General features: G+C 45.9%; 115 protein-coding genes and 1 other annotated feature. Of the genes, 90 read left to right on the top strand and 25 right to left on the bottom strand.

What is annotated here, in order from left to right:
* Positions 1-287: 287 nt before the first annotated feature.
* The 10 genes from NE619_RS13290 to NE619_RS13245 all read left to right on the top strand — a co-directional run bounded on the left by NE619_RS13290 (position 288) and on the right by NE619_RS13245 (position 10,810).
* On the top strand, positions 288-1,757 hold the full coding sequence (locus NE619_RS13290; RefSeq protein ID WP_256132912.1) for a sodium:solute symporter family protein: 1,470 nt from the start codon (positions 288-290) through the stop codon (positions 1,755-1,757).
* Positions 1,758-1,894: 137 nt separating this feature from the next.
* Positions 1,895-2,065 (top strand): hypothetical protein, encoded by a 171-nt coding sequence (locus NE619_RS13285; RefSeq protein WP_256132911.1) that lies wholly within the window; start codon positions 1,895-1,897, stop codon positions 2,063-2,065.
* On the top strand, positions 2,062-3,654 hold the full coding sequence (locus NE619_RS13280; RefSeq protein WP_256132910.1) for a sodium/proline symporter: 1,593 nt from the start codon (positions 2,062-2,064) through the stop codon (positions 3,652-3,654). Before NE619_RS13285 ends, NE619_RS13280 begins: the two co-directional genes overlap by 4 nt.
* Before the next feature lie 62 nt (positions 3,655-3,716).
* Complete coding sequence (locus NE619_RS13275) at positions 3,717-4,136, top strand: hypothetical protein (RefSeq protein ID WP_256132908.1); 420 nt, start codon at positions 3,717-3,719, stop codon at positions 4,134-4,136.
* Positions 4,137-4,250: 114 nt separating this feature from the next.
* On the top strand, positions 4,251-4,748 hold the full coding sequence (locus tag NE619_RS13270) for a hypothetical protein (protein ID WP_256132907.1): 498 nt from the start codon (positions 4,251-4,253) through the stop codon (positions 4,746-4,748).
* A 68-nt stretch (positions 4,749-4,816) separates the two neighbouring features.
* Positions 4,817-5,311, top strand: a complete 495-nt coding sequence (locus tag NE619_RS13265; RefSeq protein ID WP_256132906.1) for a hypothetical protein — start codon at positions 4,817-4,819, stop codon at positions 5,309-5,311.
* 236 nt (positions 5,312-5,547) lie between these two features.
* Entirely contained in the window at positions 5,548-5,751 is a 204-nt protein-coding gene (locus NE619_RS13260; RefSeq protein ID WP_256132905.1) for a hypothetical protein, read from the top strand.
* Between the two features lie 251 nt (positions 5,752-6,002).
* The gene (locus NE619_RS13255; protein ID WP_256132904.1) at positions 6,003-7,379 is read left to right on the top strand and encodes a sigma-54 interaction domain-containing protein; all 1,377 of its coding nucleotides are present in this window, start codon (positions 6,003-6,005) and stop codon (positions 7,377-7,379) included.
* A 263-nt stretch (positions 7,380-7,642) separates the two neighbouring features.
* On the top strand, positions 7,643-9,268 hold the full coding sequence (locus NE619_RS13250) for an amidohydrolase (RefSeq protein WP_256132903.1): 1,626 nt from the start codon (positions 7,643-7,645) through the stop codon (positions 9,266-9,268).
* Between the two features lie 33 nt (positions 9,269-9,301).
* Positions 9,302-10,810 (top strand): BCCT family transporter, encoded by a 1,509-nt coding sequence (locus NE619_RS13245; RefSeq protein ID WP_256132902.1) that lies wholly within the window; start codon positions 9,302-9,304, stop codon positions 10,808-10,810.
* Between the two features lie 160 nt (positions 10,811-10,970).
* On the opposite strand, the gene NE619_RS13240 is transcribed toward NE619_RS13245, so the two are convergent.
* The gene (locus NE619_RS13240) at positions 10,971-11,363 is read right to left on the bottom strand and encodes a winged helix-turn-helix transcriptional regulator (RefSeq protein WP_256132901.1); all 393 of its coding nucleotides are present in this window, start codon (positions 11,361-11,363) and stop codon (positions 10,971-10,973) included.
* A 144-nt stretch (positions 11,364-11,507) separates the two neighbouring features.
* Here NE619_RS13240 and NE619_RS13235 point away from each other — a divergent pair, with 144 nt between their 5' ends.
* The 4 genes from NE619_RS13235 (at position 11,508) to NE619_RS13220 (ending at position 16,531) form a co-directional block, all read left to right on the top strand.
* A complete protein-coding gene (locus tag NE619_RS13235) occupies positions 11,508-12,116 on the top strand; it encodes a lactate utilization protein (RefSeq protein ID WP_256132900.1) in 609 nt (202 codons plus the stop codon).
* Between the two features lie 147 nt (positions 12,117-12,263).
* Positions 12,264-13,910, top strand: coding sequence for a SulP family inorganic anion transporter (locus NE619_RS13230; RefSeq protein ID WP_256132899.1), 1,647 nt, complete (start codon positions 12,264-12,266; stop codon positions 13,908-13,910).
* A gap of 30 nt (positions 13,911-13,940) precedes the next feature.
* On the top strand, positions 13,941-15,134 hold the full coding sequence (locus NE619_RS13225) for a MalY/PatB family protein (protein WP_256132898.1): 1,194 nt from the start codon (positions 13,941-13,943) through the stop codon (positions 15,132-15,134).
* A gap of 401 nt (positions 15,135-15,535) precedes the next feature.
* Complete coding sequence (locus tag NE619_RS13220; protein WP_256132897.1) at positions 15,536-16,531, top strand: zinc ribbon domain-containing protein; 996 nt, start codon at positions 15,536-15,538, stop codon at positions 16,529-16,531.
* Between the two features lie 621 nt (positions 16,532-17,152).
* Here NE619_RS13220 and NE619_RS13215 read toward each other — a convergent pair.
* A complete protein-coding gene (locus NE619_RS13215; protein ID WP_330640755.1) occupies positions 17,153-18,088 on the bottom strand; it encodes an AraC family transcriptional regulator in 936 nt (311 codons plus the stop codon).
* Positions 18,089-18,232: 144 nt separating this feature from the next.
* Here NE619_RS13215 and NE619_RS13210 point away from each other — a divergent pair, with 144 nt between their 5' ends.
* From NE619_RS13210 to NE619_RS13160, 11 genes are all read left to right on the top strand, one after another.
* Entirely contained in the window at positions 18,233-18,907 is a 675-nt protein-coding gene (locus NE619_RS13210) for a response regulator transcription factor (RefSeq protein ID WP_330640758.1), read from the top strand.
* An 88-nt stretch (positions 18,908-18,995) separates the two neighbouring features.
* Complete coding sequence (locus NE619_RS13205; RefSeq protein ID WP_256132895.1) at positions 18,996-19,910, top strand: ABC transporter ATP-binding protein; 915 nt, start codon at positions 18,996-18,998, stop codon at positions 19,908-19,910.
* The gene (locus tag NE619_RS13200) at positions 19,903-20,736 is read left to right on the top strand and encodes an ABC transporter permease subunit (RefSeq protein WP_256132894.1); all 834 of its coding nucleotides are present in this window, start codon (positions 19,903-19,905) and stop codon (positions 20,734-20,736) included. The genes NE619_RS13205 and NE619_RS13200 overlap by 8 nt, the downstream gene beginning before the upstream one ends.
* Positions 20,737-20,747: 11 nt before the next feature.
* A complete protein-coding gene (locus tag NE619_RS13195; RefSeq protein WP_256132893.1) occupies positions 20,748-21,638 on the top strand; it encodes a sensor histidine kinase in 891 nt (296 codons plus the stop codon).
* A gap of 391 nt (positions 21,639-22,029) precedes the next feature.
* Entirely contained in the window at positions 22,030-23,274 is a 1,245-nt protein-coding gene (locus tag NE619_RS13190) for a WYL domain-containing protein (RefSeq protein ID WP_256132892.1), read from the top strand.
* Positions 23,261-24,013 carry a WYL domain-containing protein gene (locus NE619_RS13185; protein WP_256132891.1) on the top strand — a complete coding sequence of 251 codons (753 nt, stop codon included), beginning with the start codon at positions 23,261-23,263 and terminating at the stop codon, positions 24,011-24,013. Before NE619_RS13190 ends, NE619_RS13185 begins: the two co-directional genes overlap by 14 nt.
* Positions 24,014-24,300: 287 nt before the next feature.
* Positions 24,301-25,758 (top strand): DUF2828 family protein, encoded by a 1,458-nt coding sequence (locus NE619_RS13180; protein ID WP_256132890.1) that lies wholly within the window; start codon positions 24,301-24,303, stop codon positions 25,756-25,758.
* A gap of 16 nt (positions 25,759-25,774) precedes the next feature.
* Complete coding sequence (locus tag NE619_RS13175) at positions 25,775-26,983, top strand: RtcB family protein (protein WP_256132889.1); 1,209 nt, start codon at positions 25,775-25,777, stop codon at positions 26,981-26,983.
* Positions 26,984-27,141: 158 nt separating this feature from the next.
* Positions 27,142-27,393: an N-formylglutamate amidohydrolase gene (locus NE619_RS13170; protein ID WP_256132888.1), complete on the top strand. Its 252-nt coding sequence runs from the start codon at positions 27,142-27,144 to the stop codon at positions 27,391-27,393.
* Positions 27,394-27,784: 391 nt separating this feature from the next.
* On the top strand, positions 27,785-28,975 hold the full coding sequence (locus tag NE619_RS13165) for an ATP-binding protein (protein ID WP_256132915.1): 1,191 nt from the start codon (positions 27,785-27,787) through the stop codon (positions 28,973-28,975).
* Between the two features lie 251 nt (positions 28,976-29,226).
* The gene (locus tag NE619_RS13160) at positions 29,227-30,609 is read left to right on the top strand and encodes a sensor histidine kinase (RefSeq protein ID WP_256132887.1); all 1,383 of its coding nucleotides are present in this window, start codon (positions 29,227-29,229) and stop codon (positions 30,607-30,609) included.
* 76 nt (positions 30,610-30,685) lie between these two features.
* Here the strand turns inward: NE619_RS13160 and NE619_RS13155 are convergent, their stop codons facing one another.
* The 4 genes from NE619_RS13155 to NE619_RS13140 all read right to left on the bottom strand — a co-directional run bounded on the left by NE619_RS13155 (position 30,686) and on the right by NE619_RS13140 (position 34,400).
* Positions 30,686-31,150, bottom strand: a complete 465-nt coding sequence (locus tag NE619_RS13155; protein WP_256132886.1) for a manganese catalase family protein — start codon at positions 31,148-31,150, stop codon at positions 30,686-30,688.
* Positions 31,119-32,660 carry a recombinase family protein gene (locus NE619_RS13150; protein WP_256132885.1) on the bottom strand — a complete coding sequence of 514 codons (1,542 nt, stop codon included), beginning with the start codon at positions 32,658-32,660 and terminating at the stop codon, positions 31,119-31,121. The genes NE619_RS13155 and NE619_RS13150 overlap by 32 nt, the downstream gene beginning before the upstream one ends.
* An 18-nt stretch (positions 32,661-32,678) precedes the next feature.
* Complete coding sequence (locus tag NE619_RS13145; RefSeq protein WP_256132884.1) at positions 32,679-33,524, bottom strand: BRO family protein; 846 nt, start codon at positions 33,522-33,524, stop codon at positions 32,679-32,681.
* A 306-nt stretch (positions 33,525-33,830) separates the two neighbouring features.
* A complete protein-coding gene (locus NE619_RS13140; protein WP_256132883.1) occupies positions 33,831-34,400 on the bottom strand; it encodes a helix-turn-helix domain-containing protein in 570 nt (189 codons plus the stop codon).
* A gap of 152 nt (positions 34,401-34,552) precedes the next feature.
* On the opposite strand from NE619_RS13140, the gene NE619_RS13135 reads away from it, so the two are divergent.
* The 49 genes from NE619_RS13135 (at position 34,553) to NE619_RS12900 (ending at position 67,199) form a co-directional block, all read left to right on the top strand.
* Positions 34,553-34,780, top strand: a complete 228-nt coding sequence (locus NE619_RS13135) for a helix-turn-helix domain-containing protein (protein WP_256132882.1) — start codon at positions 34,553-34,555, stop codon at positions 34,778-34,780.
* Between the two features lie 19 nt (positions 34,781-34,799).
* On the top strand, positions 34,800-35,462 hold the full coding sequence (locus NE619_RS13130; protein WP_256132881.1) for an ORF6N domain-containing protein: 663 nt from the start codon (positions 34,800-34,802) through the stop codon (positions 35,460-35,462).
* Positions 35,463-35,485: 23 nt separating this feature from the next.
* Positions 35,486-35,989, top strand: coding sequence for a hypothetical protein (locus NE619_RS13125; protein ID WP_256132880.1), 504 nt, complete (start codon positions 35,486-35,488; stop codon positions 35,987-35,989).
* Positions 35,990-36,070: 81 nt separating this feature from the next.
* Complete coding sequence (locus tag NE619_RS13120) at positions 36,071-36,241, top strand: hypothetical protein (protein WP_256132879.1); 171 nt, start codon at positions 36,071-36,073, stop codon at positions 36,239-36,241.
* Between the two features lie 11 nt (positions 36,242-36,252).
* Complete coding sequence (locus NE619_RS13115) at positions 36,253-36,636, top strand: hypothetical protein (protein ID WP_256132878.1); 384 nt, start codon at positions 36,253-36,255, stop codon at positions 36,634-36,636.
* Positions 36,637-36,795 carry a DUF6906 family protein gene (locus NE619_RS19315; RefSeq protein WP_420314509.1) on the top strand — a complete coding sequence of 53 codons (159 nt, stop codon included), beginning with the start codon at positions 36,637-36,639 and terminating at the stop codon, positions 36,793-36,795. It abuts the gene before it with no gap.
* Positions 36,792-37,220: a hypothetical protein gene (locus tag NE619_RS13110; protein ID WP_256132877.1), complete on the top strand. Its 429-nt coding sequence runs from the start codon at positions 36,792-36,794 to the stop codon at positions 37,218-37,220. Before NE619_RS19315 ends, NE619_RS13110 begins: the two co-directional genes overlap by 4 nt.
* Positions 37,213-37,416: a hypothetical protein gene (locus NE619_RS13105; protein ID WP_256132876.1), complete on the top strand. Its 204-nt coding sequence runs from the start codon at positions 37,213-37,215 to the stop codon at positions 37,414-37,416. The genes NE619_RS13110 and NE619_RS13105 overlap by 8 nt, the downstream gene beginning before the upstream one ends.
* Position 37,417: 1 nt before the next feature.
* Positions 37,418-37,612 carry a hypothetical protein gene (locus tag NE619_RS13100; protein WP_256132875.1) on the top strand — a complete coding sequence of 65 codons (195 nt, stop codon included), beginning with the start codon at positions 37,418-37,420 and terminating at the stop codon, positions 37,610-37,612.
* The gene (locus tag NE619_RS13095) at positions 37,599-37,964 is read left to right on the top strand and encodes a hypothetical protein (RefSeq protein ID WP_256132874.1); all 366 of its coding nucleotides are present in this window, start codon (positions 37,599-37,601) and stop codon (positions 37,962-37,964) included. The genes NE619_RS13100 and NE619_RS13095 overlap by 14 nt, the downstream gene beginning before the upstream one ends.
* Positions 37,954-38,343 (top strand): hypothetical protein, encoded by a 390-nt coding sequence (locus NE619_RS13090; protein ID WP_256132873.1) that lies wholly within the window; start codon positions 37,954-37,956, stop codon positions 38,341-38,343. Before NE619_RS13095 ends, NE619_RS13090 begins: the two co-directional genes overlap by 11 nt.
* Complete coding sequence (locus tag NE619_RS13085; protein WP_256132872.1) at positions 38,340-38,645, top strand: hypothetical protein; 306 nt, start codon at positions 38,340-38,342, stop codon at positions 38,643-38,645. The genes NE619_RS13090 and NE619_RS13085 overlap by 4 nt, the downstream gene beginning before the upstream one ends.
* Positions 38,646-38,654: 9 nt before the next feature.
* Positions 38,655-40,511, top strand: coding sequence for a PcfJ domain-containing protein (locus NE619_RS13080; protein WP_256132871.1), 1,857 nt, complete (start codon positions 38,655-38,657; stop codon positions 40,509-40,511).
* Positions 40,512-41,474, top strand: coding sequence for a DUF3102 domain-containing protein (locus tag NE619_RS13075; protein WP_256132870.1), 963 nt, complete (start codon positions 40,512-40,514; stop codon positions 41,472-41,474).
* A 4-nt stretch (positions 41,475-41,478) separates the two neighbouring features.
* Positions 41,479-42,081, top strand: a complete 603-nt coding sequence (locus NE619_RS13070; protein WP_256132869.1) for a helix-turn-helix transcriptional regulator — start codon at positions 41,479-41,481, stop codon at positions 42,079-42,081.
* Positions 42,078-42,383, top strand: coding sequence for a hypothetical protein (locus NE619_RS13065; protein ID WP_256132868.1), 306 nt, complete (start codon positions 42,078-42,080; stop codon positions 42,381-42,383). The genes NE619_RS13070 and NE619_RS13065 overlap by 4 nt, the downstream gene beginning before the upstream one ends.
* Before the next feature lie 546 nt (positions 42,384-42,929).
* Positions 42,930-43,367, top strand: a complete 438-nt coding sequence (locus tag NE619_RS13060; RefSeq protein ID WP_256132867.1) for a hypothetical protein — start codon at positions 42,930-42,932, stop codon at positions 43,365-43,367.
* Between the two features lie 21 nt (positions 43,368-43,388).
* A complete protein-coding gene (locus NE619_RS13055) occupies positions 43,389-43,616 on the top strand; it encodes a YdbC family protein (RefSeq protein ID WP_256132866.1) in 228 nt (75 codons plus the stop codon).
* A gap of 143 nt (positions 43,617-43,759) precedes the next feature.
* The gene (locus NE619_RS13050; protein WP_256132865.1) at positions 43,760-44,590 is read left to right on the top strand and encodes a rolling circle replication-associated protein; all 831 of its coding nucleotides are present in this window, start codon (positions 43,760-43,762) and stop codon (positions 44,588-44,590) included.
* The gene (locus tag NE619_RS13045; protein ID WP_256132864.1) at positions 44,591-45,004 is read left to right on the top strand and encodes a hypothetical protein; all 414 of its coding nucleotides are present in this window, start codon (positions 44,591-44,593) and stop codon (positions 45,002-45,004) included.
* Between the two features lie 102 nt (positions 45,005-45,106).
* A complete protein-coding gene (locus tag NE619_RS13040) occupies positions 45,107-45,526 on the top strand; it encodes an HNH endonuclease signature motif containing protein (RefSeq protein ID WP_256132863.1) in 420 nt (139 codons plus the stop codon).
* 113 nt (positions 45,527-45,639) lie between these two features.
* The gene (locus NE619_RS13035; RefSeq protein ID WP_256132862.1) at positions 45,640-46,122 is read left to right on the top strand and encodes a phage terminase small subunit P27 family; all 483 of its coding nucleotides are present in this window, start codon (positions 45,640-45,642) and stop codon (positions 46,120-46,122) included.
* Positions 46,119-47,861: a terminase large subunit gene (locus tag NE619_RS13030; protein ID WP_256132861.1), complete on the top strand. Its 1,743-nt coding sequence runs from the start codon at positions 46,119-46,121 to the stop codon at positions 47,859-47,861. Before NE619_RS13035 ends, NE619_RS13030 begins: the two co-directional genes overlap by 4 nt.
* On the top strand, positions 47,858-49,135 hold the full coding sequence (locus tag NE619_RS13025; protein WP_256132860.1) for a phage portal protein: 1,278 nt from the start codon (positions 47,858-47,860) through the stop codon (positions 49,133-49,135). Before NE619_RS13030 ends, NE619_RS13025 begins: the two co-directional genes overlap by 4 nt.
* Positions 49,113-49,937, top strand: a complete 825-nt coding sequence (locus tag NE619_RS13020; protein WP_256132859.1) for a head maturation protease, ClpP-related — start codon at positions 49,113-49,115, stop codon at positions 49,935-49,937. The genes NE619_RS13025 and NE619_RS13020 overlap by 23 nt, the downstream gene beginning before the upstream one ends.
* Positions 49,938-49,962: 25 nt before the next feature.
* A complete protein-coding gene (locus NE619_RS13015) occupies positions 49,963-51,222 on the top strand; it encodes a phage major capsid protein (protein ID WP_256132858.1) in 1,260 nt (419 codons plus the stop codon).
* A 12-nt stretch (positions 51,223-51,234) separates the two neighbouring features.
* Positions 51,235-51,531 (top strand): head-tail connector protein, encoded by a 297-nt coding sequence (locus NE619_RS13010; RefSeq protein WP_256132857.1) that lies wholly within the window; start codon positions 51,235-51,237, stop codon positions 51,529-51,531.
* Entirely contained in the window at positions 51,518-51,853 is a 336-nt protein-coding gene (locus NE619_RS13005) for a phage head closure protein (protein WP_256132856.1), read from the top strand. Before NE619_RS13010 ends, NE619_RS13005 begins: the two co-directional genes overlap by 14 nt.
* Complete coding sequence (locus tag NE619_RS13000; protein ID WP_256132855.1) at positions 51,850-52,305, top strand: hypothetical protein; 456 nt, start codon at positions 51,850-51,852, stop codon at positions 52,303-52,305. The genes NE619_RS13005 and NE619_RS13000 overlap by 4 nt, the downstream gene beginning before the upstream one ends.
* A complete protein-coding gene (locus NE619_RS12995) occupies positions 52,302-52,769 on the top strand; it encodes a phage tail terminator family protein (RefSeq protein WP_256132854.1) in 468 nt (155 codons plus the stop codon). The genes NE619_RS13000 and NE619_RS12995 overlap by 4 nt, the downstream gene beginning before the upstream one ends.
* A 13-nt stretch (positions 52,770-52,782) precedes the next feature.
* Complete coding sequence (locus NE619_RS12990; RefSeq protein WP_256132853.1) at positions 52,783-53,841, top strand: phage tail sheath subtilisin-like domain-containing protein; 1,059 nt, start codon at positions 52,783-52,785, stop codon at positions 53,839-53,841.
* Positions 53,842-53,853: 12 nt separating this feature from the next.
* Positions 53,854-54,282, top strand: coding sequence for a phage tail tube protein (locus NE619_RS12985; protein ID WP_256132852.1), 429 nt, complete (start codon positions 53,854-53,856; stop codon positions 54,280-54,282).
* An 11-nt stretch (positions 54,283-54,293) separates the two neighbouring features.
* A complete protein-coding gene (locus tag NE619_RS12980) occupies positions 54,294-54,704 on the top strand; it encodes a phage tail assembly chaperone (protein WP_256132851.1) in 411 nt (136 codons plus the stop codon).
* A gap of 165 nt (positions 54,705-54,869) precedes the next feature.
* Positions 54,870-57,092: a phage tail tape measure protein gene (locus NE619_RS12975; RefSeq protein ID WP_256132850.1), complete on the top strand. Its 2,223-nt coding sequence runs from the start codon at positions 54,870-54,872 to the stop codon at positions 57,090-57,092.
* An 11-nt stretch (positions 57,093-57,103) separates the two neighbouring features.
* A complete protein-coding gene (locus NE619_RS12970) occupies positions 57,104-57,784 on the top strand; it encodes a LysM peptidoglycan-binding domain-containing protein (protein ID WP_256132849.1) in 681 nt (226 codons plus the stop codon).
* Complete coding sequence (locus NE619_RS12965) at positions 57,781-59,529, top strand: XkdQ/YqbQ family protein (RefSeq protein ID WP_256132848.1); 1,749 nt, start codon at positions 57,781-57,783, stop codon at positions 59,527-59,529. The genes NE619_RS12970 and NE619_RS12965 overlap by 4 nt, the downstream gene beginning before the upstream one ends.
* On the top strand, positions 59,526-59,786 hold the full coding sequence (locus NE619_RS12960) for a hypothetical protein (RefSeq protein WP_256132847.1): 261 nt from the start codon (positions 59,526-59,528) through the stop codon (positions 59,784-59,786). The genes NE619_RS12965 and NE619_RS12960 overlap by 4 nt, the downstream gene beginning before the upstream one ends.
* On the top strand, positions 59,783-60,205 hold the full coding sequence (locus tag NE619_RS12955) for a DUF2634 domain-containing protein (RefSeq protein WP_256132846.1): 423 nt from the start codon (positions 59,783-59,785) through the stop codon (positions 60,203-60,205). Before NE619_RS12960 ends, NE619_RS12955 begins: the two co-directional genes overlap by 4 nt.
* Positions 60,198-61,268, top strand: a complete 1,071-nt coding sequence (locus tag NE619_RS12950; RefSeq protein ID WP_256132845.1) for a baseplate J/gp47 family protein — start codon at positions 60,198-60,200, stop codon at positions 61,266-61,268. Before NE619_RS12955 ends, NE619_RS12950 begins: the two co-directional genes overlap by 8 nt.
* A complete protein-coding gene (locus tag NE619_RS12945) occupies positions 61,261-61,809 on the top strand; it encodes a putative phage tail protein (protein ID WP_256132844.1) in 549 nt (182 codons plus the stop codon). The genes NE619_RS12950 and NE619_RS12945 overlap by 8 nt, the downstream gene beginning before the upstream one ends.
* Positions 61,802-62,452: a hypothetical protein gene (locus tag NE619_RS12940; RefSeq protein ID WP_256132843.1), complete on the top strand. Its 651-nt coding sequence runs from the start codon at positions 61,802-61,804 to the stop codon at positions 62,450-62,452. Before NE619_RS12945 ends, NE619_RS12940 begins: the two co-directional genes overlap by 8 nt.
* An 892-nt stretch (positions 62,453-63,344) precedes the next feature.
* Positions 63,345-63,728 carry a hypothetical protein gene (locus NE619_RS12935; protein WP_256132842.1) on the top strand — a complete coding sequence of 128 codons (384 nt, stop codon included), beginning with the start codon at positions 63,345-63,347 and terminating at the stop codon, positions 63,726-63,728.
* A gap of 22 nt (positions 63,729-63,750) precedes the next feature.
* Complete coding sequence (locus NE619_RS12930) at positions 63,751-64,176, top strand: hypothetical protein (protein ID WP_256132841.1); 426 nt, start codon at positions 63,751-63,753, stop codon at positions 64,174-64,176.
* Between the two features lie 45 nt (positions 64,177-64,221).
* Complete coding sequence (locus NE619_RS12925; protein ID WP_256132840.1) at positions 64,222-64,596, top strand: hypothetical protein; 375 nt, start codon at positions 64,222-64,224, stop codon at positions 64,594-64,596.
* Positions 64,597-64,618: 22 nt separating this feature from the next.
* Entirely contained in the window at positions 64,619-64,999 is a 381-nt protein-coding gene (locus NE619_RS12920; protein WP_256132839.1) for a hypothetical protein, read from the top strand.
* A gap of 126 nt (positions 65,000-65,125) precedes the next feature.
* The gene (locus tag NE619_RS12915; protein ID WP_227754972.1) at positions 65,126-65,296 is read left to right on the top strand and encodes a hypothetical protein; all 171 of its coding nucleotides are present in this window, start codon (positions 65,126-65,128) and stop codon (positions 65,294-65,296) included.
* Positions 65,296-66,042: an N-acetylmuramoyl-L-alanine amidase gene (locus NE619_RS12910; protein WP_256132838.1), complete on the top strand. Its 747-nt coding sequence runs from the start codon at positions 65,296-65,298 to the stop codon at positions 66,040-66,042. The genes NE619_RS12915 and NE619_RS12910 overlap by 1 nt, the downstream gene beginning before the upstream one ends.
* Before the next feature lie 14 nt (positions 66,043-66,056).
* Positions 66,057-66,476, top strand: coding sequence for a phage holin family protein (locus tag NE619_RS12905; protein WP_227754974.1), 420 nt, complete (start codon positions 66,057-66,059; stop codon positions 66,474-66,476).
* 57 nt (positions 66,477-66,533) lie between these two features.
* Complete coding sequence (locus tag NE619_RS12900; protein ID WP_256132836.1) at positions 66,534-67,199, top strand: DNA-methyltransferase; 666 nt, start codon at positions 66,534-66,536, stop codon at positions 67,197-67,199.
* A 42-nt stretch (positions 67,200-67,241) separates the two neighbouring features.
* Here the strand turns inward: NE619_RS12900 and NE619_RS12895 are convergent, their stop codons facing one another.
* From NE619_RS12895 to NE619_RS12865, 7 genes are all read right to left on the bottom strand, one after another.
* Positions 67,242-67,517 carry a hypothetical protein gene (locus tag NE619_RS12895; RefSeq protein WP_227754976.1) on the bottom strand — a complete coding sequence of 92 codons (276 nt, stop codon included), beginning with the start codon at positions 67,515-67,517 and terminating at the stop codon, positions 67,242-67,244.
* Positions 67,518-67,569: 52 nt separating this feature from the next.
* Positions 67,570-67,755, bottom strand: coding sequence for a helix-turn-helix transcriptional regulator (locus NE619_RS12890; protein ID WP_227754977.1), 186 nt, complete (start codon positions 67,753-67,755; stop codon positions 67,570-67,572).
* 417 nt (positions 67,756-68,172) lie between these two features.
* Entirely contained in the window at positions 68,173-68,391 is a 219-nt protein-coding gene (locus NE619_RS12885) for a manganese catalase family protein (RefSeq protein WP_330640751.1), read from the bottom strand.
* 3 nt (positions 68,392-68,394) lie between these two features.
* Positions 68,395-68,649, bottom strand: coding sequence for a spore coat protein CotJB (locus NE619_RS12880; RefSeq protein ID WP_256132835.1), 255 nt, complete (start codon positions 68,647-68,649; stop codon positions 68,395-68,397).
* Entirely contained in the window at positions 68,646-68,909 is a 264-nt protein-coding gene (locus tag NE619_RS19035) for a spore coat associated protein CotJA (protein WP_330640750.1), read from the bottom strand. The genes NE619_RS12880 and NE619_RS19035 overlap by 4 nt, the downstream gene beginning before the upstream one ends.
* A gap of 59 nt (positions 68,910-68,968) precedes the next feature.
* Positions 68,969-71,992 carry an EAL domain-containing protein gene (locus NE619_RS19030; RefSeq protein ID WP_256132834.1) on the bottom strand — a complete coding sequence of 1,008 codons (3,024 nt, stop codon included), beginning with the start codon at positions 71,990-71,992 and terminating at the stop codon, positions 68,969-68,971.
* A gap of 13 nt (positions 71,993-72,005) precedes the next feature.
* A complete protein-coding gene (locus NE619_RS12865; RefSeq protein ID WP_256132833.1) occupies positions 72,006-73,439 on the bottom strand; it encodes an extracellular solute-binding protein in 1,434 nt (477 codons plus the stop codon).
* Positions 73,440-73,573: 134 nt separating this feature from the next.
* Here NE619_RS12865 and NE619_RS12860 point away from each other — a divergent pair, with 134 nt between their 5' ends.
* From NE619_RS12860 to NE619_RS12830, 7 genes are all read left to right on the top strand, one after another.
* Positions 73,574-74,248, top strand: coding sequence for a response regulator transcription factor (locus NE619_RS12860; protein WP_256132832.1), 675 nt, complete (start codon positions 73,574-73,576; stop codon positions 74,246-74,248).
* The gene (locus NE619_RS12855) at positions 74,245-75,237 is read left to right on the top strand and encodes a sensor histidine kinase (RefSeq protein WP_256132831.1); all 993 of its coding nucleotides are present in this window, start codon (positions 74,245-74,247) and stop codon (positions 75,235-75,237) included. The genes NE619_RS12860 and NE619_RS12855 overlap by 4 nt, the downstream gene beginning before the upstream one ends.
* Before the next feature lie 104 nt (positions 75,238-75,341).
* Positions 75,342-76,109, top strand: a complete 768-nt coding sequence (locus NE619_RS12850) for an ABC transporter ATP-binding protein (protein ID WP_256132830.1) — start codon at positions 75,342-75,344, stop codon at positions 76,107-76,109.
* Complete coding sequence (locus NE619_RS12845; protein WP_256132829.1) at positions 76,102-78,054, top strand: FtsX-like permease family protein; 1,953 nt, start codon at positions 76,102-76,104, stop codon at positions 78,052-78,054. The genes NE619_RS12850 and NE619_RS12845 overlap by 8 nt, the downstream gene beginning before the upstream one ends.
* Before the next feature lie 91 nt (positions 78,055-78,145).
* A complete protein-coding gene (locus tag NE619_RS12840; RefSeq protein WP_256132828.1) occupies positions 78,146-78,778 on the top strand; it encodes a hypothetical protein in 633 nt (210 codons plus the stop codon).
* 16 nt (positions 78,779-78,794) lie between these two features.
* On the top strand, positions 78,795-79,448 hold the full coding sequence (locus NE619_RS12835; RefSeq protein ID WP_256132827.1) for a hypothetical protein: 654 nt from the start codon (positions 78,795-78,797) through the stop codon (positions 79,446-79,448).
* A 227-nt stretch (positions 79,449-79,675) separates the two neighbouring features.
* Positions 79,676-80,239 (top strand): manganese efflux pump MntP family protein, encoded by a 564-nt coding sequence (locus NE619_RS12830; RefSeq protein ID WP_256132826.1) that lies wholly within the window; start codon positions 79,676-79,678, stop codon positions 80,237-80,239.
* A 44-nt stretch (positions 80,240-80,283) separates the two neighbouring features.
* On the opposite strand, the gene NE619_RS12825 is transcribed toward NE619_RS12830, so the two are convergent.
* From NE619_RS12825 to NE619_RS12800, 6 genes are read right to left on the bottom strand one after another with little or no spacing between them, the layout of a single operon-like run.
* Positions 80,284-80,697: a potassium channel family protein gene (locus NE619_RS12825; RefSeq protein ID WP_256132825.1), complete on the bottom strand. Its 414-nt coding sequence runs from the start codon at positions 80,695-80,697 to the stop codon at positions 80,284-80,286.
* A 22-nt stretch (positions 80,698-80,719) separates the two neighbouring features.
* Entirely contained in the window at positions 80,720-81,748 is a 1,029-nt protein-coding gene (locus NE619_RS12820; RefSeq protein ID WP_256132824.1) for a 1-aminocyclopropane-1-carboxylate deaminase/D-cysteine desulfhydrase, read from the bottom strand.
* 17 nt (positions 81,749-81,765) lie between these two features.
* Entirely contained in the window at positions 81,766-83,124 is a 1,359-nt protein-coding gene (locus tag NE619_RS12815; RefSeq protein WP_256132823.1) for a PFL family protein, read from the bottom strand.
* 21 nt (positions 83,125-83,145) lie between these two features.
* A complete protein-coding gene (locus tag NE619_RS12810) occupies positions 83,146-83,409 on the bottom strand; it encodes an ACT domain-containing protein (protein ID WP_256132822.1) in 264 nt (87 codons plus the stop codon).
* Positions 83,410-83,437: 28 nt separating this feature from the next.
* Complete coding sequence (locus tag NE619_RS12805; RefSeq protein ID WP_256132821.1) at positions 83,438-83,821, bottom strand: GtrA family protein; 384 nt, start codon at positions 83,819-83,821, stop codon at positions 83,438-83,440.
* Positions 83,822-83,828: 7 nt separating this feature from the next.
* Complete coding sequence (locus NE619_RS12800; protein WP_256132820.1) at positions 83,829-84,923, bottom strand: elongator complex protein 3; 1,095 nt, start codon at positions 84,921-84,923, stop codon at positions 83,829-83,831.
* A 1,140-nt stretch (positions 84,924-86,063) separates the two neighbouring features.
* Here NE619_RS12800 and NE619_RS12795 point away from each other — a divergent pair.
* A complete protein-coding gene (locus tag NE619_RS12795; protein ID WP_256132819.1) occupies positions 86,064-87,314 on the top strand; it encodes an immunoglobulin-like domain-containing protein in 1,251 nt (416 codons plus the stop codon).
* 83 nt (positions 87,315-87,397) lie between these two features.
* Here NE619_RS12795 and NE619_RS12790 read toward each other — a convergent pair whose 3' ends face one another.
* Together NE619_RS12790 and NE619_RS12785 are read right to left on the bottom strand one after the other, a co-directional pair.
* The gene (locus NE619_RS12790; RefSeq protein ID WP_256132818.1) at positions 87,398-88,036 is read right to left on the bottom strand and encodes a DUF6873 family GME fold protein; all 639 of its coding nucleotides are present in this window, start codon (positions 88,034-88,036) and stop codon (positions 87,398-87,400) included.
* Between the two features lie 2 nt (positions 88,037-88,038).
* Positions 88,039-88,881, bottom strand: a complete 843-nt coding sequence (locus NE619_RS12785) for an Rpn family recombination-promoting nuclease/putative transposase (RefSeq protein ID WP_256132817.1) — start codon at positions 88,879-88,881, stop codon at positions 88,039-88,041.
* A gap of 885 nt (positions 88,882-89,766) precedes the next feature.
* Here NE619_RS12785 and NE619_RS12780 point away from each other — a divergent pair.
* The 4 genes from NE619_RS12780 to NE619_RS12765 all read left to right on the top strand — a co-directional run bounded on the left by NE619_RS12780 (position 89,767) and on the right by NE619_RS12765 (position 94,477).
* Positions 89,767-90,471 (top strand): radical SAM protein, encoded by a 705-nt coding sequence (locus tag NE619_RS12780; protein ID WP_256132816.1) that lies wholly within the window; start codon positions 89,767-89,769, stop codon positions 90,469-90,471.
* Positions 90,472-90,475: 4 nt separating this feature from the next.
* Positions 90,476-91,177: a queuosine precursor transporter gene (locus NE619_RS12775; RefSeq protein ID WP_256132815.1), complete on the top strand. Its 702-nt coding sequence runs from the start codon at positions 90,476-90,478 to the stop codon at positions 91,175-91,177.
* A gap of 30 nt (positions 91,178-91,207) precedes the next feature.
* On the top strand, positions 91,208-92,557 hold the full coding sequence (locus NE619_RS12770; RefSeq protein WP_256132814.1) for a serine hydrolase: 1,350 nt from the start codon (positions 91,208-91,210) through the stop codon (positions 92,555-92,557).
* 42 nt (positions 92,558-92,599) lie between these two features.
* Positions 92,600-92,848 (top strand) — a binding site (T-box leader).
* A gap of 72 nt (positions 92,849-92,920) precedes the next feature.
* Positions 92,921-94,477 carry a sodium:solute symporter family protein gene (locus NE619_RS12765; protein ID WP_256132813.1) on the top strand — a complete coding sequence of 519 codons (1,557 nt, stop codon included), beginning with the start codon at positions 92,921-92,923 and terminating at the stop codon, positions 94,475-94,477.
* A 6-nt stretch (positions 94,478-94,483) separates the two neighbouring features.
* Here NE619_RS12765 and NE619_RS12760 read toward each other — a convergent pair whose 3' ends face one another.
* Positions 94,484-95,197: a serine/threonine protein kinase gene (locus tag NE619_RS12760; RefSeq protein WP_256132812.1), complete on the bottom strand. Its 714-nt coding sequence runs from the start codon at positions 95,195-95,197 to the stop codon at positions 94,484-94,486.
* Positions 95,198-95,203: 6 nt separating this feature from the next.
* A complete protein-coding gene (locus NE619_RS12755) occupies positions 95,204-95,674 on the bottom strand; it encodes a zinc ribbon domain-containing protein (RefSeq protein WP_256132811.1) in 471 nt (156 codons plus the stop codon).
* 840 nt (positions 95,675-96,514) lie between these two features.
* Between NE619_RS12755 and NE619_RS12750 the strand changes: the two genes are divergently transcribed.
* The 3 genes from NE619_RS12750 to NE619_RS12740 all read left to right on the top strand — a co-directional run bounded on the left by NE619_RS12750 (position 96,515) and on the right by NE619_RS12740 (position 99,151).
* Positions 96,515-97,186 (top strand): uracil-DNA glycosylase, encoded by a 672-nt coding sequence (locus NE619_RS12750; RefSeq protein WP_256132913.1) that lies wholly within the window; start codon positions 96,515-96,517, stop codon positions 97,184-97,186.
* Positions 97,187-97,204: 18 nt separating this feature from the next.
* Positions 97,205-97,741: a LemA family protein gene (locus NE619_RS12745; protein WP_256132810.1), complete on the top strand. Its 537-nt coding sequence runs from the start codon at positions 97,205-97,207 to the stop codon at positions 97,739-97,741.
* A gap of 96 nt (positions 97,742-97,837) precedes the next feature.
* Positions 97,838-99,151: a Na+/H+ antiporter NhaC family protein gene (locus NE619_RS12740; RefSeq protein ID WP_256132809.1), complete on the top strand. Its 1,314-nt coding sequence runs from the start codon at positions 97,838-97,840 to the stop codon at positions 99,149-99,151.
* A 519-nt stretch (positions 99,152-99,670) separates the two neighbouring features.
* On the opposite strand, the gene NE619_RS12735 is transcribed toward NE619_RS12740, so the two are convergent.
* Positions 99,671-100,486, bottom strand: a complete 816-nt coding sequence (locus tag NE619_RS12735) for a helix-turn-helix transcriptional regulator (RefSeq protein ID WP_256132808.1) — start codon at positions 100,484-100,486, stop codon at positions 99,671-99,673.
* A gap of 619 nt (positions 100,487-101,105) precedes the next feature.
* On the opposite strand from NE619_RS12735, the gene NE619_RS12730 reads away from it, so the two are divergent.
* Positions 101,106-103,427, top strand: a complete 2,322-nt coding sequence (locus tag NE619_RS12730; RefSeq protein ID WP_256132807.1) for a sensor domain-containing diguanylate cyclase — start codon at positions 101,106-101,108, stop codon at positions 103,425-103,427.
* Between the two features lie 54 nt (positions 103,428-103,481).
* On the opposite strand, the gene NE619_RS12725 is transcribed toward NE619_RS12730, so the two are convergent.
* The gene (locus NE619_RS12725; RefSeq protein WP_256132806.1) at positions 103,482-104,621 is read right to left on the bottom strand and encodes a class I SAM-dependent methyltransferase; all 1,140 of its coding nucleotides are present in this window, start codon (positions 104,619-104,621) and stop codon (positions 103,482-103,484) included.
* Between the last annotated feature and the right edge of the window lie 138 nt (positions 104,622-104,759).

The following is a 104,759-nucleotide window of genomic DNA, read 5'->3' as shown; positions in this document are numbered from 1 at the left end:
TTGCAAGCCATGTCGCAGCAAGTTTCAATGAACATCACCTTACGGCGAAGCCGATATCAATGGAGGGTCATTATAAGATGCGAGCCGTGTCGAGCATCTTTCAATAAATATCACCCTGCCGCAAAGCCGTATTCCAATGGTATATTTATTATAACTTGCAAGCCATGTCGCAGCAAGTTTCAATGAACATCACCTTACGGCGAAGCCGATCTCAATCAATATGTTCATTATAATCCATAACTATGGTAGAATAAAGGCATATTTATTCAAGGGAGGAGCTTTGCCTGATGCCTGTCAATTCCGTGGTGATGCTGATAATCTGCATATTTGCTTTCATTCCGCTGCTTTTAGCTGAAATAGCCAGAAACAGGTCGCTGCCGACTATTTCGGACTTTTTCCTTCAGGGCAGAGGGCTGAAAATTTTTCCCATGTACGCTACGGTGTTTGCTACGTGGATGAGCGCGTTTGCCTTTATGGGTGCGATTTCCTATTTTTATGAACAGGGCCCCATTTACATGACGACCATAGGATGGGATGCGCTTTTTGCGGCGCTCTTTTACGGAGTCGGCCGGAGAATCTGGTTCTACGGGAAATGCCGCGGCTATGTGACGCCTGCGGATTTTTTCAGCGATATTTATGGCTCTAAAGCTTTGAGTCTGACGGTGACCGGTATTGCCGTTGTCTTTACCATGATTTACATACAGGTACAGATGGTAGGAGGGCTCTTTCTGATACAGATCGCTACGGAAGGCTATATTTCCTGGCAGGTCAGCGGACTGATTTTCTTCGCTATTCTGGTTATTTATCTGTGGGCAGGGGGGCTGCGGGCTGTCGCGCTGACGGATATGTTCTACGGGGCGTTGATTATCATTACAATTTTGGGGTGCGGTCTGTTTCTGATGAAGACTGCTGGTGGTATGGAGAAAATGTTCGCCGCAGTGGTAGCTGACGATGTCAGCCATGTGACTTTGGGAGGAGAAGAGGGTTCCGCGAGAATTGGCCTGTGGCTGAGTCTGTTTGTCGTAGTCCCGGTGGGGGCTTTTATGGGGCCTCAGATGTGGATTCGCAACTTTTCGTCAGGGTCTGTAAAAAATTTTGACCTGCTGCCGCTGCTTCTCTGCCTGTCTTCGATCATCTGTATTGGTACTCTCTTTGCCGGAAGTGCCAGTATCCTGCTCAACGAAGGCGGGAAGGCCGGCGATACCCTGATCGCCAGCCTGATGCTCCGGTACGCGCCGCCGCTGCTGTGTGCCTTTGTGTTCATCGGAATTGCCGCGGCAATCCTTTCCACAGCCAATTCCCAGATTCATGCGCTGGCCGCCATCTATACGATGGACATCCATAAAAAATATATCAATCGAAAGATAACCGAACGCAGGCTTCTCTCAGTTGCCAAATGGTCGGTTTTACTGATCTCAATTGCAGCATACATATTGATTCTGGTCATCCCGCAGAGCGTCTTTCAGCTGGGAGTCATTGCTTTGGGAGGCATGATGCAGCTGATCGTTCCTGTATTGGGAGCCCTTTTCTGGCCCCGTTCAACATCGAAAGGCGCGCTGGCCGGCCTTTGGGGCGGCATTCTGGTATTTTTCCTGACTGCGGCGCTGACAGACATCGATACCAGCGGCTGCGCCCTATTCGGCCTGGTTGTCAACGGCATGCTCTTTGTAATTTTCAGTCTGCTCCATCGGGGCGGCAATGCGGCAGGGGAAAAGATACAGGCATACCGCATATCCTTTTATAACCATCTTAAATAAAGTTAAAGTCCAGTTAAAACGCATATTAAATTTCATTTAAATCAGACCTCCTCGTCTCGACAAATTATCTGAAAATTACTACAATTGGTTTGTAATCATTATTCAGAAATGATTTTATCTGAGAGGAGGAGTGTTTTATGACAATCATAGGAATGCCTGCAGGGACTTTTTTTGCAACCCTGAGCTGGCCGTTTATTTTCATTGTGCTGGCCTTCGTTGTGTACGGAATTATGAAAAAGCAGGACGATCAGATCGATGATTCGGAATTTGAACAAAGTGTCAAAGGAAGAGGGGGTGCAGCCAAATGAGGGTAGAGATCATTGTATTGGCTGTTTACTTTATCGGCATGATCAGTATGGGTCTTTTCTGGAACCGCAGGGCAAAGAGTTCTGAAGACTACATGCTGGGAGGAAGATCCATGGGTCCCCTGGTAACGGCTTTGACGCTGCAGACCACGGCCATGAGCGGATTCATGTTCATGGGAGGCCCGTCAAAGGCTTATCTGCTGGGATATTTCGCGATCTTTTATGCCGTAGGCGATGCCGGCGGCGGATTGGTTAACATCTCGGTGCTGGGAAGAAGGATGCGGAGACTGTCACAGCTATTGGATGCCATCTCTCCGATTGAATATCTGGAAAAGCGGTATGAATCCATACCAGTAAAAGTTATCGCCTGCATCATTGCGGTATTCGGACTGGGATGCTATGTACTGGCCCAGTTCCTGGCAACAGGAAAGACGCTGGTAAGCCTATTCGGTTTCCCGCTGGAGATCGGACTGGTCGTAGGTTGTGCGGTTATCCTGTTCTACACGTTCGTAGGAGGTTATTTCGCAGTAGCCTGGACGGATGTAATTCAAGGCTTCATTATGATCGGTTCGCTGATCACGATTTTAATTCTGTCCCTGATTAAGGTTGGCGGATTTACAGGTCTCAACGAATCACTGGCAGCGATTGATCCTACATACCTGAGCATTTGGGGCAAAGGCGGAGAGTACGAAGGCGCCTGGGGCGTAATCGCCGGGGCCGTGCTGGTCTACCTGATCGGCTACATGGGCCTGCCGCACTGCGTCAACAAGCATATGGCGATGGCCAACCCTAAGACGGCCAAGACAACCGTCGTATACGCAACTATCTGGACGCAGCTGTTCTGCTTCACGCCATATATCCTGGGTCTGTGCGGAGTCGTTCTTTTAACCCAGGAAGTGGCTCCTGGCTTCAAGGATCCGGAAATGGTTATTCCGACGCTGGCGAATCTGATGTTCCCGGGTGTTGTGTCGGCCATCGTTTTGACGGCGATCATGTCAGCGATCATGAGTACGGTAGCGGCGCTGCTGCTGCTGATCGGAACTATTGTTTCCATAGACTTTTACAAAAGATGGCTCAGACCGAATGCTACCGATAAAAGCGTGGTATTCGTATCCAAGGCAGCGATCATCATTACCGGAATCATCGGCATCGCTGTTGCCATTCTAAAACCCCCAGGCGTATTCGACCTGGTAGTGGATACCTTCAGCTTCATGGGCTGCGCGTTCCTGCCAAGCTATGTGTGTGCGGTTTGGTGGAAGAAGGCCAATGCTACCGGCTCGGTCGCCTCAATGATTGTAGGCGGCGCTACCGTACAGATCTGGTCCTGGGGAGGCCTGGAGTCCGTTACAGGGATGCATCAGTTCTTCGCCGGCGTAATTCTGTCCTGGATCGCAATGCTGATTTTCAGTCAGTTCGGCAAACCGACCAGCAAGGATATGTGCGATCTGATGGAACGGGCCAAAGGAAAGAAAGCCAATGTATCCAAAAAGGTGCAGGTGGCTACGTCCAAACATCTTTCAACGGAAAGCAAGGCAATTTCGCAGTTTGTATTTGCAAATAAAACCTTCGGTCAATTGGAGGCTATAAAATAGATATAAATATGGTATCGACGCATAGTTTGTTGTGTAGTAATAGTAAAAGGAGGGAGAGCGCAATGAAGAAGATATGTCTAGTATGTGTTACAATAATGTTAATACTATCTGCGACATCTGTTAGCTTTGCAGATAGTGACAATGTTATTGCAGCGGAACAGGAAAATCTTATTGCAACAGAAGCAACTCCGACGTCAATCTTTGATGATAAAATACCTTGGGGAGTTCGAGGGACGTACAAATACTCTTCTACTAAATACATAAAACTGAATAAAAGTACGGCCTATTTAAAAAATGTATATGTGAATAAAGTAACCTATACTGGAACATTGAAGTTAAAATCAAGATCTCCTAGTATAACTTTATCGTATGAAATTCTCACCTTTTCAACTAAAGTAAATGGCAAAAAAGTTGTTCTTCAGGTAGATCGTGGGCACCCAGACACTATTACAGTAGGGGGAAAGACCTATAGAAGGCAATAGTGCTAATGGTTATTATAGTTTATTGCAAAGCTAGTTATAGAACTTAGAGATTTCTCTAAGCAACGGACTATGCGTTGATGTATTGTTGATATTGCAAATAGAGGAGCAAACTGCATGTTAAACAGCAAACTTGTTAAAAATGGATATACCGCTGAGGATGCCAAGACCATCCTGTGGAACTGCGACGGCGACGCCAACATCGTCGACATCAAAGAGGTTTTTTACCCTTACGTGTTTCTGCGTTACCAAATCGACTTCGGAAAAAGATCCTGGTCAAAGCTGAATAAGCTGTGCGACTGTATCATCGATCTCGTTTCCGGATCTGCGGCGGAAGGCAAAGGAACTCCGGAATTTGAGGAAACCCTGATTGATGAGGATCTGACTCTGGGCGAGCAGATCACAGAAGAAGACTGGCAGCGGATCGGTCATGATTTTGTGCTGAAACAGCAGCTGAGCAAAGCAAAGCTGCTGACCCCTCCGGAGTTCACCATTATAGAAAAGGAGTACTTTCACAAACAGTTTTACATTCTTCATTGCCTGGACGATGAAGAGGTGGATTATTATATCATGGTGGACGCCATTGACGGAGGGCTTTCAATACTGGATCATTAAGCCGAAAGGCCGCTGGGAAGGCTGGGAGGGGCTTAGCCCCTCCGCCAGCTTTATGAAGGAGGAATCTTATGAGCCGTAATAAATTTATCTTACTGTTCGCGACGATCATTGTTTTATATTTCGCGCTGCCCAATGAAGGGGTCGGACTTGTGGTAAAGGCCAACATGATGGCCGTGGCGCCGTATATTATGGCCTTTGTCATCATCTATCTTGTCATTACCATCAATGTTCTCAAGCGGGCTCTGAAAAAGCTGGACGCCGATCTGTGCGACGAAACGGTTATCAATGCCGCTAAAATTATGAATATCACTTTTGACGTAAAACGGATGATGGGGCCGGACAATCTGCAGGCCATGTATAATCGGGTGAACATTTCCCGCTTTGTATCCATCCATGCCAAGACCTTGCTATACGATGCACTCAGGAAAAAACGCCTGGATATTCCGCCTCCTTCCGCAGGCAAGACGGAAAAAGAGCTGCATGCCAGATGTGCCGAAGAGGTCAAGGCCGCCAGAATCGGTACGAATAAGAAAAATCGGAAAAAGAAGAGAGCGAGAGCTTAAGTATAAGATGGCAGCGGGAGAGCACTGACTGAGCCTGTTGGCATAACGAAATCACCCATATTCTTTTGTTTTCAAGAGAATATGGGTGATTTTGCGGTGAGCCTGGCGGCTCGTTTTCCTGTATCAGACCATTTGCTCATTGTAAAAAAATAAAAAATATTCTGGAAATATTTCGGAAAGTAGTGTAAACTGAAAACAGAGTTGTTGTGTATTCAAAATTTAAGAAGGAGGGAACTATGGGTTTATTTTTTGCGATGTTTTTAATTTGCGGCGGTATTGCCGTGATCGTTACAGCAATTGTAATGCTGATCGTCCGAAGCAGATCCGCGGCAGCCGTGCAGGAGATGCACGGAAATCCTATGGAGGGAACGTGCGGTGTGGATTCAGCGGAGGCTGTGATTCAGCAGGGGGAAGCGGCACTTATAAAGAAAGGTCGATGACGATTCGGAAGCCGCGTCTGTAAAAGATGAGAAGGAACTTTTGACGATTAACCGGTGACAACAAAAAACTGTCGGGCAGAATTGATCTCTGTCAGACAGTTTTTCTTGTGTAGGGAATATCTGTAGGCAGGCCTAGAGTGGATCATTATCCAATTTTCAGGAGTTTTATAAATATTTTGACAGGTTGTCTGCCTTTTACGCTATAATAGAGAAGAAATGAAATTCCGGGCCGGTTAATATGGAGGTAGCAGATGGACAGGATCATGGATGCGTTCTTTAAATCGCTCAATTGTCAGGGACTGTTGATTACGGACAGCAAAGGCGTTGTCATTCAGGTAGAGGACAAATCAATGGATTTTTACGGAGTCGATGCCAGGGAGCTGATCGGGCGTTCGGTTTACGACATGGAAAAAGAAGGCCTTTTTCGTCCATCGGCCGCGGCGACCGTGCTGCAGAGCGGCAGGGAGGTTAACTTAATCCAGAAAGTAAAGAGCGGCATCGAAATAATTGTAACCGCGTTTCCCGTAACGGACGAACAGGGAAAAATCGCAAAAGTGGTGACTTTTTCCAGGGATATCAGCGAATACGCACGTTTTCGGGATATGTACGAAGATTTCATGAAAAAAATCGATCAGTACAACCATACTATGGATGAGCTGGCTTATAAAACCGCGATTATTGAAGATTTCCACACAGACAACCGGGATTTCCAGCAGACGCTGGAAACCATGCAGAGCGTAGCTAAATATGATGTAAACATTCTCCTTCAGGGAGAAACCGGCGTGGGGAAAACGCTGCTGGCAAAGAAAATACATAACCTGAGCGAAAAGAAGGAAGGCCGGTTCGTAGAGATCAACTGCGGCGCCATGCCGGAGAATCTAATTGAATCCGAGCTGTTCGGATATGAAAAAGGGGCCTTTACAGGGGCCGATTCCAGAGGAAAAGAAGGACTGATCGAAGCAGCCGCCGGCGGGACTTTGTTTTTGGATGAAGTGTCAGAAATGCCGCTTTCATCACAGGTCAAGCTGCTCAAGGTGATTCAGGACCGGGAGTTTCGCAGAATAGGGGGCACCGGGGTCATACGTGCGGACTGCCGGTTCATTTCCGCGACCAATAAGGACCTTGCCGAGGCGGTGCGGCAGGGAACTTTTCGCCAGGATCTGATGTATCGTCTGAATACGGTGGCCTTCAACGTTCCGCCCCTTCGTGAGCGGAAGGAGGACATCCTCTATCTGAGCAAATCTCTTTTGGACGCGGCCAACAAGAAATACGGCCTTGAACGAATCTTTGATACGGCCGTTCTCAACCTGTTCTTAAAATATTCCTGGCCGGGAAACACGAGGGAGCTGGAAAATGTGATTAACCGTATGGCCATCACTTCACAGGGAAATGTCATTACGAAAACCGTGCTGCCGGAAAACATCCTTACGGAGACAGAGCTGTATTCGGAGACTGCTGTCAGGCACGATCAGGAGGTTACGGATCTCGCAGAAGCGATGGAACAATACGAGGGGCGGATCATCCGCAGCGTTTACGAGAGGGAGGGGTCTTCCATCAAAGTCGCCAGGGCGCTTAATATCAGCCAGACCACGGCAGCCAGGAAAATCAGAAAGTACGTACAGGGGTAGTCAATTGTGACTAATGCGGAGGATTTTTGCAGCAGACCGGTTAAAAATGCCAATCCCGGAGACTGGAAAACCACAAACGACTATATAGTCATTTGTGACTATATGAAAGGAATCAAAGTTATCTTTGGTTCCTTTTCTTTTTTTCCTTTATATTTCAACCTTTGCAGGCGTTTCCCCGCAGGCGGAAAACAGTATGGCACGGTAATTGCTCTTTATAGGGGCAGGAAAAACAGCTAAAGAGCATTTTTAAGGAGGTTTGAGAGATGAAAAAAATTTTTACTGGCGGAACAATTTTAACAATGGCAGAAGATCACGATGTGGAAGCCGTTTTCGTAGATGGAAACAAGATAGCGGCAAAGGGAACTTTGGAAGCCTGCAAACAGGCAGCGGAAAAAGATTATGAGATTATTGATCTGAAAGGCAAATGCCTGACACCGGGTTTTGTCGATCCCCATACCCACCCGATGATGCTGGGCATGTGCAAGATCTGGGCCGATCTCAGCTATCCGAAGGTAGCGTCCATCGACGACCTTGTAAACGCCTTAAAGGAACACGCAAAGACGCTGCCTCCGGGAGAACCGATCCGGGGATACGGTTTTGACCAGCGGATGTTCAAGGAGATGCGTCACCCGACCTGCGAGGATCTTGACAGGGTTTCCAAGGATGTATATGTACAGATCATGCATACCAGCGGCCACTGCAATGTGTGCAATACAAAGCTTTTAAGAGATATCGGCATTAAGGACGATACGCCTGATCCGGAAGGCGGCTCCTTTGGCAGAGACAGCCAGGGCAGACCAAACGGTCCCCTGTTCGACAGCGCCAATGATTTCCTCTCCGGTATGGACGGCGTGCGTCCGGGAAACCACGGGCCGAACATCCATATGCCGGATACAAAGGAAAATCTGATGCGGCGTTTTGAAGTCGGTCAGGGCTACTTTGTCCGCGCAGGCATCACGACTGTGGATGAAGTACAGCTGACAAAGCAGGAACTGAATACCTATCTGGAAGCCAGAGATCAGGGCAAGCTGAAAATGCGTATGGAAATGTCCTTCCTTTCCAACTATCTGGACGACGTAATCAAGCTGGGCTTTAACAGCGATTTCGGTGACGACTGGCTGACCATCGGTTCGATCAAATTCTATTCGGACGCTTCCCTGCTGGCGGGAACTGCCAATGTCAGCACCGGCTATATGGACAGTGACCGGCACCACGGCTACAACTATCATACGGCGGAAGAGCTGAAAGAACTTCTGATTAAGGCCCACAAGAATCGGCTGCATACCATTACCCACGCCCAGGGAGATCTTGCTATGGAACCGATCATCGAAGCCATCGAAACCGCACAGAGAGAAGATCCATGGCCGGAGGCCATTCACAGAATCGAGCACTGCGGCCTGCCGACTGAGGAACAGGTAAAACGTATGGGCGAAGTTGGAATCTATCCGGTTCCGCAGCCGGAAATGAATTATCTGTACGGCGACGGCGTGGTAGAAGGCGTTGGTATGGAAAAAGCAAAGGACTATTCGCCGATGGGCTGGTTCAAGAAGTATGGAGCGCCTCTGGTCCTCTCTTCCGACGCGCCGGTAACTACCCCCAACCCAATGGAAGCGATTCATGCCTGTGTAACCAGAAAGACCATACTGGGAAATGTACTGGGAGCAGAGCAGGCAATCACGCTGGAGGACGCGCTGAAAGCCTACACCATCAACGCGGCAAAGGCTGTACGCAGATCCCACATTGCCGGTTCCATAGAAGTTGGAAAAATGGCCGATTTTGCGGTACTGGACCGCTGTCCGCTGGATCTGGCGCCGGAAGAATACGATGAACTGAGAAACATAACCGTGGCCGAAACCTGGCTGGACGGAGAGAAGATCTACGAGAAGTAGGTTTTTGCGAAAATGGGAACAGGAGGGACTCACATGAAAAATAAGAATATCGATATTCCTTTGATGGTCATCAGCCTGGGGCTGATTCTGATCGTAGTAGTCCTGCTGGCTTTATTCCCGACGCAGGGCACGGATGTGATCAGCACACTTTTTGCTCTGATTACCGATAACTTCGGAGCCTTGATTCTTGTATTCGGCTTTCTGGTATTCATCTATTGCTGCTACATGGCTTTCAGCCGGCATGGCAGGATCAGGCTGGGCGCTGCGGATGAAAAACCGGAGTTTACCATGTTTCAGTATCTGTCTATGATGATATGCGCAGGGCTCGGCTCTGCGTGTGTCATCTGGTCATTCGTGGAATGGGGCTACTACTATTCCGGGCCGGCGCTGGGGATCGAACCGATGAGCACAAAAGCGGCTGAATTCGCCACCGCTTACAATTTCCTGCATTGGGGTTTCGTTCCCTGGGCGATGTTCGTAGTCTTAGCCATCCCGGTGGCTTACGCCTACCATGTGAAGAAAATTTCGGCGCTGCGGTTCAGCGCTATCTGCGAGGCTATGATAGGTGACAAACCTTATGCGCGGCCGTTGGGAAAGCTGATCGACTTTTTCTTCGTGTTCTGTGTAGTAGGAGGGCTGAGTGTTACCCTCGGCCTGGGAATTCCGATCATTTCTTCCGGGCTGGGAAAGATTTTCGGATTTGAACCCACCTTTATAGTCAACGTAATCGTTACCATTGCCATTGCGGCATTGTTTACACTCAGTTCGTACATCGGCATTGACAAAGGAATGAAAAAACTAAGTTCTCTGAATGTCTATATTGCGATTATTTTTATCCTGGCGCTGCTGTTTACAGGGCCCACCAGGTTCATCCTCAAGGAAATCGTCACCGGACTGGGACTGATGGGGCAGCACTTTGTGGAAATGAGCCTTTGGACGGATTCCGTTGAAAATTCAGGATTTCCGGAGTCATGGACCATTTTCTTCTACGCCTTCGGAATCGTTTACGCGACCCTGATGGCTCTGTTTATCACGAAAATCTCCAAGGGCAGGACCATGCGGGAAATGATTTGCAGCACAATTTTCGGAGGAGCGGCGGGATGCTTTGTCTTTTTCGGCATAAACGGCAGTTTTTCCATGAATCTGCAGCTGACGGGAAAGCTGGATGTGGTGAATCTGCTTCTGGAAAAGGGCAATTCGGAAACGATTCTATCCATTCTGGACCATACGGTGTTTGGCATTGCCGGTGTTATCATCTTTCTGATCATAACGATTCTCTTTCTGGCAACAACCCTGGACTCCGCAGCCTTTTCGCTGTCTGCGTCCTCGACGAAAAAGCTCGCTGACGATGAGAACACTTCCCCGATGCTGCGCCTGTTCTGGTGTATCACGCTGGCGCTGGTGCCGCTGTGTATGAACTTTATCGGCGCGCCGCTCAACACCCTGCAGACGCTGACCATCGTTACTTCAATTCCGTTTATCTTTGTCATGATCGGTATGACAAAAGGCATGTTTACATGGCTGAAGGAAGACGGCAGATAAGATCGGATAAATAAAGAGAAAGGCATGTTACATTAGTAAAATTAATATAGCATGCCTTTTTGGCATTTATAGGTAAACAGATGGGCGGCCCCGCGTGTTTGACCGCAGGCAGAAGGTTCCAACCTGGGCGCGGCTTCATTGCGGTCAAATCGGCTTCCGGTTACCGCTTGGCAGGCACCGATGAAAGCTCACCGGACTGCTCCTGACTCCGTTTCATTTCTTGCCGGCCCCAGTCCTTGATGACCTCCAGAGCAGGGATCAGCTGTCTGGCGCGATCGGTCAGAGAGTATTCCACATGGGGAGGAATGTGTTCCAGTTCCCTGCGGATGACCAGTTGATGTTCCTCCAGATATTGCAGCGAGCGGGTAAGCATGATATTGGTGATGCCTTCCAGCTCCCGCTTCAGCTCGTTATAGCGCATAGTTTTCTTCTTTGAAAGCTTCCATATAATTGGCAGCTTCCATTTCCCTCCGATAATTTCCAGCGCATAGATGACAGAACACTTTTCTTCGGACAGATCAGGAATTTCTTTTTCTGAATAGGTGGTCTGCATGAATACTCCTTTCCAGGGCATAAAAATGTGCGTACTTGTATATTTGTTTCCGTATATTATAATATACTATATTGATCGGATCAATAAGGTGCCGCAAAAAACGGCTCATATGGAAAATTGCCCAAGCTTGAAAGGAGAAGGCACATGAAGATTGAAACTGTTATGGAAGCACTGATAAAGAACCGTTATTCCGTGCACTGTTTTTCCTCCGGAGAGGAAGCGGCAGACTACTTGGACCGCAGCCTGAACGGCAAAGTGATCGGCTTTGGCGATTCGGCCACCATGAGCCATATGAAGCTCTATGAGAGACTGTCCGCGCATAATACTGTCTATGATCCCAACCAAAGCAAGGATAACGATGAGTTTCTGGAGATTGCTCAAAAATGCCTGACAACTGAGGTTTTTCTGACCTCTGTCAATGCCATGTCGGAGACGGGAGAGCTGGTAAATATCGACGGTACGGGAAACCGGATCGCAGGATCTCTGTTTGGACACGAAAAGGTTTATTTTATCATCAGTACCAATAAGATAGAGCCAACGCTGGAAAAGGCCGTGTGGCGCGCCCGCAATATCGCGGCTCCGAAAAACGCGATGCGTTACAAGCTGAGAACTCCGTGTGCTGTCAAAGGAGACCGCTGTTATGACTGTTCCAGCCCGGACCGGATTTGTAACGCGCTGACCATTCATATGAAAAAGATGAATGATATCGAAGATGTGGAAATTGTTCTCATAAATGAAGAACTGGGCTTTTGATTTTTCGTTGTAGGGAGGGCTGCCGTGGCGGCGGATTTGCTTGCGGTAAAAATAAGTGTATTCCTTCTAAAAGCGCAAGATAGTTTGAAAATCATATGATATAATAACAAATGAGTGAAAAACTATGAAATTAGAAGGGATGGAAACATGCATTTAATAAAGGATTACGTGCAGGATTTGAAATGTGAATTTGCAGGATATAATGGAAAGCGTCTGGGCCGGGATCTGATGGCGGGAATCACGGTTGCCGCTGTTGCTCTGCCGCTGGCTTTAGCCTTTGGGGTCAGCTCCGGAGCGACAGCGGCTGCGGGTCTGGTGACAGCGATTCTCAGCGGCGTGGCGATCAGTCTGCTTTCGGGAGCTTCCTTTCAGATATCCGGGCCCACCGGCGCCATGACAGCCATACTGGTGACTCTGGCAGCAAAGTACGGAATGCAGGGAATTCTCATTTCCTGTTTTTTCGCCGGAATCATTCTGGTGGCAGCAGGAGTGCTCAAGCTGGGGCGAATCATCTATTATATCCCATCGTCGGTGATTACAGGTTTTACGTCAGGAATTGCCATCATCATTGCCCTGGGGCAGCTGGATAATTTTTTCGGCGTTACATCCAAGGGGGATCTGGCGATCGTAAAGGTGCTTTCTTATTTTACTTCCGGGTTTTCTCCCAATTTTGCCGCCATGGGCATTGGTCTTGCCGTGATTCTGATTATGATCGCCTGGCCCGCCAAGTGGAACAGCAAAGTTCCCTCGTCGCTGGCGGCTCTGATTCTGATACTGATCTTCAATCACTTTGCCGGATTGGACGTGGCGGTGGTAGGGGAGATTCCCAAGACCCTGTTTCTGGAGGACCGGCTGCAGCTGTCGGCCATCAACCCTTCCCAGTTCTGGGATTTCTTTGTGCCGGCCCTTTCCATCGCGGCTTTGGCTATGATCGAGTCCCTGCTCTGCGGAGCATCCGCAGGAAAGATGAAAAAGGAGTCGATCAATGGCGACCGGGAACTGGTGGCCCAGGGTGTAGGAAATATTCTGATTCCTCTGTTTGGCGGCGTGCCTGCCACAGCAGCCATTGCCCGGACCAGCGTAGCCATCAAGGCCGGCTGCGAGACCAGACTGACCGGTGTCTTTCATGCCGTCATTCTGCTTCTTTCCATGTTTATTCTTTCTCCCATCATGTCAGAAGTTCCTTTGTCAGCACTGGCAGGGATACTGATCGTTACTGCCTGGAGAATGAACGACTGGGAAAATATACGCTTTATCTTCAGCCATAAATTTAAAACCGGAATGCTGAAATTCTTTATCACCATGGCAGCCACCGTTGTACTGGATCTGACGCAGGCGATTATCATCGGCGTAGCGTTTTCGGCGTTCATGATTGTGGTAAAGCTGACGGATATTGATATCACCATTGCTGATATTGAAAATGAAAGGCTGGAGGAGATCGGCATAAATATCCCGCAGGTATCAAAGACAATCCGTATGGCTTATCTGACAGGGACGATTTTCTTTGCGGTCACGGACAAATTAAAAAAGCAGCTTACGGAGCTGGGAAATACAGAAATTCTGATTTTATCCATGCGGGGAGTGCCGGCAATCGACCTTTCGGGGATTCAGGCTTTGCTGGAGCTGGAACAGGAGCTGGCGGAGGACGGAGTGACCGTTATGCTGTCCAGCGTTCAGCCCAAAGTGCTGGAAGGCCTGCAGCGGGGCGGTTTGATCGACAAAATAGGGAAGGAACATGTCTTTGAAAGCGCTGAGTACGCTATCATGCGGGCGCAGAAAGAAGTGGAAGCTTAACCATAGAAAAGAGTGAGGAGAGTATCTGTTATGAAATATGATTTCGATACACCTATAGACCGCAAGGGAACCCATTCGGTAAAATTTGACGCTATGCCGCCCGGGGTGCCGGAGGATGCCTTGTCCCTGTGGGTCGCGGATATGGATTTACCCTGTGCGCAGCCGATTTTAGACGCACTTCATCAGCGTATCGACCGAAAGATTTTCGGTTATACCCTTTATGAAAACGATGAATTGAAAGATGCTGTCACCGGCTGGTATCAGCGCCGCTTCGGCTGGCAGATCGAAAAAGACGAGCTTTTTTTCAGCCCGGGAATCGTTCCGGCCATCGCTTTTCTGATCAACTGTCTGACAGAAGAAGGGGATGGCGTTATCATTCAGAGGCCTGTTTACTACCCGTTTACCAATACCATTGAGGCAAACGGTCGCAAGGTGGCCAATAGTCCCCTGGTTCGCAAGGGTAACACCTATGAAATGGATTTTATGGACCTTGAACAGAAATTTGCGGATGAACGGAATAAAGGTATGATCCTGTGCAGTCCCCACAATCCGGTGGGACGCGTATGGACCGGGGAGGAACTGAGAAAAGTCGTAGAAATCGCAAGGAAATACGATAAATGGATTGTTTCCGATGAAATTCATTCCGACCTGACCAGATCCGGAGTCGTTCATACGCCGCTGCTCAAACTGGCGGAGGACTATTCTCAGCGGATCATTGCCTGCACTGCACCCAGCAAGACCTTTAATCTGGCGGGAATGCAGTTCAGCAATATTGTGATTCCCAACAAAGAATACCAAAAGAAATGGAATCATCTGGTTTCTTCCCGTTTTTCTCTTGGATTCTGTAATCCCTTTGGGCTGACAGCCATCATCGCCGCCTATAACCAGGGAGATGACTGGCTTAGTCAGGTAAAGACCTATATCGACGGCAATATCCAGTATATCGAAAAGTTTGCCGCAGAGCAGCTGCCGAAAGCGCAGGTGATGGATTGCCAGGGTACTTATCTGGTCTGGATCGATTTCAGCGGGTATTGTTCGGATTCGAAAAAGCTGAAAAAATTAATGCAGCAGAAAGCCAGGGTTGCCCTGGATGAAGGCTTTATTTTCGGGGAGGAAGGCGAAGGCTATGAACGAATCAACGCTGCCGCTCCCAGGTGCGTGATAGAAGAATGTATGGAGCGGATAAAAGATGCCCTTGAAGCCGGTGAGTCTTCCTGCGAGTAGCAGCGGACTCAACTATCAGGGCTTACGCATGAGAAGAAGTTCTTTTTAAGGAATATCACCTTTCAGGTGGCCCCGAAAAATTCCAATTGTATTTTTATGTTCTAAACGGTGCCTTGAAGACATTTTGTGAACATACTTTTCTTGAATTGTGCGAAAAAAGCGAACAATTCAGGAGGGCTTGAATCCGTTTATCCTGTGTTCCGATCTGCCGCAAAAGGTACAGTACGGAACACAAGCTGCATAGGTACTGGCTTTTCTCTTTTCATGTGGTATAATAAATCCATCTGACTATAGTGCGCCGACTGAAAGGACAGACGGAGGCAGCGCCGGTGGGGACGAGATGTTTGCGGTTCCATTGCTGAGGATCGTGTCAGAGGAATAAATGAAACCGGAGGAAATCGATGTATTGCAGTCAATGCGGAAACGAGATGAAAGAGGGGGCCAACTTTTGCAAGCGATGCGGGGCCCCGGCCGATAAGGCGGAAGAGCCTGTTTCGGAGCGGGAACGTCATATCGTCCGTTTTTTGTATACGCATAAAAAGCGGATTGTGCTGTTTGTGCTGATTGGTCTGGTTTTATGCGGAGCAGCTGTCTGGGCAGCAATTTTCTTTTTGGGCGGCGATGCTGACGCAGGAGATAAAAAGCAGGCGGCGGCAGTAAAAATAGCCAGCGAAGTGGATCTGAAAGAGGAGTATGAAATCGAAGACAACAAATTGATCTTAGATCCTCTGCACGCCACTTATGAAGATGGATCGGTCCAGGAGCTTGCAAATTATGAAGTGTATATCGATGGACTGAAATATCAGATGACAGAAGGGTATATCGATGCTACAGAGCTGTATGACGGTAAACACCTTTTTCGGCTGGAATGGAAGAAGAGCAGAGACAAATATAAATACGAAAAGACCGTGGGTACGGAGCATAAAAAGGATACCTGGGGAAAATACGTGGACCTGGTGGGTATGACCGGCAAAGAGATCGCCGCGGCGTACGGCCCGCTTGGAACGCCGGAATTCGGTTCTCTGGGGTCCGGAAATTGGGGATATGCATATGTGGACGTGGAAGCGGTGTCCCTGCAGGCTGCGTTTCCGGCAGGAATTTTGGACAGGCCGGAGGATTATTCCGCTTCCGATGCTGTGTGCATGGAAATGACGGGAACCCTGGGAACGCTGTTTTACAATATAGAAGCGGAAATGAGCAAAGATGATCTGGCCACTGTTTTGGGAATTTCCCTCTCAGACAGTGGGGATGGAGGCTGCACCGGGACGCTGGAAAACGGCAAGCTCATATATATCGGCAGCGGCCAGGGGCAGGGCGGAACCTATACACCGGATACCACTGTCCGGGTGACGGTCAGTGAAGAAGAGAAGGGAACTCTGCTGGACAGGTTGTTTTAAAGGATGAAAGAAATTGAAACAGTCTGGCAAGAAGATGAGAAGATAAGGTTGCGGATATAAAATGATGGCTTGGCGCTTTTTGCTTTGAAATTGGGCCAGAGCGGATGAAACTTATGGGTTTGCGGGTTTTGTGGGTTTAGTTTTGGAAAATTTCCACTTAAAATTGACCGGCAAGGGCAGGGAACGTTGAAAAAAGATCCGCTTTTTCCTGTTTTTTCGATGAAAGATCCGGAATTGCTTTAGCGCGTTACTTTGCAGGCTGCGGTAACTTTTCGAAAATACCAGGATTTTGATATTTCCCCGTGATCCAGGAAAAGAAAAAATGCTGGATTATCAATTGAGTACAGTCAGTTGCGCTATTTTGATAGTTTTTCCAGAACCTTCCTGATTTTTTCCTGTGCCCCGCCCGCACTCTTCCCTGAAAATATCATTTTACCTTTAAATAATTGCACAAAACGATATTCCTCCTTATTTTCCCGTGGGAGTCTAAGAAGGAATATCGTTTTGTTCTTTTTTTCGAAGTCTAGCTGACATTTATTTCGTATATAAACGGCCGGTCATAGAACCATGCCTTTCCGGTTTGGAACCAAAGCCCCATAAATGGATTTGCCCGATGACAGCTTACTTCGCATCGGATTTTTTGACGATGGGAATCCAGATTTCGCTGCGGGTATCGGCTTTAGAGCCGTCTTCGTCGTAGTAAACTTCAATGTCCGGTGCTTCTCCGTATTCGTAGCCGGAGGTGGGCAGCCATTCGGTGGCGATTCGTTTCTGCATCTCCTGGACTGCTCCCGGCATAGGGCCGATACATTCGAAAACAGCCCAGGTGGCGGCAGGTACGATAAACTCGTCCATACCATCGGCAGCAGCCTGATCGGAAGGGGCGGCGATGTAATAGTCGAATTTAAAGGTGCTGGAATCGGCAAATGGTTCGCCGCAGACACTGACACCCAACATGCCAAAGGGTTCCTTGTTAATCATTGGGCCCAGGCTTCCTATTTTACCGGTCCCGGCGATCTCACCCCAAAACTTTGGGATCTCCTGATAGCAGGCATCGTTTTCCATGGTAGTGGAAAGCTTGAAACCTACAATGCGAAATGCTTCTTTTTCTTCAATTTTATAGTTCATAGCAGTTGCTCCTTTAATAGATACTTGAAAAGCGATCGGCGGATAGGCCCTGAGCAGAGCTCCCTTTTCGCGGGCAGCGATCGGCGTAATGCCGTGCAGCTTTTGAAAAGCTCTTGTAAAGGAAGTCGGCGAATCGTAGCTGTACTTGAGAGCGACATCGATGACCCGCATATCGGTATTCTGCAGATCAAACGCTGCCTTGGACAGTCGTCTGCGGCGGATATATTCCGACAGCGGTACCTCTGCCATATAGGAAAATATCCTTTGAAAATGATAAACCGAACAGCAGGCCTTGCGGGCGATAACCGCATAATCGATCTCACCGTCCAAGTTGTCTTCGATGTATTCGAGCGCTTCATTCATTCGTTTGAGCCAGTCCATATCAATCTCCTTTTCTGTAAGAACAGCATACCATGAAGTTTTATTCATATCCTCTCATTCGATGCACGATTTTGAGAGGTGCGAATACTATTCTAACAAATTATCCTGAAAGATGCGTCCCAAAAATAAAAATTTCACATGGCATTTAAAATATGATGATATACTAAATGCGAAACAGAACAAACTTTGGAGGTGGTTCCAATCAAACATATATTGATTATTGATGATGATGTAACTATCGGAAATATGCTGGAGGAAGTGCTGACCGCAGAAGGCTACGGCGTGTCCAGAGCGTATTCCGGGACCGAAGCCCTGCTGGTTTTATCCGCCCGGCGCCCGGATCTGGTTCTGCTGGATCTCATGCTCCCGGGGATCAATGGCGATGAGGTGCTGGCTGAAATCAGAGGGATTCCCGTGATCGTCGTCAGCGCGAAGGTGGACGTGGATAATAAGGTAAAGCTGCTGCTGGAGGGAGCGGCGGATTATGTCACAAAACCCTTTGACACAAAAGAGCTTCTGGCAAGAATCGCCGTACAGCTGAGAAACGCTTCTTTTCAGGAACCTTCCGGCCTTTTGCGATTTGATGATATCAGCATGGATACAAAGGCCCATGCAGTCCATGTCAGCGGCCATGCGGTTCGTCTGACCAAAACGGAGTATGCGATTTTAAAGCTTCTGATGCAAAATCCCTCACAGGTGATTACCAAGTCTTCTATATTGGAGCGGATCAGTGAGGATACGCCCGACTGTATGGAAAGCTCTTTGAAGGTTCATGTGAGCAATCTGCGAAAGAAACTGCGGCAGGCCGGCGAAAAGGACTATATTGAAGCCGTATGGGGAATCGGTTTTAAAATGAAAGAGGCTTAGAATCTTTACGGTTTCTTAACTTTTTTCTTAACCGCTTTCTTAACCTTCATCCGCTAGAATGTCTGTAATGAAAAAGGAGGTTGAATTTATGGACTATGTCTTGACTACAGATGCTTTGAGCAAACATTACGGACATTTTAAAGCGCTCAACGAGTGCACCATGCACATTCCCAAGGGAGCCATCTATGGATTTGTCGGGAAAAACGGAGCCGGAAAAACGACTTTGATCCGTTTGATCTGCGGGCTTCAAAAAGCGACGGCAGGAAGCTACAGGCTGTACGGCATGGATAGCGCGGATAAGGAAATCGCAAAGGCCCGGAGGAGAATGGGCGCTGTGGTGGAAACGCCGTCCCTGTATTTGGATATGACAGCGGAGGAAAATTTGAAAGAGCAGTATCGCATTCTCGGGCTGCCGTCTTTTGAAGGGATACCGGAACTCTTAAAGCTGGTGGGGCTTGAAAATACCGGCAAAAAGAAGGCGAAGAATTTTTCTCTTGGTATGCGTCAGAGACTGGGAATTGCCATTGCTCTGGCAGGAGACCCGGACTTTCTGGTTCTGGATGAACCGGCCAACGGCCTGGACCCCCAGGGAATCATCGAGATGCGTGAGCTGATTCTGGAGCTGAATCGCAAAAGGCAGATCACCGTGCTGATATCCAGCCACATCCTAGATGAGCTGTCCCGGCTGGCAACCCATTACGGCTTTATCGATAGCGGGCATATTGTGAAGGAGATCAGCGCCCAGGAACTGGATGCGGCGTGCAGGAAATGCGTCCGCATAGAGGTTTCCGATACAAAAGCGCTGTCCTGGGTTTTGGACAGCATGAAGGTGGAATACAAGATCCTTTCTGATACGCAGGCGGATATCTTTGATAAAATCAATATTACGGAGCTGACCCTGGCCCTGGCAACGGAACACTGTGAAGTGCGCTCCATCGATGAGAGGGAGGAAAGTCTGGAAAGCTATTATGTGAATCTGATCGGAGGTGGCGAACATGAATAGGTTGTTAGCGGCGAATTTCACACGCCTGAAAAAAGATAAGGTTTTTTGGCTGGGCATGCTGGTTATGTTTGTCTTCGGCGCCTATATTATCATCAGAAATTATCTGGATATGCAAAGGGACGGGACTCAGATCGCACCGGACGATCTGCTTTTCGGATATACGATATTAGTGGGTATTGTGGCGGCTGTATTTTGCAGTTTGTACCTGGGTACTGAATACAGCGACGGAACCATGCGCAATAAGCTGATCGTCGGCCACACGAGACCTGGCATTTATCTGGCTAATTTAATCGTATGTATTTCTGCGGGATTTTTGATGGTGCTGGCGTATCTGATCCCGGCAATCGGCCTGGGTATGCCGCTTTTGGGGACCTTTTCAGCGGATGGGAAAATCATTGTACTTACCTTATTGGGCAGTCTGATTATGGTTCTTGCCCTGACCGCCATATTTACACTGGTATCCATGCTGATCCAGAATAAGGCGTTTGCTGCGGTTGTGGCGATCGTTGGCATCTTTGCGCTGCTCTTTGCGGCGATCAGCATTGCCAATATACTCAATGCTCCGCCGACCTATGAAGGCTATAGCTTTACCAATGATTCGGGAGTTGTTCAAAGCGGAGAGACGATACCGAACCCCCGTTATGTTTCGGGAACAAAAAGGGAAGTGTATGAGACGGTTCTGGAGATCCTTCCCACAGGACAGGCACTTGAGTACGCAAGCATGGGTGCTGCTCATACATGGCGGATGTCCCTTTATTCGCTGGCGATAACGGTTATCACTACTGGCGCGGGAATCCTTGTCTTCCGAAGAAAGGATATCAAGTAAAGGAGTTTTTTATGGAAATCTGGTTATGGGTCCTGATCGGGCTGCTTACACTTTGCATTGTGTTTCTTTTAATAAAGGTGTATTTGCTGCGCAAATCAGCCAGGGAAATTGAAGAGGCTTTTGCCGACAGGCTCATGACCGAAACCAATACGCTGATCGATCTTTCCAGCAGGGACCGGCGGATGCGGGAATTGGCAGCCGGCATCAACGTCCAGCTTCGTCAGCTGCGCAGGGAAAGACTTCGTTTTCAACAGGGAGACATGGAACTCAAGGAAGCGATCACCAATATTTCCCACGATCTGCGGACTCCTCTGACAGCCATCTGCGGATATCTGGAGCTTTTGAGAAAAGAGGAAACGACAGAGGCGGTTGCCCGCTATCTGGATGTGATCGAAAACCGTACCGAAGCCCTGAAACAATTGATGGAAGAGCTTTTCCGCTATACCATCGCCGCTTCTTCCGCAGAGGATCTGCCCTGTGACGAAATTGCCCTCAACGATGTGCTGGAAGAGAGCCTTTCCGCCTACTACGCGGCATTGAAGGGGTGCCGGATTACGCCGGAGATCTCTATGCCAGAGCAAAAGGTAAGGCGCTGCCTCAATAAAAACGCCTTGTCCCGCATTTTCGGAAATGTCATCAGCAATGCGATTAAATACAGCGCCGGTGATCTGCGCATCCACCTGCGGGAAAACGGGGAAATCATATTTTCCAACCATGCTCCCTCGCTGGATGAACTGGAGGTGGGAAAAATGTTCGACCGTTTTTATACGGTGGAAACAGCTAAAAGCTCCACCGGGCTGGGGCTGTCGATCGCGAAAATGCTCACAGAGCAGATGGGCGGGTCCATCGGAGCACGGTATCAGGAGGGAGTGCTGAGCATTTATATTTCCTTTCCGGAATAGGGCATGGCGCAGGGCGGAGCGGAAAATGTTCGGGTAATCAGAGCGGTTAAGCGTTCCTTAATTTTCCAAAACATGTACAAAATCTAATAAAACTGGATTTTGTACACGTTTTTTGAGAGCGGATTTCCTGATTTTGTAAAATTTGATTCAATATTACCGATTTAAGCATGGTTTCTGATTAAAATCAGCACTTTTTTATAGGAACTGGCCAATTTAACGTATACAAATTGTACTCTTTTACAATATTGTACACGTTTTTCCATTTTTTGTAGGTGGGGGGATCCGATACTCATATGCATAAACGCCGGGAACCAATTCCAAAGCAAAAGTCCCGATCTGCCTTCCTATACCCCGTAAGAGTGTGATAAACTAGTATCCGGAGGTGAGGGCCATGGCATACAGTGAGCTTATTAAAAATTTTGAACGTGTGCGGGATTACATGCGGGAGTTCTATGTTTACGGATTTAAAAGCCGTGAAGAATATAAGGCCAAGAGTGCCCGCAGCTACGACAATGAACGCCGCCGCATCGAAAGCTGGCTGGAGGATTACATGTCCTTTCGCCAGGACGCAAACGGGAAAAACATATTTCTTTCCGTTGACAGCAGAACGGTCGCCCACAATCCCCTGTACAAGGCCTTCAAAGCCAAGAGCTTTACCAACAACGATATAAAGCTTCATTTCTATTTACTCGACCTGCTGTCCGATGGCAGCGCAAAATCCGCCCGTGAAATTACAGATTGCATCAGTGACATATATCTGGGTATTTTTGATGAGGAAGATCTGCCCGATGAGTCAACGGTGCGCAAGAAGCTGAAAGAATACGAAAAGCTCGGTCTGCTGTGCTGCTCCAAACGGGGCCGAGAGAAGATTTACCGGCTTGCGCAAAGCTCTGTGGACCCGGACAGCTGGAAAGAGGCCGCCGCCTTTTTCTCAGAAGCGGCTCCTTTGGGTGTGATCGGCTCCTATCTGCTGGACAAATACGAAGAGGTGCCGGAATATTTCAGGTTCAAACACCACTATATTCTGCAGGCTCTGGACAGCCAGATCCTCTATGAGTGCCTTGCGGCCATGGGTGAAAAAAGAACGCTGTACATCACGGTTCACGGCAAACGCATGAAAGAAAAGCGCCAGTACCATGTTCTGCCTTTAAAGATTTATGCCAGCACCCAGAACGGAAGGTATTATTTGCTCGCAAATGACTACCGTTTTGATAAGCGGATGTTTTTCAGATTGGACAGCATTAAAAAAACAAAAGCCGGACCTGTAGAAGCGCAGTATGAGGATTATCTGAAAGGCTGCGAAACATTTTCCAAGCACCTGTGGGGTGTTTCCACCGGCAGAAATGACAGCCTGGACCATATTGAGATGACCATTCGCGCAGAGGAGGGGGAAGCCTTTATCGTCAGCAGGCTGGAGCGTGAGAAGCGAAACGGTCGTGTTGAAAGAATCGATGCGGTTACATATCGTTTTACTGCCGATGTCTACGATGCCACGGAGATGCTGCCCTGGCTGAGGACCTTCATCGGCCGGATTATAAAGCTGGAATGCAGCAATTCCTATGTGACCGAGACTTTTTATAGCGATCTGCGGCAGATGGAAGAGATGTACGGAGGTGGCGGCGATGATGTTTCATGAAATATACGGGAGCTATTTCAATGTGACAGCCGCTGTGCTCAAAGAAGCTGTTTTAGGAAAGCTGACCGATGAAAAGATGACGGAGCTCATAATGGAGAAAGCTTTTTCTGAAAGCCTCGTTACCGTGCCTGCGCTTTTTACGCCCGATATGTTCGTCTGGTTTGACCAATACTGCGATGGCGATCCTTATGAAAGCCAAGCGTATATCGGAAATTTCCGGACTGTGCTGAACGCTTTCAGGCAGAAGCGGCTGCTGCGCATCAATTTTACCGGGCACAGGGGCAAAAGCCATTCCTGGGTATGCGTTCCTTACTGGCTGGAATACTCATTAAAGGATGATAAGTTTCGCATGATAACCACTTCTCCGAGAAACGTTATGACCATCAATCTGGCGAGAATTGAGACGTGCAGTCTTTTGGAGCCTTACAGCGAGGATGGGTACAAGCCGCCGGTTCTGCAAAAGGAGGCGCTGGTACTGGAAGTGCAGGATGAGCGCAATGCTCTGGAACGGGTGATGCTTCACTTTTCCCATCTGCAAAAGGAAACGGAGCGGATAGAGGCGGACAGATACCGGCTCACCCTATATTATGACAAGGACGATGAAACCGAGCTTTTGATTCGTGTCATGTCCTTCGGGCCTTTGGTAAAAGTTTTATCACCAAACGGGTTTATCGCTCAAATAAAAGAACGACTGCAAAAACAGAAAACATTGATCGAAAAAAACTGCGAATTCAAATAGAGTTCGCAACTTTTTTTCCATGATAAGCGGGCAGACCTCTGGTATGATTTACCTACAAAGACGCATACAGCAACTGGCTAAGTTGTTTTCTCTTGAAAAGAAAACCATCGCCGTATCAGGCGATGTCCGACCCGCGTCTTGTAATAAAAGGCACCTACAGCAAGCAATACATAAGACTACATTTGCTCACTAGGAAGCGTCGGGTTTCTAACCCGAAGACGGTGGGTGCAACTCCCACATGTAAGTAAAAGGTGCCTTGTAAATTTTTCGAAAAAGGAGGAATCGTCATGCTGCAATTTTTAAAAAGGGAAGCGAACAAAACACAAACGGAAAACGGCGCTGCTGCGTATAGGACAACGGATTCCGACTGCGTAGATTTGTTTGCCGTCATCGGCGCTCTGCGAAATCAAAAGGAAGAGCAGATAATGGAGCGTTTTGCGAGGGCTTATGCGGAAAATCCCGATATGGCTATGAAGATTTTATTCTTTGCCCGTGATGTCCGGGGCGGGCTGGGGGAAAGACGGAGCTTTCGGGTTATACTTCGCTGGCTGGCCTTCCACAATGCCAGGTCAGTGCGAAAAAACATAAGCTTTATTTGCGAATACGGCAGATATGACGATTTGCTGGTGCTGCTGGATACGCCATGCGAGGCAGAGGCGCTTTCTTACATACAAAGTCAGCTGAACGCAGATCTGGACGCTCTGGAAAAGAGCGGAAAGGTATCGCTGCTTGCCAAGTGGCTGCCGTCTGTCAACGCATCCAGCCCGGAAACCGTGCGGCGAGCCAAAAAGATCGCCCGCAGTCTGGGCATGAACGATCAGCAATACAGAAAAAGCCTTGTGCGCCTGCGGAGCGAGATTCGGATCATTGAAAACAATCTTCGGGAGAAGGACTATACGTTTGATTATGCCAAGCAGCCATCCAGGGCTATGCTCAAATATCGAAAGGCTTTTTTCAGAAACGATAGATCAAGGTATGAGGCCTTTCTGGAACAGGTGAGAAACGGAGCGGCTACCCTTCATACAGGGACATTAACGCCATATGACATTATTACGCCGTTTTTTCGGGAAAACACCGCCGAAGATGAACGCCGGAGCATCGATGTGACCTGGAACGCGCAGGAAGACTTCACAAGAGGCGAAAATGCGCTGGTGGTGGCAGACGGCTCAGCCTCCATGTATTATGGCAGCAATACGCTTCCGGCGGCAGTGGCAATATCGCTTGCGATTTACTTCGGGGAACGAAATGAGGGGCCCTTTAAGAATCATTTCATTACCTTTTCCCACAAGCCGCAGCTGGTGGAGATCAAAGGCCGGACGATCTATGAGAAGGTGGTTTACTGCACAGGCTTTAACGAGGTGGCCAACACGGATATACAGAAGGTCTTCGAGCTGGTGCTGAAAACAGCTGTCAAAAACAGGCTGCCGCAAAAAGAGCTGCCGGAGACGATTTACATAATATCCGACATGGAGTTCGACTCCTGTACGGAAAACGCACAGATGACAAATTTTGAATATGCTAAAAGAATGTTTTCAAAACATGGATATGCGCTTCCAAGACTGGTGTTCTGGAACGTGGACAGCCGAAACCGCCAGCAGCCTGTCAAGCTCAACGAGCAGGGCGCGGCCCTGGTTTCCGGCTGCTCGCCGCGGATCTTTTCCATGATTTCATCGGGAAACCTGACGCCCTATGCTTATATGATGGAAGTGCTGAACAGTGAGCGTTATGACAGAATAACCGCCTGACAGGAGGGCCTACGATATGATTGAGGTACAGGGAAACTATAATACGGCGCTTTGCTTCTGCGCAGAACTGGAAAAATCCGCAAAAGGACAGATTAAAGCGGTCTGCGATCAGGAAGTTTTCGCAGGCAGCAAGCTCCGCATCATGCCGGATGTGCACGCCGGAATGGGATGCACCATCGGTACGACCATGACTATAACAGATAAGGTTGTTCCCGGCATGGTGGGCGTAGATATCGGCTGCGGCATGGAAACTGTGCGGCTGGATGGGGAGCACGTAGATTTTGAAAAACTGGATAAGCTTATCAGAAGGGAGATCCCTTGCGGACGTGAGATTAGAGAGACTCCGCATCCGCTGAACGATCAGATTGATTTGACACAGCTTCGGTGCGGCACAGAGGTCAATCTTACACGTGCCCGGCGGAGCATCGGCACCCTGGGCGGCGGAAATCATTTTATCGAAGTGGACCAAAGCGAATCGGGAGCACTCTATCTGGTCGTTCACTCGGGAAGCCGCCATATCGGTAATGAGGTGGCAAGGTATTATCAGAATCAGGCATTTCACGCACTCTGCGGAAACGCCAGGTTCCAAATCGATGAGATGATCGCCCGTATGAAAGAGGAAGGGAATAGCAAAGAAATCCATAAAGCAATCAAGGCCCTGAAAAAACGGCGGGCGATGATGACACCGGTGCCAAAGGACCTGGCTTATGTGGAGGGAAAGCTTTTCGACGATTATATTCACGATATGAAACTGATTCAGCGCTTTGCTGCACTCAACCGAAAGGCGATGACCGATGTGATTCTGGAGGGCATGGGGATTGCTGCTAAAGATTCCTTTACCACCATACATAACTACATCGACACCGACGCCATGATCTTGCGCAAAGGCGCTGTCTCCGCCAAAGCAGGGGAGAAGCTGCTGATTCCCATCAATATGCGGGACGGCAGTCTGATCTGTGAAGGCCGGGGCAATGAGGATTGGAACTGTTCCGCTCCCCACGGGGCGGGGCGGCTGATGAGCAGAAAGGCTGCTTCGGATAAGCTTTCGCTGGAAGAATACAGGAAACAGATGTCGGGCATTTACACGACCTGCGTGGGTAAAGCGACCCTCGATGAAGCGCCGATGGCTTATAAGAGTCTGGAGGAAATCACCTCGCAGATAACCGATACGGCCCGGATCATCAGCCGCATACGGCCTTTGTACAACTTTAAGGCCGCGGAATAATAGAATATTTACCTTATAAAGAGTGATTTAGAGACTGGCTCGCAGATCACACCAACCTGCTCGTTTAAGGTGGTAAACCCAGACGGATAAGGATAGCTTAAATTAGGAACACTTGAGCTATCTCAGGTGTTTTTCTTTTACAAGAAAGGAGCACCAAAATGATGAAAAATATGATTGTACATATCCCTCACGCATCTCTTTATATTCCGCAAGAATACAAAAGGGCGGCGCTGATATCGCAAAAAGAACTGGAACAGGAGAACCGATTCATGTGCGATTATAAAATTGACCAATTGTTGGAGGACAAAAGTCAGTCGATTATCTTCCCGTATTCAAGATTATACTGCGATGTGGAACGATTTAAGGATGTGGTCAGTGAAGCGCTTCGACTCAGGCATCTCTGCCGGTGAGTGGGTGATGGCTTTGGAATTCCAGAAGTTATGGAAGCAATGGATAAAATGATGACGACAGACTACTTGAGGGCCAATGGAGAGCGTTATTTAATCAGCATCATAGAGTTTCATCAACAACATTGCACTTTTGCGGCCCATTGTTGAGACTTTTTCAACGGTTGCGGCTTGCGTAGTTTAAAAATATTGGCACTTTCGATAGAATTCCTGTCAGATACACCCCAAGCCCATAGAAAACTTCAACACTTAGCCGTATTTTAATTAGTTGTTGATAAAACTATTTGATTTAACAAATTTTTACAAATATTGACAAGGAGAAGCAGAGGGGAAACAGGAGGCGAACCGCTTTAACGCAAGAATCTTTGCCGGTAAATGGGTGATGGCTTTGACGATGTGTATTGTTGTCGGAAAGACGACTTTATTAAAGAAGATGGCGGAGCCAGAGCGCAGGATTGTTTCTCTCGATGATCCGTCCATAAGACAATCCGCTATAGCAGATCCGGCGATGTTTATTCAGAGATATGAACCGCCTGTTTTAATCGATGAGGTTCAATATGCTCCGGAATTGTTTCCATATATCAAGATGTATGTAGATGCCCATAAGAATTGCGGTGATTTTTGGCTTACGGGTTCACAGACGTTCCATATGATGAAAAATGTGACAGAGTCCCTTGCCGGCAGGGCGGGCATCTTGGAAATGGAGGGCCTTTCAAACAGCGAGATCAATGGGAAGAAGTGTCCTGCTTTCGAAGCGGATATCCCGGAATTGATTAAGAGGCTCGAGCATATTAAGCCCATGAGTTTGATGCAAATTTTTGAACGCATATACAAAGGCTCTATGCCAAGGCTTTATGAAAACGAGGCAGTGAGCAGGGAACAATATTTTGAATCTTATTTGCAGACCTATATAAGCCGGGATATCAGGGATTTGTCTCAGGTGGCCGATGAAATGACATTTTTCCGTTTCCTTGGCGCAGTTGCGGCAAGAACAGCGACGAATGTCAATTATGAGGCGCTTGCTAATGAAGTGGATATTTCCGCCCCAACGGCAAAGCAGTGGCTGTCGATATTAGTTTCTTCAGGCTTGGTTCTATTGGTTCCGCCGTATTTTAACACTGCGCTGAACCGCGTAATTAAGGCTCCGCGAATGTATTTTCTGGATACGGGACTGTGCTCTTACTTGACAGGGTGGCACTCAACGGAAGTCCTTGAAAGAGGTGCTATGAGCGGGCAGATTTTTGAGACCTGGGTTGTAGGCGAAATCTACAAGAGTTATTTGAATGCGGGAAAGCGTCCGCCGCTGTATTTTTACCGCGACAGCAACCAAAAAGAAATTGATTTGATCCTATACCAAAATGGAATTGTTAATCCTATTGAAATAAAAAAGGCATCAGCACCAAAGGGCGCTACCAAGCATTTCTCTGTTTTGAAACCGATTGAAAAGGAACAGGAAAAAGAAAAGGCTTTTCAGGGAACTGGGCATTTAAAAACAGAGATTGGAACGGGCCTGGTCATCTGTCTGCCGCCAGATATCTTTCCGATTGACGAGAAAAACTGGTATGTGCCGGCGTGGTTGATCTGAGAAAACAGAGCCGGTCAGCGCGGAGTTGAGAAAGAATTTCGAGAAATTGTAAAGGAGTCTTCCTTTGTGGATGCTGCCAGATGTGAGGCTATTTGCGCTGCTGTGCTGTGCGGGTCGGGATGCTGGGCGAGTTGGTGTAAAAGCAGCCGACCGGATTTACAGATTTAGACGCATTTTTCCTTATTTTGTAAATGGTGAAAAGGCGAATTATGTGCTAAAATGGCGATAGCAAATGTGAGGAGATGGATAGAATGAATCCGGAAACCATTAGTATCGTTTTGAGAGTCATAGTCTGCTGTACTGTTTTTGCCTTTTTCGTATTTGTGCCGCTCAAAAGCCGTTTTCGCCACAACAATATGAAAACCGGAATACTGGTTTTGCTGCTGGTGATCATTACCATATTGATCACAGTGTTTTTCCTTACTCCCGGTATGTGTTTTACAAAATATAACCTGTTGGGCTGCCTGCTATGGATTTTATCCGCGGTTTTGGTTTTTCACCTAGCCATCAAGGGAAGCTGGTTTGAGCTTCTTTTCATTGTCCTGGTTGTGCTGAACCTGTATGTCAATATCCTGGCCATTGCCAAAGTGATTGTTTCCGCAGCGGGAGTAAATTCTTCCGCAGTCGAAAATATGATATCCATAGTAGTTTTGCTCCTGCATATACCACTGCTTTGGCTGTTGTTATTCAAAATGTACAGACGGGTGGTCGAATTCAACATCGCATTCTATTTCTGGAAGTTTATCTGGATTATCCCGGCCCTGGCATATACGATTTTTTATGTAAAAATTGTCAACGATTATTGGAAAAATATTGATTATACAGGGACAGGTGACATCCTTTTTAGTGTTTTATGGTCATTTGCCACTTATATATTTTTCTTAGTGACATTGCAGATGCTGATTCAGGCGTACAATGGCATCATGGCCAGAGAACAGGCGAAGATGAAGGCCGCTCAGCTGCAGATGGAGCAGGAACAATATGAGAAGCTTTTGGAGCAGATGGAGAGTATGGCCAGAATCAGACACGATCTGAAGTATCACCTGTTATCCATGAACGGTCTGGCAGAAAGAAATGATATGGAGGGCCTGCAGAGCTACTTGCATGAACTGGCGCAAGGGAATCTGGCAAATGAGGAACCTGCCATCTGTGAAAATCATTCGCTTGATGTGGTTCTGCGGCATTATGCGGCAAAAGCGAGAAAAAGCGGTGTTTCCGTCAAAATTCAGGCGGATATTCCCAGGAAAGTTAGTATCGCGGATATAGATCTGTGCATTATATTTGGAAATCTTGTGAAAAATGCGGTGGAGGCTTGCATGGACCAGGAATCTGAACCAAAATCCATAGAGCTTAAGGCAGAGGCAAAAAATGAGCAGCTGGTGGCCATGATCCAAAACACGTACGACAACAGGATAAAGGAGCATGAGGGAATTTATGAGTCTACAAAACATGAAGGGGTGGGCATTGGCCTGTCATCCGTAAAACGGATCGTGGAAAAATACGAAGGCCTGATGAAGGTGGACTACAGCAAAACAATGTTTTGCGTGTACATATACATGACAGGAGCTGTGAAAGAGGAAAAGCGAGAAGGAGAGGCCTCAAATACAAAATGCGAAAAGCATCGGGAAAGTTGATATTATAAACAGCAGGCGGGATTGGCCGCCTGCCGTTAAAAACAATTCGAGATCAGAGTATCTAGTTGATATCCATCTACTTATCAAATTCAGGATTAAACGCGTAGAAATTCTTGCAGTCCAGATTGTCCTGCACAATTCTCAGCGCTTCGCCAAATCTCTGGAAATGCGCGACTTCACGTTCTCTCAGGAAACGAATCGGATCGATAACATCAGGATCGTCTACCATTCTGAGAATGTTGTCATAGGTGGTTCGCGCCTTCTGTTCGGCAGCCATATCTTCGACCAGATCGGTAATCGCATCGCCTTTAGACTGGAAACTGAGGGCGTCAAACGGGAATCCTGCCGCTGCCTGCGGGTAAACGCCGGCCGTGTGGTCTACGAAATAAGTTTCAAAACCGGCTTCCTTGATCTGCTCGATGGTCATGTTTCTGGTCAGCTGATGAATGATCGTGCTGACCATCTCGAGGTGAGCAAGTTCGTTTGCGCATTGAAGATATACATAAAGCCTATAAAAACGTCCTCCGTGGGTAAATTTCAAGGGTAAAAGCCCGTTCCTTCCCCTTGTATCTGCCGCCCTCCGGCTTTGTATAAATTACTTTTTCAATTCCGCTTTTTAACAATTCATTTCGCTCTTTTGGAGTCTCAAGCGTCCAGTAAGTATCCAAAATATTTTCAAAAACTGGGATCAGTTTTTCCGGGGAAGACTCTGACTCCTTTTGCTTCAACTCACTTTTTAACCTAACGATCTGATTGGCGGCATCCTGCTGCCGTGCTTCCAGTTTTGCCGAACGGTCAAGAAATGTTTCGGTTGTATATATGCCCTGTTCTAAAAAATCATGAAGGGAATCAAATTGTTTATCCAGTGTCTTGAGTTCCGATTCGTAACGTGTGATTGCCTGCTTCAATTGATCTTTTTCATCTGTCCGCGAAGAAGGAAGATCTTTGAGTTGCAGGCGAAAAGCAGATAGATATTGGTCGATTGCCTTCAACAATTCTTCCTCAACGATCCAAAGGTACGAAGATACATTTGTACAGTGCGAATCCGGACAAAGCAAAGTGTCTTTTGTGTTGTCTGGGTACGGGCGTCTGGACATATTATGACCGCATATGCCACAGACAATGATTCCAGCAAGGGGGTTTTTGATGATTGTACCCTTGCAGCGCGGCCGAGAATTTGCTGTGCGGATTTTTTGTGCAGTGTAATAGATATCCTCCGATATGATTGCGTCATGGAGTCCATCACATAGCGTTGGATTTTGGTTGCGCGGGCGGCTGACCTGGAGCTTGCCATTATGCATACTTTTTATACCCGCCCGACCGCCCCAGCGGATCTTACCTATATAAACGGGGTTTTCCAGTAGGCCGCGGATGGTTTGAGGCGACCAGTGATCGACAAACAGGGGTCTATATCCGAGTCGGTCCAGTTCATCGGCAATGAGATGCGGTCCCATGCCATGGTTTACATAGAGGTCATAGGCAAGCTTCACAGCTTCGGCCTGCTCCGGGATGATATCAAGCGTATAGCCTTTATCACCATCAATTTTTTTGCGGGCATAACCATACGGCGGTTTATTTCCCACGTATTTCCCCTCGTTAACGGAAGTCAGTCGGCCATTCTGGAGCCGCCGGTTGATCGTCTTATACTCGCGCCGGCTCATAAACAATCCAAACTCAAAATACTCCGAATCAAATTCATTATTCGGATCATATGTTTTAAGGGGAGTGTAGATTTTCGTACAAGAATACTGAAAAGCTTGGGAGACAAGACCTTGGTCTAATGTGTTTCCCCTGGCAAGCCGCTCTACTTCCACGACTAAGACCCCATCCCACGCACCATCTTCGACTTCCGTCAAAAGCTGCTGCATAACAGGCCGGGCGGCTATGGTTTCGCCTGACACGATTTCTTTATATACTTTTGTCACATTGAGCTTTTGACGCCGTGCCAAATCCATCAGCATTTTTTCATGCCGGGCCAGCGTCTCGCCCTCGCCGCGGGCCTCTGCTTCCGCATCGGCGCGGGACTTTCTCAGATACATACAATATGCCATGTTGATACCTCTTTGGGTTTATAGATCTTCATCAAGCAGTTTCGTATCTTTTGCATTTGAAGAAGAAACAATACTTTTGCCAAGGGCTTTTTCAAGTTCTTTGCGTGCATTACCTGCAATTGTTCCGCCTTGCAATGTTACGTTCTTGCTTTCGTTGAAGCCTTTAGGGTTTTTCGATTTGGATAATTCTGTGGTTGAAACTTCAGCAAGCATATTAAGTGCTAGTTCAGTGTTTGTCATATTATCACGAAGGTTTTCTTTTTTTAAATCCTTAAACTCTTTATATTCTCTGGTACTCATTCCAGACCATGCGTTAGTAAGCATATCTGTAAGTATTGCAAATTCTCTTCCGGCTTTTACACCAGCACGCTGCCATTCATCGGTGAGTTCTTTCCGCATTTCGATTCCACGCAATCTTTGTGCAATCCACTTATCGGAATAACCTTTTTTCTTATAGTTTTCTACAGCGCGGTTAATGGATATCTCCGGATCGACCGTTTCATCAATGCGCTCTTTGCCAACCTGAGCTAACCACATTTTAAAAGGTTCGGCTTTGGGAGATGGAATAGCCTGGATAATACGGAATAGCCCATCAATTTTAGAAGCCTGTACCCTGCGCATTTTTCCGTCCTTTGTCCGCATCGGAACTAGGGTACAAATTGTACCCCAGTTGGAGTTTAGTTCGGAATCTCGGGAACGCATTTTTTTTATATATTGTTTTGGGTCGGAACTTTCTGAGAGATATTTTACAACATCTACAATAGAAAAATACCATTCTTCCTCTTGCTTATGCCAAACAAAACGTATGTTTTCATTAAAAAAATTATATTCATCGAGAGAAACTTCTTCAGGAAGCTCGATCATAGGAGCTTCTTGTGTAGTGTTTGTCTCTTTGTCAAAAAAGAAAAAGAAGAAAATGTCCACCACCTTTCACAAATTACATTTCAACTTTTACCAAATAGAATTACATAATATTACCAATCCACTTTTTTCCAATATAGGGTTACAATAATCGAGCGCCCTAAAATGAAAGGGTGATAAAGCCATGATTAAAGTATATAGATACATAGAAAATCCAGAAATTTACGGCATATATAAGAAAACGTTAAAGATATTATTTGTATCAGCCAATCCTATCAGAGCGGTAAATGGAATTATCTATATAACCGATTAATCATTAGAGAGGGCGCGCATATTTGCGTACTCTTTATCAATAACAGCTGATTCTTTGACCGCATCTTTTTCAATCTTGGCTACAGTCGAAGAGGAATCTGTATTGTACTTACCGGAAGCAATGAGATCGTCAGCATAATTAAGGACTTTGCTTTGTCCTACTGAATTGATTTTTTTGAGTTTAGATATTACATTTAGCTCATCATCACTTAAATCGGTATGAACGTTTAATTGATCATTACAAAATTCCACATGACTAGTCATAGCCCGAGAGCCATCATTAGCAAATGTGAAAAAGTATCCACCGATTTTTTCGTAATCTTTGCTATTTATAATTTGCTCTATCGGATAATTTAAGTATTTTGAAATTCGAAGCAATGTCGTTATTGGGATTTCGGTGCTGCCATCTTCATACTTCTGAATACTACTTACAGACTTATGAATAACTGATGCTAACTCACCCTGCTTAATACCCAGAGCCTTTCTTTTTGATTTAATTCTATCACCTAAAAGTTTATTAACTTTGGAGGTGACTTCATCAAAGTCATATTCATTAGTATTTTTCACTTCATGACCTCACTTTCTTTTTCATTTACAATACCATAAAAAACAATAAAACACAATTAAATTACAGAAATACCTAAATAATATTGACTTGCGGAATTAAATTGTGTATATTATATTAAAACCATAATTAAATTATGGGAAAGGAGAGGAAAATGAAACTAGACAGAAGTAAATTGATGATGATGCAGGCCAAAAAGAAACTTACATTGAAAGAAATAGCAAAAATGTCAGGCGTTTCGTATGAAACAATTAGAAAAAGTTACACGAAAGAAATAGGACCTGTACAAATTGGAAAAATAGCCGATGCCTTAGATGTGCCGGTAGAGGAAATTATTATTTGCAACAAAAGTCCAGAAACACGAACAATTTCGCAAATGTAAAAAGGAAAGAAGAGAAATAATGAAAACAATTAAAGTGAGAGGAAGACAAGATTTTATGGGGCATGAGATACCCGTAGTGTTAGGTGGTTTCGGAGAAGACACAAAATGTATTTCTGATAAAACAATTGCAGAGATACATGAAATGAAAATCAAACACGTTAGAGAATTGCTAAACCGTAACAAAAGAAGATTTGCGTTGGGTGTAGATGCAATTGACTTAAAAGGGGTCGTTCAGAACGGCACGTTGGATAAATGTTTTAACGGTGTGGACGGGAGTTACATATCAGAACTTCTTTGGGGGTTAGGGTATTCGAAGCAAGCCGTAACACAAGCAGAACATATTTACATACTATCAGAACGAGGATATGCAAAGCTTATTAAAATCATGGATACTGATTTGGCCTGGGAGATTCACGACCACTTAATTGATGAATATTTTGCATACAAATACGGAAAAACAGCTATCGCAAAGGAGTATGAGACTAAGGCAACATCCCTTGGGGAAATTGCTTCTTACACAAGAGAAATGGATAAGCGCATGGAAAAGGAAGGCGCACCTCCTTGGAAAATTTGTGAAGCCTTTAAAATGATATCTGAACAGTTCGGCATTGAGCTTCCAGATGATTTTGTGAAAATACCAGAGTTTGAACAACTTAAAATCAATAACATTACTTCGAAGTAGCTCAATGAAAGGAAGTGAAAAAAATGGGGCATTACCCTAATCTTCTGGAAGAAATAAAACTAGATCATAGAGGTTTAGATGAGTTGGCGAAAATGATTAATGTTACGCCAGGCTTGTTATATGCAGCAGCTGCAGGTGAAGAGGAGCTAACTATAAAAGAATTTGAGAACCTCAGAAATCTTTTGGGATATCCTCGAATCGGATATTTACTGTCTTCGAAAAAAGCACTAATGAATAGAAGAAAAGGTCCTCATGTAGCAAAATTGGAAAGATTAAGAGAGGAATTTTGTGAGATTTATAAGGCCTATAAGGGGAGGAGTGAGTGCGCAAAATGGTTTATCGAAAAGAGTTATTTTTGTCAACAATTTATTAAATTATATAATGACTTTCAAAGCGGGGAAAGCGTTACGTATGCGAGATTTAGGAATGCGAAACGACACATACAGATGACTATATTGGGCATTGAGATAGAAAAGAAAGAAGCAGAGCAAAGAGCGCCTAGGGGATTGAGTAATGATTCAGCTTAGAAAGTAAGATAAATATAATACATGTAAAGACGAATAGTACAACTCTTCATCAAAATACCATATAGGGAAGGAGGGCAGCATATGTCATTCGATAAAAATGATTACATATTAAAAACTGAATATAAGACTGATACCGGAACGACAATAAAGCTTTACATGCCCTCTGATGATCCAGACGGAGAGAGAACCAAGGAGGGAATGACGAAGGCAATGCAGAAAACGGCAGCGCAGCTGCTGTCAAAATACTATTGAAGGAGGAAATCATGTCAGAAATAGAGATGAATACGTTTGAAGGGCAGTGTAAATACTGCGGCAATATCCAGCCAATTATGGCAATGGATCAAACTGATGCAAACGAGCAGATATCAGAAAAATGCGATTGCGGGGGTGCAGAAAAAGAACGTCGGAAAGCCTCGCTCTTAAAAAATTTGACTGATGTGGTTGGTAAAAATGCCCCGAGTTACGGTATGAGGCAAGTGGAATCAGAACAAGAGGAAATTATTACAGAAATGGCACTGGCAGTTTTTAACGGACTCGTGGAAAGGGCCTCTTGTAAAGTTGATGGGATCGCAATCGCTATTGTGCGATCGGGAGGAAAAACAAAAATAAAAAGAACAGATCAGCAAAAAGCAGAATTGGAGGCGTAAATGAGACAAGCCAAGAAGCCAACACGCCGGCAGAAGATGCTAATAAAAAAATGGCGCCTAAATCCGAAAAACTGGCTGGTACTGGAAAGCACAAAAGATTATACAAAAATCGTACATCGATATACAGATACGGTGAAAACCATTAAGGAGGGTGCATGAATAACTATTATAAGAGCTGCCCGTTCCCGAAGCCGGCAACAAAGAAAAAGAAGAAAAAACAGAACGGATGGAAGGACAAGCCTAAACGTCGATGTTACTACACCGGCCAGCCGAACGCAGAGAAGCATGAATTATTCTATGGAAACCCATTGAGGCAGATTAGCATTGACAATGGATTCCAAGTAGATTTATGTCAGCCGGTTCACGCCCTATTCCACGGTCGAGTGAACATGGAAGAACTCAAAAAATTACACATTCCAGACATGTTCCCAGAACCGTTAGAGTGGGCTTCGGAAGAATTAAAGAAGCTCCGGCAGGAATGCCAACAAAGCTATGAAGATCGGGAACGGGTCGAACTAGGACTCACGTCAGAGCAGGCAAGGCGAAGCTGGATGAACTTAGTAGGGAGGAATTATCTTGATTAACCTGGAAGTGATATTGACTGTGGATCCGGCAAAGCTGGCATTGATGATGTGCTATCTCTGCCACGACTGCCAGACTTGCCCGGTATGCGGACTGCATGGCCCGGATGTAAGTGCGGAAAATTGCCGTAGGAAATTGTACGGCTGGATCATGGGCCCAAAAGATGAAAAATTTTGGCGATACATAGAGGATGAGTGAAATGAACTTTGAAAGATTAGAAGAAACGATGGACAAACTCTACAAGGATAAAGGGGAAGCTCAAAGACAGAGAGACTACTATAACCCTTGTGCAAGCTATTATAACGGAATGGTAATGGCTGCGAATAAATTAGGATTATCCGTGTCGATCGAAGACGGAAAACATAAAATCAGGAAGGTGAATGGCCATGAATAAAGGGCTGCTATATTGCCCCGACAGGGACACAGACTGCATGGAAATATACATTGGACAGGGTATCTGCACGCTGGAAAAATGTGTGCTGGATAATCCGGAATACATCGCAAAACAGGCCGCAATTGAGAAGAGAAGAACAGAGCTATATGAAAAGGAAAAACGGTATAGGAGGGAAGAACGGATTGCCTCTACAAAGATTAGGAGGCAGACGAACATCCGCACTGCGCAGGAAGATCTTGCCCGCAAAAAAGAAAAAATGGAACGACTGTATACCCGTGGTAGGACCAGGGCCGCGGACAAGCTGAGTCAGGAAATTGGACAACTGGAAAGGAGAATGAGAAGTGAGCTGTAAAAAGAACGTTTGCCCGGAAGGGTTATCGACCTGCTGCGGGGATTGCATCCGCAAGGAGTTAGATGCCTGTAAAGGCAACTGTGACCGTTTAGTCCGTCAGGAGGAGTGCGTCAACTATACCGATAAAAGCGCAGCACGGCAGCAACGGCGGATAGAGAAGAAAGCGGAGTGGCGCATGGTGATCTGGATGGCCATACTGCTGATGATCGTGTTGAGCGTATTGGGATTTGCTATCCATCAGAGCTACAAAAACGCAGAATACATAGACAAAATAAAAAGCGGACAGTCGGTTGCCGCCGAACAGTCCGCAAGCATCCCCAAGGGGAGCATAAAACAAATCACATATAGTATATCAGATTTGGAGGTGATGTCAAATTGAAGCAGCAGGCGGTTAAAAAAATACGGGAAGAAATTGAAGCGGAAACAGACGAAATGACGAAACTGTTTGGGCAGCAAGTCATTGACATTATCGAAAGCACGAACGATTTTGGACAAGTCCTTCAGGAGGACAAGACCTTAAAAGCCTGTAAGAAAACAATGGATGACTATGCTTGGGAACATAAAAAAGGGAATCGGTCCTGCGTGGCCCCCAAGCAGGCGGAAGACATCATCAAAACGTATTACGGGATCAATAAAACAAAGGAGAGCAGATCCGTGATCGACATCATGGATCTGCTGTAGGTGGCGGATATGCTAATAAAAAAGAAGTTAATACAATTGCCGGTACCGGCCTGCCCGTCTGGAGAGAAAGAGCGAAATCTGGCAAATGTCCAGGTCATAGATGAGATTTTGAATCTCAATATTTTTACGCCGAAAAAGGAGCTGAAATATCGTTTTTTCTGCGATGGAAAAAACGGAATCCTGTACCATGCGGATACAAAAGAGTGGGACACGACCAAAATTCGAGAATATTATCTTGGAAGGGATGCGAAACTGTCAGATGCGGATCGGGAAATAATGAGGGGGTTCTGTGAAGGAATTGAGGACTATCGATCCACGGCAGAAGGAGTGATCAACGGGTTCTTTTCATATAGGAACAGTGAAAAGCGCCTTGCGCATGAAAAACGGAAATATGATCGCATGAAGCGGAATTTGCAAACAATACCGGCCCCACCAAGGGATCTGGGGAGATTCTGCGATTTGCTTCTCTTCCGGCGATATTCCGTCATATTCCCAAAGGGAAAAGGCCATACATATATCATACGATGCCTACACTGCGGAGAAGAACGGGAGGTGGAGGTTCCGCCGACGCATAAAGGAAGCTGGAGGTGCCCGCACTGTAAATCTGAGACAATCGCATACAAGAGGGCCTATGTCCGCACGATCCGGGACAAAGAACCGGTGTGGCTGTTTCGGCGCACAAAGGGTGCTGAAACCTTGGAGTTCCTCTGGGTAACAAGAACGTATACGGCGGAGTTAAAACCGAAGCATTACCCGGATCGCGTCTACGTTGAGTATAAGACGCCGGAAAAAACATATCGCTACAAATGGAGCAGTTTCGCGTATTACGCGGATTGGGTTGAATCAATAGGGGAATTCGGTCGGAAAGGGCATTTGTACACGTGGAATCTGAAAGCGCTCTATCCGGACGGCCTGCAGGGACTGAACCTGACCAGGCTAAAAGGAACGGGAAAATATAACATCCAGGCATTGCTGCGAAATGCGGCAACCTACCGTTCGGCGCGGCAACTGTATAAAATCGGATGTTTCCGGCTTGCGGAACAAACAGAATTCCTTAAAAACCCTGAAAAGAATACGTTTGAGGAGGTTACGGGAGCTTCGGCAAATTATAAACCGCTTTTCCGGAAGCATAACTATGGGATGGAGCTTGTATATAAACTTTCGGCAATCTCGATCCATTTGAATGAAACACAAGTGAAAAAACTTGCGGAAACCAGCATTACCAAGGAGGACATAAAACGGCTGTTGGACTATATGACGCCGCAGAAGTTGATCAACTATTTTTACAAGCAGACACAGCTGGAACCGGACGGATCTTTTTGTCTCGCGGACCTGTATGTTGACTACATAGGAATGGTCAGACAACTGAATAGGCATTTGGATCAAACGATCAGCCTGGATAAAAGCATAAACCGCTACCCCAGGAATATCCGGAAGGCCCATGACGCGATTTCAGAAGAACTGAAAAGCCTGTTAACTCGAGAGGGTGACCATATACTTGCGGCGCTTGCGGATAAATACAGACAGCAAATTCCATTTGCGTATCAGAACCTGGAAGTTGTATATCCGGGATCAACAGAGGACTTTGTCCAGGAAGGCTCGAAGCTGCACCATTGCGTGGGGAGTTTTTCCATATACAGGGAAAAGCAGATGAACGAAGAATGGATGACAATTTTTATTCGAAAACGAGATCGGATTCAGGTGCCATACTATACCGCGACTTTCTATATGAAATCGGGAGCGATAAAATTGAAAGAATGCCATGGGATGCATAACACTAATGCGACAGATACAATAAAAAAGTTTTTGGAAGTTTATGAACGATGGGTTACAAAAAAACTTAAAAAAGAAATGGAGGCAGCATAGATGGAAAATATTATAAACGCGGATTACCAGGTGGTTCAGGAGAGAACCCTTCCGGTAATCATATCGGAAATAAAAACAATTGAGGCCCAGGTGTACAAAACGGCCATTGATGGAGCGGCAGAGATTGGCGCGAGACTCATGGAAGCAAAAGAGCAGGTTGGACATGGGAACTGGATAGCCTGGTGTGAAGAAAACCTGAATTACACCCCAAGGCAGGCGCAGAATTTCATTAAAATACACGAAACCTACGGAGATGAAAACAGCCCTTACGCAAATACGAAGACGTCTTCGTATTTAAGCATTTCCAAGGCATTGGCCCTCTTGCAGGTGCCGGAAGAAGAAGTTGAAGCGTTTACGGAATCGCATGACGTGGAAGATATGACCGTTAAAAAGCTGGAAGAGGAAATCCGGGAATGGAGAGCAAAAACAGAAAGCCTGCAAGAAACGATCGAGGAGGTATCGGGGGAATACGAGATCTTAAATCAGCAAACGAAGGAAAAAGAGGCGGAGCTGGAGAAGCTGAAAGCGGAGAAAGCCAGCCCGGAAGAAATTCAGAGACTGCAGAGCCGGGTTGAGAAGAAAAAAGAAGAGCTGAGAAAAATGAAGGAAGAGTTGGAAAAAGAAAAAGAGGAGAGGGAACGGGCGATCCAGGCGGCCCTCGAAGAAGAGAAAGCTAAGTTGGAGAAAGAAGCGGAGGAGGCCCAGGCCGAAAAACTTAAAGCCGCGGAAGAAAGCAAGCGTGCCATGGAAGAGCAGCTTGCAAAAGCAGAGAAAAAACTGAAGCTATCGAACAATGAGGATGTGACCCTCATAAAACTGCACCTGGACACGATCCAGAAGTCGTTTATCGCAGTAGATGTTGCCTTGGATAATGTAGGCTTGGCCGATAAGGAGCAGGAAGCGAAACTAAAAGTGGCAGCGAAGAAGATCCTACAGGGCATGATTGATAAATTGGAGGGATAATCCTATGTCGAAACCCAAAATTACGGATGAAGAACTGGAAAAAGAAATAACGGAGGGAAAATCCATACCGGATATCGCCGCAAAATATGGAATGACGCCAGGGGGTGTCCGAAATAAGTTAACGAGATTACATAAAAAAGAACGTGCCGAGGATCCTCTATATAAAACATATGGGCAGCAGCAGGCCGAGAAACTAAAGGCACAAACAAGGATTAACCCGAACAATGCTCTGCAGGAAATGCTGGAACGGGAGAAACAGAAAAATAAACAGTTATTGCAGAAAGTAAAGGAATTGGAAAAAGAAAAGTCCGTAATTCCTTTTGGAAAAAACGAGAATTTGAACATTCTTCTTCCCTGCGAACCAGGAAGTGCCATTTACTGCATTGAAACCAAAAAAGAAAAGAGAAAACGACCGGTAGAATTTATTGGGGAATATCAAATAGACCACTTTGAAATTGGGGCCTTGCTGGTACCAATGATAATAGCCTGCAATACAAATAATGACTGGCTGTTAATTGATGGGTCACAGGAAGGGGAAGAGTTCTTTTTAACAAAGGACGCCGCCAAAACAAAGCTAAGGATGCCAGAATTGAGGGAAACAGAATGAAACAGAAAATGACATTTGAGGAAAGAGTCGCATTTCATCACGAGGTAGAAGTTGAAATAAAAGACAAAACCACAGAAAAAGCAATTGATATAGCTTTAGACAGGCCAATGCAGGATTTAGACGATGTACTCCACGCACTAAGGCATATAGATGGTGTGAAAATCATTGAAGTATGCAGAGACGATAGTGGACAATCAAGCGAAATTGAATTTTACGATTGCGAGGAGTTGCCAGATGAAGGGGAACAAGATTTATATGAGATACCACCATATTCGCGAGACGAAAATGAGGAGGATGAGTGAAACGGAAAGAGTCCTCGAATGTCTTGTATGCCCAATGATAGAAGAATGCGAACGGAAAAGATGGGCAGAGCAGGGTAAGGAGGATATGGTGGGAAGTTGCCAATTTTTTAAGGCGGCCGGATATAAGGTCATATGGACCGATGCCGGTTGCTCATGTGGATTTATACATAGAAATAGAAGGGACAAGGAGCAATGAAACGATATCCATGCGATGGCTGCAAAAAGCGTAAACCTGCCTGTCAGGATACATGCGAAGAGCTAAAAATCTTACTTGCGGCCAGACAAAAGAAAAAGCAACTGGTACGGGAAGAAAAAATAAAAGAAAAGAGAGCAGAAGAATTTAAAACTGTATGCATCAAAAAAGTAAAAAGGAGAAAAAAGTGATAAACAAACAATATGAGGTAATGAAAATGGCAAATCAAATATTGCTGTATGGTTAGCCATATTTGTAATAGCAATTATCGCAGCAATAGCGGTAACAACAGACAGGAAAATAACAGGCCGAACAAAAAAGGCAGAAAAAACAGGAGATGAATAAGGAGAAAAATGAAGGATTTAACAATAAGCGAAAATATCATAGCAGTGCTGGATGATGTAAGCAAAAAGCTGGGCATCGCAGTTGACTGGACATCAGAAAATATAATGCCATATTTAAAAGACGTTTCAGACAGGATTGTACGGCTTGAATTGACAACCAGTGCAATTTGGCTAATACTTGCGACCGTCTTAATGTTGGGAATGGCATTGATCGGAATACATATCTATAAGGCGTATAAGACGGAGAATGCAGAAAGTATCTTTACGGAAAAAATAGGATGTAGAGATACTGTGGCGATAAACTTTGGGGCCATCATAACACTAATTGCGGCAGGTATTACTACATTAATATGCTTTAGCATTATGATGGTACAAATAAACGATATAGTCTGCTGTTATGTGTTGCCGGAAAGAGTTGTTGTTGACTATATTAGTTCCTACTTATAAAAGCGAAAGGGAGTTATATAAATGCGGATAGAATCAGAAATTACAGAATGCGTTGCCGTATTATCCATGAATGAAAAAACGGGATGGCAGAAAGAATTGAATTATGTTTCCTGGGGAGGAGATCCTCCAAAGCTAGATATTCGGGATTGGGCACCAGATCATGAAAAAGCCGGGAGAGGAGCACGACTTACAAAAGCAGAAGCAAAACGGCTCAGAGAAGCACTAGAGGAAATGGACTTGGAAGATTAACTAGATTATATAATAGGAAAGAAAAAGCCTGGGGCAAGTTCCCAGGCACAGCTATAGAAAAAAAGAATCTACATAAATAAGCCACGTGCCTGAAAGAAGGGCGCATTAAAACTTGATAAGAGTATTAAAGTTAGGACATAGACATGAAATTTTATAGAGATACAGTAGCGGCCGGAAAGACCATCATGAGGAGAATTATTGCCAGTACAAGAATTAAAAATGAGAAAGGACAGAAGAGAAACCAGAAAATAAATCCAACGAGAGAAACCGTGCAGAAGGTAAATCTCAGGAATGCTGTTTGGACTCTTTGTGCTCTGCTAAATACATATTTTGAAAAAGAAGATCTATGGATAACTTTTACATATGCAAGCGAACCAGGTAAAGCGCAGGCGAAAAGGGATTTAGATAATCTAATTCGAAATTTGAGAAATCATCATCGAAAGAATAATCGAGCGTTTCGGTGGATCGCTGCGACTGAATATAAAAATAAAAGAATCCATCACCATTTTGTGTGTAGCAGGACAGAGCTTAAAGTGATAGAGAAATACTGGACGCATGGATGGATAACGCCAAAATTTCTTGACGCTTCAGGGAATTATTTAAAGCTTGCGGAATATATCATCAAAGAAACGGATAAAACTTTTCGGGAAGATGATGCTCCCAATAAGACAAGATACAGAAGGAGCCGCAACATGCCGTTGCCGGAAGCAAAACGGGAAGCTGTTACAGACAAAGAATTACGGGAAGGTCCGAAGGAAATAAAAGGATATCGTGTAGACGAGGACACGGTACATAAATACGAACATGCGATTTTGGGCGTGGAGTGTATGCAGTACATAATGGTGAGTTTGGAATCGAAACCGAGACTAAAAAGGTGGTATCGAGGGAAAACGGTAAAACTGGAAGGTGAATATAAATTGCCAGAGGAAAAGCAGCTCATATTTGATGAGCTTATTTATGATAGGGAGGATTAAATGACACGTGAAGAGGTGAACCAGATATATTACATAGACCGGGAAATTGAAATGTGGAAGCGGCAGCTCTTAGATATAAGGGCTGGAGGAAAAATAAAAGCACAGATTATAACGGGGATGCCGCATGCAAATACAAACATGACTACAGATCCGACAGGGGAAGAAGTACAGCGAATCGAAGAAATAGAAGTGATTATACAAAGTAAGTTGTGTCAGATACAGGCGCAAAAGAAAAAGGTATACGCATATATTGCCACGCTGGACGATTCTCTTATGCGGCAGATTATCATGCACAGATGCATCACTTTGTGTAGCTGGCAGGAAGTAGCGATGTATGTAGGAGGGGGAAATACGGCAGATTCAGTCAGAAAAAGATTTGAACGACACTTCGAAGAAGAAAAGAACACTGCATAGAAAGTTGTCCGTTTTGTCCGATCTGCATGTGTTATAGTGTATAGTGAACAAAGATAGAAGGGGAGCCGGCCGGAGAGCTGGCTTTTTTATGGGAAAGAACAAATGATTTATGATAGGTGCCCAAGGTGCAACAAACGAATACTGGCGGGAACGAAATGCAAGAACTGCCAGCCGGAGAAGCGAACATATCAAAAGAAAAACAATGCGAATCAATACGCCGCCTTCTACAACTCAGCACAGTGGCAACGGGTAAGAGAAGCTGCCAGAGCTAAATATAATAATTTGGATCTGTATAGTTTATATGTATTACAAAGAGTTGAACAGTCCGATGTTGTACATCACATTGATCCTGTTAAAAAAGCATGGGATAAACGATACTGTATAGATAATCTAATACCTTTGACTAACCGGAACCATCAAGAGATTCATAAGCGAATGGACGAAGGCGACAACATTGCAGGTGTGTTGCAAGAGCTTAAAGCAAGATATGAGAACGAGTTTGGAGGTTTGCCACAACCGTAACAAGGGGAGGGGGCAGAAAAAAGTTTTTTCTCTTTTCCACACACCGCGGCTCCCAGAAAAGGTTTTGCAAATTTGTAAATTGAAAATTTTGTAGAAAGGGGGTATCGCAGCACATGGCAAGAGCAAGAAAACCGCTTACACAGCAGCGAGGGGACTTGACGGAGAAGAAAAAAGCAGAGCTGGAGATCCAGGAAAAAGCGATTATTATCGGGCGGGATGATTTGGCAAAACCTCCGGAGTGGCTGGTCGATCATACGGCCAAAGAAGAATTTAAGCGAGTCGTAAAAGAACTCTCCAGAATTGAGCTGGTAGGAAATTTGGACATGGCCATGATTGGGGCATATGCGAATGCCTATTCCGGTTACGTGAGAGCTTCGCGGAACATGAAAGGGAAAAACATGATCGTCACCCGGACAGGAAAAGGTGGCATCACCAAAGCGAAGAATCCGCTGATCAGCATACAAGAGGACTATGCGAGAGAAATGCGGGTATTTGCAAATCTGTGCGGAATATCCATTGACAGCAGGTTAAAGGCGGCGGAGGCCAAGAACGCACAGATCGAAGATGAGATAGAGGAAAAGTTTGGGGATATATGAGCATTTATCAGGAACTTAAGCGGTATGCAAAAGACTGCATCAATGACAAGATACCAAGCTGCCAAAAACATAAATGGGCCTGCAAACGGTTTTTAGATGACTGCCGGAAGGCGGAAAAGAACAAAACATATCAATACATATGGGACGAAGACCAGGCACAAGGAATTGTGGAATGGTTTTCTTATTTGCGCCACTCAAAAGGCATTCTGGCTGGGGAGCCAATTATATTGTCGATCTGGCAGAAGTTTAATTTGTGCCAATTGTACGGATGGAGAAGCAAAAAGACAGGCCAAAAGCGGTTCAAAAAATCCTTTACAGAAGTTGGAAGAAAGAACGCGAAGTCGCAGATGGAAGCGGGCGTAGCACTCTATGAGATATCCGTGCAGTCCACAGCGAATGGTGAAGTATATGAGTACTACACGGCCGGAGTGAAGAGGGACCAGTCAAAAATCATTTTTAATGAATGCAAGCTGATGCTCAGGGGATCGCCGTTGCGTCCAAAGTTTAAAATTACCAATGCCGCAATTGAACATCGGAAAACCGGGAGTTACATCAAAGCTCTTTGCAAAGACGATGGGAAAAAAGGTGACGGATCGAACCCGGCAGGGTTAATCCTGGATGAATACCATCAACATCCAACTACGGAGTTTTACGATCTTGGCTTGGGGGCCAGCACGAAGGAACCGTTGCTCATGATCATTACGACGGCGGGAATGGATTTGTCCTATCCGTGCTATACACAAGAATATAAATATACATCTGACATATTAAACCCACATTCGGATGTCAAAAACGAAGAATATTTGGTCGACATCTGTGAGCTGGATGCAAAGGACGATATGGGGGATGAGCGGAACTGGAAAAAAGCAAATCCGATCCGCATGTCATATCAGGAAGGTGTAGAAAAACTCCGGGGTGAAGCTAAGATTGCGAAAAATATCCCGGAGAAGATGATTGCCTTTATGACAAAGTGCCTAAACATCTGGGTACAGCAGAAAAAGCTTTCTTACATGGACATGGCAAAATGGAAAGCCTGCGAAAGGAAGCAGCTCCCAATCGACACGACGGGAATGGAAGTTTATGTCGGGTTTGACATGTCTTCTAAAATCGACCTAACCAGTGTAGCGTTCGTTATTCCGTTCCAGACTGGTCGGTATGATGTCTACGAGAAAGAGATTATCGGATATATCATATACTCACATTCCTTCATCCCGAATGAAGAAAAGCTCAGGGAAAGGGTGGTGAAGGATCGGGTGCCATACGATGCCTGGGTGCAGATGGGATACATCACTATCACCAATACGCCGATCGTGGACCAAGGGTCCGTTATGCGGTATGTGATCGATGAATGTGAGAAAAATGGATGGATCATTAACACCCTGTGTGTAGATCCGGCCAACGCATCAAAATTAATGATGGACCTTTCGGATGAAGGTTACACAGTTGAAGAGGTTTTCCAATCGTATCGATCGCTGAACGAGTCCACGAATGGATTCAGGGAAGCGGTCTATAGCGGCAATGTATACTATCTACCAAACCCGGTACTGAACTATGCCATGGGCAACGCCGTGATCCGAGCCAATAACGGACTAATCAAGATTGATAAGGATGCCACGGAAAAGAAGATTGACCCGGTAGACGCCGTGTTATGCGGGTACAAGCTAGCACTATACCATGAGTTTGGCCAAAGCTTCATAGATATGATCGACGAATTTTTAAGTGAGGAGAGTGAACAGTGAAATTAAAGGACCGCATCAAGAATGCAGTAGCGGCTTTCAAAACAGCAGACCTGAATGACGAACAACTGGTTGAATGGTTGGGGATTCGAGGTGTGAAGAAAAAGGAACTGTCAGAAGCGACCTACTTCACATGCTTAAAAATGCTGGCGGAGACGGTCGCAAAGCTGCCGATGAAATACTATCAACAAACGGAGAAAGGTAAAATACGGGCGGAGCCAGATGAAGTTTATGACTTGCTCCGCTTCCGGCCGAACCCCAGCATGACACCGTCCACCTTCTGGGTGACAGTAGAAAATAACCGCAATCATCATGGCAATGCCTTTGTGTACATCCACGAAGAAATACATTTGAAGCGGTACGGCGGCTATATAACAAAGGAATTATGGCCAATGCCGACACTGGATGTTTCGATGATGATTGATGATATCGGACTCTTTGAAGGAAGGGGGGAGATGTACTATATCTACCGCGACAAATATAGTGGTGAGCAGTATATATTCCCACAAGAAAAGGTTATGCACTTCAAGACTTCCTGCACATTCGACGGGATCACGGGGGAGCCAGTGCGCCGGATACTGGAAAGCACCATCGAAGGAGGACTAGAAAGCCAAAATTTCATGACCAATCTCTACCAGAACGGCCTCACGGCCAGTATGGTATTGCAATTTGCTGGGGACTTGGATGACAAAAGAAGAAAGGCTCTTGCAAAGAAATATAACGAAGAGCTGACTGGGGCAAAGAATGCCGGAAAGATCGTCACAGTGCCAATAGGCTTGAAGCTGGAACCACTAAATATCAAACTGTCAGATGCGCAGTTTTTCGAACTGAAAAAGTACAGTGCACTGCAGATCGCCGGGGCTTTTGGAATCAAGCCGAACCAGATCAACAATTACGAGAAGTCCAGCTACTCTAACTCTGAGATGCAGAATCTCTCGTTTTTGGTCGATACTATGGCATATATCCTCAAACAATATGAAGAGGAGATCAATGCAAAGCTTCTGGCGCCTGAAAAGCGGCAACAGGGCTTTTATTTTAAGTTTAACGAAAAAGCAATTCTCAGGACGGACAGTAAAACCCAGATGCAAAACCTGGTATCTGCAGTACAGAATGGACTCTACCTTGTAGATGAAGCCAGGGAATTTTTAGACAAGCCGGCAATCCCGGGAGGGGACAAGGCAATTGTCAATGGAAACTATATACCGCTGGAAATGGTGGGAACCCAATGGAAGAAAGGAGGGACAGGAAATGCGGATGGACTTACAGATGACGAATAAAAAAGGAAAAATTGTCAGCAAAGGGAAGCTGGAAATCAAAAATCAGTCAGTAGAATCAGCTGATCTTTTTATTTATGGCGATATTATTTCAGACAGTTGGTATAAATGGTGCGACGAAGATACATGCCCACAGGATATCCTTGATTTTTTATCGGGATTAGAGCATGCGCAAAACATTAACATATACATCAATTCGGGAGGCGGCTCCGTATGGGCAGGGATTGCGATTTATCAGCAATTGAAGCGTCATAATGCGAAAAAGACTGTATATATTGACGGAATTGGTGCCAGTATTGCGTCTGTAATCGCTATGGCAGCAGATGAGCTGATTATGCCAGAAGGCTCCATGTTGATGATCCACAAACCGATGAATGGATTTGCATTTGAAATGCTAAACGCGGACGAACTAAGGGAAAGCGCCGAAATGTTGGACCGTGCTCAGGAAAATATCACAGATATCTACATGACGAAAGTGGTCGAAGGGGTGAGCCGAGAAGAAATATGTAAAGCAATCAATAAAGAAACGTGGATGAATGCCACAAAAGCGCAGGAATATTTTAAAGTTAATATTGATTCGACCAAAACAGCCGCTACTTGTAATAGTTCATATTTCAATATATACCGAAATGCACCGTCAGATTTAAATAATAAGAAAGAGATAAAAACAGACACACAGAAAGTAAATCCTGATGTTGATATGAATGAATTTGTAGACCGAGTCGCTGCAAAATTGAAGGAACCGTTTGAATCGATTATTGAAAAACAGGAGTTATTAGCGGATTTAGGCCAATTTGGGGCCTAATTTTTTTACGAAAGGACAAAGAAACATGAAGAAGAAAGAATTATTGGATAGCATTAATGCGAAGGTGAGAGAAGTAAAAAAACTCGCAGCAGAAGACAAAATTGAGGAGGCAAAAACGGCGAAAGCGGAACTAAAGAACCTGCAGGAAAAATTTGATTTAATTAAAGATCTGGACGAAGGGCCAGAAATAAACCCTAGAGCCTTGAAGCCTGTTCAAAAAACAACAAATTCTGTTGGGAAAGCGTTTGTAAACGCAATAAAAGCCAAATTGGATATGGGACGTTTAAGCGAAGATGATGCGGAATTGCTGAATAAGATGAGCGAAGGGTCTGACCTGGACGGAGGGTTGACAGTGCCGCAGGATATATCCACGCGAATTGGGGAGTATCGCAGGGCAGAAGATGCACTTGAAAATGAGGTGAATGTCGAAAAAGTAACAAAAGATAAGGGGTCAAGAGTTTTTGAACTGCATGCCGATCAGATTCCATTTGACAACGTGGAAGAAGCTGCGGAATTTCCGGAAGCAGAAACGCCAACGCTAAAGCAAATTAAATATGAGGTTAAGAAAAAAGGCGGTATTTTGAAAGTTACAAGGGAACTGATGATGGACTCTAGTGAAAGCATTCTGTCATTTTTGATCAAGTGGATTGGAAAAAAGGCAAAGGCAACGAGAAACATGCTAATCCTGAAAAAAATCGATGAAATTACGGCCGGAAAAGAGATTCAGATTACAGGATTGGACGATCTAAAGGACATTTTTAATATTAACTTAGATCCAGCAATTGCAGTGAGCGCAAAAGCAATCACTAATCAGGACGGATTTGCGTGGCTGGATAAATTGAAAGATTCTGATGGAAAGTATATTGTGCAGCCGGACCCGACAAAAGCGACACCAGGGTTACTATTTGGGAAATACCCGATCCGCACAGTATCAAAAAAGACCATGAAGACCGTTGGCGGAAAAATTCCGGTGATTGCCGGAGATTTAAAGGAAGCGATTACTATTTTTGACAAGGAGCATACAACCATCGAAACAAATGACCAGGCCGGAGAACTGTGGAAATTTGATTTGACCGGAATTAAGGCAAGAGAACGTCTGGATATTCAGGCAATTGATGAAGAGGCTGTTGTAAAAGGCTACGTTATCAAAATTTACACAAGGAAAGAACTGAATGAAATGAAAGTTGAGGAAATTGATAAACTGGCAACAAGCTTAGGATACACTTTAACTGGGTCCACAAAGGCCGAAAAAATTACATCTTTCATAGCAGCCCAGGAAGCCTAACAGGGGTATGACATGATCGATATAACCAAGGTCAGCAATTATATAAAAGTGGACGGTGATGATCCGGCATTAGAACTAATTTATCCTGCAGCAGTTGAATATGTGAAGGCAGCCGTGGGAGAAATCGAAGATCCAAGGGCAGACCTCTTCTTGGCAGCGGTGACACAACACATGTATGATAGCAGGAATCTTCATGCATCCGATTCACTTAAAATGAGGCAGGAACTTGATCGAGTGTTTTCTTCTATCATTCAACAGCTACAAATTGAAGGCTGGATGAAAGAGGAGGAAACAAATGAAACCGCTTGATGTTGGAAGACTGAACAAACAAATTATATTGATCTCGTTTAAACCTGGAAAAGATCGACTACATCAAGACATACGGGAGCCGGTGGAATCAAAACCAATTTGGGCAACTGTAAAACCGCAACGGGGCTCGGAGCCATACGAGGCAGGTAAAAAACAACCGGAACAACAGTATACGGTGACAATCCGATACCGGAATGGGGTGACGACCGATATGCTAGTAAAATATGGGGAAAAAATCTTACAGATTGAATCTTGTGTGGATGTCGAAGAAGAACATTATATGATCGAGCTGCAATGCACAGAAAAAGAAGGTGCGAGATGACGATTAGTTTAAAAGTTTCGGGAATCGACGAACTGCAGCATGATTTTGAGCAGGCCGTGCAACTATATCCAGAACTTGCTCAAAAACGATTGCGCCGCCATAAGTTTAGGTTAAAAAACTATGTTAAAAAACTAGTATGCGAGAAGGTAAAAACAGACCGCGGCCTAACAAAAGGATTTTCTGCAAGCGATAAAGGCGACATAAATGAGCTTCGGGTTGAGTTTTCCGCAGAAGGAAAAAAGAATCCACATTTTCATTTAATTGAAGAAGGGCATGATATTGTTATGCCATTTACGCGAAATGGGACTGTCAGAAAAGATGGAGGTCAAGTAAAAGGTTATGTGCCTGGGATTAAAGCTATTCCGCAGGCAAGCAAAAACTACGAAGAAATTTTTGAAACAGACATTAGGGATATGGCAGATGAGTTATTAAAAAAGGCGGGGTTAATATGACACATTTGACAGATGTCAAAATCGCACTAAATGATCTGCTAAGAAAAACTTACGGGTATAAAATCCATGGAATGGAGATTACGGAAGGGTATGAGCGCCCTTCCTTTTTTGTTGATGTTAGGCAGACAAACGCGAGCGATATAAACGCGAACTACTTAAAAAAGGCATTTTATATTACGATCACTTATTTTCAAGAGATTCGTAGTGAAGCGGACAATTTGAAAAAAGTACAAGAAATTGAGGAATTGCTCAGGCCGAATGACTTAAAAAATAAAAAAAGATTATTGCGCCTGAAAGTCGGGAACCGTTATCTTCCGGTGTCCGGATATGGGAGTAATTATATTGGAACAAATAGTGATATCTTACAAATCGAATTTAATGTTGAATTCCAGGAGCGGAAAGAAGAAAGCGAAGATGCTCCATACATGGAGGATGTGACAATTAAACAAAAACTAGAAAGATAGGAGATGAGAAAAGATGGGAATGCCAACCGTAAATATTGTTTTTATAGAAAAGGCGAAAACGGTATTAAAACGAAGCGAACGGGGAGTTGTTGGGTTAATCATAAAAGGCGCAGTGCCGGCAAATAACCCGGTTGTTGTGACAGGGAGCGAAGGAATTCCGACTAATTTTTCTGCGGACAATAAAGCGGAAATTGAGCGAGCTTTAATCGGGAATGTAACACCCCCGCGAAAGATTATTATTTACTGCCTACCAGCGGCAGCAGAAGACCTCACCGCTGCATTAGACTATTTTGAAAATACAAAGGTCAATTACCTTGCAGTTCCGGCAGTAACAGAAGATGAGATGACAAGCGTTGAGGAGTGGGTGGATAAGGTTCGGGCGAATGGGAGAACGATAAAAGTCGTACTTCCGAACTATGAAGCGGACAATGAAGCAATTATTAATTTCGCAACAAATACAGTGGCAACCGAGGCCGGAAATCTTACGGCCGCACAGTTTTGTGGAAGAGTCGCGGGAATTTGTGCTGGGACACCGCTGACGCAAGCGATTACATATGCAAAGATCCCAGAAGCCACAGACTGCGAACGCCTTACAAAGAGCGAAATGGATCAAGCTGTAGATGCAGGAAAACTAATTGTCTTCAACGACGGAGAAAAAGTAAAGATTGCACGGGGTGTCAACTCGCTACAAACTATCACGGAGAAGAAAGGCGAACAGTTTAAGAAAATTAAAATTCTGGATGTAATGGACACGATGAAGGGTGATATTACAACATGTGTACAAGACGAGTACATCGGGAAATACACGAATAGCTACGACCATAAATGCCTCCTGGTTAGCTCAATTGGCAGGTATTTAGACACATTGGTCAACGACCAGGTGCTGCAGTATGCAGATGTAGAAATTGACGTAAATGCAGTTAAGACATATCTGGATAAGCAGGAAATTGATACATCAGATATGACTTATGAGGATTTAAAGCAGGCAGACACAGGAGAAAAAGTTTTCCTAGTGATTCGCGCAAAAATTCTCGATGCTATCGAAGATATTGATATTAATATTGAGATTTAAGGAGTGAGATAAATGGATAATTATGAACATCGGAATGTAATAAACGGCACATCCGGTGAAGTCTGGATTGATGGAGAATACATTGCGGAGGTTGTGGCATTAGAGGCAAAAATATCTTTTAAAAAAGAAGAAGTCCTGCAGTCGGGAAATCGGGACCCAGGATATAAGGTAACGGGCAGAGAGGGAAAAGGAACGATTAAAATGAACAAGGTCAGTTCCTTTTTTATTAAGAAACTTTCGGAAGATATTTTGAATTTGAGAACAACAACAGCGACTATCATTACAAAACTATCTGATCCGGACGGACTTGGAACAGAGCGGGTTGAATTGATTGGATGCACATTTGACGAATTAACACTTGCGGACTGGGAAGCCGGAAAGTTAGGCGAGGAGAGCATGCCGTTTACTTTTTCCAGTTTTAAAGCACTAGATACAATTTAAGGAGGAGAACAATGAATAAGGTTGAAGAACTGTTAATGAAAGCAAGAAAAGAGGATTTTGAAAAAAAGGAAGAGGCTGTCGTACCGAGCGCAGCACTTGGAAAAGCGCTGCACATGGAAGGCCCAATAGATGTGCTAATTGAAGAGATCAGCCAGAGGAAGGTATCCGATATTATGGCAATGCAGATAAACGAAAAAGGAAGATTTGATAAAACGAAAGTGTTCGATGCTCAGCTGATGCTAATTGTTGAGGGTGTCAAAGACCCATCACCAAAAAGCAAGGATCTGTTAGAGCATTTTGGGAAAGCAACGCCAAAAGAACTTGCGGAGTTTTTATTTAAAAGCGATATCGGAAGGCTGTACGAAGAAATCGGTAAGCTATGCGGCATCGAAACCGGAGTGGAGGATGAAATAAAAAACTAATTGAGGCGGACAGCGATGTTTGGACAGCTTATATGCTGTTCCGTCTTCATGGGTGGGAACCTCAAAAATATTTCTCTATGAAGTGGTCGGAGCGGTTGGTCGTTAATGAGTTCTTGGTTCGAGAACTGAAAGATATACAGCAGGAACGGAAAGGGGCGATGAACATTGAGCAGGAATATTGATATTATATTGAGCCTAAAAAATCAGTTTACTGCTCCAATGAGCGCAGCGTCGAAGTCTTTGCAAGAGCACGCAAGAAAGATCGAGTGGACTGGGAAACAGATCGAAAAAACGGGAAAACGAATTGAAACCAGCGGCATAAATATGACCAAACGCTTTACGACTTCTGTATTAACGATTGCTGCCGGTGCAGGAAATATGTACCTGAAATTTAATGATGCGATGGCAAATATCAATACGCTTCTGGACGATCCGAGCCACCTAAAAAGTTATGAAAAAGCGGTGCTAAACACATCAAATCAGACTGGACTTGATGCAAAAATGATGGCGGATGGGATGTATCAGGCAGTATCGTCATTGGGGGACAACGGGAAAGTTACTGAGAAAATTTTTAATACGATGGCACGATCTGCAAAAGCTGGAGGTGCCGAAGTATCTGATTCAGTTGCGCTTATTTCGGCGGGAATGAAAGGGTATAACTCTGTTTCTGCAGAAACAGCACAAAAAATATCCGACTTAGCGTTTAATACAGCGAAGTTGGGAGTAACTACATTTCCGGAAATGGCAAAATCTATGCAGCCCCTGTTTCCTCTTGCAAGTAGCTTAAGTATGAGTTACGAAGAATTATTTGGAAGCATGGCAACTCTGACTGGTGTAACAGGCAATACGGCGGAAGTATCAACACAATTAAAAGCTGTATTTTCGAATCTGATGAAACCAACTACGGATATGCAGAAGCTAATTGAAAAATACGGTTATCAAAACGGCGCCGCAATGATTAAATCTAAAGGACTTGGCGGTACGCTCCAACTCTTGCAAAAAGAAACAGGTGGACAATCGGATAAGCTGGCAAAATTATTTAGCAGTACCGAAGCTCTTACGGCGATGACGGCGTTAACGGGAACGCAATACGACGCATTCAATCAAAAAACGAAAGAGCTCGGAAATTCTACCGGGGCTACGGAGACGGCGTTTAAAAAACTGCAAACACCTGCTGATCGAATTCGATTCGCTTTCAATGCGCTGAAAAATACGGCAATTAGTTTTGGACAAGCAGTAATAAACGTTGCGGCACCATATATTGTAAAATTCTCGGAAAAAATCCAGCAGTTACAAAAATGGTTTGATGGATTATCTCAAGAGCAGCAGCAGGCAATTGTGAAAATCGCATTATTTGCAGCGGCACTAGGGCCGGCCATGATGGTTGTAGGAAAACTGACTGGACGAATAGGAAAAATCATTAAGCATTTTGGCAACTTGGGAAAAAAGGCAGAGAAGGCCGGAGGGTTAATGAAACTGGCTCTCAATCTTATAAAAGGACCAGGAGGAATCGCAATCGCAATTATTGCCGCGGTTGTTGCAGCTGGGATACTTTTATATAAAAATTGGGATAAAATTTGCCAAGTAGCAGAGAAACTAAAAAAAGTAGTTATAAATGTTTTCAAGTCATGTGGTTTGGATGTTAATAAGTTTAAATCAATTTTTCAAAATGCTGGAACAATTATAAAACAAATTGCTACCTTAATTGGAATGGCGATTAAGGGAATTCTGAAAGTGATGAAACCGGTTGTGACTTTTGTGGCAGGGGTTTTTGTAAAACGTTTCAAAACGGCGTTTCGGTTGGCGGCTGGAGTCGCTACAGGGCTATTGTCGAGCATAAGCGGAACGCTCGAAGGGATTAAAACTTTTTTAGGAGGAGTAATCGACTTCGTAAGTGGAATATTTACGGGAAACTGGAAAAAGGCATGGCACGGCGTAAAAGATATATTCAAGGGCGTATTTGAAGCGCTGTCGGGAATTGCAAAAGCACCGCTTAATGCAGTAATTGGCTTAGTAAACGGAGCAATCAGCGGACTAAATGAGATTAGTTTTGATGTCCCGGAGTGGAGTTTGATTGCACCTGGAAAACACTTCGGCGTGAATATACCAACTATCCCGTACTTATACAGAGGTACGGACAACTGGCCAGGAGGCCGGGCAGTTATAAATGAACCGAAATTCGGGGGCGAAATTGTAGATCTACCGGGGGGAACTCGCGTATATCCACATGACGAATCTGTGCGTATGGCACGCGCAGATGGAAAAAAGACAAACATTGTTATCAACAAGCTTGCGGATTATTTTGTCGTAAGGGAAGAAGCTGACATTGAAAAAACTGCCGAAGCTGTTGCGCAGAAAATAGTAGAATTGGAACCAAACTTAATATAAGGAGGGCATACATGGAAATATGGATTAAGAAAACAGAAAGTGATGCGATCCAGATCCCTGTCAACCCATCTGAATATGAAATTACAAAAGAATCAGGAAACAGCACAATAACAATTTATGGACTGGGGGAGATTTCCATGCTGGGGAAGGCAAAGCTAAAGAGCGTTGCTTTCTCCAGTTTTTTCCCAAATCAGGCATATGATTTTATTCAACCTATAGCAAATTTGTTAAAACCATATGAATATGTTAACCGCATAGAAAAGTGGGAGGACGATTGTCCGGTACAATTAATCATAACTGGAACGAATATTAATATGCCTGTAACAATCGAAAACTTGACTGTGCAAGAAAAAGATGGTACGGGTGACGTCTATTATACAGTAAATTTTAAAGCCTACAGAAAACCGACTTTTACAATGCCGCCAAAGGCGCCAAGCAAAAGCGGAAAAAAAGTATCAACTGGATCAAAAAAGAGAAATTCAAAAGCGGTAAAAACAACAAAATATACTGTGAAAAAAGGTGATACTCTTTCGGGTATTGCAAAGAAAAAAACCGGTACGTCGAACAACTGGAGAGCAATCTATAATCAGAATAAATCCGTAATTGAGGCAACTGCAAAAAAACATAAAAAGAAAAGTTCACAAAACGGAAAGTGGATTTTCCCAGGTACAAAGTTGGTGATAAAAATATGAGGCTGACATGGGAGAATAGTAATATTTCGGAGTATATATCTTCTGTTACATGGTCAGGCAGCGCAAAGCAAGCTTCCAGACAAATAAGCTTTTCAATTGCGAGTAACCAACAAGATTCAGGATTTAAAAATATACCAATCAAAACGGGAGATGTAATTCGACTGTATGACGATGTTGGGAGCAGAGTGTTTTTGGGTAGAGTGACTAACAGGGAACAAAAGTCGGATATTGGAACTGTAAGTTATACAGCAAAAGACTATATGGACAACTTGTTACGCAGCAAAGGAACCTATAAATTCAAAAACAAAACCCCAGAAAAAATTGCAAGAACCGTTTGCAAAGATATTAAAATGAGCACGGGGAGCATTGCAAAAACAAAGATAAAGATAAAAAAACTCTTTGCGCAAGAAAAGGAATACTATAACATTATTTTAATGGCATATACAAAAGCGCATAAAAAGAATGGAAAGAAGTACATGCTCCGAATGAATGGCACGAAGCTAGAAGTAATTGAAAAAGGCAAAGTGATCCCAAGTTTTCACATCGTACAGGGAGAACGAATCATCGACAGCACTTATACGGAATCATCAGAAAGTATGGTGAACCGGGTAGCAATATACAATCAAAAACATAAAAAGATAGGGACGATTAGCAATAAAACTTGGGTGAGCCGATATGGTGTTTTGCAGGACACCTTAACTGTAGAAAAAGGAAAAGGGAAGACGGAAGCAAAGAAAATGCTACAAGGGCTTGAAAAAACTTATACACTAAATTGTTTGGGTGATAGCCGTTGTATTGCGGGAAAAGGTGTAATTATTAGAGACGGTGCCACAGGGCTATCAGGGACGTTTTGGATTGAAAATGACACACATACCTGGGAAAATGATACTTACACTATGGCACTTGAGATGACCTTTAAAAATGTTATGGAAACGGTTGACGAAGACGAAGGAAGCACATCACCCGGGTCAGGAGGGAGCTCGACTGTAAAAACGGACGTTTTAAACGGAAAAACAGTGAGCGCGGTGTTTACGGCTTATTACCCGGCAAATAACAAAATGGAGGGCGGGTTTTATGACGCTCAGGGTCATAAGTTAGATCCGAAAAAATATACCTGCGCTGCGCCAAAATCAATTGCGTTTGGAACGCAGATTCAGGTCGTTGGTACTGGCACATCCTTTGACAAAAAGGTGTATAAGGTCACAGACCGTGGCGGAGCAATTACCATAAAAAATGGTGTCTATCATTTTGACTTACTAATGGAAAGTAAGGCAAAGTGCAATAAATTCGGTCGCCGAAAAGGGAAGGCCATAATCGGAAATGGGACAGGATATAAAACAAAAACTGTTACAACCGGAGCATCCGGAAAGGTTGGAAAAGTAATTGATAAAGCAAAGTCCTATATAGGAAAAGTTAAATATGTGTTTGGTGCAGCAAGCCCCGATTCCGGCCGCAGCGATTGCTCCGGGTTTACACAACATGTTTTTCGTAAGGCTGTAGGAATCAATATTGGAAGGACAACATTGGAACAAGTGAAAAAAGGAACAAAGGTTTCTAAGGCGAACTTGCAGCCTGGAGACCTAGTTATGTTTCAGGGCACCTATCGGGCAGGAGTCAGCCACGTAGGCATTTATATAGGGAACAGCAAGTTTGTGCATTGTGGAAGCAGCCACGGTGTAACGACGGGAAGCCTAAAAGAAAGCTATTGGGTGCAACACTGGCACTCGGGGAGGAGGATTTTATGAGCTATCAGGAAGAATTGGTACATATGATGCGGAGACAAGGCTCCTACTATAATAGCCCAGATATGCAAATAGGTGAAATGAAAACGGATACGATCTGTATGGTAGGGGATAACCTCCTATCAAAAGAAGATTATAAAGTGATGGAAATCGCAAGAGGAAAGCTGAAAGAAGGGGATGATGTACTTGTGCTACCGATTACAGACGATGATAATGATCTCGTGGATTTTGTGATTTTGGGAAAGGTGGTAAAACCATGACATTTCCGTTTACCCAAGAATTTGAGGCGGCCGAACTTGAAAATGAAAATCTGGACGAAATAGAGGAAACTCCAAAAGAATGGGGATTGGACTTTAAGTCTGGACAACTAACGGGCCGAGTCGTAGAAGGCGTTGAGGCAGTGAAAGTATGGGCGTGGCTGGCTTTGCGGACACAAAGATACAGATATATGATTTATAGCTGGGACTACGGAAGTGAATACGAAGATCTAATCGGGACCACGCACACAAATGAATATTTAGATACAGAATTAAAACGAATGACGGAAGAGTGTCTATCAACAAACAAATATATAATCGGAATAGAAAATTTTGCTTTTGAGAAACAAGAAGAATGTTTGAAAATTCGGTTTAAGTTGTTGACTGTTTTTGGGGAGGAGGAGATGGAATTGTATGTATGAAGACAGAACGTTTGAAAAAATCATGGAAGAGATGATGAACGATACATCAGACCAATTTGACAAACAGGAAGGATCTCTTTTATGGAATGCCTGTGCGAAAAACGCAGTTATGTTAGAGGCAGCGTATGCGGATATAGAATATATCTGGGAGCAACTTCTACCGGACACGCAAGATCGAGAATATCTTGCGGGAAATGGAGCAGAAGCTGGTGTTCTGATCCGAGATGCAACTGCGGGAATTTTTAAAGCCCAATTCAACATTCCGGTTGAAGCAGGAGAGCGGTTTTCACATTCAGAAGAAGAATGGAATTATTATGTGACAGAGGTTATGGATGATGAGAATCATATCTACAAAATGGAATGTGAAGAGGTTGGTTCGGAACCAAACAATTTTTTGGGAGAACTGGAACCGGTTGAACTTCTGGAAGGATTCGAAAAAGGCGTTCTCTTAGAGGTGCTCGAGCCGGGCGAGGATGAAGAAGATACAGAAGAATACCGACAACGTCGCCTCGAGTTTTTTGGCATAAAACCGTTTGCTGGGAACCGTGCATATTACGAACAAGAGCTAAAAGATATAGAGGGGGTTGGAGGCGTAAAAATTGATCGAAGGAAGCAAGGTGAGGAAATAATCAAGGCAACGATCATATCCGGAAGCTTCCGGCGTCCAGAAGAGAGTTTCATTGCTGATGTACAGGAAATGGTTGATCCGATAGACTTGTCAGGAGAAGGTGATGGGATTGCACCGATAGAACATAAAGTTAGAGTTCTGGGAGTTGAAGAGGTTGTGATTGATGTAGAGACTAAAATTGTACCGGAAACAGGATATACAATAGCTGATTTGCAATCATACATAGAGGAAACAGTGAGCAAATATCTGAATGCTCTGGCGGAGAATTGGGAAAATACGAATCAACTCAACGTGGTGAAAACGAAAATCGAGGCTGGCATAATTGATGTTTTAGGAGTAGCTGATGTATCGTATACAAAAATAAATGGGGCGATGCAGAACGTACTGCTGGGTGAAAATGCAATACCAGTGAAAGGGGTTGTCAAGGTTGTTTAACATAGAAGAAATAAGGCTGCCTACACACTTGGAGCTGATGCCAGAGATTGTAGAGATTAATCGAGTAACAGATATACAGCTCGCAAAGCTCGAAGACTGCATTGATGAGCTAAGAGATAATCTTTTAATAATGACTTCAAGGGAAAGCGGGATCTCACGTAGAGAAAAAATTTTAAAAATAAGTCCGCTGGATACCGATTCGTTGGAGGAACGCCGGTTCCGCATACTTTTAAATTGGTACGACAGTTATCCATATACGGAAAAAGATATATTACAAAGATTAAATAGATTATGTGGAGCTGGAGAATATATTTTTGATCTTGATAAAACACAAAATAATTTAGAATGCAGATTGGAATTGACATCAAAGAAGAAACGGGATGCATTGGAGTTATTATTGAATGAAATTTTAAGCCTTAACATCGCATTGACGGTTGGTCTTAGGTACAATCAACACGTAAAGCTGGCCCGATTTACCCACGGGCAATTGTCCGCATATACCCATCAAGCATTAAGAGAGGAGGTATTACCAAATGAGTAAAAACACAAAAAACATTGGTTTCGTTTTGCCGGATGCAAACGACTTTTACGATATCAGTGTGCCAAATGAAAATTTTGAAAAAGCCGATGCAGCGCTAAAGAAGCTCGAGGATGAAAAGGTAAGCAAGGAAGCAGGAAAGCGTTTGTCGGCAAATGATCTTACCAATGACTTGAAAATAAAATACGATGCGGCGCATGAGCATCTGTCGAATAAAGAAAATCCGCATAAGACGACTGCCGCTCAGGTGGGAGCCATTCCAACTTCACAAAAGGGGGCGACTTCCGGCATTGCGGAACTGGATGCCAATGGGAAAGTCCCTTCCGCGCAGCTGCCCTCTTATGTGGATGACGTGCTGGAATACGCAAGTAAAACGAATTTCCCGAGTCGGGGAGAAACGGGGAAGATTTACGTCGCAACGAATACCAACTTGACCTATCGCTGGACCGGTTCAGCATACGTAGAAATCAGCCCATCATTGGCCTTAGGAGAGACTTCTTCGACGGCCTATAGGGGAGATAAGGGAAAACAAAATGCTACGGATATAACCGCATTAAAAAACAGCCTGGCCAACCTCCTAACCTCCGAAACCATTGCGGCCGCAGAAGCAGCCGGTATTGATTTGACGTCGGGGGGGGGGTACTAAATCTTAATAGGTTGGTGCAGCTGTTCCTTATAAACCCGGTGGTCGAAGAATATGACAGCGGCATCTGGCACATTGTCAAATACGCAAACGGTCGATGCAAAATAACCGGGACCCTTGTGACCACGTCAAGTTATGCGATTACAAAAGCCTATGGCGGAGTATTCATTTATACCGGTGGAGATTTTAACATAGGAATGCCAATCAGCCTTATAGATTGGGCCACAGATTCCCAGGTATATGTGAGCGTGCAGGCAAGTGGGGTGGACTTTACGGCAAAGCAAAGAATGACAAGCCCTACCGTAGTAAGTTTTGTTTGGGGTAATTATGCGAGTTACACCGCTGGCGTAGGGTGTCGGATTCAATACCTGATAACCGGCAAATGGAAATAAAGACACCTCTCCCATCCGGAGGGGTGGGAAAGGAAAAAATATGAACGGAATTGAACAAGTAAATAAGCTCTTGCAGGGGTTGCTGAATATTCAGGCAGCCCGAGGAGTTACTTTGTGGGAGGGAACCGCAGGAAAAGGAGAAACGATTACGGTACAAGGATTGAGCAACTATCGTATTGTAGAAATCCATACTAATTATGGGTCGTTTTTTGCAAATCCGCAAAACTATAGAATTACAGGAATACACTCAGACTATTCCGGTGATACGGATGATCAGTTTACAAATCGAGCGTACGCTACAGTGTCAGGAGATAAACTGACATTAGTAAAATGTGACTATATACGACATATGCAAACAGGGGCGCATAGTAGCGTAATTCAACTTAAAATTACAAAAATTGTAGGCGTGGAACCAATCCCGGCTAAAATTCTGTCGGGGGGGGGGTGGCACTATTTGAGAGAGCCTTTGCATCTCCGGCAGGTCCGGTCAGGGGGTGCGCTGCATGAATGGCATCAACGTATTAAACAAAGTTTTGCAGGTCGTAATACCTCACTGTGTTGTGTCAGACGAGTTTGTTTCAGGCTCAACGAATTGGCGAGTGAAGAAATACGCAGACGGGTTTTGCGAAATAGAAGGGAGCAAATATTTCGAAGGGTTGTACTTGTCTGCCTTCGTGTTCGATTTTACCTATACAGGCGACTTGGAATTATCACTTCCTATTACACTTACCTCTTTAATAGGGGCTTGGGCAGATGGTGTAATCGGTTACGGCAAAAAAGTGCATTGTTCCGCTACGACAAAAAGCGTACTTGTACGGGTGGAGAGCTTCGACAAGGAAACTGTCTCAGGAACAGTATCCCTCCGAATCGTGGGCCGCTGGAAGTAACTCCTGAGAGGGGGTGTTTGGCGTGAGTTATACGAAAAATCAGATGTGGGAAATACATAACAAACTCTTGCAAGGGTTGATCGATAGCGTTGCAGATACTGGTTGGGTAGAACTTACATTATCGAGCGCAAATGTGATTTGGTATGGATCTGGATGGGTAAGGCGGGTAGGTAAAGTTGTACAACTCAAATTTGACAATATTAGAAGCAGCGATCCAATCAACAGAGATATAATGCTTGTAAACGGTTTGCCTGGAAAGTTTGTTCCGGCATCATCGCAGATAGTACCAATCTTAGCATGCCCATCAAGTGGCATGATACATGGAGGATACATAACAATTAAACCAGATGCTAATGTTATGTTATCTCCTCTTGCAAGTACGCAATATATACCGAGTTATGGAATTTATGCACAAGCCACATATTTAGTGGGGGGGGGCACTACTTAAGAGAGTATTTAGCCTCTTGTTTGTACCGGTTAGGGGGTGTGCAGCATGAGTATCAAAGCCTTAAACAAAGTCTTGCAAAGTATACTCAATGGCATCAAGGTCGAAACCTCTGGCATATGGTCTTACATAAAGTTGCCAAACGGAATTGCGATTGCCTGGGGGACTTACACAGAGAGAAAAACACATTACATTCATGTTTCGCCACTGTATGGGTACTCCACGTCAAAGATCATGTTTCCACTCATATTTACAGAGCGGCCAAAAGCCTTTGTGTCGATGTCGATTGGAGCGGGCTTAGGTTTCTATTCGAGCTTCCTGCCAGCTACAGACGGTATGGCCTGTTATGGGGCAAGCACAACATCAGATGCTGCCGGCGTACTAATCACCTGCGATATTTTGGTAATCGGCCGCTGGAAGTAACCCCTGAAAGGGGGTGTGCGGCGTGAGTTATACAACGGAACAGATGCAGATGATGCATAACAAGCTTCTGCAGGAACTGATATCTAAGACAAAAGATACTGGCTGGATAGAAGCTACATTGGTCAATGGGAAGAGAGCAAGTTATACAGGCTATAGGAAAGTTGGAAATACGGTATACTTACGAGGAAAAATCAAGGATATCTCAGCTACGGGTACGGTGCTGTTTTATTTGCCTGAAGAGTACATACCTGAACAAAGCTGTAGCATCGTTTGTGGAGGAAATGGATCAAATCACGGATTAATAGGTATTACCAACTCAGGATCAGTTATACTAAATGGTTACTCGGCAAATATTGCAACAGGAAATTTAGTTCACTTGGATGGAATATCGTTTGTGGTTTAACTCAATAATTGAAAACGAGAGCGATCAATTAGACTACGGCCGGAGTGTGCAAGATCATAAATTAATTAATAAAGACCTCGAAGGGTCTATTTTTTTATACCGGAAAAACCGGAGAAAGGAAAAAGTATGTGTGAAAAATTATTAGATGTAATCGTCGAAGACTTTGACGAAGAACAGGCCAGAGCAGAGCTGGCCGGAATGGAAGAACAGTTTGTAGACAAAATGATCGACGGGATCGGAGAAGATATTGGAGAAGTGGTCCCGGATCCGTATGAAGAGGAAGAGGAGGAACTGTAATGGCTTTAAAAGTAAGAAAAAAATTATGCCCGAAAAGTAAATATAACCGGAAGTGTCCATACAAGATGACACCGAAGTATATAACAATTCACAACACTTCGAATGATGCGTCCGCAGCAAAGGAGGTTGCATATATGCTGAGTAACAACAACCAGACGTCTTATCATTATGCGGTAGATGATAAAGAGGCGATTCAGGCAATCCCGCTGAACCGGAATGCATGGCACGCCGGTGACGGAGGATCCGGAACTGGAAACAGAAAGAGCATTGGTATTGAAATTTGCTACAGCAAGTCAGGAGGCAGCAGGTTTGACAAGGCCGAAAAGAATGCTGCGTACCTGACAGCTGTGCTCCTGAAAGAGCGTGGATGGGGAATCGACCGTGTAAAAAGACACAAGGATTGGTCTGGAAAGAACTGCCCGCATAGAACGATTGCTCGAGGTTGGAACCGTTTCTTGAATATGGTTCAGGCAGAACTGAACAAGCTGAATGGTAAATCAGGAAACACAAAGAAGGCAGTAACATTAAAAGTACCGAGTAAAACGATCTACAGGGGATGTACAGGCGAGAACGTAAAACGCTTGCAGAGAATCTTGAATAAATATGTAGACGCAGACCTGAAGGTCGATGGCAGCTTCGGCCCAGCTACAGAAAAAGCCCTCAAGAAATTCCAGCGCAAATATGGCTTGGCTGCTGATGGTTCTTGTGGTCCTAAGACAATTGCTAAGATCAAAAGGCTTATCTAAAGGAGAGAAAACATATGAATATAAACTATATTATCAATACCGCAGGCGGGGTGATCGCAGGCGTATTGGCATACATATTCGGCGCACCAGATGCATGGTTGATCGGCCTAATTATACTCGTTATCGCTGATTATATCACCGGCCTGATGAAAGCTTTTATTGCAGGGGAGCTTTCAAGCAAGGTCGGATTCAAAGGGATTCTTAAAAAGATCATGTATTTTGCAATTGTGGCCGTGGCCGTGCTGATCGATAACCTGACCGGTGCGGAAGGAGTGCTGCGGATTGCCTGTATTGGATTTTTGATAGCCAATGAGGGTGTATCAATTTTGGAGAATTGTGCTGCGGCTGGACTACCTGTGCCACAAAGCCTTGTAAAAGTGCTGGAAAAACTAAAGGATGATGAAAGGCAAGATGGTGGAGCGGTTGGAAAATAGTAAGCTTGAATCTGTCGGGGGGGGGTACGGATTTTACAAGGTGATTGCCTTGAATTAATGCCGAGTCTACAAGATGCTTCGATAGATTTAATCTTATGTGATCTTCCATACGGACTTACAAACTGCAAATGGGACACGATGATCCCGTTGAAACCACTTTGGGATCAATACAAACGGGTCATCAACCCTCAAGGCGCAATCGTGCTGACTGCGATCCAGCCATTCACGACACAGCTGATTAATAGTAACCGGAGTTGGTTCCGGTATTGTTGGTACTGGATCAAAAATCAGGTGACGGGATTTCCATTCGCTAAGCGGCAGCCGCTTCGGTGCGTAGAGGACATTGTGGTTTTCTACAAGAAGGCACCCGTATACAATCCGCAAGGCTTAATCCGGGTTGATAAGGGTATCCATCGAACTAGAAAGAATTCTGGCGAAGTTTATCATGGCTTAAAAAAACCAACGGTTAGCTATTACAAAAATTATCCACGACAGACTTTGTATTTTAAGTGTCAACGAGAAGGGCTCCATCCGACACAAAAACCAGTTGAACTATTTGAATACATCATCAGGACATACACCAACCCAGGTGATACAGTTATGGATAACTGTATGGGTAGTGGCACAACTGGAGTGGCGTGTAAAAATGCCGGAAGAAAATTTATCGGCATGGAAATAGACAAGCAGTATTTTGAAATAGCAAAAAACAGAATATATGGATAAACAAACCCCCCGGAGAACCAAATCCTACCGGGGGTTTTTTGTTTATGAGATTTCTTTTAATTTTTCACTGTGCTCCTGCACGATTTTTTTAATAATATCCATATCGGCTTGAAGAGCATCAAGCTGATCGGCACCAGATGCATAGCGACGATATGTCGATGTATAACAGGATTCAATATTCTGAAGCCGTGGCAAAACATCTTGCTCAAGCAAAAGTGTGATATTTTTCATATCTTCTGTTAACGGTTTAATTTTTGCATCCAGCTTTGTATCCAAAAGCTGAGATATTGCCAGCAGATCATCATTCGTTAATGCCATATCAGTACCTCCTCCATGTACGGTAAAGTGTAACACAAAATTAATTTAAAGTCTATTCGTTTATCCAGATATCATTTAAGGACACGTCCATGGCAGCCGCCAACCGGGCCGCCGTGGACAACATACAATCTCCGCGCTTTTCCAGATCCTGAATTGTGCGACGGGAAACTCCGGACGCTTCGGCCAGTTTAGGTACTGACCAGCCTTTTTCCAACCGCACTTCTTTAATTTTTAACATTTCCATCCCTCCTATTGTTCAGAACAAAGCAGATGATTAAAAGCAAACATTTTACAATATCCAAGATACCTGGATTCTTAAAATCACCATCAAGGATATTGAGCAACATCAGGGCTACCAATAAGATGTTAATATTTTTTCTGTTCATAAGCGCTTCCAATGTGCTATAATAAAGACACCCCCGAAGAGGGGAGAGGCGGTTATTTCCGCCTCCCGGACTTGCGTTTATCTTGTTTCTTAGGTTTGAGCTGCCAGGCTGTGAGCCCTAGAACCAAGATTTCCAGCAAGTCCTTTGCTATTTCGAGTAGAGTCTCTATTGTTTCCACATCTTATTTACCTCCTTTCCTTAAGTGTAGTTACATTATAGCACGTTAAAACGTGCCAGTCAATAGAATTGTTGAAATTTCAACAATAATTTTATGTATATCTTCGTTGCGCTAATTCTTCAGTCCCGACATCCGTAAGCGTTGCAATTCCTTCGTTGAAGGGCATTGAATAACGCTGGGACAGATATCTCTGCGAAGCTGCGAGCTCGCCATCCGGCCCGCCCACCTGACTGATAATAAATTTTGCCAGAGCGGGATTCGGATTCTTAATATTGATTGGATATTCCAATTTCTTTTCATACGTCCACATAAACTAATCCTCCACTTCCCATGGCCATGGCTTGTTGATCCAGGACCATCCGTCTTTTTCTGCGTCAATACCGTTGTAAGTCAGAGGGCCATAGGCTTCCTCGTACTCTTTTTTCGCCTGTGCGTGCAGGGCCTGGTACTTATTGAAAAGCGCCAGTGCGGCAGGGCTGTCAGGCTGATTGTTCAGGTAGAGGCCCACGTCGATCATGACGAAATTCAGCTGCTGGACCTTTTTCAGCATTTCGGTTCTTCTGCTCATGGTCGTTTACCTCCTAAAAACTGCAAATTCAGGCTTGGAAAAATTGTTCCTACCTGCAATGCTTTAGCAGGTTCGTAGGTTTCCTCCCACGGCTGCATCGGAACATAGGTCATGGCTACCGGCCAGTCTTCAAAAGGTCGGCCTGCCATGCACGGCGGTATCTGCGGACGGTCGCCAAGGATGTCATCCATGAAATCGTCGCAGTCACAGTCGTCCAGATATATAGGCATACCTACATAAGGTTCTTTATTGCTACTCAAAATAATATTCCCCTTTCATCTTAGTATATTTTCATACTATGAAAGGGGAATCGAATTTGTTAATCCGTTTTATACGCTGCGGTAATCACATCCAGCACCAAAGGATCCGGCTTTGGCGGGATCCGTGCCGGTTTTGCCAGATAGTATCCCTGGAGATAGTCGGCGCCCAGGCGGATAACGGTACAGGCTTCTTCCCGGTTTTCGATGCCTTCTGCGATAATTTTCATATTTCGCTCGTGACCGTAGGAAATGATGTGCCGCACGATTTCCTGTTTGTTGCTGTCCTGGTCGATGGAACGGATAATATTCATATCGATCTTGACATAGTCCGGTGACAGCTCCAGCAAGGCTTTTTCACTGTTATAGCCGCTGCCGTAATCATCCAGAGCCAGGCCGCAGCCCCATTTTTTTATAAATTTCATCTTCACGGTCTGCAGTTTTTCGCTCAGATGCGCTTCTTCGGTTATTTCGAAGACTACCTGCGGAAGATATGGCGAAAAATCGGATTCTACCTTTTCAATGTCAGCAGCTGACAGCACCTGATTCGGCAGGGAATTGAAGAATAACTTACACTCTTTTTCCACAGCACCCGAGCGGAGGTGGGAGACAAAGGTTTCAATTGACTTAGTAGCCGTCAGCCGTTCAATCTGAGCCAGCTTCCGTTCCTCCTTGGCAATGGAAAGAATATCGTAAGGCGTGCGCAGAGTTGGCATATCCGCCCGCATCAGAGCTTCGTAGGCGAAAATTTCGCCGGTGGCCGTACACACGATCGGCTGGAAATGGTATTCCACCAGCCCCTTCTCGAGGATTTCACTCAGTTCCGCCTTGCTCTGCATCACGTAGGATTCCCTGTTATAATCTCCGAGGTCAAAATCGCGGAAAGCGCCTTTGGAGGAGCGCTTGGTTTTGTACATGGCAAAATCCGCATAGCGAATCAATTCCTCATAGACCGTACTGTCCTTGGGATACCAGGCGATTCCGCCGGTAACCCGGATTTTCGTCGTCTGTCCGTCAGGAAGCTGGAACTTGGAGTTGTCGATGCTTTTCTTCATATTTTCAAAGACCCGGGCAATAGCCTCCCGACTGTCATAGCCATAGAAGAAGAGATAAAATTCATCCCCGGAAATACGGGAAATAATGGTTTCGGACGGAACGGCGGAAACAAAACAGTCTGCCGCGCTCTTGATATACTTGTCGCCGCAGTCGTGGCCGTAAGTATCGTTGGTATATTTCAGATTGTCCAGATCCATCATGACCAGGGCTGCTGTTTTCAGCTGGTGGGAGTCCCGGGAAAAGAGCCGGTTGATTTCCCTGTAAAAAGCGCGCCGGTTAATCAGTCCGGTCAGCAGGTCGTGATCGCGTTCGTGTTCGATTATTTTGCGTTCCAGGATCGAATGGGTCACATCCTCGGCCAGACCGATATGATGGCGATCCACGCATACGTATTTGATCCGCACATAGACACTGCCTGACTGGGACGGGATCTCATAGAGAAAGACACTCTGGGTAGAATCCTCTTCGCTCAGATATGGTTGCAATTGCTCCATCTGTTGGGCAAACTGCTCAATGGTTAGGCTTTCCACATCAATATCCGGCAACTGGAACAGCTCGAAAAACTGGCTGGTAATAAAAATGGTTTTGCTGGTCGTATTGATGTCAAAGCCCGCCAGCTTGACACTGGCCATATTGAGGATCCGGGCGAATTTGTTGTTGGCGTCGATCACGTCGCTGCTCAGCTGCTCAATCGAGGTACTCAGCTGATCGATCTCACAAATATGGGTTCTTCTGAGAGATACTGGTTTTTTGGGATCAATGGCATCCATCTCATGAGAAAGGGACGTAATGGGGCGGGCTATCAGATAACTGATCAGAATACTGCCGCCGATTCCCAAAAGCAGGGTAATGATAATGGCAATGGCGAGGACCATGGTTACATGGTTGGATGCGGAAAAAAGATCATCCGTCTTTACTGCTCCGATTAAAACCCACTGATCGCCCGCAAAAGCGGTGTTGGTATTGTAGAGGTTGAGGGCTTCTATCGTGCAATAAAATTTCCCGCCCTGAGTTTTCGTATCGAGAAAATAGGAGAGCCCCTTATCGTCGGCTTTTCGAATATCGGGATTTGCAAGATTTTGTGTGGCCTGAGAATAAACAGGCCCATTGACAAGCAGATCCTTGAAACGAAAAGTATCGTTTTTTCGCAGGGCTAAAAGATAAGCGCCCTGCTTATCGGTAGTCAGTTCGCCGTAAGGAATCTGTCTCTGAAGGTAATCCAGGGTAATATCCACCCCCAGAACTCCATAGACCGTACCGTCAGAAAGGCATAGCGGTACGGAATAGCTGATAACGCTAGTGCCGTCCAAATTGCGTCCGGGAACAAAGGGCTGGCTCCAATAACCCAGATCGGAGACCTCGATATCGCCGGAGCTTTTTAGAGCATTCTGATAGGGCTTGTAAAAAAAGGACGCGTCCTTATATCCCTTTTCGGTGAAGTCAAACAGAGGATTCCAATCGCTGTCCGTAGGAATATTAAGTTTATCGACAAGGGAAATGGGCGCGCGTTTCAGCAGCAGGTCGCTGTTATTGCTGGAAGCGGCGGAGCCAGGGTCCAGATCGCGAAAATAAAGGCCGGGTTTTTTCCCGGAGGAGGTAAGGGACAAATCTTCCGTATTGAGGATAACAAATGCGCCAGTGACGTGATTGGTGCGCATCATTGAGATCAGGTCGTCTGTGATGGCATTCAAAAATGGCGCTGATTCTTCAGAGCCATCAGCAATTTTAGAGAGATCGATATCACCTTTTTTGTCCAGCGCCAGCGCTTTTTGATTCACCTTCTCCACAGTAAGGCTGACATTTGACCAGTTTTGAATCATTTCATTCTGCAGATAGGTCGCTCTGCTGGCGACCTTCTGCTGCAGGATGTCTTTTGCGTTCTGATCCAGACTGGAGGTGAGGCCTCCGGTGAAGATGCTGCCAACCAGCAGCAGGATCTCCAGTATGACGAGAACCCCCATGGGGATAAGCAGGCGTTTTAGCAGGGGGGATTCCGTATTTCTGATTTTGCTGAGAGTCTTCGTGATCACAGATCAGCCTCCTCTATTGCATTAATTGTTCCAGCTGGCTCAGAGTTTTATTGTACCAATCGTTAAAATTTTCATTGCTTTCAAAAGAGGAGACAGCCTCTTTTAAGGACATGCCCTTTTTCAGGTTTGCTTCCACAGTTTTACGGTCTGCGGTTGCCTTGTCGGAAAGGGAGTATTCCAGGATATCGCGGGCCTGAGTTCCGTTCTCAAAGGCCTTTGTCGTATACAGCGTGTTGTCCTGTACCGTTTCGATGGCAGCGGAAACGATAACCGCGGTTTTTTTATCCGATTGCTCGGACAGATTGAGCGCGTCACGGTCATTGCCGTCTTTTGTCACAGGAAGATAGCCGGATGCCAGAGAAAAATCAATGTTGTTTTCTGTGTTGGTGAACCACTTGAGAAATTCTACGGAAGCATAGACTTCTTCATCAGACGCCTTGGTTACCACCATTCCGGCTCCCTGCTGCACGGCGTATTTTTCCCCGCCTTCAAACTGAGGAGCCTGATAGACTTCCATGTCGATGGGATAGCTGTCTTCATCGTCCGTGATAACTTCTTTCGGGAAGAAAGAAGCGCCGGAGGAAGATCCTACGAAGGAGATAATATTGCCGGTCTTAATATCGTCGCTTCTAAAGCGGCCGAAAGCGGAAAAATACCCTTTCACATAAGGTATATAGTAATTATCCCAAAGCTTTTTTACAACTTCCTTATCAAAATTCAGCACCGGTTTTCCGTCCTTCAGGGAGAAGATCTCAATGCCCAGCTGCTTTGCTCCGATGATGAAATAATTGGCCATGGCGTCCCGGCCGAAAAAGGCTTTTCCGTCATTGGCTGCCGGAGTCTGGCTGTCAGTCCAATCGTAGTAGGCCTCGGCTGTAGCGGCTACGCCTTCCAGGGTGTTTAGCTGTGCGATGTCCGCTCCGGTTGCATTTGCAAACTTATCCCAGTCTGTTTTATTAATCATGAAGATTTCCGTGGATTTAGCTATGGGGAATATTTTCAGAGAATCGTCGTTTGAGAAACGTCCTTCTTCAATGTAGCTTTCTATGTATTGATTCAATTCTTTTTTTGAAAAATAAGGGGAGAGATCCGCAACCAGTCCTTTGCGGTCGATGGCATAGGCCGTATCGGAATACGCGGCAAAGATGTTCGGAACTTCGCTGGCCCCGACCTTACCATCGGCGGCATCCAGCACATTGCTTTCCAGGTCCTTTACACCGCCCTGGCTGGAAGCTTCCACAACGATACCTTCCTCTTTTCCCTGGGTCTGATTGAACTTTTCAACCAGATCGTTGAATGATTTCTGCTGATCTCCGTTATAGTAATGCCAGACTGTAATGGTGGTCGGATTCTTTGGATCCAGCTTTGCTGTTTTGGTATTTGAGCAAGAGGCCAGCAGGCATACGGCAGAGATGGCTAAAATACAGGCTATAATTCGTTTCTTCATTGGAAACTCCTCCCTTTTTTCTATTCATCTTTTAAAGATATCACATTTTATCCTGACAAACAACCGCAGAAACGGTTCCCAACCCTACTAAAAATGTGATAATATTAAGGAAAACGGACTATTAGGGGGACGAGATGTACAAAATTCTGATCGTTGAAGATGACAAGACGATATCGCGGGTGCTGAAAGAGCATTTGGAGAAATGGGGCTACGAAGTGGAAACGGTAAAAGACTTCCAGAAGGTTTTGGAAGAATTTGTGGCTTTTGATCCGCAGATCGTGCTTCTGGATATTGGACTGCCGTTTTTTAACGGCCACCACTGGTGCTCGGAGATACGGGCCATATCGAAGGTTCCCATTATATTCATATCGTCTGCGGACGACAATATGAATATTGTAATGGCACTCAATATGGGCGGCGATGATTTCATTGCCAAGCCCTTTGATATGAATGTGATCACTGCCAAAGTCCAGGCGCTTCTGCGGAGGACCTATTCCTTCAAAGAGCAGACCAATCTGATTGAGCATAAGGGCGCGGTACTCAATTTGAGCGATGCTACGCTTACCTATCAGGATCAGAAGATCGAACTGACGAAAAACGAATACCGCATCCTGCATACCCTAATGGCCAGCATCGGCAAGATCGTTTCCAGGGATGATATCATAACCGCGCTCTGGGAGGATGACAGTTTTGTGGATGACAACACATTGACCGTCAACGTGACCCGTTTGCGGAGAAAACTGGCGGAAGCGGGACTCAGCGAATTCATTAAAACAAAGAAAGGAATCGGATACGTGGTGGAAGCATGAAACTGATCGTCGATTATTTAAAATTTCACAGGAAGTCAGTCTTCCTTTTTATTGCCTGCCTGCTTATCTTTGCGATGGTGTTTTTCCTCAGCAATGTGCCGTTGGGCGCTGTTCTGTACGCAGGGCTTTTGTGTCTGCTGACCGCTTTCTTTTTTGCTGCCTATGATTTTGCCCGTTTTCGAAAGCACCACAGAGAGCTCTTGCGCCTGATCGAACCCATCGATTCGCAGATCGACTATCTGCCGGAGCCCAGAAACCTGATCGACCAGGACTATACGGAAATGATACGGGAGCTGCATCGGCAGAAACGGGAGTCGGAATCAAAGGCTTATCTGGGCAGAAAAGAACTGACGGATTACTTTACTTTATGGGCCCATCAGATCAAAACGCCCATCGCGGCCATGGGCATGATCCTGCAGACGAAAAAGCAGGAACAGTATCCCGAGGTGAAGGAGCTTTCGGCGGAGCTGTTCAATATAGAGGAATACGTCAATACGGCCATGTCCTATATCAGGCTGCAGGATATATCTTCCGACCTGGTATTTGAGGAGATATCTCTGGATCAGCTGATTCGAAAGACCCTGAAAAAATATGCCAGAATGTTCATCGGGAAAAAGATCAGCATGGATTTTCAGGAAACCGACTACACGGCGGTTACCGATGAAAAATGGCTGTCGGTTGTTCTGGGGCAGATTCTGGTCAACTCGCTGAAATACACGCCGGAAGGAGGAACCATCACCATTTTCATGGAAGGCCACCGCCTGATGATTCGCGATACAGGACCGGGAATACCGGCAGAGGACCTTCCGCGGGTATTTGAAAAGGGCTTTACCGGACATAACGGCAGGCTCTATGGAAAATCCACCGGACAGGGCCTGTATCTGTGCAGGACGATCATGGACAAACTGTCCCACGGCATTGCGGTCAACTCTGAGCCGGGGCAGGGAACGACAGTGGTTCTCGATCTTTTCCGGGAAACCTTTCAATAATGTAAGATTAAAAGGGCAAATGTAAGTCAAAACTATGGCAGATGGTTTGCCTTTTTTCTATACTTACAGAAGAAATTGAAAAGAGGGAAAGGAGAGGACAGAATATGTCACTACTGGATGTAAAAAACATTGAAAAAATTTATACGACCCGCTTTGGAGGTCAAAAGGTGCGGGCGCTCAAGGATGTCAGCTTCACCGTGGCCCAGGGGGAATACATCTCCATCATGGGGGAATCGGGCTCCGGGAAAACCACACTGCTCAATATTTTAGCGGCGCTGGACAAACCGACAAAGGGCGAGGTGTTGCTGGAGGGAAAGAGCATTGTTTCCATTAAAGAAAAGGATATCGCCGAATTCAGGAGAAACAATCTCGGTTTCGTCTTTCAGGACTTTAACCTGCTGGATACTTTTTCCGCGGAGGACAATATTTATCTGCCCTTGGTGCTGGCCAGAGTTTCCCATAAGGAAATGGCTGCCCGCTTGCAGCCGATCGCTCAGAAGCTGGGGATCAGCGATATCCTTAAAAAATATCCTTATGAAATTTCCGGCGGACAGAAGCAGAGGGTAGCCATTGCCAGAGCGCTGATTACGGAGCCAAAGCTGATTCTTGCTGATGAGCCGACCGGCGCCCTGGATTCCCGGGCATCGGATCAGCTGCTCAACCAGTTTTCACAGCTCAACAAAGACGGACAGACCATCCTGATGGTTACCCACAGTATTCAGGCGGCCAGCAAAGCCGGCAGAGTACTCTTTATCAAGGACGGACAAGTATTTCATCAGATTTACAGAGGCGATATGACGGGCGACCAGATGTACCAGAAAATTTCAACGGCGCTGACTGCTCTCTCCACAGGAGGTGGCAGTCGTGAATAAGTCTTTTTATGGCAGCCTGGCGCTGAGCAATATAAAGAAAAACGCTAAAAACTATGTTCCTTACATGTTGACCTGCGTTATCAGCATTATGATTTTTTACATTATGTCAGCGATTGTTTACAACCCGGACGTGACTAAACTGCTGGGCGGCGCTTCGCTGAAAGGCATGTTGGAATTTGGCTGCGGGATCGTCGGTATTTTTTCTGCGATTTTCCTGTTCTATACCAACAGTTTCCTGATTAAACAGAGGAAAAAAGAACTGGCGCTTTACAACATTCTCGGCATGGCCAAACGCCATGTAGGAAAAGTCTTCTTACTGGAGACACTGATTACTTCTGTCTTATCGCTGGTGATCGGGCTCCTGAGCGGCATTATTCTGGGGAAACTGGCCTTCCTGCTGGTGCTCAAGATTATGCAGGTGACTATTCCTATGAAATATGTGTTTTCCCTTCCGGCCTGCCTGACAACTGTGATTGTCTTTGGTATCATCTTTTTTGTGGTGCTTTTGTGCAACCTGGGCCGCATACGGCTTTCCAACCCCATTGAGCTGCTGGCAGGCGGGCGGCAGGGCGAAAAAGAGCCAAAGACAAAATGGCTGCTGGTACTTATAGGCGCGGCAGCTATGGGCATAGGCTATTACCTGGCGCTGTCCATCGTTTCACCGCTGCAGGCTTTGCTCAACTTCTTTATCGCAGTGATTCTGGTAATCCTGGGCACCTATCTGCTCTTTACGGCGGGCAGCATAGCCTTACTGAAGATGCTGAAAAAGAACAAAAAGTTTTACTATAAGACGGAACATTTTACGTCCGTATCCGGGATGCTGTACCGGATGAAGCGCAACGCGGCAGGGCTGGCCAGTATCTGCATTCTAAGCACAATGGTGCTGGTGACGATCGCTACTACCGTTTCCATGCAGATGGGAGTGGAAGGCGTCATTAATAAAAACATGCCCAACGATATTCAGATCAGAAGCTATGTCAAGATGAGCCAGAAGGAACAGCAAAAGCTGCAGAATCAGGTGACGGCCACTATGGAGAAACACAATATCGATGTGACGGATATGATTCAGTACGATTATCTGTCCGCTTCCGGAATAAAAGAAGAAGGCAGTCTGGCCCCGGCTTCCCGGGTTTCCCTGGAGGAGGAATTCGCGGAGATGTACGTGATCCCCATAGAGGGAAGTTCCCTGGAAGCAAAATACGGCCCGCTGGCCGATGATGAGATTATCGTCGGCGGCGATGAACATGTCACCGAGTCAGTCCTCAAAGTTGGCGGAAAAACCTTCAGTGTGAAAGACGGGGCGTCGGATTTTATGAGCGCGCCGGAACTGGGCAGCATGGTGGACGTCTACTTTGTACTGGTGGCAAACGACAAGGTCAAAAATCAGATCCTGAAAAGCGCCAACAGTGCTCCGATAAATGAAGGCTACTATATTGGAATCGATTTGTCCGAAGCGTCCAAAGCCCGGGCGGCCAAAGCGGCGGAGGAGCTGTCAAAGGAAACCCCGGGACGGATCAATGTAGAGGAAAAGGGTGAAGTATCGGCGGATCTCCACGGAATATATGGCGGCCTGCTGTTTGTGGGAATCTTTCTGGGCTTCCTCTTCCTGGTAGCTACGGTGCTGATCATTTACTATAAACAAATTACAGAGGGCTATGAGGATAGTGAGCGGTATCACATCATGCAGAAAGTGGGTATGAGCCAGACGGAAGTAAAGAAATCGATCAAAAGCCAGATCCTTCTGGTATTCTTCCTGCCGCTGATCGTCGCGGTTATCCATGTGGCGGGCTCCTTCAATATGATGAGCAAGCTGTTGGCAGCCCTCCAGCTGACGGATATCGGACTCTTCATAACCTGTACGGCGGTGACGATTCTGGTGTTCGTTGTGATCTATGTACTTGTCTACAGTTTGACAGCCAGAGAGTATTATAAGTTGGTAAAATAAAGAATGAATAAATTGAAGTTTCTGACTTTTCATAGTACAATAAGAATATGAGATAAGTGTATTGGTGTATATAAGAAGGAGGAAACTTCATATGAAAAAGAAACTTTTCGCTATCGCGTTGGCTGTGGCCTTTGTCTTTGCCGCAGCCGGATGCGGCAATTCGGAAGAACAACCGGCCGCCGCCAGTGAGCCGGAGCAGAAAATCTGTAAAAAAGAATTGTCACCGGAAGCTGCTCATGCATTGGACATGGCGGGAATTTCCGACTCAAACTCGACGGGGATGTTGCAATATCAGGGCGATGACCAGGTAAAATCCGTTACTTTTAAGCTTATGGAATACAGAGCTGATAAAGGAAAGTGGAGTTGTATCAATAAATACAAGCTGAGGGCCGGTGAGAGCGGCGACATTCTTGTCACTTTTTCAGTGGATTACACGATGATTCACATGGCGGTTACGATCAGTGGAAGCGGTCCGGCAGCACAAAGTGAATGGGGGATAAAACCCTTGCCGAATGTCACAGAAGATGAAACCATAACTGACGAACAAATAATCTCATCGCCGCTGGAAAGAGACAAGGATATTGCTCTGCATATGACATATACAGAAGCTGCTGATGGTGGAAAATCACCAGATCTCGCGGCTTATCCGGATACGAGTAAATACAAAGATTATAAGTATATCAGGGCTATAGTAGCAAATTTCAGCAGTGAACCGGCTGATTGAAGTCAGGAGGCCTAATATGAAAAAGAAACTCTTTGTAATCATTACAGTGGCAGTAATGCTTTTGCTGCCGGCATGCGGGAGCAGCAAAAGCAGCAGCTCCGGCGGCAGCACGGACAGCGCCGCAAATGAAGGGCCGGGAATGATGGAGATCATGCTAAAAGATATGACAGCCGGGGAAGAAGATCTGATGGAAATAGCGGGCCTGGACCAGGAAGTCACAACAGGTCTTTTGCAGTACAAAGTCGATGACACCGTTAAATCGGCCCACGTGAAAATTATGGAGTACAGCGGGGATACGGGAAAGTGGAAAGAGATTTCGGACAGTTTTCAGATGAAAACCGGAAAGACGGGGGAAATCATGGTTATCTACTCCAACGGCGGCAAAACCGTGCGCGTCGCCCTGACAGACGGTGAGAATTCTATGGCTGCCAATATAGATCCGGGTTTGAGAAAATTTTCCGGAGATAAGGATATCTCGTCCGCGCAGCTCAAGGGAAAGAAGCCGATCAAGCTGCACGAGGAAATCGCATTGCATATGGTGGCGGAATCCGAGCCGGGGAAGGAGCCGGACCTGATCATTGGGGTCGGAGATTACCCGGATGGGAAAGCTTTGAAGGACTATACGTCAGTGCGGGCCGTTGTAATAGAATTTTCAGATGAAAAAGCCTGAGTGACAAAAAGGACAAATTTCCCTTGCAACTTATCGGAAAATCCGTTAAACTTATTTTCAATAAGGGAGTAGTCAGCGTTTCGGCGTGACCAAGTCAACATACTGGAAGAGATTCCTGGCTTAGTATTAAATGACGAGACTTATCTGTATTTTCGTATGCAGATGGGTCTCGTTTTTCGATGGAGCGGATCTTTTACAGGTATAGGAGCAGGATAGGAGGCAAGAGTATGAGCATATGGGAGCTGTTTGTGATCGCTGTCGGTCTGTCGATGGATGCCTTTGCGGTGTCCATTTGCAAGGGACTGTCGGTAGGCAGGGTGGAAGTGAAGCATGTTATCATTACGGGCCTGTATTTCGGAGGCTTTCAGGCCCTGATGCCGGCTGCCGGCTATTTTCTGGGAAAGCAGTTTCAATCGCTCATCACCAGCGTGGATCACTGGATCGCCTTTGTGCTGCTGACTCTGATCGGACTCAACATGATCCGGGAATCCCGCAGATGTGAAGAGGAGAAACTGAACGATTCATTTAATTTCAAAACCATGCTGCCACTTGCGGTGGCTACTAGCATCGATGCGCTGGCCGTAGGTGTGACATTCGCTTTTCTGAAGGTGGAGATTCTGCCGGCTGTTTCCTTTATCGGCGCGATAACCTTTGTGCTTTCGGCTATTGGCCTGAAGATTGGAAATGTATTCGGCACCAGGTATAAATCCAGAGCGGAGTTTTTTGGCGGAGCGGTATTGATCCTCATGGGAATTAAGATTTTGCTGGACCATCTGGGAATTCTGGGATAAAGAAAAACTGTCCGCGGTCTTATGTGAAGCCGCAGACAGTTTTTTCATTTAAACTTTTTTACTTTATCGGCAAGCTGCTGCAGCTCTTCCTTTGAAAGCTCGGGAAGATGCTCCAGCTTGTCCAGAAACACGGTGACAGTCTCCCGTTCGCGCAGGTTGACCACTTCCGTGTAATAGCTGACAATAACGCCGGGGATAATGGCGATGACCAGTATGGCGTGCAGCGATAAGTAGACGGTAAGCAGCCGCCCCAGAATCGTCACCGCCACGATGTCGCCAAAGCCAATGGTAGCAATTGACACATAGCAGTACCAGAGACTGTCGATATATCTGTGAATATCCGGCTCCACCAGAAGAATCAGCAGCGCCACCACAAACAGATTAATGATGAAGGTAAACAAAATCTTATCCGCATGGGTCCGCTTGAGGATCGCCCACAGCATTCTCAGCTTTTTCATAGGTACAAGCTCCTTTAATCGTTTAGAGAATTTTGACTCCGTCGATCAATTCGCGTTCAAACTCGATGCGATGATGCGGGGTATTGATGCCGGGCTGCCCGCCGGTATGTAAGAAGATGATGGTTTCACCCTGTTCGATCTTACGGTCCCGCACCATCTGGCAGATGGCATTGAAAGCTTTTCCCGTGTAGCAGGGATCGAGAATAATGGATTCTTTTCTCGCCATCTGGTAAATCGCCTCCCGGACCTCCGGTACAGCATTGTTATATTCTCCATAAACGTAATCTTCATCAATATGAAAATCCGATTTCTCCGCATCGAATTCAAATCCGTAATGCTCCTTCACCTTATCAAAATAGTTCTTGGCAAAAGCGCGGACGCTTTCCTCATAGGGCATAATCAAAGCGCCTGTGAGGGAAAGAGGGGATTCGATGTCTTTCAGTCCGCAGAACAGACCCATATAAGTGCCCATGCTGCCGACTGCCGTAATGATGCGGCTGTCGGAAATGCCCATCTCCGCGGCCTGAATCGTCAGCTCCTGGGCGCAGTCGTAATAGCCCAGAATACCCAGTTCATTGGAGCCTCCCATGGGAATGAAGTAAACCTTTTCCCCCTGAGATTCATAGCGCTCCTTGATGACTGCCGCCAGCTCCTGGGACTGGACGCTCTGGGGGCGTATATGATCGTCTTCCTTTAAAATAACTTCCGCACCCATCATTCGGTCCAGAAGAATGTTGGCGGAAACCTCGTCCGGATACTCATCGATGGCAACGATAACGCATTTTAATCCGTATTTGGCAGCCACTGCGGCAGTAAGCCTGCCGTGGTTGGTCTGAGCGCCGCCTACTGTCAGCAGCATGGTAGCGCCTTGCTGCTGCGCATCGTATAAAAAGTATTCCAGCTTTCTCAGTTTATTGCCGCCCATGCCGTATCCGGTCAGATCGTCCCGTTTCAGATACAAATTGATTCCAAGGTCGTAGGAGACGCGCGGCAGATATTCCATTTGGGTAGGTAAGTTTAAAAACGGCACTTTCTTATATCCAAGTGACATTGCGATAACACCCCTTTTTAATTTTTCAGACTCTGCAGCGGCGCAGGAATCCGGCCGCCGCGGTTAATCATCTTAGCCGGAGATTTGGTATTCAGCTTCATAACAGGTCCATTGCCCAGAAGTCCTCCAAAATCCAGTTCTTCTCCTTCTTCAAGGCCGACAGCGGGAATTACTCTTACGGCTGTAGTCTTGGAATTGACCATACCGATGGCAGCTTCGTCGGCAATTATAGCAGAGATGACTTCCGGTGTCGTATCTCCAGGGATGATAATCATATCAAGCCCCACGGAGCATACGGCGGTCATGGCCTCCAGTTTTTCAATGGAAAGGGTTTTAGCCCTTGCCGCGCTGATCATTCCCGCATCTTCGCTGACTGGGATAAATGCTCCCGACAGGCCGCCCACATTGGAGGAAGCCATAACGCCGCCTTTTTTTACTGCGTCGTTGAGCATGGCCAGGGCGGCGGTAGTTCCATGAGCACCGCACTGCTCCAGACCGATTTCTTCTAAAATATAAGCTACAGAATCACCGATGGCCGGCGTAGGGGCCAGTGACAGATCGATGATCCCAAATGGCACGCCCAGACGCTGGGAGGCTTCTGTTCCCACCAGCTGACCGACACGGGTAATCTTAAAAGCAGTCTTTTTGATCTTATCCGCAACTTCGGTCAAGTCCGCGTCCTCCGGCATCTTGGCAAGCGCTGAACGTACAACGCCGGGGCCTGAAACGCCCACGTTGATTACGCAGTCCGGCTCGCCCGGCCCGTGGAATGCTCCGGCCATGAAGGGATTGTCTTCGGGAGCATTGCAGAACACCACCAGCTTGGCGGCTCCGATACACTGGTTGTCTTTCGTCAGCTCGGCCGCTTCTCTGACAACGCCGCCCATCAGCTTTACCGCGTCCATATTGATGCCGGTCTTGGTGGATCCGATATTAACCGAGGAGCAGACGAAATCCGTTTCCGCCAGGGCCCTTGGAATGGATTCGATCAGCGCTTTGTCTCCAGGCGAAAAGCCCTTCTGTACCAGAGCGGAATATCCTCCGATGAAGTTTACGCCCACTTCCTTGGCAACCTTATCAAGGGCCTTTGCGTATTTGACAGGGTCGCCGCCGGAAGCACCTACCAGCATGGCGATAGGGGTGACGGAGATCCGTTTGTTGACAATGGGAATTCCGTATTTCTTTTCAATGTCTTCGCCGGTTTTCACCAGATCCTTGGCGCAGCGATAGATCTTGTCATATACCTTCTGACAGGAACGGTCAATATCTCCGTCGCAGCAGTCCAGAAGGGAAATGCCCATGGTAATGGTTCGTATGTCTAAATTTTCTTCCTGTATCATGGTGATCGTTTCCATGATGTCATTCATATTGATCAAAGTTTCATTCCTCCAGTGGCTTTAAATTCTGTGCATGGAATTGAAGATGTCCTCGTGCATAACGTGGATCTGCATGCTTGGGACATTTTCTTCCAGCTTGGCTTTCAGTTCATCCAGATCGCAGTTCATCTTTTGTATGTCGATGAGCATAATCATTGCAAAATAGTCCTGCAGGATGGATTGGGTCACTTCTACCACATTGGCGTTGACATCGGCGCAGGTGCCGCTCACCTTGGCCAGAATTCCCACCATATCTTTTCCGATTACTGTGATTACTGCTTTCATAATTCCTCCTAAATTTCAGTTTATTCGTTCATCGCTCCAGGTATTTCTTTCTGGTAAAGAAATTGTAAAAAGAGACGATGATGCCGGAAACAACTTTTGACAGCATATAATAGAGACCGAGTCCGTCCACAAAAAACCACATCAGAAGCTGGGTCAAAAGAAGGCCGATGGCGCTGAGGACGAGAAACACCGAAAAGGCGATCGGGTTGAGACTTTTGTCCTTGGTGTAATAGACCCATTTGACGCTGAGACTGTAGTTAATTACGGCAACTGCGCAAAAAGAAATCCCCGATGCGATCAGGTAGTGGAAGCCGGCGACTTCTTTTAAAAAGACCATGAGGCCAAAGTCGAGGGCAAAGCAGGTCACTCCTGTCGCTGTAAAGCGCAAAAATTGTTTAATAAGCTCTTTCATAACTTAACTATTCTACCACAAGATGCGGGCAGCCTGCAACAGCAATGGCAATGGAACCGTCCTTTAAATTGCAAGTTTTGTAGTGAACGGTCAGGTCGGGAAACTGCTTCGCAAAAAAAGCTTTGTTGCGGCCTTTGTGGCCAATCATGTTGGAAAACCATTTTTCACTGCTGAAAAAGGTGACTTCTTTGCAGGAAAACGGCTGATAGCAGGGGGCTTCTTTGTATTCTTCATTTTCGACTGCTGTAACGTTTTCCTGCAAAAGCCACTCCATCTTTTCTCGGGCAATGGCTCCTTCGACCAGCTGGCGAAAGGCGGGGTGAAAGGTATGTCCTTCAATTTCCCCGTGCTCTTTGATTAAGTCCGAGCTTTTAAGGCCCACGCGAATGATGTTGATGCCCGCGCCTGTCAGTATTTTGTACATTTCCTTGGTGATTTCCACGGCCTGTTCAGTGGACAGAGGCGTGTAGCGGCCCGATCGGTACAGCTCCATCAGCTCCGTATCCTCGATGACGATCGTCGGATAGAGGCGGGCCAGTGACGGCCCGATTTTCACTGTCTCCCGCGCAGAGTACAGACATTTTTCCATGGAGTCCTCCGGCAGGCCAATCATTAACTGAATGCCCAGTTCAAATTCGTATTCCTGGATCAGCTCGCTGGCTTTGTAGACCACCTCGCTGTTGTGGCCCCGGCCCGAAGCTTTGAGTACATCGTCATCAAAGGATTGAACGCCCAGTTCAATCACATCGGTTTCGTAAGCTTTCAGATTGTCCAAAATTCGCTCGTCAATATAGTCGGGCCTGGTGGAAAGATGAATCTTGTCGACAAGCCCGTTTTTCTTGTAGCTGTGGGCGATTTTTAGATATTGGGACTGCTTTTCCAGAGGGATGCCAGTAAAACTGCCGCCGAAAAAAGCGATTTCAACGGTTTCGATGCCTGGACGGTCCGTCAGCGTGGTCAGCCAGGTTTCAATTGTGTTTTTTATTTCACCTTCGCCCATATCCGGCTGTCTGGCTGTGATTTTCTTCTGGTTGCAGAAGACGCAGTCATTGGGACAGCCCTGGTGGGGGATGAAAATTGGTATGATTGCATGTGTTTTCATAAGTTTATTTTAACATAAATTTGGAGATATGGTATAATAAACGCATCGGATTGGTACGGCGTTGCCGTAAGGTTGGGTTTGTTGGTGGATGGTTGAGGGGGCATATTGTGACTTTATGTCCGGGTGTCCGGCGATTTGTATTGGAAATAACGTAAGTATCAAATAGACTCCGAAAAACATAAAAAAATGATAGTTCGGTCTGGGGTTTCGTTGGGAAATAGGGATAAATATCAAAACGTGCAATTTTATCGAGGCTCAATGATAGTTTCAGGGAAAAACATGGTGAAATTTGGATAAATTTATCAAAATAGTACAATAAAATTCGCTCCATTGATATTTAGCCGTTTCTATTTTCCAAAAGCGCGGTAAAAGTATCAAAATTATGCAGCTGCCGGACGGCTATTGACATTTGGGGAGGGGAAGCAGGATCTGCGACTAATGGGTGAACAGGCCGAATGTTTATTGATATTTGAAGGAGGGGAGGCCCGATATCCCGCCGTCCTGCTGGCCCGCTGCAATTACAACTGCTGCAGTTACGCAAAGCTGTGGGCGCTGGGGTATCTGAAATCGTAAAAAAATGAAGATTTGTGCTACCAGCCGTTTTGTAGTTCGCAGGATTGTTGGAAACTGCGTAGCTTTTTGAAAAATCGGGGTTAGTTTCCGGGATTGCTTTTTCGTGAAAGAAACCTGACCTTTATGAAAAAGAGCCCCAAAGGCAAATTGCTATTTTTATCAACATACAGCGAGAAACCAAGTTCTTGTTGAACTTTTTTCAAGGGTGCAGGGTATGGAAGCACAGAATTTCGCTCAATACGCAGTTTTGAACAGGAGAAGAGCCCACAAACTTTAGAAATATATCAACAACAAAAGAAAAATGAATCCGTTGTTGAACAAATAAGCATATTGCTTAAAAAAGGCTGAGATCTGGTTCGTATAATAAACGCATCGGATTGATACGGCGTTGCCGTAAGGATGCGTTTATTGAAATATGCTCGACGATGCTCGCATATTATAATCTCCGCATCGGATTGGTGCGGCGTTGCTGGTTTAGTGTGCCGGACCCAAATTGCGGGGGGAATGTGATGGCAATTGGGTGGAGCGGCATCGGTTTTAATGATAACGTGTGGAGGAGAAGGAAAGATGAAGACGAGAAGACGGACAAAGGTTGTGGTGATTTGCCTGGCGCTGTTGGTTGTATTGGCAGCGGCAGGAATTTTTGTGTATTATCAGACCCAGTATTTTCTGGTGCTCAACGGAGATAAAGAGGTAGAGCTGAATCTCTGTCAGACCTACGAGGATCAAGGAGCATCGGCAAAGAAGGGCGGTAAGGACGTGAGCGGGCAGATAGAGACCAAAAGCGATCTCAATCTGGAAAAGCCGGGAACCTATACAATTACTTATACGCTGGGCAATCTGGATGTGGAAAGGCATATTACTGTCAAAGACAAAATGAATCCGGTCTTAGAATTGAAAGGTAAAAATCCTCTGGAAGTGAAGCTGGGAGAAGATTTTAAAGACCCGGGCTATTCCGCTGAGGACAGCAAGGGAAATGATTTAACGAAGAAGGTAAAAGTGGACATGCCCGATATAAGAAAATCAGGAAAAACACAGATTACCTATACGGTGGCGGATGGAAATGGAAAAAGCACTACGGTCACGAGACAGGTCAAAGTACAGCCCAATACCCAGTACCAGACGCCGGGGCTTCCCATCTGTATGTATCATTATGTATATGACAGGAACGATCCGCCCGATGATCTCAACCATCGTTTCGGAAACTATATCGAAGCCCATGATTTAGAAGAAGAGCTGAACTGGCTGAAATCGGAAGACTACTATTTCCCCACATGGCAGGAAGTCCGGGATTATACAGACGGAAAACTGCTGCTGCCGGAAAAGAGCATTGTCCTTTGCTTTGATGACGGAGCTAAAAGTTTTCTGAAAGTGGGGATTCCAGTGTTGGAAAAATGTCAGGTACCGGCAACCTGTTTTATGATTACTTCTGAGGATGGAGAAAAAAAGGTAAAGAAATATCAGAGCAAGTATGTGAGCTACCAATCCCATTCGGACAACATGCATCGGCCGGGAGGCAATATCGGCCATGGAGGTATTTTTACAGCAATGCCCAAGGAAGACGCCCTGGAGGATTTGAAAAAATCCATCGAAATATGCGGCAATGGAGAAGCCTTTGCGTATCCTTATGGGGATTATACCCAGCAGTGCCGGGACATTCTGGAGGAAGCAGGCTTTCTCTGCGCAGTGACAACAGAAGGCGGAAAAGCGAAACCGGGAATGGACCCTCTGCTGCTGCCGAGGGTGAGAATGTCCATGGGTCAAAGCCTGCAGCGGTTCCAGAACATGGTGGCACCCCCGGAAACCAGCGGGCAGTAATAGAAGTGCGGATATCGCTACTTTGCAAGTCCTGACAAAGGGATGGAGAAAGCAAATGGTTATAGAGTTTCGTTAGTAAACGGCTATTTTGCCTCAATGATGCTCCCGATATCCTCCAGATCATATTCATCAAAATAACTAAGCTTTAAACCGCGGTCTTCGACAAAGGCCGCGATACTTTTATAATCCGGGTGTTTTCCCAGATTTCCGTTAAATACGATCTCGTTCCCAATTCGGCCCGATGCTCCGCCCAGAAACCCGTAAGGAAACCCCAATAGCTTCACGTGGCCCGGGCTGATTAAGAGGACATCCAGTTTATCCCGGCAGGCTCGGTATATTCCCTGATCTGCGGTAATGATAGACGTTTCATCAACAATTACAATGTTGCACTTCGTATATCCTTGGGAGACGTGGATTTTTTCCATGTTGCCGGCCAGCGCAAGCAGCTCAGAATCCGTATATTTTAAATTATGGATAAAAAATTTACCTGTGCAGGCGGCATTGTAAATGATGTTTGCCGGATAGTCCGGTCCCAGTTTTTCAGGCAAACCAAAAAAGACCGGTTGTCCCGGGCCCATACCGCAGATATAGATATCGGGATGGGAGGAAACCGGATCATAGGTATACTTTGTTTTCGTTATAATGGAAATTTGATTTTCCTTCTTTTGTAAATACGCAATTAATCTTGAATTTGCTGTTTCGGACAGATAGAGACGGCCCATTCTTATAAGGCCTCAATTTCCTCAATGCTCAGCTTCGTGACCTTCGAAATTTCCTCCAGGGGCCGGCCCAGCTTTTTCAATTCGATTGCCATTGCCTTGCTGGCTTTTTTCTGGCCCTCCTGTAATCCTTTTTCCCGGCCTTCTTTCAGCCCTTCCTCTCTGGCCTCCTGCAACTCCAGCAGTCTCTCCTCATACGCGTTCATGTATTTCACTCCAATCTCCTCGCTGGACCGGATTTGTTCGATTTTTTTCTGCATCTTTAGAATCTTTCCGCTGGAAGAGCTCTCCGCCACTTTTTTGGACGTGTCCTCAAAATATCGCAGCAGAGCGATCAGTTCCTCGCTGACGCCCGCAGGGTCGATTCCCCTGGTGTTGAGGAAGATCCTCGTAGCCCCGTCGTCCAGTTCCAGCCCGGGCGCTTCTTTGCAGGTCATGCGGAAAGTGTAACGGTACAGTCCCTTGCCGAACAGGTCAAAGGGCATAATCATAATGATGTACACGTCGTTCATCTTATTGTATTCGATGTCCCCTGACTCCAGCAGCTTGCTGTCGATGAGTCCGTTGTACAGACGAGTCCGTCTGGGCAAGTTGTGGGTGTTTTTCTTCTGTACCTCCGTGTCATAGATGGCTTCGTTTTCATCCATGGCCCACACATCCATGCGGATCTGACGGCTCCAGGCCGCCCGGCGGCCTTCCTTCTCGGTCTGGGGCAGATGCTTCAGCACGATATCTTTTCCCAAGATAATTTCCAGCATATCCTGCAGAATCTCCGGGTCCTCTACGGCTTCGGCAAACAAAAATCGATCCAGTAAATTTAAATCCTTTAGTTCTTTCTTTTTCTCCAATTTCTTTCTCCTTTTAGTATACCAGTTTGCTTGATGAAGGCAAGGAAATTTTCCTGCTCGAACAAAATATTACATTTATTTACATGTAATATTTTACCATATCTGCGGCACCGAATCAACCAATTTATGGAAATTAAATGGCCTCAGTTTTTCATAAATTGGGATTTTTATATGACTTTATGTACAGCCATTTGTATCGGATAGGCTCCGAAAGACAAATTGCAATTTTCATCAACACGCAGCAAAAAACTGAGTTCTTGTTGACCTTTTTTCAAGGATACAGAGCCTACAAGCACAAAAACTCGATCAATATGCCGGTTTGAACAGTTGCACAGCCCGTAAACCTTGGAAATACATCAACAACAAAGTCGAAATAAATCCGTTGTTGAACAAATATCGACATTACTTAAAAAGGCTGCACCCTGCCAGAAAGAAATGTCTGTCCAATTTCCCCTTGTAATGTGCTAAATTATTTTCGGATCTTTCATCCAAAAAAAGAGGTCAAAGCGGATATTTTTTCAACGTTTCTCGCCCTTGCAGGTCAAATTTAAATGGAAATTTCCAAAAAATAAATCCGTAAAACCCGCAAACCCACAGTTTTTGTCCGCTCCAGTTCAATTTCAAAGCAAAAAGCGCCGGCCTCAGGCCCAGGCCGATCAGCCGGCCGGCCATCTCTCAATCAAAATATGTAGAGAAAAATTTGTGCTTGCAACGAACGGACAAAGGGGGTATACTGAATAACCGTAACAGCTTAATAAGACAGTTCGAAACCATCCTGTCTCTAAACAAAACTACGGGAAACGCAGCAGGCGGCGAGAACCTGCTGTCATTTTGGATGGTGCTTTTGAAAGGCACCTTTTTTGTTGCAATTATGGAGGTCATCCGATGAACCGATACAGCGTCATAACAGAGAAAAATCCCAGGGAAATCGTGCTTTTGCGTGGCAGCGGCTGCAAGTGGAGAAAGTGCAGTTTCTGCGATTATCACCTGGATTTTTCATGCGATGAGGAAGAAAATTTTCAACTCAATAAGAAAGAACTGGCAAAGGTGAAGGGAACCTATGGCAATCTGGAAACCATCAACTCAGGCAGCTTCTGCGATCTGGATGAACAGACGGTGGAAGAAATCCTACGGATCTGCGGGCAGCGTCATATTAAGAGGCTTCATATAGAGTGTCACTGGCAGGACCGGCACAGCCTGGCCGAAATCCGGCAGCGGTTCGCAGGAGCCGGAGTTGAGGTGATTGTAAAAATGGGAGTGGAAACTTTTGATGCAGCGTTTCGGGATGATGTTTTGCTGAAAGGAATGGAACATGCGAAGCCGCGGGAAATCGCCCGCTTTGCCGATGAAGTCTGCCTGCTGTTCGGGCTGACGGGGCAGACGGAACGTTCCATGCGCGGAGATATTGAGACCGGCCTTGCCTATTTCAGGCGGGTGTGCGTCAACTTGATGACGGAAAATTCCACACCCATAAAGCCGGACCGCCAAGTGATGACCGTATTTGAAAAACAGATTTATCCGCAGTACCGGGATAACGAGCGCGTCGATATTTTGCTGGAAAATACAGATTTTGGAGTTGGAGGAGAATAAAAACATGAATAACGAAATCTTACTTATCCTATCGCTGATCGTGATTTACGGGGGAGTACTGCTTATGTATCGGATTTTCGGCAGGACGGGCCTTTACTGCAGCACCGTGATCGCCACCATTACAGCCAACATAGAAGTTCTCCTAATGGTGGACGCTTTCGGCATGGAGCAGACCCTGGGCAATATCCTGTTTGCTTCCACTTTTTTAATAACCGATATCCTCAGCGAGAACGAAGGCAAGAAAGCAGCGCAAAAGGCAGTCAATATCGGGATTGCCACGTCCATAGCCTTTATCCTCATATCCCAATCCTGGCTGCTATATACGCCGGCGTCCAGCGACTGGGCTAGAGAAAGCTTTCAGACCATTTTCAGCAACACCCCAAGACTGATGATTGTCAGCTTCCTGGTATATGCGATTTGCCAGCGTTTTGATGTTTGGGCCTATCATAAGTGGTGGGCGTTTACCCAAAAACGCTGCGGCGACGCAAAGCGTTTCCTTTGGCTGAGAAACAATGGATCCACGTTGGTTTCCCAGATTCTCAATACAGCGCTGTACACCTTCGGGGCCTTCTGGGGCATGTACGATATGGCCACACTGATCAGCATCTGCGTTTCCAGCTATGTGATCTTCATCGTTACAAGTCTGGCGGATACTCCTGTAATTTACCTTGCGAGAAAGATAAAAATGACATATAATGATAAATAAAGGAAATTCAGGAAATAAAATGGAGGCGGCATGAAACGGAGTATTATTGCGGCAGTATTAACGTTAACTATGGTATTTACCTTATTGCCAGGGCAGGTATTGGCAGAATCACAGAGCCCGGCAGCGTCAGAGCCGATTTCTGCGTCAGTGGAACCATCCGCGAAACCGGAAACTGATGCGCAAACGCAAAGCGACAAACCTTTGGCTGAGGAAAGGACAAACAATCCGGCAGGTTCGGGAAAGCAGGTCCAGCCGAAAGGACAGACGGTGCAGGAGCCCGGTGAGCAGACAGAGCCAACCCAGGAGACAGGGGAAGTACCTCTGCAGCCTATGGAAACAACGGTTTCAGACTTGATACAGGAGAAATCCGTAAGCGTTAAAAGCAAAATGAAGGATACAATTTCCGTGACACCTGCCTATGGCCGCAGCGTGCAGCTGCAGCGATATAATCCTTCTGAAAAACAGTGGGAGACGAAAGCGGTTTTTCAGACAGGCACGCAAAAAACCGAACGCGTAACGATAGAGTATCCCGATTCTTTATGGAATAAATCAAAATACACCATCTGGCGGATTCATCTGCCCAAAACAGCGGAAGGAAGCGCTTATACCAGCGGTCAGATTCGAATTATCACAAAGAACCGTTCATCGGTAAAGCTGTCCTGTAAAAGCGCGGTTGTCATCAACGCCAAAAGCGGTGTAGTGCTTTACAGCAAGAATATGAACAGCAGGCGGCCCCAGGCCAGCATGACTAAAATTATGACCGCGATCCTAGCCATTCAGAAAAATTCGCTGAAAAGAAAAGTGAAGATTTCCAAGAAAGCGGCAAAGACGCCTTATTCGGATCTCAAAAAAGGCGACAAATTGTACGTCCGCCAGCTTTTGTACATGGCAATGCTGGAATCGGATAACGGTGCGGCCACCGCTCTGGCCCAAGTGACCGGAGGCTCGGTCGCCGGGTTTACAAAGATGATGAATCAGAAGGCCGCGGCCCTGGGCTGCACCAATACCAGATTTGTTAATGCCCACGGCCTGGACAAGAAAAATCATTATTCTTCCGCCTACGACGTTGCTCTGGTTGCCAGATATGCCATGCAAAACAAGACCTTCCGCAAATTTGTCGGGAAGAAAAAATATACCTTTAAGACTCTGAAAAAGAAAAAACGCTACAAGCTGAAAAACACGAACCAGCTGCTGGGAAAAGTAAAGGGATTGAGCGGTGTAAAAACCGGCACCACGGACAACGCGGGCTGCTGCTTTGCCGGGTATTACAAGTATAAGGGCAAGGGTTATATCACTGTGGTGATGGGGGACAAAAAGGACGCCCAGCGCTGGAAGGATACGAAGAATCTGGTCAAGTACATTAAAAAATATGGATGGTAAACTTTTTCTTGACTTAAAATAAATTTTGTGTAATAATAATTCACAAATGCGAAGACCAGAAATTAGTAAGTCTGTCAAAGACCAACAGAGAGCTGCCGGCAGGTGAGAGGCGCAGGAAACCGTCAGACCGAATACATTCTGTGAGCAGTCCGCTGAACAGGGAGTTTGCCTAAGTAGGTTGGAACGGGTTCACCCGTCATAGTGAGCGAGTTTAGTAAGAACTCAGTGAGGCTGCGGTCGTGAGGCTGCGGTGAACAGAGGTGGTAACGCGGTAAACAATCTGCCCTCTGAACATAGTTCAGAGGGCGTTTTTAATTTTTGAAATGCTCTCTGCAAAAATATACAGAAAGGATTAAAAAAACTATGTTAATCAAAATCTTACTATTGTGTGTGTTCTTTGCGATCATGATCTGCATCGGTATTTACTGCAGAAAGCATGCTACGGATGTGAACGGATTCGTTCTCGGAGGGCGTTCTGTCGGCCCGTGGCTGACGGCGTTCGCTTACGGTACTTCCTATTTTTCCGCCGTTATTTTTATCGGCTACGCCGGACAGTTCGGATGGAAGTACGGAATCGCTTCCACCTGGATCGGCATCGGAAATGCCCTGATCGGCTCCCTTTTGGCGTGGGTCATCTTAGGCCGCCGTACCCGTATCATGACGCAGCATCTGGATTCTGCGACCATGCCGGAATTCTTTGGCGCCCGCTTTGACAGCAAAGCGCTGAAGGTCGGAGCATCTGTAATTATCTTTATATTTTTGATCCCTTATACAGCTTCTCTGTATAACGGACTTTCCCGCCTTTTCGGTATGGCCTTTAATATCGACTATACGCTCTGCATCATAATCATGGCAGTGCTCACCGGCATCTATGTCATTGCCGGCGGCTATATGGCAACGGCCATCAATGACTTTATCCAGGGCATTATCATGCTCTTCGGCATTGTGGCTGTTATTGCGGCTGTGCTCATGAGCAAGGGCGGTTTTATGGAAGCTTTAAACGGTCTGGCCAGCGTGGAGGACCCGGCTGTTTCCACAACCCCGGGAGCTTTTAATTCCTTTTTCGGTCCGGATCCTCTGAATCTGATGGGCGTTGTAATCCTCACTTCTCTGGGAACCTGGGGACTGCCGCAGATGGTGCAGAAATTCTATGCCATTGAAAGTGAAAAATCCATACATAAAGGAACCATCATTTCGACAGTATTTGCCTTGATTGTGGCGGGAGGCTGTTACTTCCTGGGCGGTTTCGGCAGGCTGTTTTCCGATCAGATCAACATTGAGGCTGACGGGTTTGACGCCATTATACCGACCATGCTCTCCAATCTGCCGGATGCGCTGGTGGGGCTGGTGGTGCTGCTGGTGCTTTCAGCGTCCATGTCCACCTTGTCGTCGCTGGTTATGGCGTCCAGTTCGACCCTGACCATTGATTTTCTCAAGGACAACTTTATCAAGAATATGAGCGAAAAGACTCAGGTGCTGGTGATCCGAATTCTCATCGTCGTGTTCATCGCCATCTCCGTAGTTATCGCAGTCATCCAGTACAGAAGCGCCGTCACCTTTATCGCTCAGCTGATGGGTGTTTCCTGGGGTGCTCTGGCAGGCGCGTTCCTGGCTCCGCTGCTCTACGGGCTCTACTGGAAAGGCACTACGAAGATTGCCTGCTGGTGCAGCTACATCTGGGGTGCGGGTCTGATGATCCTCAACCTGCTGTTTAGAGACTCCTTCCCGATGATTCTTCAGTCGCCGATCAATGCCGGCGCCTTTGCCATGCTGGCTGGGCTGATTATTGTTCCGGTAGTCAGCTGGCTGACGCCGAAGCCGGACCGACAGATGGTGGAAAACTGCTTCGCTTGGTACGAAGAGCAGGTAACTGTTCCGGCTAAATTTGCCCTTGCGGGTGAAGAAAAGAAAGAGGAGTAATCTTCTTTAACACATAAAAACGAAGAAATGCTCCCGCACTTGTTCGATGGTGGCATAGGGAGTTTCCAGCCCCAGAAGGCGTTTGAGAAACTCCATTTGTCCGTCGGAAAGAGGCAGTTCGTCATACCAGGGGCGATGCCGTCTGAACTTGTTGGTAGGGCTGTTAGAGTAGAGAAGGTACAGTAAGAAGTCCCCCAGATAGGAAAAATCTGAGTCCAGGCGATAGCGGTCCTGGTCTGCGAAACGGGCCAGACCGAAATCCACAAGGGAAATTTTCCCTTGGTGGTAAAGCACGTTGGAAATGCGGATGTCCCGGTGGACGATTCCATTTTGGTGCAGATAAGCGATCAAGTCAATTAGCTGAAAACCGATGTTGCTTGTTTCCTCCGGTGTGAATCGATGGTGCTCCCGAAACAGGAGCTGTTCAATGGTGACTCCGGGCATATATTCCAGAACAAAAAAATAGTCCTTTCCTTCATTGATGACACCCAAAAGATCGGGAATGGAGGGATGTTTCAGCATAGAAAGAATCACAGGCTCAAAATGATTGCGGCCTGTGTTCTTTTTTTTCATTCGGTTGTGAAACCGTTTGAGTACGACCTGAGAGCCGTCCGGCGCCTGGGCGGCAAAACAATTCCCGTATCGTCCCTGGCCCAGACTTCGGCAGATGGCATAGCCCTGATAGCAGCGGCCCAGGTAGCGCCTGGGAAATAAGAGCATGGTTTTCTAGGCCCTCGGTGCTCCGCAGCCGGGGCAAAACTTGGCGTTGGCAGGAAGACTCTGACCGCAGCTTGCGCAGACAGCGCCGGTATTCATTTTGGCACCGCATTCCAGACAGAATTTGGAGCCTGCAGGTACGCTGGCCCCGCAGTTTGAGCAGAAGGAATTTCCCTGAGAAATATTCTGCGGCACATTAGGCTGAACGTTTTGCGGTGAAAGAGGCGGCTGCCCGGGCTGGTTCGGTTGTCCATGCATCCCATTTACTCCGGGCTGTCCCTGCGGCGGATAGCCTTGATTCTGCGGATAACCCTGATTCTGCTGATAGCCAGGCGGGTAATATCCTCTGCGCCCGCTGCTGCTGAAAGAGCCCATCAGGCCGCCCAGTTTACCAAACAAGCCTTTCTTTTGATAATGCCCGCTTCCGTGATGGGGGTTTTGATACGGTCTTCTGCCGCTGGATAATGAAAAAAAGCTCATGCTTGATCCTCCTTGTTTTGTAAGAGAACTATAAAATTATAGATAGAAGAATTCTATCAGAGGAACATTAAATAAAGATTAAAGCCGGAAAAAAATGATGACAATGATTGGCCAACTCGATATCAAACTTTGCTCGACGTTCTCTGTTTTGCTGCAATACAGCGACCAGTGCTGTAAGAGTTGACCTCTACATAAAAACTGTCGAAATGGCAAATTGCCATTTTTATCAACACGCAGCGAAAAAACTAAGTATTTGTTGACCTTTTTTCAAGGATACCAGGGCCTGCAAGTACAAAAACTCGATTGATATGCGGTTTTGAACGGGATCAGAGACCGCAGGCCTTGGAAACACCTCAACAACAAAGGCGAAATGCATCCATTGTTGAACAAATATGCATATTGCTTAAAAAAGCTGCAACATGGATTGCAGGTTATACGGCGCTGACCGGTTTGTACGGCAGCGCCTCATCCAACCGGTAAGGATTCCCGATTTTTTCGAAAAAGTTACGCATTTTTCAATGATCCTGCGGCCTTTCAAACGGCCAGTAGCACAAATTGTCATTTTTTACGGTTTGGGGTACCCGCAAACCCACAACTTTTCGTAACTTTGCATCAATTTTTCGAAAAAGTTACCGCGGCTCTCAGAAACGACCAGGCAATTTGAGCCGGCAAAGTTACCGCAGCCAGCAGGACTACCGAGGCTGTCCGGGTCCCTTCAGGCCAGTGCTGCAAGAATCCTCCCGATACTAATATGGCGGGAAAAATATTGTGAAACCAATAATTTCACACCCAGGAACTTCCCCATTGTCAGAACTCCGCAAGTCCGCTATAATAGAACCTATGGTGAACATAGGAAACGACTGGGACCAGGTCCTGGATGGAGAGTTTGAAAAAGAATATTATCAGAAGCTGCGACAGTTTCTGATAACGGAATACAAGACCAAAGTCATTTACCCGAGCATGTACGACATTTTCAACGCATTGAAATTTACGCCCTATAAGGAGGTAAAAGCAGTAATTTTAGGGCAGGATCCGTACCATCAGCCGGGACAGGCCCATGGCCTTTGTTTTTCTGTACAGAAAGGCGTGCCTGCGCCGCCGTCGCTGGTCAACGTTTTTCAGGAGCTGAAGGATGATCTGGGAATTGATCCTCCGTCTCACGGCTGCCTGGAAAGCTGGGCTAAAAACGGCGTGCTTCTGCTCAATACCGTGCTGACAGTGCGGAGAAGCACTCCCAACTCCCATAGAGGAAAAGGGTGGGAAATTTTTACCGACCGCATAATCAGGCTGCTTAACGACAGAGAAGACCCTATGGTATTTATTCTCTGGGGCGGCAACGCCAGAGCCAAACAAAGCCTGATAACCAATAACAGGCATTTGATCCTTACCGGAGCGCACCCCAGCCCGCTGGGCGCCCACAAAGGGTTTTGGGGAGGGCGGTATTTTTCCAAGACCAACGCCTTTTTAAAACAATTTGGAAAAGAACCGATAAATTGGCAGCTTCCGGAGTAAGACAAGGAGAAGAGAGAAATGAACTTCAATTTAATCATAGCGATTGCGTTGCTGGCAGCAGTGGTGCTGATCTGGCTCGTCCTGTCTTATAAAGGATTTCTGAAACTGAAATACAGCGTGGAAGAGGCCTTCGAAACAACAGAAGTCTATCTGAAAAGAAGACATGAGCTGATAAAAAAAGTGACAAAGGCAGCGAAAACCTGCGAAAACTGCGATCTGCAGCTGACGGAAGCAATATCCCAGATGAAAAACGCGGCGCAGAAAGCAGATTCCATTGAGGAAAAAGTCTCATGTGAGAATGAAATTTCCGGCCTTCTGGGTGAATGGATGGAGCAGGCCGGAGCATCCGGCAAAGCGTCCAAAGCTTTGGATGATACCTGCAGACAGCTGATCGCGGCGGAGGATGATATTGAACATTTTGCCCGTTTCTACAACACACTGGTAAAAATGCTCAATACAAGAGTGGCGAGTTTCCCCAGTAACTTGATCGCAAAGCTGTTTCATTTTACGGCAAAACCCATGCTGGATGCAGTGATCGGTTCCAAGCGATCCTGATTTGAAAACAGAAAATCGGACAGTGCCGAAGATGGCAGAAGCCGGTTTTCCGGTGTCAAATAGATATATTTACTTATTGAGAGAGAGGAAAACAACATGAAAAAACGTGGCTGGGCGTTATTGCCCTTTATAGTATTCATCGTACTATTTGCCGGGGTAGGGATTATCAGCGGAGACTTCTACGGAATGCCTGCGCTGGTGGCATTTGTAGCGGCTCTGTTCGTGGGCATGATGCAGAACAGGGATTTGACCTTTGACGAAAAACTTCACATCATTTCCAAAGGGGCGGGCGATGTGAATATCATCACCATGGTGCTGATCTTTATCGTAGCGGGGGCTTTTTCGGGAGTTGTAACGGCCGCCGGCGGTGTGGAGAGCACAGTTAATTTCGGACTTTCAATCCTGCCTGCCAAATTCATGGTAGTGGGACTCTTTATAATCGGCTGTTTTATTTCTATTTCCATGGGTACTTCCATGGGTACCATCACAGCTCTGGCTCCCATCGCCCTGGGAGTTTCACAGCAGACGGCGTTTCCGCTGCCGGTATGCATCGGTGCGGTTGTCTGCGGAGCGATGTTCGGTGATAACCTTTCCATGATATCCGATACCACCATCGCTGCTGTAAGGACGCAGGGCTGTGAAATGAAGGACAAATTCAAGCAAAACTTCTTTATTGTGCTTCCGGCTGCTGTGGTTACACTGATTATTTTCTTTGTAAGAACAATGGACATGACTTATATTGCCAAGGATGTCTATGAGTATAACTTTATTCAGGTTATTCCGTATCTGGTGGTTCTCATCGGAGCGCTGATCGGCTTCAATGTGTTCCTGGTGCTGATATCCGGAATCGTTCTCTCCATGATCGTCGGCGTTGCTTTTGGAAAGTTTACGCTGCTGGAAAGTTTTACGGCCATTGGAGACGGCATGGCGGGACTCTTTGAGATTTCGGTTATTTCCATCATTGTGGCCTGTATCGTTTCTCTGATTAAGAACAACGGAGGTATCGATCTGATTATCGATACGATTAAGAAGCGAACCAAGGGCAAGCGGGGAGCGGAGTTTGGAATCGCTGTTCTGGTGCTGCTGGTGGATATCTGTACTGCCAACAATACGGTAGCCATTGTTATGGCCGGTCCCATTGCCAAGGAAATCGGCGATGAGTTTGAAGTGGCTCCAAAGAGAGTAGCGTCGATTTTGGATATCTTCGCTTCTGTGGGGCAGGGCTTGATCCCATACGGTGCGCAGCTGCTGACAGCGGCGGCCCTGGTCGGCCTGACGCCTTTGAATATTATACCGAATCTGTACTATCCGATCTTGATGGCGATCAGTGCGATTCTCTTCATGATCTTCCGGCCGCAGAAGCTGACTTCAAAGCAGGTTGCGGAACTGGAAGCGAAAAAAGCAGAATAAAGAATAAAAGATACAATACAAAAGGGCCGGATGCCGAGGGGGACATCCGGCCCTTTTTTCGGTGCGCCCGGCGGCATAGGGGAAACGGACAGCGGGGCCAGGCGAAGGAAAGGTTCGCCTGGCAGGGGAAAGAGTCGCCAGGATGACGATGCCTTTTATACAATATCGCGGTAAAGCAAATCCGGCGCTTTTTGTATTAAATGAGGAAAAAAGCGGACGTTTTTTCAACGATTTGAGACTGTGCGGGGTTTCGGGAAACAAGATTGAAGCGGATTTATACTGCGAAACCCTTCAAACCCATTGAATTCGTCCGCTGTGGCTGCCGTAAAAAGCAAAAAGCGCCGAGAACGCCGAGAGCGATATGTAACGTATAAGCCGAGCCAGGCGTATGACGCGCAGACGGGCGATGTATGGGTGAATGGGATATAGGCAAATGAGGTATAAACAAGTAAGGTGTATGGAGTGGGCCCCGGAGCAACATCCCTTCCGGTCAATATCCCATGCTAATTTTCTAATCTTTTATTCAAATAGCGTGAGTGCGGTCATGCTGACATAGGATTTTCCATCAATGGTATATTCTACAGTTATAACACAGTTATACCACTCCTCATCTTCCTGGCTGAATTTTATGCTGCCTGGTTTAAATTTCAACGTTAAAATCCCATTATCCATAGAAAACGGAAGCTCTTTTTCTGTGGTTTCTATTGTAGAGTAATTAAACAGCTTCGCTGATACTCTCGATATCTTATCCGGTTTCAGGTTATAATACGTAAGATCTTGAAAAATCAAGGTTACCGGAGTATTATCTTTAACGAATATGGCCGGTATATCTCCCTCGATACGCCCGCTGACCGTATCCTCCTGCTTTTGCTGCTTTCGCTGTGACATATTGTAATAGTCTTCGGCATCAAAGGTTCGTGTCAGCGCAAAGGAGGGGGTCGCGCCGGGCAAAGCAACCCACATTTTCACATCGGTTGCAGTCTTTACCCGATTTGCGTCCTTTGTCGCCTCAAAGGAATGCGCGAACCCCCATATACATAAGGCTGACATTACAAATGACACTAAGAGGAGAATCAGAATAATCTTTTTTCTTCCGCTTGCTTTCCTGCCTGCCGCATCGACTTTCTGAATGTAAAGCGTGTCTTCCTTCAGCAAAATATCTAAGGGAACTTCGAATGTATCGCTCATTTTTGTCAGTACCGCAAGGTCCGGATAATTTTTATTGTTTTCCCAATTGGAAACGGTCTGCCTTGTCACATGAAAAATATCCGCAAACTGCTGTTGATTCATGTTGTGTTCATTTCGTATGTCTCTTATCTTACTTCCTATATTCATAAGCAAGCCTCCTCTGCCTGAAGGTTAGCATGATTTGCAGTAAAAATAAAGCAAGAATCGTTTTACATACAGGTCCAATCTCAATTTTGGCATTATCGCCAGACGGGGGGAGAGTCGCCAGGATGACGATGCCTTTTATACAATATCGCAGCAAAGCGAATCCGGCACTTTTTGTACCAAAAGAGGCAAAAAGCGGACGTTTTCTCAACGGTTCGAGACTATGCGGGGCGCAAGGAGGCAAAATCGGAGCGAATTTATGCTGCGAAACCCTTCAAACCCATTGGATTCGTCCTCTTTGGCTGCTATAAAAAGCAAAAAGCGCCAAAAGGGGTGTAACGTGTAAGCCAAGCCAGGCGTATGACGCGCAGACGGGCGCAATTATGCTGGTGCAGGATCTGCCGTCAATCATCTGCACCGCGAACAGAAGGTTTTTACATATATGGCGTATTGTTTTGCCTGCTGCTTTGGCCTATAATGAATATACTGCGTAATACAAACAAGGCCGGACATCTTTCGTGTATGTTCGGCCTTTCGGTGAAGCTGATTCAACGGATATTGTAATCAGGACTGTATGGTGCAGCCCGCGACTGAATAAGATGTCGCCACAAGGTGCAATAAAATGATAAGGAATAAAAACATAATTATAACAATTCTCATGATCGCTGTTTTAGGGATCGTTTTATTTTGTACATCACAAAAAATTTATGATCTGGAAAAGCGTGCCTGCTTTGAAACGCTGGAAGAGCATACGGAGCAGCTGTCCCGGGAAATTGGAAACGACTATTTGAGCGATACGAAATATCTGAAGTACATTGCCGGTATTTTAGCCAGTTATGACAGGCTTGACTCCAGGGAAGCCGTCCAAATACTGTCTTCTTTTTCCGGGCAGGGTATGCTTTCCCGTATGGAAATTTTGCTGCCGGGCGACCAGCTGCTCACAAGCGACGGAAGGCTGGTATCTGTGGAAGGGAAACTTTCCTTTAAAGAGAAAGCAGCACAGGGACAGCATATGTCTGAGCGAATTTCGGATATGCTCGCGCCGGAGCAGATGATTCTCTGCAATTTCGTGCCAGTAAAAAGGGGTACGGAAGTCATAGCCGTACTCTGCGGTATCTGCGACCTGGATGAATTGCCAAAGGTTTATTCGGACAGCGCTTTTGGGGAAAACACGCAGCTTTATCTCGTGAACGGCACTACGGGAAACCTTCTGATGGATACCTGGCATAAGGATTTGAGACATGTCAGTGATTTTAAAAAACGCCGGACCAAAAAGGGCTATAGCATGGATACGATGTTTTCCGATATGGAAAAGGGCAAAAGCGGGCGTGTTGTCTTTTTTTCGGAAAAAGCCCATACATATTTCTATTCCCATTATGAACCGGTCGGGGTGGCAAACTGGGTCGTCATGCTCTCTGTTCCGGAGAAAGTAGTCTTTGCAAAAACCGATCAAATAATGAAGATCACTTATTTCCTCGCTATTTTTCTCATGATTGGAATCACGTTGTATTTCATCTGGCTTCTGCGTGAACTGAAAAAGGAAAAATGCGCAAAGGAGAGCCAGCTCACCCGGGTGCAGTACATGTTTGATGTGGAGAAGATCCTGTTTGACGCTCACATGAAACCGGGACAGATTGAAAAAGCGCTGGAGCGGTTCGCCCGGGCGCTGACCGCTGAGCGGGTTTGTCTGCTTACCATACAGGGACATACTATCCTGCAGAATTATTTTTACGATAGGCAGAAAGGGACTGATGCAAAAATTTCTCCGAGCAGGAGAATCCCCGAACCCTTTTCCGGCATGTTTGCGGATCTGGCGCAGAACAAAAGTATTTTACTTTACGATATGGATGAGCTGGGACAGACGTACCCGGAGAGTCAGAAGATTGTCAGGCGTGTTGGAATCCGGAACCTGATGATGTTTCCGCTGATTGATCATGAGAACGGGATGACTGGTATTCTGGGAGCATGCAACATGGAACATCGCTGGAAAGACACCAGTCAGATGGAATGCGTGTCCCTCAGTTTTGCCATGGCTATTCGCAATATGCAGGTTTATCAGGGCATTCGGGAAATGGGACTGATGGACAGCCTGACCGGACTGCAGAATCGCAACAGTTATCATGCGGCTGTCGCTGAAATATCAAAGAACAAATATCAGAGCGTGGGCTGCGTTTATGTGGATGCCAACGGCCTGCATGAAATCAACAACCATCTGGGCCATGAGGCCGGGGATCAAATGCTTTGCTTTGTGGCGCGGACCCTGGAGGATACCTTCGGCGCGGACAACGCCTACCGAATCGGAGGAGACGAATTTGTCGTTCTGTGCAGGAATGTGGGTGAAGCGGATATGCAGAAAGGAATCGATGGGATCAGTAAGGCGATGAGCGATCACCAGTACGCGTCATCGGTTGGCTGCTTCTGGCAGGAACAGCCGATAGAGATCGACACGGTCATAAAAGCTGCCGAAAAAAATATGCAGAAGGCTAAGAAACAGTATTACCAGGGAGAGGGCAGGGACCGCCGCAGCAGAGAAATGAATGTGCAGCTGGAGCAGATGATTACGGAAAAACAGGACGCAGACGTCTTTCTTTCCATTATTGCCCCGGAATTTAAAGGTGTGTATTTTGTCAATCTCAGTACAGATACGGTGCGACATATTTTTATCCCGGACTACTTTGAAGCGATGATGAAGAAAAGTGGGGGAAAATTCAGCGAGGCAATACGGCTGTATGCCCGTGAATTGGTAAAACCGGAGTTCAGCAGTCTTTTCCAACCGGTTTGTGACTACAGAGAGTTGGAATCCCAGCTGTACGGCAGAGATGTCCCAGGATTTGTGTATCAGAAAAAAGACGGCTCCTGGATGAAGCTGAGGATCTTTAAATTTAAAAAGTACGCAGGCCAAAATAAAGAAACCCTCTGGGTCTTTGAAAACACCTCCTCCTGAATTACCGGGACATCAGGCAATTCAGGAGGATTAACGTGTAAAACAGGCGGTCGTCTATAAAGCGTCGATAGCCGGACGCACTCCATAAAATTCTTTGAGACGTTCGTATTCTTCCGCGGCCCGCTCATTGGCCTCTCTGGTTTTTATTGCTTTAATCATAATATTCTTGGAGGTATGCTCCAGGCTCGTAAATTCGATCATGGCCACATCATAGCCGCAGGACTCCAGCTTGAGCCCCCTGAGCCCGTCAGTGAGAAGCTCCGTAAAGCGGTCTTTGATAATGCCGTGTTTAAACATGGGCTGGTGCAGATCGTTTTTTATCTGGCTGAACAGCTCGTGCTGACAGCAGGGTACGGAAAGGATTACCTGGGTATTCCATTTTACCGCGTTAATGAGCGCGTAATCCGTAGCCGTGTCGCAGGCGTGAAGGGTCACTACCATATCCGCGCAGTCATTGGTATAATCCGCAATATCGCCCATAAGGAACTTCAGTCCGCCGTAATGAAGATCAGCCGCTATCTGATTGCAGAAGTCAATGACATCCTCTTTCAGATCCAGACCGATGATTTCCACATCCAGTCCTTTGACAATCTTCAAATAATGATAGAGCGCAAAGGTCAGATACGCTTTTCCACAGCCGAAATCAATGATCCGCAGAGGCCTGCCGGGGTCTTTGGGAAGATGGGAAAAGACATCCTGCAGGATCTCTAAAAAACGATTGATCTGACGGAACTTGGCATAGTGTTTCTGAAAGACCTTTCCCTTTTCATCCATGACACCCAGGCGTATGAGAAAGTCACAGGGCTTCCGGTCAGGAATGATATAGTTTTTAGACTGATCGTGGGAGAGAGTTTCCTGTTTTAAGGTACCCGGTTTGCGGATGATTTTGGGGCGGTCCGGCTTAGAGACCAGGATCTGTACATCCTCCTCTTCCGTAAAAAGATTGATCTGTTTAAAGTCCCGCAGAACAAAGTCAATACAGGTCTCTATGATCTGTTCGCCTTCTATGTTTTCATGAATGGCTTTCTTTTCGTAGGCGTATTCCGCCTGCCAGGCGGGCTTTCCCCGCAGCAGCACAGGCCGAATTGTCACACGGCGATAGGGGAGCGATTTCTTTCGCGGGCTGCTGAATATGATTTTGACCGGCGTTCGCTGAAACAGGCATGCCGATAATGTTTCTTTCAATTGATTCATAATGTGCCTTTCTGATTCATCAAATATTCTTTACAAGTGTAACATATCCCCGGCAAAAATCCCAGAGGGATATTTTAAGGCTGGTGAACCCTGATGAGCCTGCAGCTTCGCCTAAACAGGGGACATTTATGCAAAGAT

This window comes from Anaerovorax odorimutans (genome assembly GCF_024459955.1).
In the GTDB taxonomy this organism is placed as follows: domain Bacteria; phylum Bacillota; class Clostridia; order Peptostreptococcales; family Anaerovoracaceae; genus Hominibacterium; species Hominibacterium odorimutans_A.
Note: the sequence above shows the minus strand (reverse complement) of the source record. Positions and strands in the feature narration are given on the sequence as shown.

Bases quoted from the DNA above. Each gene is read 5' to 3' on its own strand.
- NE619_RS13215 (WP_330640755.1), bottom strand. From the start codon at position 18,088: ATGAATAAAACTTCATGGTATGCTGTTCTTACAGAAAAGGAGATTGAT.
- NE619_RS13145 (WP_256132884.1), bottom strand. From the start codon at position 33,524: ATGATCGAGCTTCCTGAAGAAGTTTCTCTCGATGAATATAATTTTTTT.
- NE619_RS12840 (WP_256132828.1), top strand. From the start codon at position 78,146: ATGAAAAAGAAACTTTTCGCTATCGCGTTGGCTGTGGCCTTTGTCTTT.
- NE619_RS12905 (WP_227754974.1), top strand. From the start codon at position 66,057: ATGAATATAAACTATATTATCAATACCGCAGGCGGGGTGATCGCAGGC.
- NE619_RS12810 (WP_256132822.1), bottom strand. From the start codon at position 83,409: ATGAAAGCAGTAATCACAGTAATCGGAAAAGATATGGTGGGAATTCTG.
- NE619_RS12960 (WP_256132847.1), top strand. From the start codon at position 59,526: ATGAGCTATCAGGAAGAATTGGTACATATGATGCGGAGACAAGGCTCC.
- NE619_RS12835 (WP_256132827.1), top strand. From the start codon at position 78,795: ATGAAAAAGAAACTCTTTGTAATCATTACAGTGGCAGTAATGCTTTTG.
- NE619_RS12790 (WP_256132818.1), bottom strand. From the start codon at position 88,036: ATGGGCCGTCTCTATCTGTCCGAAACAGCAAATTCAAGATTAATTGCG.
- NE619_RS13205 (WP_256132895.1), top strand. From the start codon at position 18,996: ATGGACTATGTCTTGACTACAGATGCTTTGAGCAAACATTACGGACAT.
- NE619_RS13245 (WP_256132902.1), top strand. From the start codon at position 9,302: ATGAAAAATAAGAATATCGATATTCCTTTGATGGTCATCAGCCTGGGG.
- NE619_RS13100 (WP_256132875.1), top strand. From the start codon at position 37,418: ATGAACTTTGAAAGATTAGAAGAAACGATGGACAAACTCTACAAGGAT.
- NE619_RS13250 (WP_256132903.1), top strand. From the start codon at position 7,643: ATGAAAAAAATTTTTACTGGCGGAACAATTTTAACAATGGCAGAAGAT.
- NE619_RS13285 (WP_256132911.1), top strand. From the start codon at position 1,895: ATGACAATCATAGGAATGCCTGCAGGGACTTTTTTTGCAACCCTGAGC.
- NE619_RS12775 (WP_256132815.1), top strand. From the start codon at position 90,476: ATGAATAACGAAATCTTACTTATCCTATCGCTGATCGTGATTTACGGG.
- NE619_RS12825 (WP_256132825.1), bottom strand. From the start codon at position 80,697: ATGAAAAAGCTGAGAATGCTGTGGGCGATCCTCAAGCGGACCCATGCG.
- NE619_RS13185 (WP_256132891.1), top strand. From the start codon at position 23,261: ATGATGTTTCATGAAATATACGGGAGCTATTTCAATGTGACAGCCGCT.
- NE619_RS13165 (WP_256132915.1), top strand. From the start codon at position 27,785: ATGTGTATTGTTGTCGGAAAGACGACTTTATTAAAGAAGATGGCGGAG.
- NE619_RS13265 (WP_256132906.1), top strand. From the start codon at position 4,817: ATGAGCCGTAATAAATTTATCTTACTGTTCGCGACGATCATTGTTTTA.
- NE619_RS13060 (WP_256132867.1), top strand. From the start codon at position 42,930: ATGAAGGATTTAACAATAAGCGAAAATATCATAGCAGTGCTGGATGAT.
- NE619_RS13055 (WP_256132866.1), top strand. From the start codon at position 43,389: ATGCGGATAGAATCAGAAATTACAGAATGCGTTGCCGTATTATCCATG.
- NE619_RS13200 (WP_256132894.1), top strand. From the start codon at position 19,903: ATGAATAGGTTGTTAGCGGCGAATTTCACACGCCTGAAAAAAGATAAG.
- NE619_RS12820 (WP_256132824.1), bottom strand. From the start codon at position 81,748: ATGTCACTTGGATATAAGAAAGTGCCGTTTTTAAACTTACCTACCCAA.
- NE619_RS13150 (WP_256132885.1), bottom strand. From the start codon at position 32,660: ATGGCATATTGTATGTATCTGAGAAAGTCCCGCGCCGATGCGGAAGCA.
- NE619_RS12850 (WP_256132830.1), top strand. From the start codon at position 75,342: ATGTCACTACTGGATGTAAAAAACATTGAAAAAATTTATACGACCCGC.
- NE619_RS13230 (WP_256132899.1), top strand. From the start codon at position 12,264: ATGCATTTAATAAAGGATTACGTGCAGGATTTGAAATGTGAATTTGCA.
- NE619_RS19315 (WP_420314509.1), top strand. From the start codon at position 36,637: ATGAGACAAGCCAAGAAGCCAACACGCCGGCAGAAGATGCTAATAAAA.
- NE619_RS13005 (WP_256132856.1), top strand. From the start codon at position 51,518: ATGAAACCGCTTGATGTTGGAAGACTGAACAAACAAATTATATTGATC.
- NE619_RS12750 (WP_256132913.1), top strand. From the start codon at position 96,515: ATGGTGAACATAGGAAACGACTGGGACCAGGTCCTGGATGGAGAGTTT.
- NE619_RS13010 (WP_256132857.1), top strand. From the start codon at position 51,235: ATGATCGATATAACCAAGGTCAGCAATTATATAAAAGTGGACGGTGAT.
- NE619_RS13180 (WP_256132890.1), top strand. From the start codon at position 24,301: ATGCTGCAATTTTTAAAAAGGGAAGCGAACAAAACACAAACGGAAAAC.
- NE619_RS12885 (WP_330640751.1), bottom strand. From the start codon at position 68,391: ATGTGGACGTATGAAAAGAAATTGGAATATCCAATCAATATTAAGAAT.
- NE619_RS12860 (WP_256132832.1), top strand. From the start codon at position 73,574: ATGTACAAAATTCTGATCGTTGAAGATGACAAGACGATATCGCGGGTG.
- NE619_RS12985 (WP_256132852.1), top strand. From the start codon at position 53,854: ATGGATAATTATGAACATCGGAATGTAATAAACGGCACATCCGGTGAA.
- NE619_RS13045 (WP_256132864.1), top strand. From the start codon at position 44,591: ATGACACGTGAAGAGGTGAACCAGATATATTACATAGACCGGGAAATT.
- NE619_RS12980 (WP_256132851.1), top strand. From the start codon at position 54,294: ATGAATAAGGTTGAAGAACTGTTAATGAAAGCAAGAAAAGAGGATTTT.
- NE619_RS12830 (WP_256132826.1), top strand. From the start codon at position 79,676: ATGAGCATATGGGAGCTGTTTGTGATCGCTGTCGGTCTGTCGATGGAT.
- NE619_RS13015 (WP_256132858.1), top strand. From the start codon at position 49,963: ATGAAGAAGAAAGAATTATTGGATAGCATTAATGCGAAGGTGAGAGAA.
- NE619_RS13255 (WP_256132904.1), top strand. From the start codon at position 6,003: ATGGACAGGATCATGGATGCGTTCTTTAAATCGCTCAATTGTCAGGGA.
- NE619_RS13280 (WP_256132910.1), top strand. From the start codon at position 2,062: ATGAGGGTAGAGATCATTGTATTGGCTGTTTACTTTATCGGCATGATC.
- NE619_RS12865 (WP_256132833.1), bottom strand. From the start codon at position 73,439: ATGAAGAAACGAATTATAGCCTGTATTTTAGCCATCTCTGCCGTATGC.
- NE619_RS13040 (WP_256132863.1), top strand. From the start codon at position 45,107: ATGATTTATGATAGGTGCCCAAGGTGCAACAAACGAATACTGGCGGGA.
- NE619_RS13195 (WP_256132893.1), top strand. From the start codon at position 20,748: ATGGAAATCTGGTTATGGGTCCTGATCGGGCTGCTTACACTTTGCATT.
- NE619_RS12770 (WP_256132814.1), top strand. From the start codon at position 91,208: ATGAAACGGAGTATTATTGCGGCAGTATTAACGTTAACTATGGTATTT.
- NE619_RS12900 (WP_256132836.1), top strand. From the start codon at position 66,534: ATGCCGAGTCTACAAGATGCTTCGATAGATTTAATCTTATGTGATCTT.
- NE619_RS12995 (WP_256132854.1), top strand. From the start codon at position 52,302: ATGACACATTTGACAGATGTCAAAATCGCACTAAATGATCTGCTAAGA.
- NE619_RS12990 (WP_256132853.1), top strand. From the start codon at position 52,783: ATGGGAATGCCAACCGTAAATATTGTTTTTATAGAAAAGGCGAAAACG.
- NE619_RS13120 (WP_256132879.1), top strand. From the start codon at position 36,071: ATGTCATTCGATAAAAATGATTACATATTAAAAACTGAATATAAGACT.
- NE619_RS13125 (WP_256132880.1), top strand. From the start codon at position 35,486: ATGGGGCATTACCCTAATCTTCTGGAAGAAATAAAACTAGATCATAGA.
- NE619_RS12805 (WP_256132821.1), bottom strand. From the start codon at position 83,821: ATGAAAGAGCTTATTAAACAATTTTTGCGCTTTACAGCGACAGGAGTG.
- NE619_RS12890 (WP_227754977.1), bottom strand. From the start codon at position 67,755: ATGTTAAAAATTAAAGAAGTGCGGTTGGAAAAAGGCTGGTCAGTACCT.
- NE619_RS12935 (WP_256132842.1), top strand. From the start codon at position 63,345: ATGAATGGCATCAACGTATTAAACAAAGTTTTGCAGGTCGTAATACCT.
- NE619_RS13080 (WP_256132871.1), top strand. From the start codon at position 38,655: ATGCTAATAAAAAAGAAGTTAATACAATTGCCGGTACCGGCCTGCCCG.
- NE619_RS13175 (WP_256132889.1), top strand. From the start codon at position 25,775: ATGATTGAGGTACAGGGAAACTATAATACGGCGCTTTGCTTCTGCGCA.
- NE619_RS13170 (WP_256132888.1), top strand. From the start codon at position 27,142: ATGATGAAAAATATGATTGTACATATCCCTCACGCATCTCTTTATATT.
- NE619_RS13000 (WP_256132855.1), top strand. From the start codon at position 51,850: ATGACGATTAGTTTAAAAGTTTCGGGAATCGACGAACTGCAGCATGAT.
- NE619_RS13275 (WP_256132908.1), top strand. From the start codon at position 3,717: ATGAAGAAGATATGTCTAGTATGTGTTACAATAATGTTAATACTATCT.
- NE619_RS12965 (WP_256132848.1), top strand. From the start codon at position 57,781: ATGAGGCTGACATGGGAGAATAGTAATATTTCGGAGTATATATCTTCT.
- NE619_RS13095 (WP_256132874.1), top strand. From the start codon at position 37,599: ATGGCCATGAATAAAGGGCTGCTATATTGCCCCGACAGGGACACAGAC.
- NE619_RS13260 (WP_256132905.1), top strand. From the start codon at position 5,548: ATGGGTTTATTTTTTGCGATGTTTTTAATTTGCGGCGGTATTGCCGTG.
- NE619_RS12955 (WP_256132846.1), top strand. From the start codon at position 59,783: ATGACATTTCCGTTTACCCAAGAATTTGAGGCGGCCGAACTTGAAAAT.
- NE619_RS12745 (WP_256132810.1), top strand. From the start codon at position 97,205: ATGAACTTCAATTTAATCATAGCGATTGCGTTGCTGGCAGCAGTGGTG.
- NE619_RS12760 (WP_256132812.1), bottom strand. From the start codon at position 95,197: ATGCTCTTATTTCCCAGGCGCTACCTGGGCCGCTGCTATCAGGGCTAT.
- NE619_RS12895 (WP_227754976.1), bottom strand. From the start codon at position 67,517: ATGGCATTAACGAATGATGATCTGCTGGCAATATCTCAGCTTTTGGAT.
- NE619_RS12795 (WP_256132819.1), top strand. From the start codon at position 86,064: ATGAAGACGAGAAGACGGACAAAGGTTGTGGTGATTTGCCTGGCGCTG.
- NE619_RS13130 (WP_256132881.1), top strand. From the start codon at position 34,800: ATGAAAACAATTAAAGTGAGAGGAAGACAAGATTTTATGGGGCATGAG.
- NE619_RS12940 (WP_256132843.1), top strand. From the start codon at position 61,802: ATGAGTAAAAACACAAAAAACATTGGTTTCGTTTTGCCGGATGCAAAC.
- NE619_RS13190 (WP_256132892.1), top strand. From the start codon at position 22,030: ATGGCATACAGTGAGCTTATTAAAAATTTTGAACGTGTGCGGGATTAC.
- NE619_RS13065 (WP_256132868.1), top strand. From the start codon at position 42,078: ATGAAACAGAAAATGACATTTGAGGAAAGAGTCGCATTTCATCACGAG.
- NE619_RS12910 (WP_256132838.1), top strand. From the start codon at position 65,296: ATGGCTTTAAAAGTAAGAAAAAAATTATGCCCGAAAAGTAAATATAAC.
- NE619_RS13115 (WP_256132878.1), top strand. From the start codon at position 36,253: ATGTCAGAAATAGAGATGAATACGTTTGAAGGGCAGTGTAAATACTGC.
- NE619_RS12800 (WP_256132820.1), bottom strand. From the start codon at position 84,923: ATGAAAACACATGCAATCATACCAATTTTCATCCCCCACCAGGGCTGT.
- NE619_RS13035 (WP_256132862.1), top strand. From the start codon at position 45,640: ATGGCAAGAGCAAGAAAACCGCTTACACAGCAGCGAGGGGACTTGACG.
- NE619_RS12855 (WP_256132831.1), top strand. From the start codon at position 74,245: ATGAAACTGATCGTCGATTATTTAAAATTTCACAGGAAGTCAGTCTTC.
- NE619_RS13075 (WP_256132870.1), top strand. From the start codon at position 40,512: ATGGAAAATATTATAAACGCGGATTACCAGGTGGTTCAGGAGAGAACC.
- NE619_RS12730 (WP_256132807.1), top strand. From the start codon at position 101,106: ATGATAAGGAATAAAAACATAATTATAACAATTCTCATGATCGCTGTT.
- NE619_RS13240 (WP_256132901.1), bottom strand. From the start codon at position 11,363: ATGCAGACCACCTATTCAGAAAAAGAAATTCCTGATCTGTCCGAAGAA.
- NE619_RS13160 (WP_256132887.1), top strand. From the start codon at position 29,227: ATGAATCCGGAAACCATTAGTATCGTTTTGAGAGTCATAGTCTGCTGT.
- NE619_RS12780 (WP_256132816.1), top strand. From the start codon at position 89,767: ATGAACCGATACAGCGTCATAACAGAGAAAAATCCCAGGGAAATCGTG.
- NE619_RS13220 (WP_256132897.1), top strand. From the start codon at position 15,536: ATGTATTGCAGTCAATGCGGAAACGAGATGAAAGAGGGGGCCAACTTT.
- NE619_RS13110 (WP_256132877.1), top strand. From the start codon at position 36,792: ATGAATAACTATTATAAGAGCTGCCCGTTCCCGAAGCCGGCAACAAAG.
- NE619_RS12735 (WP_256132808.1), bottom strand. From the start codon at position 100,486: ATGAATATAGGAAGTAAGATAAGAGACATACGAAATGAACACAACATG.
- NE619_RS12755 (WP_256132811.1), bottom strand. From the start codon at position 95,674: ATGAGCTTTTTTTCATTATCCAGCGGCAGAAGACCGTATCAAAACCCC.
- NE619_RS12950 (WP_256132845.1), top strand. From the start codon at position 60,198: ATGTATGAAGACAGAACGTTTGAAAAAATCATGGAAGAGATGATGAAC.
- NE619_RS12740 (WP_256132809.1), top strand. From the start codon at position 97,838: ATGAAAAAACGTGGCTGGGCGTTATTGCCCTTTATAGTATTCATCGTA.
- NE619_RS12970 (WP_256132849.1), top strand. From the start codon at position 57,104: ATGGAAATATGGATTAAGAAAACAGAAAGTGATGCGATCCAGATCCCT.
- NE619_RS12915 (WP_227754972.1), top strand. From the start codon at position 65,126: ATGTGTGAAAAATTATTAGATGTAATCGTCGAAGACTTTGACGAAGAA.
- NE619_RS13290 (WP_256132912.1), top strand. From the start codon at position 288: ATGCCTGTCAATTCCGTGGTGATGCTGATAATCTGCATATTTGCTTTC.
- NE619_RS12725 (WP_256132806.1), bottom strand. From the start codon at position 104,621: ATGAATCAATTGAAAGAAACATTATCGGCATGCCTGTTTCAGCGAACG.
- NE619_RS13070 (WP_256132869.1), top strand. From the start codon at position 41,479: ATGTCGAAACCCAAAATTACGGATGAAGAACTGGAAAAAGAAATAACG.
- NE619_RS13050 (WP_256132865.1), top strand. From the start codon at position 43,760: ATGAAATTTTATAGAGATACAGTAGCGGCCGGAAAGACCATCATGAGG.
- NE619_RS13020 (WP_256132859.1), top strand. From the start codon at position 49,113: ATGGACTTACAGATGACGAATAAAAAAGGAAAAATTGTCAGCAAAGGG.
- NE619_RS12880 (WP_256132835.1), bottom strand. From the start codon at position 68,649: ATGAGCAGAAGAACCGAAATGCTGAAAAAGGTCCAGCAGCTGAATTTC.
- NE619_RS12925 (WP_256132840.1), top strand. From the start codon at position 64,222: ATGAGTATCAAAGCCTTAAACAAAGTCTTGCAAAGTATACTCAATGGC.
- NE619_RS13235 (WP_256132900.1), top strand. From the start codon at position 11,508: ATGAAGATTGAAACTGTTATGGAAGCACTGATAAAGAACCGTTATTCC.
- NE619_RS12765 (WP_256132813.1), top strand. From the start codon at position 92,921: ATGTTAATCAAAATCTTACTATTGTGTGTGTTCTTTGCGATCATGATC.
- NE619_RS13030 (WP_256132861.1), top strand. From the start codon at position 46,119: ATGAGCATTTATCAGGAACTTAAGCGGTATGCAAAAGACTGCATCAAT.
- NE619_RS13225 (WP_256132898.1), top strand. From the start codon at position 13,941: ATGAAATATGATTTCGATACACCTATAGACCGCAAGGGAACCCATTCG.
- NE619_RS13270 (WP_256132907.1), top strand. From the start codon at position 4,251: ATGTTAAACAGCAAACTTGTTAAAAATGGATATACCGCTGAGGATGCC.
- NE619_RS13135 (WP_256132882.1), top strand. From the start codon at position 34,553: ATGAAACTAGACAGAAGTAAATTGATGATGATGCAGGCCAAAAAGAAA.